The sequence below is a fragment of the Pseudoalteromonas sp. MEBiC 03607 genome (genome assembly GCF_004792295.1).
Classification (GTDB): Bacteria; Pseudomonadota; Gammaproteobacteria; order Enterobacterales; family Alteromonadaceae; genus Pseudoalteromonas; species Pseudoalteromonas lipolytica_C.
The window spans coordinates 341,460-456,802 of sequence record NZ_SRRY01000001.1 but is presented as its reverse complement, the minus strand read 5'-3'; the positions used below and the strand labels follow the sequence as shown (position 1 = coordinate 456,802).

Annotated in this window: 96 protein-coding genes, 4 tRNA genes and 1 riboswitch (1 of these 101 only partly in view); of the genes, 50 read left to right on the top strand and 50 right to left on the bottom strand. The window is 41.8% G+C overall.

Translation table 11 applies throughout. The features are described 5' to 3' along the window. Nucleotides 1–233: 233 nt before the first annotated feature. Together E5N72_RS02030 and E5N72_RS02025 are read right to left on the bottom strand one after the other, a co-directional pair. Entirely contained in the window at nt 234–1,553 is a 1,320-nt protein-coding gene (locus E5N72_RS02030) for a porin (protein WP_135923021.1), read from the bottom strand. 108 nt (nt 1,554–1,661) lie between these two features. After that, the gene (locus E5N72_RS02025; protein WP_135923020.1) at nt 1,662–2,144 is read right to left on the bottom strand and encodes a MarR family transcriptional regulator; all 483 of its coding nucleotides are present in this window, start codon (nt 2,142–2,144) and stop codon (nt 1,662–1,664) included. A 327-nt stretch (nt 2,145–2,471) separates the two neighbouring features. On the opposite strand from E5N72_RS02025, the gene E5N72_RS02020 reads away from it, so the two are divergent. From E5N72_RS02020 to E5N72_RS02000, 5 genes are all read left to right on the top strand, one after another. Continuing rightward, nucleotides 2,472–3,323: a D-hexose-6-phosphate mutarotase gene (locus tag E5N72_RS02020; RefSeq protein WP_135923019.1), complete on the top strand. Its 852-nt coding sequence runs from the start codon at nt 2,472–2,474 to the stop codon at nt 3,321–3,323. 52 nt (nt 3,324–3,375) lie between these two features. Then, a complete protein-coding gene (locus E5N72_RS02015; RefSeq protein WP_135923018.1) occupies nt 3,376–3,909 on the top strand; it encodes a PH domain-containing protein in 534 nt (177 codons plus the stop codon). Then, on the top strand, nt 3,902–5,434 hold the full coding sequence (locus E5N72_RS02010; protein ID WP_240704482.1) for a PH domain-containing protein: 1,533 nt from the start codon (nt 3,902–3,904) through the stop codon (nt 5,432–5,434). Before E5N72_RS02015 ends, E5N72_RS02010 begins: the two co-directional genes overlap by 8 nt. Nucleotides 5,435–5,512: 78 nt before the next feature. Continuing rightward, entirely contained in the window at nt 5,513–5,755 is a 243-nt protein-coding gene (locus E5N72_RS02005; RefSeq protein WP_135923016.1) for a hypothetical protein, read from the top strand. A gap of 85 nt (nt 5,756–5,840) precedes the next feature. Further along, on the top strand, nt 5,841–8,663 hold the full coding sequence (locus E5N72_RS02000; RefSeq protein WP_135923015.1) for a hypothetical protein: 2,823 nt from the start codon (nt 5,841–5,843) through the stop codon (nt 8,661–8,663). A gap of 1 nt (nt 8,664) precedes the next feature. On the opposite strand, the gene E5N72_RS01995 is transcribed toward E5N72_RS02000, so the two are convergent. Then, on the bottom strand, nt 8,665–9,804 hold the full coding sequence (locus tag E5N72_RS01995) for a tetratricopeptide repeat protein (protein ID WP_135923014.1): 1,140 nt from the start codon (nt 9,802–9,804) through the stop codon (nt 8,665–8,667). A 272-nt stretch (nt 9,805–10,076) separates the two neighbouring features. On the opposite strand from E5N72_RS01995, the gene E5N72_RS01990 reads away from it, so the two are divergent. After that, a complete protein-coding gene (locus tag E5N72_RS01990) occupies nt 10,077–10,691 on the top strand; it encodes a PQ-loop domain-containing transporter (protein WP_135923013.1) in 615 nt (204 codons plus the stop codon). Between the two features lie 53 nt (nt 10,692–10,744). Here the strand turns inward: E5N72_RS01990 and E5N72_RS01985 are convergent, their stop codons facing one another. Further along, the gene (locus E5N72_RS01985) at nt 10,745–13,255 is read right to left on the bottom strand and encodes a zinc-dependent metalloprotease (protein ID WP_135923012.1); all 2,511 of its coding nucleotides are present in this window, start codon (nt 13,253–13,255) and stop codon (nt 10,745–10,747) included. A gap of 263 nt (nt 13,256–13,518) precedes the next feature. Here E5N72_RS01985 and E5N72_RS01980 point away from each other — a divergent pair, with 263 nt between their 5' ends. The 5 genes from E5N72_RS01980 to E5N72_RS01960 all read left to right on the top strand — a co-directional run bounded on the left by E5N72_RS01980 (nt 13,519) and on the right by E5N72_RS01960 (nt 21,555). Continuing rightward, nucleotides 13,519–14,691, top strand: a complete 1,173-nt coding sequence (locus tag E5N72_RS01980) for an efflux RND transporter periplasmic adaptor subunit (protein WP_135923011.1) — start codon at nt 13,519–13,521, stop codon at nt 14,689–14,691. A gap of 9 nt (nt 14,692–14,700) precedes the next feature. Continuing rightward, complete coding sequence (locus tag E5N72_RS01975) at nt 14,701–17,838, top strand: efflux RND transporter permease subunit (RefSeq protein WP_135923010.1); 3,138 nt, start codon at nt 14,701–14,703, stop codon at nt 17,836–17,838. A 131-nt stretch (nt 17,839–17,969) separates the two neighbouring features. Continuing rightward, a riboswitch (cyclic di-GMP riboswitch) is annotated at nt 17,970–18,054 on the top strand. 109 nt (nt 18,055–18,163) lie between these two features. Then, on the top strand, nt 18,164–18,733 hold the full coding sequence (locus E5N72_RS01970) for a chitin-binding protein (RefSeq protein WP_135923009.1): 570 nt from the start codon (nt 18,164–18,166) through the stop codon (nt 18,731–18,733). 275 nt (nt 18,734–19,008) lie between these two features. Further along, the gene (locus E5N72_RS01965; RefSeq protein ID WP_135923008.1) at nt 19,009–21,087 is read left to right on the top strand and encodes a S9 family peptidase; all 2,079 of its coding nucleotides are present in this window, start codon (nt 19,009–19,011) and stop codon (nt 21,085–21,087) included. Nucleotides 21,088–21,153: 66 nt separating this feature from the next. Further along, nucleotides 21,154–21,555 carry a hypothetical protein gene (locus E5N72_RS01960; RefSeq protein WP_135923007.1) on the top strand — a complete coding sequence of 134 codons (402 nt, stop codon included), beginning with the start codon at nt 21,154–21,156 and terminating at the stop codon, nt 21,553–21,555. Nucleotides 21,556–21,597: 42 nt separating this feature from the next. Here E5N72_RS01960 and E5N72_RS01955 read toward each other — a convergent pair whose 3' ends face one another. Next, complete coding sequence (locus E5N72_RS01955; RefSeq protein ID WP_054552310.1) at nt 21,598–22,071, bottom strand: Dps family protein; 474 nt, start codon at nt 22,069–22,071, stop codon at nt 21,598–21,600. A gap of 366 nt (nt 22,072–22,437) precedes the next feature. Between E5N72_RS01955 and E5N72_RS01950 the strand changes: the two genes are divergently transcribed. Then, on the top strand, nt 22,438–22,647 hold the full coding sequence (locus tag E5N72_RS01950; protein WP_054562952.1) for a hypothetical protein: 210 nt from the start codon (nt 22,438–22,440) through the stop codon (nt 22,645–22,647). 4 nt (nt 22,648–22,651) lie between these two features. On the opposite strand, the gene E5N72_RS01945 is transcribed toward E5N72_RS01950, so the two are convergent. Beyond that, nucleotides 22,652–23,257 (bottom strand): alpha/beta hydrolase, encoded by a 606-nt coding sequence (locus E5N72_RS01945; RefSeq protein ID WP_135923006.1) that lies wholly within the window; start codon nt 23,255–23,257, stop codon nt 22,652–22,654. Between the two features lie 8 nt (nt 23,258–23,265). Continuing rightward, a complete protein-coding gene (locus tag E5N72_RS01940) occupies nt 23,266–23,802 on the bottom strand; it encodes a YaeQ family protein (RefSeq protein WP_135923005.1) in 537 nt (178 codons plus the stop codon). A 272-nt stretch (nt 23,803–24,074) separates the two neighbouring features. Between E5N72_RS01940 and E5N72_RS01935 the strand changes: the two genes are divergently transcribed. The 5 genes from E5N72_RS01935 (at nt 24,075) to E5N72_RS01915 (ending at nt 33,332) form a co-directional block, all read left to right on the top strand. Next, entirely contained in the window at nt 24,075–26,459 is a 2,385-nt protein-coding gene (locus tag E5N72_RS01935) for a TonB-dependent receptor (protein ID WP_135923004.1), read from the top strand. A 36-nt stretch (nt 26,460–26,495) separates the two neighbouring features. Then, entirely contained in the window at nt 26,496–27,173 is a 678-nt protein-coding gene (locus E5N72_RS01930) for a response regulator transcription factor (protein WP_199527233.1), read from the top strand. Further along, nucleotides 27,173–28,399 (top strand): HAMP domain-containing histidine kinase, encoded by a 1,227-nt coding sequence (locus E5N72_RS01925; protein ID WP_240704481.1) that lies wholly within the window; start codon nt 27,173–27,175, stop codon nt 28,397–28,399. The genes E5N72_RS01930 and E5N72_RS01925 overlap by 1 nt, the downstream gene beginning before the upstream one ends. A gap of 108 nt (nt 28,400–28,507) precedes the next feature. After that, on the top strand, nt 28,508–29,461 hold the full coding sequence (ylqF, locus tag E5N72_RS01920) for a ribosome biogenesis GTPase YlqF (protein WP_135923001.1): 954 nt from the start codon (nt 28,508–28,510) through the stop codon (nt 29,459–29,461). Between the two features lie 421 nt (nt 29,462–29,882). Beyond that, entirely contained in the window at nt 29,883–33,332 is a 3,450-nt protein-coding gene (locus tag E5N72_RS01915) for a PAS-domain containing protein (protein WP_135923000.1), read from the top strand. On the opposite strand, the gene E5N72_RS01910 is transcribed toward E5N72_RS01915, so the two are convergent. The 3 genes from E5N72_RS01910 to E5N72_RS01900 form a co-directional block, all read right to left on the bottom strand. After that, nucleotides 33,329–36,292, bottom strand: coding sequence for a DUF3857 domain-containing transglutaminase family protein (locus tag E5N72_RS01910; protein WP_168246701.1), 2,964 nt, complete (start codon nt 36,290–36,292; stop codon nt 33,329–33,331). The genes E5N72_RS01915 and E5N72_RS01910 overlap by 4 nt on opposite strands. Before the next feature lie 121 nt (nt 36,293–36,413). Further along, nucleotides 36,414–37,583 (bottom strand): DUF547 domain-containing protein, encoded by a 1,170-nt coding sequence (locus E5N72_RS01905; protein ID WP_135922998.1) that lies wholly within the window; start codon nt 37,581–37,583, stop codon nt 36,414–36,416. 180 nt (nt 37,584–37,763) lie between these two features. Beyond that, nucleotides 37,764–38,933 (bottom strand): DUF547 domain-containing protein, encoded by a 1,170-nt coding sequence (locus tag E5N72_RS01900; RefSeq protein ID WP_135922997.1) that lies wholly within the window; start codon nt 38,931–38,933, stop codon nt 37,764–37,766. Nucleotides 38,934–39,065: 132 nt separating this feature from the next. Here E5N72_RS01900 and E5N72_RS01895 point away from each other — a divergent pair, with 132 nt between their 5' ends. Further along, the gene (locus E5N72_RS01895) at nt 39,066–39,590 is read left to right on the top strand and encodes a DUF2569 domain-containing protein (protein WP_135922996.1); all 525 of its coding nucleotides are present in this window, start codon (nt 39,066–39,068) and stop codon (nt 39,588–39,590) included. A 1-nt stretch (nt 39,591) separates the two neighbouring features. Here E5N72_RS01895 and E5N72_RS01890 read toward each other — a convergent pair whose 3' ends face one another. The 8 genes from E5N72_RS01890 to E5N72_RS01855 all read right to left on the bottom strand — a co-directional run bounded on the left by E5N72_RS01890 (nt 39,592) and on the right by E5N72_RS01855 (nt 51,684). Next, entirely contained in the window at nt 39,592–40,872 is a 1,281-nt protein-coding gene (locus tag E5N72_RS01890) for a HAMP domain-containing sensor histidine kinase (protein WP_135922995.1), read from the bottom strand. Continuing rightward, the gene (locus E5N72_RS01885; protein WP_135922994.1) at nt 40,873–42,249 is read right to left on the bottom strand and encodes a sigma-54 dependent transcriptional regulator; all 1,377 of its coding nucleotides are present in this window, start codon (nt 42,247–42,249) and stop codon (nt 40,873–40,875) included. A 63-nt stretch (nt 42,250–42,312) separates the two neighbouring features. Further along, nucleotides 42,313–44,763 (bottom strand): ABC transporter permease, encoded by a 2,451-nt coding sequence (locus tag E5N72_RS01880; RefSeq protein WP_135922993.1) that lies wholly within the window; start codon nt 44,761–44,763, stop codon nt 42,313–42,315. Next, a complete protein-coding gene (locus E5N72_RS01875) occupies nt 44,763–45,515 on the bottom strand; it encodes an ABC transporter ATP-binding protein (RefSeq protein ID WP_135922992.1) in 753 nt (250 codons plus the stop codon). Before E5N72_RS01875 ends, E5N72_RS01880 begins: the two co-directional genes overlap by 1 nt. Continuing rightward, a complete protein-coding gene (locus E5N72_RS01870) occupies nt 45,512–46,789 on the bottom strand; it encodes an HlyD family efflux transporter periplasmic adaptor subunit (RefSeq protein WP_135922991.1) in 1,278 nt (425 codons plus the stop codon). Before E5N72_RS01870 ends, E5N72_RS01875 begins: the two co-directional genes overlap by 4 nt. A gap of 160 nt (nt 46,790–46,949) precedes the next feature. Then, nucleotides 46,950–48,455, bottom strand: a complete 1,506-nt coding sequence (locus tag E5N72_RS01865; protein WP_135922990.1) for a serine hydrolase — start codon at nt 48,453–48,455, stop codon at nt 46,950–46,952. A gap of 162 nt (nt 48,456–48,617) precedes the next feature. Beyond that, nucleotides 48,618–49,280, bottom strand: a complete 663-nt coding sequence (locus E5N72_RS01860) for a response regulator transcription factor (protein ID WP_054552322.1) — start codon at nt 49,278–49,280, stop codon at nt 48,618–48,620. 112 nt (nt 49,281–49,392) lie between these two features. Beyond that, on the bottom strand, nt 49,393–51,684 hold the full coding sequence (locus tag E5N72_RS01855) for a TonB-dependent receptor (RefSeq protein WP_135922989.1): 2,292 nt from the start codon (nt 51,682–51,684) through the stop codon (nt 49,393–49,395). Between the two features lie 295 nt (nt 51,685–51,979). Between E5N72_RS01855 and E5N72_RS01850 the strand changes: the two genes are divergently transcribed. The 13 genes from E5N72_RS01850 to E5N72_RS01790 all read left to right on the top strand — a co-directional run bounded on the left by E5N72_RS01850 (nt 51,980) and on the right by E5N72_RS01790 (nt 66,594). Next, nucleotides 51,980–53,281 (top strand): GntP family permease, encoded by a 1,302-nt coding sequence (locus E5N72_RS01850; protein ID WP_054552324.1) that lies wholly within the window; start codon nt 51,980–51,982, stop codon nt 53,279–53,281. Nucleotides 53,282–53,290: 9 nt separating this feature from the next. Then, nucleotides 53,291–54,478: a homoserine O-acetyltransferase gene (locus E5N72_RS01845; protein ID WP_135922988.1), complete on the top strand. Its 1,188-nt coding sequence runs from the start codon at nt 53,291–53,293 to the stop codon at nt 54,476–54,478. A gap of 4 nt (nt 54,479–54,482) precedes the next feature. Beyond that, complete coding sequence (locus E5N72_RS01840) at nt 54,483–55,244, top strand: 3-hydroxybutyrate dehydrogenase (RefSeq protein WP_135922987.1); 762 nt, start codon at nt 54,483–54,485, stop codon at nt 55,242–55,244. 9 nt (nt 55,245–55,253) lie between these two features. Beyond that, nucleotides 55,254–55,961, top strand: coding sequence for a CoA transferase subunit A (locus E5N72_RS01835; protein WP_063527828.1), 708 nt, complete (start codon nt 55,254–55,256; stop codon nt 55,959–55,961). An 11-nt stretch (nt 55,962–55,972) separates the two neighbouring features. Further along, entirely contained in the window at nt 55,973–56,632 is a 660-nt protein-coding gene (locus tag E5N72_RS01830) for a 3-oxoacid CoA-transferase subunit B (protein WP_135922986.1), read from the top strand. 227 nt (nt 56,633–56,859) lie between these two features. After that, a complete protein-coding gene (locus tag E5N72_RS01825) occupies nt 56,860–58,104 on the top strand; it encodes a porin (RefSeq protein WP_135922985.1) in 1,245 nt (414 codons plus the stop codon). A gap of 18 nt (nt 58,105–58,122) precedes the next feature. Further along, nucleotides 58,123–59,082, top strand: a complete 960-nt coding sequence (locus tag E5N72_RS01820; protein WP_135926203.1) for a tripartite tricarboxylate transporter substrate-binding protein — start codon at nt 58,123–58,125, stop codon at nt 59,080–59,082. Between the two features lie 9 nt (nt 59,083–59,091). After that, nucleotides 59,092–59,556: a tripartite tricarboxylate transporter TctB family protein gene (locus tag E5N72_RS01815; RefSeq protein WP_054562934.1), complete on the top strand. Its 465-nt coding sequence runs from the start codon at nt 59,092–59,094 to the stop codon at nt 59,554–59,556. A gap of 3 nt (nt 59,557–59,559) precedes the next feature. Continuing rightward, on the top strand, nt 59,560–61,098 hold the full coding sequence (locus tag E5N72_RS01810; protein WP_135922984.1) for a tripartite tricarboxylate transporter permease: 1,539 nt from the start codon (nt 59,560–59,562) through the stop codon (nt 61,096–61,098). A 14-nt stretch (nt 61,099–61,112) separates the two neighbouring features. Further along, nucleotides 61,113–62,735: a sensor histidine kinase gene (locus E5N72_RS01805; protein ID WP_135922983.1), complete on the top strand. Its 1,623-nt coding sequence runs from the start codon at nt 61,113–61,115 to the stop codon at nt 62,733–62,735. A gap of 36 nt (nt 62,736–62,771) precedes the next feature. Beyond that, the gene (locus tag E5N72_RS01800) at nt 62,772–63,500 is read left to right on the top strand and encodes a response regulator (RefSeq protein WP_135922982.1); all 729 of its coding nucleotides are present in this window, start codon (nt 62,772–62,774) and stop codon (nt 63,498–63,500) included. Between the two features lie 209 nt (nt 63,501–63,709). Further along, a complete protein-coding gene (gene fusA / locus E5N72_RS01795) occupies nt 63,710–65,797 on the top strand; it encodes an elongation factor G (RefSeq protein WP_135922981.1) in 2,088 nt (695 codons plus the stop codon). A 398-nt stretch (nt 65,798–66,195) separates the two neighbouring features. Further along, nucleotides 66,196–66,594: a hypothetical protein gene (locus E5N72_RS01790; protein ID WP_135922980.1), complete on the top strand. Its 399-nt coding sequence runs from the start codon at nt 66,196–66,198 to the stop codon at nt 66,592–66,594. A gap of 70 nt (nt 66,595–66,664) precedes the next feature. On the opposite strand, the gene E5N72_RS01785 is transcribed toward E5N72_RS01790, so the two are convergent. The 12 genes from E5N72_RS01785 to E5N72_RS01730 all read right to left on the bottom strand — a co-directional run bounded on the left by E5N72_RS01785 (nt 66,665) and on the right by E5N72_RS01730 (nt 79,331). After that, nucleotides 66,665–69,427: an ExeM/NucH family extracellular endonuclease gene (locus E5N72_RS01785; RefSeq protein ID WP_135922979.1), complete on the bottom strand. Its 2,763-nt coding sequence runs from the start codon at nt 69,425–69,427 to the stop codon at nt 66,665–66,667. A gap of 125 nt (nt 69,428–69,552) precedes the next feature. Then, nucleotides 69,553–70,569 carry a porphobilinogen synthase gene (gene hemB, locus E5N72_RS01780; RefSeq protein WP_135922978.1) on the bottom strand — a complete coding sequence of 339 codons (1,017 nt, stop codon included), beginning with the start codon at nt 70,567–70,569 and terminating at the stop codon, nt 69,553–69,555. Nucleotides 70,570–70,582: 13 nt separating this feature from the next. Next, nucleotides 70,583–72,439 (bottom strand): diguanylate cyclase, encoded by a 1,857-nt coding sequence (locus E5N72_RS01775; RefSeq protein ID WP_135922977.1) that lies wholly within the window; start codon nt 72,437–72,439, stop codon nt 70,583–70,585. A gap of 1 nt (nt 72,440) precedes the next feature. Further along, a complete protein-coding gene (locus E5N72_RS01770; RefSeq protein ID WP_135922976.1) occupies nt 72,441–73,223 on the bottom strand; it encodes a TatD family hydrolase in 783 nt (260 codons plus the stop codon). Beyond that, nucleotides 73,223–73,777, bottom strand: coding sequence for a hypothetical protein (locus tag E5N72_RS01765; RefSeq protein ID WP_135922975.1), 555 nt, complete (start codon nt 73,775–73,777; stop codon nt 73,223–73,225). Before E5N72_RS01765 ends, E5N72_RS01770 begins: the two co-directional genes overlap by 1 nt. Before the next feature lies 1 nt (nt 73,778). Beyond that, complete coding sequence (gene tatC, locus E5N72_RS01760; RefSeq protein ID WP_135922974.1) at nt 73,779–74,519, bottom strand: twin-arginine translocase subunit TatC; 741 nt, start codon at nt 74,517–74,519, stop codon at nt 73,779–73,781. Between the two features lie 50 nt (nt 74,520–74,569). Further along, entirely contained in the window at nt 74,570–74,902 is a 333-nt protein-coding gene (tatB, locus tag E5N72_RS01755) for a Sec-independent protein translocase protein TatB (RefSeq protein WP_135922973.1), read from the bottom strand. A gap of 5 nt (nt 74,903–74,907) precedes the next feature. Next, nucleotides 74,908–75,147: a twin-arginine translocase TatA/TatE family subunit gene (tatA, locus tag E5N72_RS01750; RefSeq protein WP_135922972.1), complete on the bottom strand. Its 240-nt coding sequence runs from the start codon at nt 75,145–75,147 to the stop codon at nt 74,908–74,910. Nucleotides 75,148–75,224: 77 nt separating this feature from the next. Further along, nucleotides 75,225–76,826: a ubiquinone biosynthesis regulatory protein kinase UbiB gene (ubiB, locus tag E5N72_RS01745; RefSeq protein ID WP_135922971.1), complete on the bottom strand. Its 1,602-nt coding sequence runs from the start codon at nt 76,824–76,826 to the stop codon at nt 75,225–75,227. Between the two features lie 17 nt (nt 76,827–76,843). Beyond that, a complete protein-coding gene (locus tag E5N72_RS01740; protein ID WP_135922970.1) occupies nt 76,844–77,449 on the bottom strand; it encodes an SCP2 sterol-binding domain-containing protein in 606 nt (201 codons plus the stop codon). An 18-nt stretch (nt 77,450–77,467) separates the two neighbouring features. Further along, complete coding sequence (gene ubiE, locus E5N72_RS01735; protein WP_135922969.1) at nt 77,468–78,223, bottom strand: bifunctional demethylmenaquinone methyltransferase/2-methoxy-6-polyprenyl-1,4-benzoquinol methylase UbiE; 756 nt, start codon at nt 78,221–78,223, stop codon at nt 77,468–77,470. 121 nt (nt 78,224–78,344) lie between these two features. Beyond that, nucleotides 78,345–79,331: a GGDEF domain-containing protein gene (locus E5N72_RS01730; RefSeq protein WP_135926202.1), complete on the bottom strand. Its 987-nt coding sequence runs from the start codon at nt 79,329–79,331 to the stop codon at nt 78,345–78,347. Nucleotides 79,332–79,690: 359 nt separating this feature from the next. Between E5N72_RS01730 and E5N72_RS01725 the strand changes: the two genes are divergently transcribed. Both E5N72_RS01725 and E5N72_RS01720 read left to right on the top strand, forming a co-directional pair. Then, a complete protein-coding gene (locus E5N72_RS01725; protein WP_135922968.1) occupies nt 79,691–81,469 on the top strand; it encodes a DUF885 domain-containing protein in 1,779 nt (592 codons plus the stop codon). 129 nt (nt 81,470–81,598) lie between these two features. Continuing rightward, nucleotides 81,599–82,015 carry a nuclear transport factor 2 family protein gene (locus E5N72_RS01720; protein ID WP_135922967.1) on the top strand — a complete coding sequence of 139 codons (417 nt, stop codon included), beginning with the start codon at nt 81,599–81,601 and terminating at the stop codon, nt 82,013–82,015. Here the strand turns inward: E5N72_RS01720 and E5N72_RS01715 are convergent. After that, nucleotides 82,012–82,926 (bottom strand): LysR family transcriptional regulator, encoded by a 915-nt coding sequence (locus E5N72_RS01715; protein ID WP_135922966.1) that lies wholly within the window; start codon nt 82,924–82,926, stop codon nt 82,012–82,014. The two genes, E5N72_RS01720 and E5N72_RS01715, sit on opposite strands and share 4 nt — an antisense overlap. Before the next feature lie 154 nt (nt 82,927–83,080). On the opposite strand from E5N72_RS01715, the gene E5N72_RS01710 reads away from it, so the two are divergent. Together E5N72_RS01710 and E5N72_RS01705 are read left to right on the top strand one after the other, a co-directional pair. Continuing rightward, on the top strand, nt 83,081–83,836 hold the full coding sequence (locus E5N72_RS01710; RefSeq protein WP_135922965.1) for an SDR family oxidoreductase: 756 nt from the start codon (nt 83,081–83,083) through the stop codon (nt 83,834–83,836). 180 nt (nt 83,837–84,016) lie between these two features. After that, nucleotides 84,017–85,498, top strand: coding sequence for an FMN-binding glutamate synthase family protein (locus tag E5N72_RS01705; protein WP_135922964.1), 1,482 nt, complete (start codon nt 84,017–84,019; stop codon nt 85,496–85,498). 34 nt (nt 85,499–85,532) lie between these two features. Here E5N72_RS01705 and mtnK read toward each other — a convergent pair whose 3' ends face one another. Then, a complete protein-coding gene (gene mtnK, locus E5N72_RS01700; protein ID WP_135922963.1) occupies nt 85,533–86,750 on the bottom strand; it encodes an S-methyl-5-thioribose kinase in 1,218 nt (405 codons plus the stop codon). Between the two features lie 145 nt (nt 86,751–86,895). On the opposite strand from mtnK, the gene mtnA reads away from it, so the two are divergent. Continuing rightward, a complete protein-coding gene (gene mtnA, locus E5N72_RS01695; RefSeq protein ID WP_135922962.1) occupies nt 86,896–87,921 on the top strand; it encodes an S-methyl-5-thioribose-1-phosphate isomerase in 1,026 nt (341 codons plus the stop codon). A 5-nt stretch (nt 87,922–87,926) separates the two neighbouring features. On the opposite strand, the gene E5N72_RS01690 is transcribed toward mtnA, so the two are convergent. The 5 genes from E5N72_RS01690 to E5N72_RS01670 all read right to left on the bottom strand — a co-directional run bounded on the left by E5N72_RS01690 (nt 87,927) and on the right by E5N72_RS01670 (nt 92,364). Continuing rightward, nucleotides 87,927–90,074: a winged helix-turn-helix domain-containing protein gene (locus E5N72_RS01690; protein WP_135922961.1), complete on the bottom strand. Its 2,148-nt coding sequence runs from the start codon at nt 90,072–90,074 to the stop codon at nt 87,927–87,929. A gap of 95 nt (nt 90,075–90,169) precedes the next feature. Then, the gene (locus tag E5N72_RS01685) at nt 90,170–90,511 is read right to left on the bottom strand and encodes a gamma-glutamylcyclotransferase family protein (RefSeq protein WP_135922960.1); all 342 of its coding nucleotides are present in this window, start codon (nt 90,509–90,511) and stop codon (nt 90,170–90,172) included. 1 nt (nt 90,512) lies between these two features. After that, nucleotides 90,513–91,055: an acireductone dioxygenase gene (locus E5N72_RS01680; RefSeq protein ID WP_135922959.1), complete on the bottom strand. Its 543-nt coding sequence runs from the start codon at nt 91,053–91,055 to the stop codon at nt 90,513–90,515. Then, nucleotides 91,052–91,738: an acireductone synthase gene (gene mtnC / locus E5N72_RS01675; RefSeq protein ID WP_135922958.1), complete on the bottom strand. Its 687-nt coding sequence runs from the start codon at nt 91,736–91,738 to the stop codon at nt 91,052–91,054. Before mtnC ends, E5N72_RS01680 begins: the two co-directional genes overlap by 4 nt. Continuing rightward, nucleotides 91,735–92,364: a methylthioribulose 1-phosphate dehydratase gene (locus E5N72_RS01670; RefSeq protein WP_135922957.1), complete on the bottom strand. Its 630-nt coding sequence runs from the start codon at nt 92,362–92,364 to the stop codon at nt 91,735–91,737. The genes mtnC and E5N72_RS01670 overlap by 4 nt, the downstream gene beginning before the upstream one ends. Nucleotides 92,365–92,463: 99 nt before the next feature. Here E5N72_RS01670 and E5N72_RS01665 point away from each other — a divergent pair, with 99 nt between their 5' ends. The 3 genes from E5N72_RS01665 to E5N72_RS01655 all read left to right on the top strand — a co-directional run bounded on the left by E5N72_RS01665 (nt 92,464) and on the right by E5N72_RS01655 (nt 95,848). Beyond that, nucleotides 92,464–93,606: a methionine aminotransferase gene (locus E5N72_RS01665; protein WP_135922956.1), complete on the top strand. Its 1,143-nt coding sequence runs from the start codon at nt 92,464–92,466 to the stop codon at nt 93,604–93,606. Next, entirely contained in the window at nt 93,594–94,367 is a 774-nt protein-coding gene (locus E5N72_RS01660; RefSeq protein ID WP_135922955.1) for an amidohydrolase, read from the top strand. Before E5N72_RS01665 ends, E5N72_RS01660 begins: the two co-directional genes overlap by 13 nt. Nucleotides 94,368–94,432: 65 nt before the next feature. After that, nucleotides 94,433–95,848 carry a mannose-1-phosphate guanylyltransferase/mannose-6-phosphate isomerase gene (locus E5N72_RS01655; protein WP_205994282.1) on the top strand — a complete coding sequence of 472 codons (1,416 nt, stop codon included), beginning with the start codon at nt 94,433–94,435 and terminating at the stop codon, nt 95,846–95,848. Nucleotides 95,849–95,941: 93 nt separating this feature from the next. On the opposite strand, the gene E5N72_RS01650 is transcribed toward E5N72_RS01655, so the two are convergent. The 3 genes from E5N72_RS01650 to E5N72_RS01640 form a co-directional block, all read right to left on the bottom strand. After that, complete coding sequence (locus E5N72_RS01650; RefSeq protein WP_135922953.1) at nt 95,942–98,098, bottom strand: ATP-binding protein; 2,157 nt, start codon at nt 98,096–98,098, stop codon at nt 95,942–95,944. Between the two features lie 153 nt (nt 98,099–98,251). Further along, nucleotides 98,252–98,908, bottom strand: coding sequence for a response regulator transcription factor (locus E5N72_RS01645; RefSeq protein WP_135922952.1), 657 nt, complete (start codon nt 98,906–98,908; stop codon nt 98,252–98,254). Nucleotides 98,909–99,138: 230 nt separating this feature from the next. Then, nucleotides 99,139–99,510 carry a histidine triad nucleotide-binding protein gene (locus tag E5N72_RS01640; RefSeq protein WP_135922951.1) on the bottom strand — a complete coding sequence of 124 codons (372 nt, stop codon included), beginning with the start codon at nt 99,508–99,510 and terminating at the stop codon, nt 99,139–99,141. A gap of 105 nt (nt 99,511–99,615) precedes the next feature. On the opposite strand from E5N72_RS01640, the gene E5N72_RS01635 reads away from it, so the two are divergent. Next, complete coding sequence (locus E5N72_RS01635; protein WP_135922950.1) at nt 99,616–100,239, top strand: DUF2057 domain-containing protein; 624 nt, start codon at nt 99,616–99,618, stop codon at nt 100,237–100,239. Between the two features lie 53 nt (nt 100,240–100,292). Here E5N72_RS01635 and E5N72_RS01630 read toward each other — a convergent pair whose 3' ends face one another. Continuing rightward, nucleotides 100,293–102,137, bottom strand: a complete 1,845-nt coding sequence (locus tag E5N72_RS01630) for a M1 family metallopeptidase (RefSeq protein WP_135922949.1) — start codon at nt 102,135–102,137, stop codon at nt 100,293–100,295. Nucleotides 102,138–102,282: 145 nt separating this feature from the next. On the opposite strand from E5N72_RS01630, the gene murB reads away from it, so the two are divergent. The 8 genes from murB to tuf all read left to right on the top strand — a co-directional run bounded on the left by murB (nt 102,283) and on the right by tuf (nt 106,824). Beyond that, complete coding sequence (murB, locus tag E5N72_RS01625; RefSeq protein WP_135922948.1) at nt 102,283–103,293, top strand: UDP-N-acetylmuramate dehydrogenase; 1,011 nt, start codon at nt 102,283–102,285, stop codon at nt 103,291–103,293. Continuing rightward, a complete protein-coding gene (birA, locus tag E5N72_RS01620; RefSeq protein ID WP_135922947.1) occupies nt 103,290–104,282 on the top strand; it encodes a bifunctional biotin--[acetyl-CoA-carboxylase] ligase/biotin operon repressor BirA in 993 nt (330 codons plus the stop codon). Before murB ends, birA begins: the two co-directional genes overlap by 4 nt. Next, nucleotides 104,279–104,977 (top strand): type III pantothenate kinase, encoded by a 699-nt coding sequence (locus E5N72_RS01615; protein ID WP_135922946.1) that lies wholly within the window; start codon nt 104,279–104,281, stop codon nt 104,975–104,977. The genes birA and E5N72_RS01615 overlap by 4 nt, the downstream gene beginning before the upstream one ends. A 117-nt stretch (nt 104,978–105,094) precedes the next feature. After that, nucleotides 105,095–105,170 (top strand) — tRNA-Thr (locus tag E5N72_RS01610). A 40-nt stretch (nt 105,171–105,210) separates the two neighbouring features. Then, nucleotides 105,211–105,295, top strand: a tRNA-Tyr gene (locus E5N72_RS01605). A 44-nt stretch (nt 105,296–105,339) separates the two neighbouring features. Next, nucleotides 105,340–105,414, top strand: a tRNA-Gly gene (locus tag E5N72_RS01600). A 13-nt stretch (nt 105,415–105,427) separates the two neighbouring features. Next, nucleotides 105,428–105,503 (top strand) — tRNA-Thr (locus tag E5N72_RS01595). A gap of 136 nt (nt 105,504–105,639) precedes the next feature. Then, complete coding sequence (gene tuf, locus E5N72_RS01590) at nt 105,640–106,824, top strand: elongation factor Tu (RefSeq protein ID WP_135922804.1); 1,185 nt, start codon at nt 105,640–105,642, stop codon at nt 106,822–106,824. A 117-nt stretch (nt 106,825–106,941) separates the two neighbouring features. Here the strand turns inward: tuf and E5N72_RS01585 are convergent, their stop codons facing one another. The 7 genes from E5N72_RS01585 to E5N72_RS01555 form a co-directional block, all read right to left on the bottom strand. After that, on the bottom strand, nt 106,942–107,850 hold the full coding sequence (locus E5N72_RS01585; protein ID WP_135922945.1) for a hypothetical protein: 909 nt from the start codon (nt 107,848–107,850) through the stop codon (nt 106,942–106,944). A gap of 121 nt (nt 107,851–107,971) precedes the next feature. Next, nucleotides 107,972–109,165, bottom strand: coding sequence for a dipeptidase (locus E5N72_RS01580; protein ID WP_135922944.1), 1,194 nt, complete (start codon nt 109,163–109,165; stop codon nt 107,972–107,974). 58 nt (nt 109,166–109,223) lie between these two features. Beyond that, complete coding sequence (locus tag E5N72_RS01575; protein ID WP_135922943.1) at nt 109,224–109,481, bottom strand: YheU family protein; 258 nt, start codon at nt 109,479–109,481, stop codon at nt 109,224–109,226. Then, a complete protein-coding gene (locus E5N72_RS01570) occupies nt 109,478–110,458 on the bottom strand; it encodes a hydrolase (RefSeq protein WP_135926201.1) in 981 nt (326 codons plus the stop codon). Before E5N72_RS01570 ends, E5N72_RS01575 begins: the two co-directional genes overlap by 4 nt. Nucleotides 110,459–110,604: 146 nt before the next feature. Further along, nucleotides 110,605–110,745 (bottom strand): DUF3149 domain-containing protein, encoded by a 141-nt coding sequence (locus E5N72_RS01565; protein ID WP_074989877.1) that lies wholly within the window; start codon nt 110,743–110,745, stop codon nt 110,605–110,607. Nucleotides 110,746–110,989: 244 nt separating this feature from the next. Next, a complete protein-coding gene (locus E5N72_RS01560; protein ID WP_135922942.1) occupies nt 110,990–111,421 on the bottom strand; it encodes a TIGR02444 family protein in 432 nt (143 codons plus the stop codon). Then, complete coding sequence (locus E5N72_RS01555) at nt 111,408–113,327, bottom strand: ATP-binding cassette domain-containing protein (protein WP_135922941.1); 1,920 nt, start codon at nt 113,325–113,327, stop codon at nt 111,408–111,410. The genes E5N72_RS01560 and E5N72_RS01555 overlap by 14 nt, the downstream gene beginning before the upstream one ends. A 129-nt stretch (nt 113,328–113,456) precedes the next feature. Between E5N72_RS01555 and E5N72_RS01550 the strand changes: the two genes are divergently transcribed. Further along, entirely contained in the window at nt 113,457–113,660 is a 204-nt protein-coding gene (locus tag E5N72_RS01550) for a YheV family putative zinc ribbon protein (protein ID WP_135922940.1), read from the top strand. Nucleotides 113,661–113,682: 22 nt separating this feature from the next. Here the strand turns inward: E5N72_RS01550 and E5N72_RS01545 are convergent, their stop codons facing one another. Together E5N72_RS01545 and E5N72_RS01540 are read right to left on the bottom strand one after the other, a co-directional pair. After that, nucleotides 113,683–113,895 (bottom strand): SlyX family protein, encoded by a 213-nt coding sequence (locus tag E5N72_RS01545; protein WP_135922939.1) that lies wholly within the window; start codon nt 113,893–113,895, stop codon nt 113,683–113,685. Beyond that, nucleotides 113,882–114,880: a hypothetical protein gene (locus E5N72_RS01540; protein WP_135922938.1), complete on the bottom strand. Its 999-nt coding sequence runs from the start codon at nt 114,878–114,880 to the stop codon at nt 113,882–113,884. Before E5N72_RS01540 ends, E5N72_RS01545 begins: the two co-directional genes overlap by 14 nt. 202 nt (nt 114,881–115,082) lie before the next feature. On the opposite strand from E5N72_RS01540, the gene fkpA reads away from it, so the two are divergent. Continuing rightward, nucleotides 115,083–115,343, top strand: the 5' end (the start) of a protein-coding gene (gene fkpA, locus E5N72_RS01535) for an FKBP-type peptidyl-prolyl cis-trans isomerase (RefSeq protein WP_135922937.1). It continues 495 nt past the right edge of the window; 261 of the gene's 756 nt are visible here — the first part of the coding sequence; the start codon lies at nt 115,083–115,085; the stop codon falls past the right edge of the window.

Below are 115,343 nucleotides of genomic sequence, written 5' to 3'. Positions count from 1 at the left end.
AATAAATCTAGCTCAGAATGGCGCTATATAATAATGATTTTCATTTGTATAGCCAGAAAATGTTTTTGCTAGAGGTACAGATCGGACCTGCATCAATAGAACTGTCAGCACTTGGGTCGTGAGGTAAGAAGTTTGCTAGTAACTACAGAGCGCTAAAAGTAGCGTAGAATTGTTGTGTGTTTTCGAGTAAAGATAAAGCAAGGAGACTAGCTCCTTGCTTATGCGTATTGGTGTTAGAAATAATAACCAATATTGATATTGAAGCGGGTTTCAGTCTCGTCGCTGTCGCCAGCAATTGAACCACCAACAAATGGTTGGTTTTTCGCTTGTACAAAATCAAAGTAAGTGAATAAACCACCTGCAGCGACAGATACACCGGTTACGTTCATCCATGTATCTTCGCTGTTGTCTGACTTGTCGTAAATAATGCCGTAGTCATTATAAAACTGCAGGTTCGTTACCGGACCCCATTCTACTGGAAGGCTATAAGCGATATTGGCATTGGTCATGGTCGCTTCTGCGGCGATACTATCGTAAAAGGCATAAGCACCCACGGCCATGCGGTTTACGTTATCAATATCGTAGTTATACTCACCATGCTGTAGTTGGAAATTCCATGGACCAATTGTGCTGTTTAAGTGCACAGCCCAGGCATAGTAATCGCCGGCTTTATCTTCACCATCATGTAGTCCGCCAGAAAGAGCTGAGACACCAAGCTCTGTTGTGCCACCGTCATGTTCAAAGTGATAGCCATATCGGCCAGAGAAAGTGTTGTATTCACCAATAGCATTGCCTGGTTCAGCGTATACACCTTCTTCGGCTGAGCGAAAACCAACTACATCGTAAGAGTAGCGGTCACTTCTGTCGCTTACATAACCGTCAACGCCACCTAACTCATCATTTTTGAAAAAGCCAAGATCAATTTGCCAGTTATCGGCCAGTTTACGTTTAAATAGTACACCTAAGTCGTGGTCATCTTCTAAACCAACATAGTAAGTGGTACCAAAAAAGTAGTTATGTGAATTATACGGCCAGTTACCAAAAGGGACTTTGGTAATACCTGCCTGCACCTGCCAATCTTCGGCAAAGTCATAGGCTGCGTAGGCATACTTAACAGCGGTCATGTAATCGAAAAAACGGATCTCAGCGTTTAGCTGCACATCACCAACATCACCTGCAAAATTAAGCCTGAAAATATCAAAGTCGAAGTCGCCACCACGATTTTTATTACCGTCATTGTAAGATGTATGACTAAAGTTGGTACGTACAGCGCCACCCACTTTAATACCTGATTTTTTCTCAGGTGTTGCTACAGCAGCTGTTTGCTGCTCAAGTTGCTTTTGTTGCTTTGCTACTTGTGCATCAATTTGCTCTTGCTTTTCAGCTTGCTGTTTTGACTTTTCTTCTGCTGCATCTAGCTTTTGCTGAAGTTGTTGCATTTGTTGCTGAAGAAGCTGTAACTGTTTTTGAAGGTCATCGATTTCAGATGCCTGACTAAGACTAGAAGTAGTGCCCAAAGCAATAGCAAGGGCTAACTTTGAAAGTTTAAGCATGAATAATCGCTAGTATTGGAATCGGTACTATAAAGCATAGATGATATTTGTGATGAACCCAAGACTAGCCACATAAAATTAATATTAATCAACTAGTTTAAATTTTCTTTATGGTTCAAACGTCTTTGTGATTGCGCCAACTTCTAGAAGTGGTGAAGCATCGAGCTGATCAGCATCCATCATAGCAGCGACTCGTTGCATAGATGAAAGTAGTAAGCTTTGCTCCCACTCTTCAAGGGCGGTGAATTTCTCTATGAAGTGTTCTTGTAAGGGCTGCGGAGCCTGATTAAGCAGCTGTTTTCCGCGCTCGGTTAAATACAAACTGACACGACGTTTATCAAGTTGACTGCGCACGCGCGTAATGAGCTCTCGGCTCTCAATGCGGTCTAAAATATTTGTCACGGTTGCAGGGCTTAAGTTCACATTCTGGGCAATGCGACTTGCCGTAATGCCATCGGTTTGTGCAACTTCGTTCATAATGAGTAGTTGTGGGCCGGTCAACCCTGATGTTTTATTGAGTTGTTTAGAGTGTAGGTCGATAGCTCTAATCACCTTACGTAACGACACTAATAGCTCGTCATACTTTTGCATGTTTCTGTCTCTTAAATTGGCGACGCTCACAGCCGCAATCGCGAAATATTACATGTCTAATAAATTGAGTTCAAATAAATAATGGCTATCTAAGCTATAAATACTGTTTAATATCGCTGGTTTTGAGGTGGATTATTTGTTTAGAGTAAGAATAAAAATTTAAATTTAGTCAATTAACTTTAGTAAATGTTCTTAGCACTTAACATGCACTTATAAAGTGACTTACCTTTTTGTAGTAAAACAATTTATGTAAATAACTAAATATTATTTACTAATGACGGTTGCATTGGGTAAGGTTGGTTTTTCTTTCATCAAATGGGACGAGTTATGAAGTTATCGCCATCAGTTACGATTGAGCAAAGTGAAAGCGGACTTGAGTTTATTAAGGTTGCAAGCGAGTTTTGTACAGCGACGATTTTTTTACAAGGTGCACAAATTACTGAGTTCACGCCAACCGATAAAAAGCCACTATTATGGGTCTCTGAATTAGAAGATTACCAAGAAGGTAAAGGTGTGCGAGGTGGTATTCCGATTTGTTGGCCATGGTTTGGTGTTAGCCAACATGAAGGCTGGCCTGCGCATGGTGTTGCTCGCACAAGTTTATGGCGTGCTGAAGAAGTAAAAGAACAAGACGATTCTATTTATATCAGCTTGTCATTGCCTATGACGCAAATTGATGAAAAGTATTGGCCTTATAAAACTAAGCTATTAGCCGAGTTTATTTTAACCTCTAGTTTAGAGCTGCGTTTAACAACCACTAACTTAGATAACCAAACCGTACAGTTTACTCAAGCACTGCACACATATTTCCCAACGCCTGCAATCGAAGAAACAAAAGTAGATGGTCTGCAAGGTGCGAAATACATCGAATTTGCAGAAGGACCATTTGAGCAAAATGAACTCGTATCGTTTGCACGTGAAACAGACATGGTTTACACCGAAGCGAAAGATACGCAGCGTATCATCACGCCAGATGGCATTATTGAAGTAGGCCGCGAAAATTCAACATCGTGTGTACTTTGGAACCCATGGATCGAGAAATCAAAACGGTTATCAAATTTTGCTGATGACGAATATCACGTGATGTTGTGCCTAGAAGCCGCTAATGTACTTGACGATGCAGTAGAGCTTGCACCCGGTGCAAGCCATACACTTGCAACAAAACTACGCTGGGTATAATTTACCTGTTAGCACGTTAGGCCGGCACAGCTGGCCTTTACAAGGAATTACCGTGTTTAGTAATCAACAAATAGAAACCCTTCCAAAGCATCAAACGATTCAATTTCAGCCACTTGCAGAAAATGCTATCTGGCAAGTACAAATAAATTGGCTATTATTTTACATCCCATTGATGCTCACAATTATTGTGGTTAGGCACTTAAATCAAGGTTTGACCGAGGCAGTTGCAGCACCTTGGTTAGCTATTTTACCTGTCCTTGTCGTAATCTCCCTGAGCTATAACTATTTTAGTGTGCGCGCCAAAGGCGTGGCTGTACGCGAACATGATATTGCATTTAAACGAGGCTTAATTTGGCAACAAGTTACCCTATTGCCTATTTCTCGCGTGCAGCACACCGAAATTCATCGCGGCCCAATTGAGCGAAAATTAGGCTTAGCAACACTCAGGCTTTACAGTGCGGGTGGCATGAGTGCTGATCTGCATATTAGCGGTTTAACTGACGAGCAGTGCAATGATGTCCGTCAGTTTGTGCAGGGTTATGGTGATATCACATCAGCTCAAGATAATGAGTTTGCCGATGAATGATCAGCAATGGCAACGTGTCTCGCCATGGGCAATATTGTACTTTATTGTTCATTTTGCACTGCGCTTTATAAAAGATGGCCTTTTGAACTTATTGCCAATTTTGGTGCTATTTGTCACTCAAGTAGAGCAAAAAATGTTTTGGGGGCAGGTAGCCGCTTCAGTCGCTTCAATATTTTTAATGTTATATGCCTTTGCTTATTATCGTAATTTTAAATATCGCATAACGGATGGTAACGAAATACTGCTCAATAAAGGGGTATTTAAAAAAGAGCGGCTAACCCTAAAATTTGCTCGAGTACAAAACGTAAATATTGCCGAACCTTTTTATTTTCAGCCGGTTAATTTAGTTAATTGTATATTTGATGCTGCCGGAAGTAGCGCTCAAGAAGCTGTGATCCCGGGAGTAAAGCTTAGCTATGCCGAGCATGTACGCGAACAAGTGATGGCGTTTAAGGCTCAGTTAGAACAACAAGAACAGCCGCCTATTGAGCAAAGCGAAGCCGTTGACAAGTCGCACACCTTAACGATTAGCAATGCTGAAATTGCTAAATTTGGTTTGATGTCGAACATGGCGATTTTGGCCTTAGCCGCACTGGCTCCATTTATGAATGTGATTCTTGAGTACCTCGAAAAAAATATCATAAACCGCCTTGAGGCCATGCTTAATGAGCAAGCTGCTTTTGTTGGCAGCGCCGCTGCAATAGCAGTGTTAATCATGGTTATTGCGATTGTTTTATGTGCCATTTTACTGTCTGTAGTGATGGCTTTAGTGCGATTTTTTAATTTTAAGCTTTATTTTCAGGACGATAAGTTTAAGCGTGTGGCAGGTTTATTTGAGCGTCAGCAACTATCGATTAGTGTTTTGAAAATTCAAAGTGTGCAAATCAAACAGAATATTATTGCGCGTTTGCTGAATCGCTTTACCTTGATTTGCCCACAAGTAAGTAGTGGCGGTATAGCCGCTGGGGTCGCGGCACATAAAAATAAACAAACTTTTGTGATGCCAGTCTTAACTAAAGAGCAAGTGCAAACTGTGTGTCGTTGGTTATTTCCTTGGTTTGTTGATTTAACAGAGCTTCACTTTATAAAGCCAGAGCGGGCGTTACTTTATAAAAACACACTTTTATACGTGCTACTGCCAACTATAGTTTCTGCTTTAATTTTCAATGCTTTATTTAATGCTACTATGATGCTTTGGAGCATTTTAGTGGCTCTGTTGTTGATGGTTGGTGTGTTTTTAAGTTATCAAAAAACAGGTATGGCGATGTATGAACATGATGGCCGTTTCTTTGCTGTATTTAAAACAGGCATGTTAGGTATTCAATATCGTGTTTTTGAAATTTACAAAGCGCAAAGCGTCACCACAATAAGCACTTATTTAATGCGCCGATCACAGCTTAAAAGCTTGTATATACAACTAGCTTCTGGTTCTGTATCAATGCCTTACTTAAAAGCAGAGCTGGCTGAGCAGTTTGCTGATTTCGCCCTATATGAAATAGAAGGCGTTGAGCGGAATTGGTTTTAAATGAAAATAATTCTCAATAACTTTATTTTTGTGTTGATTTTAGGTATGATAGCGCAGTGTTAAGTAACTGGGCTCATAATGATTTATTTTTTACCTACTCTAGCTATCTTCGGTGTTGTCGCTTTATTGTACTTTGTTCATTCTAAAAAAGAGTGCACCGGGTTGTGTGTTAGTTTTGCTGTGACAGGCATCGCTTTGTTGTTAACAATGACCATGATGCTGGCTGGCTTAGGTGCGCTAAGAAGTAGTTTAATGTTTGCTGCGACTATTTTTATAATCTATCAACTGCTCGGTTTAGTTAGGCCAATTAAAATAGATTAATTTCTTACATTTTTTTACTACAATCACTGAAAAAATGTACGCATACTAATCCTTGAACTAAGCAACTTGCTAATCAAGGATTGTGATGAAAAAAGCCCTATTAACGGTGGCGCTACTTGCCGCTGGCCATGCTTCAAGTCAAGAGACTTGGCAAACTATTCATACCGAACACTTTAACGTGCATTTTAGTACGCAGAACCAGCAATGGGCCCGCTCCGCGGCAACCGAACTTGAAATTGTCCGCGATAAGGTATTAAAACAGCAAAACCGTGCCCTTGATGAAGTCGTCGATGTGTTGGTTTTCGACCCATTCAACGCCTCGAATGGCTTTGCTCTACCGGTGACAAACAAGCCTTTAATGGCCTTGTTTACTACACCACCGCAATCTGACACCGTGATTTCTAATACTGATGGTTGGCAGCAACTATTGATTTTGCACGAATATATTCATTTAGTGCACCTTGCTCAGCCTACACGAAGCGATTTACGCCAAGCTATTCGCAATAGTTGGGATATTTACGATTTAGTTGATGGTGAAATGCCGCGCTGGACCGCCGAAGGGTATGCAACCTTACTTGAGTCGAAAATGACTGGTCGCGGGCGTCTATACGATAATCTTTCAGAGGCGATACTGGTTGAATTTGCACAACAAGGTGCGCTGCCTCGGTATAGTCAGCTAAGCAGCACCGAAGGGGGCTTTTTAGCTGGTTCTATGGCGTATTTAATGGGGTCTCGCTTTCTTGCATGGCTTGAAGAGAACTATTCCGCGCAAACTCTTGATGCAGTTTGGACGCGCATGCAAGCGGTTAAATCGCGTGATTTTGATGAGGCTTTTAGCGGCGTATTTGGCGACTCACCAGAACGACTCTATCGTCGTTTTATTGCCGAATATACCTACAAAGCTATGGCTAAAGAAGTAAGTGAGCAAGCACTTACAAGTAAGCTTTGGTTAGAACTTGATTTATACGCCTCGAACCCTGTTTTAAGTTTAGATAACAGTAAACTTGCTATTGTTGAGCGAAACAAAGATGACGAAACGCGTTTAGTTATTTATAGCACTGATGATAATCAACAGGCAGCAGATGACTTTGCGAAAGAACAGCAAGCGCTACTCGATGATGACCCTGCTGATATTGCTGATAAAGCACCGCGTGTTTTTAAACGTAAACAAAAACATGTGCTTCATCAAATTAATAGACAGGGCATAAAAAACCCACAGTGGTTAGACGAAAATACCCTATTCTTCACCGCCACAACAACCGTTGCTAAAGGCGCAATTCAGGGTATTTCTGACTTATACCGTTATGATATCGAGACCGGAGAGGTCAGTGCATTGACGCATCATGCAGGGCTGCGCCGTTTTACAATTAGTGATAACGGACAAACGGTTTACGCTGAGCAAGCTAAGCATGGCTTTTCGGAGCTGGTGCGTTTTGATCTCAATACGGGTGTCGCAACACCTTTATTTGAGAAAAGCCTAGAAACGGTTTATGACTATCCATTATTAAGCCCTAATAAAACTCAGCTTGCTTATTTAAAAGCGACATTGAATGCTAATTGGCAGTTGTATATACAAGACTTGGATGGTCAGCAGTCACATGCCGTGCCTATGCCTGAAGGCTATCAGTATGTGTCACAGCCCAACTGGCAAGCTGATGGCAAAGGACTTTATTTTGTAGCGGGTAAAAATAAAGCTCTCGATTTGTATCATTATGATCTTCAAAGTAATTCACTAAGCCAATTAACACAAGGACAAGAAGCTGTCGCACACCCAATGGCAATGAACAATGGTGAACTTTTGTATTTATCGATCACTGCTGAAGGCCCGAACATTAAGCATTTTGCTGAGCAACCACACGGATTAGAGGTTGTTGAGTTTGCTAAAAGCGCAGCTCCGCCGCGAGGAGATGTAACGAGCGAAGTATTACCTGAGGCAAAAATCTACCCGCAAAGCCCAACTGAGCCAGCCAATTATGATGTATGGCAGCAAAAGCCGACTTTTTCGCTGGCATCTCAATATTATTCAGCTTCATCTTCACTTCTTACCCTTGGGGTTAAAAGTAGTGACTTTTTAAAGCAGCTTGATTTACAAGCAGGCTATAGTGCTGATTTACATGATAAAGCATTGGAAGGGGTATTCGCGGCGGTTAAGTACTCGAAATTTGATTTAAAATTTAAAGCGTTGTTATTTGATTACGACCTTGAAACAGTAAGGCAATACCATTCTCAAACGTCGCTGGACTTAAGTAACACTGGGGCACATTTTGCCATGAGTTACCCAATGCAGTTTCAACAACTTAGTATCACACCGAGCCTAAGCTATAACTACAGTGATTTTAGTGAAGGGGATGATCAATGGTTAACAGTTGGACTTGAACAAAAATGGCAACATGATAGGCAGCGTTATGGTTTTGCTCAGTCTGTGAGTGCCCAGTGGTTGTCCGGTGATACTGACTCAAACAATTGGCAGGGCTATAACTTTGCCACCGTATTAAGCGGTTATGCCTTTGATATTCCTGTTTATGTTAATTTCGCTCAGCAATATCGCGATGACAGCGCACTTGCTTTAGGTGGTTATAAGTCAAATTTAATTAATCAACAAACGCAAAGTGGCTTTATTGTTGCTCCAGAACTGCCGTTTATTAGCCAGCTAGGTGAGCGCTATAAAGGTTATGGCGGGGGCATAAGTTACAAAGATTCACTGCCTTGGCTTTACTACCAACAGCATCAGGTTGATAACCGAGTCTATGCGCAAAGTTACGGGCTCAAATGGCAGGGAGATTTTAGTTTTGGTATGGGGCCTGCGGGCTTGAATGATGTAAATATTGACTTTGGCGTCGCCCGAGTAGAAGGCGACGACTTTGAAAATGATTTACGAGCATGGCTAAGTTTTTATTACTCGTTATAACTTAGTGTTTTTCAGATAAAGCGAAAAGCTTGGCGTGATAAAGCGCCAGTTTTTCGTCTTTATTTTCTATCTCTATGGCTTTTTCTAGCCACTCTTTACTGCGTTGTTTATTGCCTTGCTGATAACTAATAATTGCTAATTCAATATAGGGTTCAGATAAGTACGGGGCTAACGCAATAGCATTTTCAATCTGTTGCTTTGCTTTGTAATATTTACCATTGTTGCGAGCGTTAATCGCGGTTGCTATCAATTCAAACGGATCTTGCTCAAGCAAAGCCAGTTGTGAGTTGATTTGCTCAACTAGTTCAGGATCATTAAGTTGCTTGGCGAGTACTGCGTAGTTGTGCAGTAAATTAGTATCATCAAGGTCATAGTGTATAGCTGTTTGGTAAATTCGCTTTGCGCCCGCTAAATCACCCGATTGGCGATGTAAAACTGCGGCTAAATTATAAAGTGAGGGTGCATGTGGTGTGTATTCGTTAGCTTTTAAAATGTAGCTGTAACTTAAATTGAATTGCTTTTTAGCCAAGGCCTCGCTTGCTAAGTTACTATAATAACGGCTAATTAAGTCTTTTAAATCGGCACGGCCTGAGTAAAAGCTACCACGCGCTGGAAAGTAATCGATGACAGTGCCTGGTTTTACTAAGTAATGCTCGTCCTCATTTAGTGGTGCGTAAACTTTTGTTCGAAAATGGCCCGATACATACACTATGTTGCTTTGTTTACTGTAAACCGGTTCACTCGACACCGCCTGAAAGCCTGTTTTAAGCCCAGCAAGCTGAGCATAAGCTTGGGTTAAAATGGCGAGACTAATACAATTACCTTGCTGCCTACGTAATGCCTCTTGCGCACTAAGGGTGGCACTATAATAGTTAAAGTTAGTGAGTTTATTTTCTAGGTAGTGATAAAGAATTTCATCGTCTCTTAAGTAGTCACCTTGGCGCTGCGTGAAATAATCAAGGAAACGTTTTTGTTCATCAGCAGGTAAAGTAAATAACGCGGGATCAGGTAATTCTACTTGTTGAAATTTCTCGGCGGCCATCAAGCTTGCGACACTAGGCGGCGCAGCAAGTTGTTGTTTAGTGCTTTTACAGCCAACCAAAAAAGCACTTAACACTAATGCATATATAACTGATTTCATTGCTTTCTCCTGCTGAGCACTCTTTGTTCAATGTACCCATATTGCCATAACTATTCAAGCTGCTTAAAAAGTGTCATTGATTGTAAACACCCTGTATGGATATCTTGCCAGCAAGCGGTTGTTTGTTTTTTATTCTTTATTGCATTCTAGCGTTCTCTCATTACAATGCCGCGCTCTTTTAAAATGCATAAAAAACAATGGTTTACTTTGTTTTTATGGCTAATTTATAAATTGCTAACTTATTAACTAAATTGTAACGAGAGAGGTCTATTTTGGCGCATTTTTTGCCGGTTATTTCATGCTTTATTTTGGCGTTTAGCTTTTATCCGCTTTTAAATAAAATCCGTAAAAATCGCAGTGTGTCGGGCGTTTCGTTATTAATGATGAGCTTTGGTGTTGCGCAAAGCGTGTATTTCATTACTTATAATCTGTTCTTTCAGCGCTTTTATATGGCACTACCATTTATTGTTACTGGTACGCTAAGCGCACTGATCCTTTACTACTTTGCTCGCTATAACGCAGCTCGTGCGCAGCGGTTACAATTGGTTGGATTGCTATTGCTGTCGATGATCCCTTTTTCTTTATTACTTAGCCCATCTCTTGAAACTGCAACAGTACTCAATTGGCTAACCTATGTGGGGTTAGTCATGAGCTCTATTCGTGTTATGCCGCAGACTTATAAAACCATCAAAAGTGGTGATATTAGTAATTTAAGCGCCCGCTACTTTAGCCTGCAATTTGTTGCTGGAAGCTGCGGCCTCGCTGCCGAGCTCGCTATGGCGACACCGAGCGTGTCTCACATACTGACCTTTGTAATGATATTACTGACTAATGCCGCACAACTAGGATGTATTCAGTATTATAAATCACGCCCGGCAATGGCTTAAATTATGTAAAAACAAAAGGCTGCCAATTGGCAGCCTTTTTTGTGTTGCTTTGCTTATGCTTCGAGGGCTTTACTAATTAAGCGATCGATATATTGCTTATGTGCTTTAGCTGCGGTGTCTGCACCCCATGGCACGCTCATATCAGCAATTTGATTTAACTGATAAAGCGCAGCCGCTTTGGCTAGATTGTCGTGCTTACTCGCTTTACCTAAACCAGCAATCGCGATTAGCTGATTCACATATTCAACTTGTAGATTGTGACTTAAGGTATTTGCTTTTTTGCTGTCTACAAAAATGCTTGCTGTTAAGTCATTCATAAATTGGTTAAGTGAATACTCGTTGCCATACATAGCGCTATCTGAAATACGCAGCATGACAGCCGGGTGTAATAACTGAGCAAGTACCAGCTTTTGCATGCCTAAAATCATGCCATGTGGTTTAGGGTCTTCGTTTTTACCATAATGGTTAAAACCACGACGTTGTTGTAGCAGGTAGTTATAAAGCGGCTGCATGCTAGCAAGCACATTTGGTGAGAACACTTTGTCAGCTAAAATTTGCATTGCATGTTGCTGACGCTCAAGTGGCACTGGCGTAAATGGTGCGCCATTTTTGTCATCGCCCACCACATTTCGCTCTACATAAACACCACCAATTTGACGAGATACTACGCCAGCTTGTGTGCGGTAGCTTCTAAATAAAATGTTGGCTGAGGTAACAAGTTGTTGGTATGACTCACCATCAACAGTGGCTTTGTCTTTAAGCTCAGTAAACAGCTTATTGATAAGCTCCATACGATCATCAGCATAAGCGGCAGGGTTAGATGACATATCGCCAATCATCACACGAGGGTCGATATGACGCCCAGGAGCACGCATGTCATCAGCATCATTACCAAAAGCTAAAGCGTGCTCAGATGAACGAGCGAGAATTTTTTCAAGGCGCTGTTGTTCGGCATCTTTATCAGCTAAAGCTGGGCTATAGCCGTATTCAATCGCCCAGTCGTCATAAGGGCCAGGTTTTGTTTGGAATATATCACCTTGCTGCATGCCAATAGGGGCAATGTTTGCTGGTGCATAATCCATCACCGAGCCAGTTACGATACCTTGGGTTTTACTTTTATCGTGAACTTCTTTTTCATCCCACAAAATTGACGATTTCATATTGTGGTTAAGGCCAAGGGTATGACCTACTTCGTGTAACACCAGTTGAGTTAAGCCTTGGCGTAAAATTTCTTTGTCTTCAATGCTTGCACCTGTGCCTAAGCCTTTAGCAAGTATCATGTTTTCTTGAATACTGTGACCCAGTGAACAATGCAGTTCTGAGGTGCTTGGGCTGCTTTGAAGTGTTGCTGCACCTTGCGTGTATAAGGTGTCGTACATCCAGCGGTTTTTCATGAAAACATACTCTAACATGATGTCAGAGCCTAAGATCTCACCGGTTAATGGGTTCGCAAGAGCAGGGCCATAACCGCCAAATGGAGGGCGTGGTGATGCAGTCCAGCGCAATACATTGTAGTTAATATCGCCAGCATCCCAATCAGCGTCATCAGGTTGTATTTTTACTTCGATAGCATTTTTAAAGCCTGCTTTTTCAAATGAGCTGTTCCAAGCTAATACTGCATCACGAATAGTATCTCGCCACTCAACTGGCGTAGTATTTTCAATCCACCAAGTAATTGGTTTAACTGGTTCAGAAAGTGCGGCTGATGGGTCTTTCTTCTGTAGGTCCCAGCGCTTGATTACATCTTCATACGGTGCCCAGTCTGCAGATGTCATATTATCGAATTGATTGGTGAAATAACCAATTCGTGCATCATCTAAACGTGGTTGATAGTTGTTGCTTGGCAGTGCGACAAATGAGTGTTGTACTTTAATTGATACATTACGTGGATCGCTTACTGCACTTGAGCCACGTACTTTTGGCTCGGCATTAGTAAACACGTAATCAACAACAACATCGAGATTATTTGGGTAAGGGCGTTGCGTGGTGATGCGTGATTTTTTGTCGTCTAATTTTCCAAGTTTAAAGCGTTTGCTAGCATCTTTATCTTTTGGATTTACCCAAGGTGATACCTTATGCAGTGCTTCACTTAAAAAAAGCTTATCAACGTTAAATGCTATTTTGCCGTTTTCTTCTTTTTCAATTTTAATACTAGCAAGTACAGCTTCGCTTATGTTGGCATCGGCAGCGCGAGCAAGCGCTGAGTTTTCGTCAAATTTGTAGCGAGGAGTTTTACTTACAATATCAATACGGTCAAAATATTTACGAAATTCAATTAATTTTGTTTCACGGTATGCCCCTCTGAAATGACCCGCATCTGTAACACCTTCAACTGTGTGGGCAAAGTATACAAAGGGTGTATCAAGCTGAGATTGGTCTATAACCATTAGGTTATTACCGGTCTTGTCATCTTGGTAGAGAGTAAAGATACCAGCATATTCACTTTTATCTTTGATCATTTCGGCAAGTGTTTCTGGCTTTTTTTCTTCTTTTTTAGCTGCAATAGCATGGCCATTCATGGCAAGCGCTAGGCTTAATGCCAAAGCAATATTTGTTATTTTCATTCTAATTGTTCCTTTAATTATTTCTCAAATCAGTTTAATGAAATAAACCCATGATAAAAGGTTATTTGTTAACAAGTGTAAGGGGTGCTTTGTAATTCTTTGATATTATTTTACTTTTGTTTGTAACAAATTGTTCTTAATTGGCGTTTTTTAAATTTGTTGCCAATTTTGCCTGTTTTGTAACAGTTACTTACAAATGTCACATTAATGTTTCTGTCAGCTTTGGTATGATATGGGCAGTTAAAATATTAAAGGTGTAAGTTATGAGCACGAGATTACTAAAATGGATATTGCCAATCGTTGCTTTAGCGGTCGGTATTATTGGCTTTATGGGAATCAATGCTATTGCCCAAGAACCAAAAGACAAGGAAGTGGTAGATGTTCGACCTCTTGTCCAAGTTGAACCTGTTGCCAGCGATGATCATCAAGTGGTTATTAATAGCTACGGTGAAGTGAAGCCACTTGAAAGTACATTATTGGCATCGCAAGTCGCAGGCGAAGTGACCAGTTGGCATCCAAACTTTGTACCCGGTGGAATTGTCGCTCGTGGTGAAGTGTTATTCACTATCGAGAAAGACAACTACGAAGCCGCTGTACTTCAAGCTGAAGCATCATTAGCAAGTGCTCAAGCAGCTCTGATTGAAGAGCAAGCACAAGCTAAAGTTGCATTGGATGAGGCAAGACGCTATCCAGAGCGCGAGCGCACGGACTTATTCTTACGTAAACCTCAAGTTTTAAGCGCGCAAGCAGCTGTTAAATCAGCGCAAGCAGCACTTAAACGTGCTGAGCGTGACCTTGCGCGTTGTGAAGTGAGAGCACCTTACGATGCGTTAGTGATCAGCCGTGAAATTGGTGTCGGTCAATACATAAATGTAGGTAGCCAGGTTGCTGAGCTAAATAACATTGAAAGTGCAGAAATCATCGTACCAATTGCTGGCTTTGACAGCGTGTTTTTACCTAAGCGCTTAAAAGGCGTTAAAGCGACCATTATCAATAAAGGCTTAAACAGCTTTACTCGTGAAGCAGAGATTGACCGCGATCTAGGCGTTGTAGATAACGCGACACGTATGAGCAACTTAGTGGTTCGTGTTGAAGACCCATACGGTTTAAAGCATGACGTACAACCAATTAAATTTGGTGCTTATGTACAAGTTAACTTTGCGGGTGCCATGTTACAAAATATCTATCGTTTACCGCAGTCTTTGGTAAATAACCAAACAGTGTGGATTGTAAATGATGAGAATAAACTTGAACCACGAAAAGTAACTGTAGTGCGTGAAGAAGGTGAGTACTTCTACATTAGTGATGGCCTTGAAGTGAATGACCAGCTTGTTCTTACTTTACCTGAGTACCCTCAAGCGGGTATGGAAGTAAAGATTGCTGGTATGAAAGAAATGACAAGCGATGCAGAAACTGCAGCGGTTGAAAAGCTTTAAGGTAACACTATGACTGATACAAACACAGAAAAGCAGTCAGGCCTGATAGCCTATTTTGCTAATAACTCGGTCGCTGCTAACTTAATGATGGTGTTTATCATCATCATGGGGATCATTAGTTATTTCACCATTCAGCGCCAGATGTTCCCGAATGTTGAAATTAACTATATTGAGGTGCAGGCGAATTATCCGGGTGCATCACCACAAGAAATAGAAGAAAGTATTCTGATCAAAATTGAAGAGTCACTAAAAGATGTTACCGAAATTAAGCGCGGTGTTTACCGCTCGTTTCGAAATAGTGGCCGTGCCAGTCTTGAGATAAACACAGATGCTGAGCTCACTGATGTGCTCGACAAAGTGAAGTTACGCGTCGACAGTATTGCCACGTTCCCTGCGGGAATGGAGCCTGTCACCATTAGTCAGGTTGAATTTCGTCAAGACGTGATTGGTATGACGCTCGTTGGTGATATTCCGCTGACAGAGTTAAAGCCTGTAGCAAATCAAATTGAAGATGAGTTGCTGCAATTATCAAACGTATCGCTGGTGCAAAACGATGTGCCGTTAGATGAAATAGCGATTGAAATTGACCCAGACTCACTGCGCCAATACAACTTAACGTTAAGTGATGTAGCTGGTGCTGTTCGTCGTTATTCAGCCAACATCTCTGCCGGCCAATTACGCACTGATGCAGGTATTATCTCTGTTCGTGTTGAAAACCAATATTACAGTGGTGAAGAGTTCCGCCAAATTCCAGTCAAGGTGGGGGCTAATGGTGCGAAGGTATTGTTGCAAGATATCGCTGTAATTAAAGATCAATTTATTGAAGGTGAACGCTACTTTAAATTTAACGGCGAAAATGCGGTTTATTTGTCTGTAAAAGCAACCAAAGAACAAAACATGATCCCGGTTGCAGATTCAGTGAAAGCGTATATTGATAAGAAAAACAAAGAGCTGCCTGCGGGCTTGCGTCTTGAACCTCTTATGGATATGACCTATTACCTTAACGCACGTTTAGACATGATGAAAACCAACCTAATTCAAGGGGCTATCTTGGTTGCCATTATGTTGTCTATCTTCTTACGCTTTAAGTTAGCGCTTTGGGTAATGATTGGTTTACCTGTGTGTTTCTTGGGCGCAATGATGATGATGCCATTATTTGGTATCAGTATTAATATCGTGTCGTTATTTGCATTCATTATGGTGCTGGGGATCGTGGTCGACGATGCCATAGTCATAGGGGAAAGCGCCTACACCGAAATTGAGAAAAAAGGCGGTGGTGTTGTCAATGTAGTGAATGGTGCAAAACGTGTTGCTACCCCAGCTACATTTGGTGTACTGACTACGATTGCTGTGTTTGCACCGTTTACATTATCAAGCGGGCCAGAAAGTGCATTTTTCTTTGGTATCGCGGTGGTGGTTATTCTGTGTCTAATATTCAGCTTGATTGAGTCGAAGCTTATATTACCTGCTCATATCGCCCACACTAAATTTCCGCCTATTAATCCAAACAGCTGGCGTGCTCGTTTTAATAAGCGCTTTTTTAAGTTTGTAAATGGTCCTTATAAAGCATTTATCGTACGTTGTGTTGAATGGCGCTGGCTTGTTTTATTTTCTTTTGTGGGCTTATTAATTATGACGTTTGGTTTGATTTCATCAAATCAAGTGCGTGTTGTTCCAACCCCAAAAGTACCGCATGATTTCCCGCAAATTCGTTTAGAAATGAATGAAAATGCGTCGGATATTCAAACCATTAACGCAATTCGAGAAATTGAAGCGATGGTGGTTAATGTTGATAAAGAAACCGAGCGTGAATTTGGTCAAAAACTTATTCGTGACATTTTAGTCTTTAACCAAGGGCGTACTGAAGCGCAGCTTTTAGCGCCACTTGTTGATGAAGATCTTCGTCCATACAACGCATTTGAATTATCTCGTCGCTGGCGTGAGCAAATGCCAAGTATTGCCGGTGTCAAATCATTACAAATTTACGATGATGTGAATGGTGGCGGCATGGATGGTGAGTTTGGCTACTTACTGTATGGGCCTGACATCGATACATTGAACGAGGCAGGTCGTCGCTTTATTCAATTACTGCAACAGCAAAAAGGCTTATTTGATATTAGCTCGACCATCGACCCGGCGAGCAAAGAAGTGCAATTAAGCTTAAAACCTGTGGCATATGATTTAGGGTTAGATCTTGCCAATATCGCAAACCAAGTTGGCGCAAGCTTCTACGGTGGTGAAGCGCAACGTGTTATTCGCCGTGGCGAAGAAGTGCGCGTAATGGTGCGTTACCCTAAACTGACACGTGAAGCATTTGCATCTCTTAAACATGCAGTAATTACAACACCTGAAGGTAAAGAAGTACTATTAGGTGATGTTGTAGAGCTGACTGAAAAGCCAGGTATTAGCTATATTCGCCGCGAAGGAGGTTATCGAACTGTGTATATTTATGGCAGTATCGATGAAGAAGCGATTGAGCCAGGCGAAGTCGTTAAGCAAGTTAAAGAGACTCTGTTACCGCAACTCAAAGAAGAGTATCCATCAGTTAAAACTGAGCTAGGTGGCTCAATTGAAGAGCAGCAAGCACAAGCTAATGAGCAAATTATGTTCTTCATTGGTGGTATGATTTTAGTGTATATCTTGCTTGCAGTACCGCTTAAGAGCTATTCGCAACCACTCATTGTAATGTCGGTTATTCCATTTAGCTTAACCGGTGCAATTTGGGGTCACTTATGGTTTGGTCTAGACATTAGTTTAATGTCGGGCTTTGGCTTAATCGCTGCTGCAGGGGTGGTGATCAACGACTCACTGGTCATGACTGACTTTGTAAACCAAGCGCGTCGCGAAGGGCTTTCTACACGTGAAGCAGTTATAGAAGCAGGGTGTGCACGTTTTAGAGCAATCACACTGACTTCAATTACGACCTTTGCCGGTGTATTACCAATTATGTTTGAAACCAGCTTACAAGCTAAGTTCGTAATTCCAATGGCAGTAGCACTTGGTTTTGCGGTAATGTTCGCAACCTTAATTACATTAGTACTTGTTCCATGTTTGTACATTGTGATGAGTGATGTGGGCAATGGTGTTCTTAATATCTTCCGTGCAGGTTATAGAGTGGTTACCAGAACTAAGCCAGCTCATAATTAGTACAGACTAGCTATTTAAAAGCCAACCAAACGGTTGGCTTTTTTGTTACTAAAATATAGTAACTATTTGCTATATATAATGTTTGATTACATTCTTTTGTTTGATTTGTTTTCTGGTCGCGATTATACTCATTTTGTTTTTGGCAAACTAACTGAAAGGTTAGGACGCAAAGTTTCCGGTCTAAGGTTTTAAGACTATGATAGCGGGACCGCTGATAAGCACATAATCTACGTGCTTTGGTTCTTTTGCCTCAAACTTTACATAAATATTTTGTTCGATTGTTACTATAGTACCTATTCGTTGCTCTTAGGGTGATATTTTGTTTATGCATACGTCAATGGCCTCTGGAAGATGGTTGCCAATTGGTTGCTTAAATCATCATACCCAACTTTTTGTTGGTGATAAGGTGATAGTGACCTTTTATGACATGCAAGGAGAGCTAGTCGATTTATCATTCGAATATGCAATTGTGAGCTCAGATGATGGAGAGCCTCATAATTGGCCTCGCTCTGTGGCTGAACATATTAATGTGCATATTCCGTTGGTTAAAGCGGGCAAAATGACAGAGCAAGGTTTGGTGGTTGCATACCGTTCAAACCAAATTTATGCCCTAGAAGGTTCGGGTATAACACATGTAAAAGTGGCGTTTAATTGCATCGCTAAATGTGAAGAGCGAGTACAAGATAGATTAAACGAGTATGACTATGTCTACCCACAAGCATGCAATGATTACAATGCAGGTGTAAAAGTACTTCAACCTAAAACGGGTCATATTTACATGTGCAAGCCATGGCCGTTTAGTGAATTTTGCCGTGTTAAAGATTCACATAACCCACTCTTTGAACCGGGAGTTGGGAAAAGTTGGGCTATGGCGTGGCAGCAAGTGTCACATTAACAGTTTCCCCCTAAATGCTATTTTAGCATTGCTTAGCCCACTCAATTTGAGTGGGCTTTTTTAATACCAACCCGCAATAATACTTAATCATTTTGAGGGATTAAACCTGTCGCTAACTGCGTTAAAAATTTCTCATTTAGAACAACTAAATAACGAAATTTTTGCCTTGTTATCAACGAGGTTTTATTGCCTCAAAATAGACTGCTTAATTAAGCTGATTGGTATAATTCTGTGATAAACTGCCAGCAATTCGTTTTTTATTTTGGTTTTTTCTTGTGTCGTCAAATTCGTATTCTTTGTCTTTATTAGCGCATCCTCCTGTTGCAAAAAAACAGCCTCAGCAATTAACTACACATCAACTGACGCGCACCGATAATTATTATTGGATGCGTGATGATGAGCGTGAAAATGAGGATGTATTAGCGCACCTAAATGCCGAAAACGATTATTGCGACAAGCAACTAGCAGACATAAAACCTCTGCGCGAACAATTGTTTAATGAGTTAAAAGACCGTATTGTAAAAGACGACAACACGGTACCTGTGAAAGATGGTCAGTATTGGTATCACTCAGAAGTACGTGGCGATGATGAATATGCGCGCCATTATCGCAGCAGCTCAATAGAAGCGCGCGATAAGCACTTGTTGTTAGATGTAAATCAATTAGCCGGCGATTACGAATTTTATGAGTTGGGCGAAGTGGCTATTAGCCCTGACGAACAGCTACTTGCTTACTCAGAAGACACCGAAGGTCGCCGTATATATACCGTGCGTTTTAAAAATATTGCCAATGGTGAGATGTTTAGTGATGTTATCGAAAACACCGAAGGTCAAGTGGTATGGGCTAATGACAGTAAAACCGTTTTTTATGTGAAAAAAGACTTACAAACTTTGTTGGGTTTTCAGGTTTACCGCCATGTTTTAGGCACCTCGCAAGCTGATGACGTATTGGTTTATGAAGAACAAGATAAAAGCTTCTTCATGGGGCTTGGCAAAAGCCGCGATGAAAGCCTTATCATTATTGACCTTGCGACCACAGAAACAAACGATACTTGGGTGCTAGATGCTAATAACCCAGAGGGGGAGTTTAGCGCTTTAATGCCACGCGAAGAAGGCCATGAGTTCGATGTCGATAAGCTAGGTGATACCTTTTACATTGTGACTAACTGGCAAGCGAAAAACTTTCGCTTAATGACTGCGACACAAAGTACCGTTGGCGATAAAAGTCTTTGGCAAGAACATACCCCGCATCGCGAAAACGTGTTGTTAGAAGGGGTTGAGATATTCGATGACTACCTTATCCTCACTGAGCGAGAGCTTGGCCAAACACGTTTTGTGGTAGTTAATCAGCACGATCAGCGCCTTACTTTAGAGTTTGATGATCCTTGTTATTATGCTGCAATTGCAATGAACCCAGAGCCGAATGTGAGCACTGCACGCATTTACTATTCGAGCTTAACAACGCCGGGTTCTTTGTATGATGTCGATTTAAAAACCGGGAACAAAACCTTATTAAAGCAACAGCAAGTACTCGGCGAGTTTGACCCGCAAAACTACCGTTCAGAGCGTTTAATGATCACCGCGAGAGATGGCGAAAAAGTACCGGTGTCTTTGGTTTATCGTATTGATAAATTTAATAAAGATGGCACTAACCCACTACTGCAATATGGCTATGGTGCGTACGGAATTACCATCGATCCTAGCTTTTCAAGCAGCTCATTAAGTTTGCTAGACCGTGGCTTTGTTTATGCGATTGCGCATATTCGTGGTGGCGAAATGCTAGGCCGTCACTGGTATGAACAAGGTAAAAAGCAATATAAACAAAACAGCTTTAGTGACTTTATTGATGTTACGCGTGCTCTTACTACGCTAGGCTATGCACACCCAGAAAAAGTATTTGCCTCTGGTGGTAGTGCTGGAGGGTTACTGATGGGGGCTGTAGTAAATCAAGCTCCTGAGCTTTATTTAGGTATCGGTTGTCATGTGCCATTTTTAGATGTGCTAACCACTATGCTTGATGAGAGTATTCCTCTTACTACGAATGAATATGACGAGTGGGGCAATCCAAATGACCCTGCGTTTTATGATGTGATTCAGGCATATTCGCCGTACGATAATATTAAGCCGCAGGACTACCCTAATATTCTCGTAACTACCGGCTTTCATGACTCTCAAGTGCAATACTGGGAGCCAATGAAGTGGGTGGCAAAACTGCGTGAATTTAAAACTGATGACAACATTTTGGTGTTTAAAACCGATATGGATGCAGGCCATGGCGGCGCATCTGGTCGTTTTAAAAGCCTTGAGGAAAAGGCATTAGAAATGGCGTTTTTTATTGCTTTATTACCGAATTAAGGCTTAGATAAATAAGTAAATAACGCTTATAAGCGTAAACTTAAGTTGTATTTCAAAGGGGTAAGCATGTTTAAAGCCCATGGTGATTGGCGCTATTTTGTTGAGCCGCCAGTGATTTATGTGGAAATGAGCGGCAGCTTTAACAAAGAGGCGGTTGCTTCATTTAGCATTGAAGTCGGTCAAGAAATCATGAAATACCCTGAACAATCAATTCAGTATGCGGTAGTGAATTTGGAGCAATTTGAATTAGCGACGGCTGATAGTATTGAGATTGCAAAGGCTTACTTTCAGGCCGTAAAAGCGCGGGGCTACAAACGTGTTGATTATATTAAAGCAAATATCATTGCCCGCAATTTGTTAGAGGTCGTTTGGTCGGGGGTAGAAATGGATATTTATTTTCATCCAGATGCCGAGAGTCTTTTTCAAGCAAGGCCCGAGTACGAAAATTTAAGAAAGTGGTTAAAGTAAAAAAGCCCTCAATTGAGGGCTTTTTAGTCTCTGTTCTAAACATTAACCAAGGTAAGCTTTTAACATCCAAACAAGTTTCTCTTGTTCTTTAATGTAGTCACCCATCAATGATGCTGTACCTTCGTCGTCCGCATCACCTGCTTGCGCTAAGATTTCACGCTGCATCTGAATAAGCGTGCTGTAACCCGCTAAAAGATTTTCAACAGCAGCAGTACCTTCAGTGATATTTTTAGCTTCACTGATCTTGCTTGCTTCAATGTACTCAGAGAATGCATGCACAGGTGTACCACCTAAGGTTAAAATACGCTCTGCAATCTCATCTACTTTCTCAAGTAGTAAGTTATAAATTTCTTCAAATTTAAGGTGTAATTCAAAAAAGTTTCGACCTTTGATATTCCAATGAAAACCACGTGCGTTCATGTATTGAATTTGGTAGCAGCTTAGTAAAGAGTTTAGTGAATTTACGATGTCTTCACTTTTTGCGCTGTTTAAACCAATTGCATTTACCTGTGACATAGATTGCTCCTTAAAAAAACCGTTAATTGTTTACTTGCTAGTGCTTGGTGTTAAGTATTAGCCATCTTGGTTAATCTGTAAAATGGTTTAATTCGAACACCGTGATAGGTTTTAGCTATCAAAGGCGGTTTTTACCCGCTAGTGCACTATCAACATAACATTGAATTACCTGTTATATAGACTTGGGGCAACTGAGCAAAAAATCTACCTTATTTTGCAGATATGCAAAAATTAAGCAGAAAGTATGATCTAAAACAAAGTTTGTATTAGCTGATAAACACGCCGATTTAGAACTTGATTTAGGTCAAAAAAGCAACGAAATAGAAGCGCATAATGACCTTACCGCATTTAATCAGGAGAATAAAAATGGACGGTAAAACAGTTAAAGAAAGTAAAGCTGAAATAGTTGTTGTAGTGATTGCATTACTTGCATTTGTTATCGGTTTAGTAGGTCATTTAGCCGGCGCTAGCTTCGCAAACTTTGATACCTTTGGTTACATTGCTGCACCAGTACCACTGATTTTAGGGATCATTGTATTAATCTCCTACAAAGTGGCTGCAAGTGCTGAAGATTAAAGTATCACTCACTTTGATTTATAAGCTTAATAATGTAATCCATCACTTGGCGTGAGTAGATCATACTGGTGTGACTCAAATGAAACACCTTATGTTCTGCCATGCCATTGAGTTTGGTTTCATCTATCAAAACTGTACCATCAGAGACACTGCCTTTAGCAATCAGTGGCATTAGCCCTATTGGTAAGTCACCAGCAATACTATAAAGCTTGGCATTAAACGGCCAATCGCCATTCTCAGATAATAAAAACTCCACGCTATTTTTTAACAGCATTTCAAAGCCCTTTTGCTGCATTTGCTTAGCAATATGACTGCCTTTATGCGGGGTGCCTAAGGTGATCACCTTTTCGACATGGCGACTTTGAAGAGAATTGGCCTCTAAGTAAGCGCGAGCAACCAAGCCGCCCATAGAATGGCAAACCAAGGCGGTTGGCTTACCATTAATAAAGCGATCAATCTTATCGAAAATTGCCGCTCTATCGGGGGAGAGTGTATTGTAGGTCAAATTGAGTATTTTAAGCCCTGACTTTTCGAGACGCGCACACAGAGGGCGCATCACAAAGCCTGACATATAAAGTCCGTGTAATACTACAACCTGCCTAATTGCCATCGCGTTCCTTACATTAACTGTTGCGGTTTAATTTCGATATTTGCTGTATCTGAGCTAACCCATACTTCACCATCTTGAATGGTAATAGTGAGCTTAATATTGCGATCAGCTAAGTCGGCTAATGCCTGAGTCGCGGCATAATCGAGACTAAAAATACTCAAGTTTTTAAAATCATACAACTTAGGCTGATGTTTTTGCCACCAAATTGCTTGGTTATTTTCACCGTAAGTATATAAAACAACTTGCTTGGCTTTATTGCAGGCTTTTTTCAGACGTTTTTCATCAGGTAAACCTAGCTCAATCCATAATTCAATTTCTTCGCTGTAGTTAATGTGCCAAAGCTCTGGCTCGTCATCTGCGCATAAGCCTTTTGTAAACTCTAAGCCTTCACGAGCATTAAGTGCAAAAGCTAACAAGCGGATCATCAAGCGTTGTTCGGTTTCTGATGGATGTTGTGCCAGTGTTAAATTGAAATCTTGATAAATGTGGCGGTCCATATCGCTTAGCGATAATTGCGCTTTAATAATGGTTGATTTAAGAGCCATAACTGCTTACTTGAAAAAATTTGCGCCATTATAGCGCAATTAATCTTACCGACGCTTAAATATCTCCAGCGAAACTTTTGGTTAATCCTTATTTATTATCACAGGCAGCATTCATAAACCTAAATTACGCCGGTGACATTTTAGTCACATTTACTTTGCTAACGTCTAAAGTTGATTAATTCGAATTCAATAATTAGGGCTATTTGGGAGGATGAAAGTATGTGCAAGTTATTGAAATCAAGATCATGGTTGATGCCAAGAGGGACGCAATTATGAAAGAACAATTTAGACAGATACTCTGGTCATTTACATGGCTATTGTTGAGTAGTTTGGCATTTTACTCTTACGCAGTAGAAGAGCCTGGGGCAATAACGGTTATTGTTAAAAATCAGACTACAGATCGACCACTTCCAAACGCACAAGTCATACTTAAGGAACGAGAAACCTCTGCAATACAAACCTTACAAACTGATCTACAAGGGCGTATTGTTGTTGAGCGACTCGACCCGGGCCTTTACTCAATAAAGATTACAAAAAGTGGCTTTGCGGCTTTATACGAACCAAGTATTCGCGTTGTAACTCGTAAAAATACGAAGGTTGAATTTGACCTTAGAGAACAAGCCATAGAAGTAGTTGAAGTAAGAGCCCAACAAGCTGATACATTTACTTCAGGCTCTAGCACCTATCTCGACAGAGAATCTCTGCGAAGTGCCGTGGGAGGAGGTGCAGATCCACTACTTTCTCTAGATGGATTGCCAGGTGTCGCATCTGACAGTGAATTTGCAAGTTTTAGTGTGCGTGGTCGAGGCCCAAGAGATAATTTACTCTTTGTTGATGATTTTCCTTTTGATAAAGCTATTCACTTTGATGCGACGTTAGGTGAAGAGGAAGATGTAGGCGGCGGTGGTCGCTTTTCTATATTTGCCCCCAATGTGATAAATGGAGCAGAATTTTCACCTGGCGGGTGGCAAGCAGCTTATGGTGGTCGTGCAGGGTCTTTACTGAAGCTAGAAGTGGCCGATGGTAACCCTAGCCCATCTGCCAGTTTTCGCTACGACCTTGCTGGTTATGAAGTTGGTTATGACGGCCCTATAAATATCACTGATGAAGCAACTATGCTTTTTTCTGCAAGGCGGTTAGATTTTGGTGCCTTGTTTGAAACTATCGAAGAGCTAGATATTGGTGAACCTGTTTTAAGGGATATTATTTTTAAATCAGTGATACCCATTAATCAAAATAACACTTTTGAAGTGTTACTCATGGATACGCATGAGAAATATACTCGTGGCGTTGAGCATGTTTCTGAATCACCTAATTTTGAAGATACTGCATTGCAAAATGCCGAGCAAGATAGTGACTTGTATGGTTTAACATTGACCACGTTACTTGGTGAAACTGCTGTTTTGACTAATAAAGTTTACTACCGAAAAAGTGATAAATTGAGCTCTGAAGGTGAGGCTTATCCAGATCTTGTGCCCGAGGGAGCGCCAGCTTCTGAATACCCTATTCGAGAAGACATTATCACTATATCTGAAGGTGAAACAGAAATTGGTTGGAGAAGTGATTTTGAGGTAGAAAATCAATTAGGGATGTTGAGCGTCGGTGCCCGAATTACGCAAATTGAACTAGATTACAGCACCTTTTTAGATGGTGAATGGAATCGGTATGTTTATGATAGTGACGATTATAGACCAGACCCACAGCAAAAGTTTATTGTACTAACCCCTGAAAGCCTTAATTCAGTCACGTCTTTGAAAGAAGTAAACTATACAGGCTACATAGAACAAATTTTTGAAATGGGTGATTGGGATTTTGGTACAGGTTTACGATTTGAACGAGATGGGTTTGCTGATGAAAGTTTTATATCACCTCGATTCAGCATCAACTGGATGCCAAGTCAAAAGGTAAGGTATTTTGCAACGGCGGGGTTATTTCATCAGTCACCGCGATATTTAGAACTTGCAGCTAACGAGACTAATAATCTTAAAACTGAAAAAATTACCCATACGAGTGTTGGTTTTAAATATTTCCCTAATGCCAACTGGTCATTACTAACGGAAGTTTATTATCAGCAACTTAGCGACTTAGTGGTTGACCTAGACCGTACCAGTGGAACTTATGCAAATGATGGTGATGGTACTTCATATGGTGCTGATTTTGTGCTTAATGCTACTATTTTCGAAGGTCTTTACGCCAGTGCAACCTATTCTTACAATGATGCGGTCGTAGACCGAAAGGATGGTTTTGGCGACGTAGCTGCTGAATTTAGTCGTGAACATGTTGCCACGTTAGGGCTGACATGGGAGATAAGTGACCGTTGGAAGCTTGCTGGACGATATAAATACCTTTCTGGCAGACCAGATGACATATTTATTGTACATGAAGATGTTTTGGGGCCAGGGCAGCCTTTGCGTTACTCTAAGGAAATTACAGAGCGTAATGTTGGCCGTAAAGAAGGATCAGGCTCATTGAATGTTCGTGTAGATTACCGACGTGCCTTTGGTCCTATTGATGTTACCGCCTTCCTTGATGTTATAAATGTCACGGCAGCTTCATCAGCTGATGACACTGAGTTTGATTACCGCCGAGGAATTGAAGTCGTTGACGATAGCGAAGCTGAACCGCTGATCGGATTGCGATTAGATTACGCTTGGTAAGGAAGAAAAATGCTAGATGCTTTGAATACTGAGCCGATCAGAGCTTTGATTGTTGAAGATAATCGTGACATTAGTGCGAATATTGCTGCGTATCTAGAAAGGCACTGTTATCTCTTGGACTTTGCTTATGACGGTATAAGTGCAATGCAACTAGCGATGAACAACAAGTTTGATGTCATTGTTTTAGACCTAATGCTTCCAGGGATGGATGGCTTACACTTTTGTCAAAAGTTGCGAGCTGAAGCTGACGTTGAAACACCTGTACTTATGCTCACTGCGAGAGACACGCTTGATGATAAACTGAGAGGGTTTGCAGTCGGAGCCGACGATTATTTGGTAAAGCCATTCGCATTGCAAGAGTTACATGTGCGCCTTCAAGCTCTTTATAAGCGGAGTCATGGCAATACCAACAAGGTATTGACTGTGTCTGATCTAACGATGAATAAGTCCACCTTGCAAGTACATCGTGCAGGCCAGCTTATTGAGCTTAATCCTGCAAGTATGAAGTTATTGCAGCGGTTAATGGAGGTATCTCCTTCTGTTGTTACACGCGATAGTCTCGAAACTTTATTATGGGCAGATGAGCCTCCCGATGGTGACGCGCTTCGTTCGCACATGTACAAGTTAAGACAGGCAATTGATAAACCATTTGATACACCATTGATTCATACTGTGCACCGTATCGGCTATCGAATTGCAAAGGACGTGCAATAATGTATCGGCATAGTTTGCACAAACGTGTCGCTATCGCATTTGCAATGTGTGTGGCTGTGCTCAGTATTGCATGGGGGTTTGCTTTCTTTGCTGCAATAAGATTGAGTGAAGATCGTGTGCTAACCCAGCAATTGCAAGTTGCATCAGATAACTACCCTGCTATTACTACAAATCTTAAGGCGTACGATAAAGTAGATAACTTACCTCAATCACTTCAAGCGTGGGCGCAAACAAATCCAGCAGTAGGCTTGTATGAATTTGATAGCGAAGAATTACATGTTGCCGTAATTGATACAGGCAATGAGCAGTCACCTGGGTTTGTAGTGTTTGATGTCGCGCAGATTGAGGCTTCTTCGTCAGAGGATTGGTGGTTATTACTTATTATTAGCAGCCTTGTAGGAACATTGGGGTTATTAGGCTTTGGGCTTGGAATTGTTGTGATGCGTCGAGCTTTGGCTCCCGTAACTCAACTTGCTAAAGCTGTGGCCGACATTGATCCTGAGCAATTATCAAACGAAGATTACAAGCGTATACATGCTAACCGATATACAAATGATGAAGTTGGCATGCTCGCAAGTACAATAGAGCAGGCTTTTGAGCGAGTGAGTGCATTCATCGCAAGAGAACGCTATTTTACAGACTCAGCAAGCCATGAATTGCGTACGCCAGTGACAGTCATTACCGGCGCCCTAGAGCTTTTAGAACAAAGCCAATTGACTCCTGCCGATATGAAGGTGCTAGATCGTGTAAGGCGGGCAACACACGACATGAATACAATGATCGAAATGTTTTTGTGTCTTGCTCGTGAAACTGATGATGGCTTGTATGATGAGCAGTTTTTAGTAATGCCACTGGTAAGAAAAGCAGTAGAGCAGCAACGCTATTTGTTAAACGGTAAGCTCGTTGGTGTTGAACTTGATGAGCTCGCCAACCCCATAATTTATGGGCATGCACAGGCATTTTCTATTGCCGTTAATAACCTGGTGCGAAACGCGTTTGAGCATACCCTTGCAGGACAGGAACCGATTGCAATTTTGATTAAAGAGCATGAATTATTAATCACTAATCAGTTCAGTGACGGTGATGCCCAACATACGGCGACTGAAACAGCTTCTCACGGCTACGGCTTAGGTTTAGGAATTGTGCAACGCTTATGTGAGCGCAATGGTTGGTCATTCTCACTGCATGCAGATACAGCGCATGTAGTCGCTCGTCTTTCGTGGTGATGGAAGGCATGATTTTATTTTTAAACAATCCTGCTTGATGTAGTAAACTATACCTATCAGCAAAATCCCCATGGCGTTAGCCTTTAAAATAAAGAGCTTAATAATCTAATGAGTAGAGCAGGAATACAGTGGTTCCCGGGTCACATGAACAAAGCCCGCAACGAAATTAAAGAAATCATGCCACAGATGGATGTGATCATTGAGGTACTTGATGCCCGTATTCCTTACAGTAGTGAAAACCCAATGGTTACTGCGCTTCGTGGCGACAAGCCGGTGATCAAAATCATGAACAAGGCGGACTTAGCTGATCCTAAGTTGACGCAAGCTTGGAAAGACTACTTTGAGCAGCAAAGTGGCGTGAAAGCGATTGATTTTGGTAATGATAAAGCGAGTGAAGTACACCGTATTAATGAACTTTGTAAAAAATTAGTGCCGCATAAAGTGGGCGCTGATAAACAAATTAAAGCCATGATCATGGGTATTCCCAATGTTGGTAAATCAACACTTATTAATACCTTAGCTGGCCGTATTGTGGCAAAAACAGGTAATGAGCCTGCGGTAACAAAAGCGCAGCAACGTATTAAGCTTGACGATGGCATTATGCTTTACGACACGCCGGGCATGTTGTGGCCTAAAGTAGAAAACGAAAACTCAGGTTATCGTTTAGGAGCAACCGGTGCAATTCGTGATACCGCTATCGATTACGAAGAAGTGGCTAGTTACACCGCTGAATATTTACTGCATGCATACCCAGAGCTTTTAAAAAGCCGTTATAAAATTGACGAGCTACCAGAGTCTGACTGGGAGTTTGTTGAAATGGCAGGTAAAAAGCGTGGCTGTATCCGCGGCGGTAATCAAATCGATACTTACAAGATGTCTGAAATTCTTATTAACGAATTACGCGATGGCATTATTGGTCGTATTACCATGGAAACACCGGCCATGCGTGAAGAAGAAGAGCAAATGGTTGCACAGCTTCGCGCTGCTGCAGAGGCAAAAAAAGCCGCAAAAGAAGAAGAGAAAAAACAACGCCGAGCGCGTGCGCGTAAGAATCGCCGTTAACCAGCCATCATTTGTTTTTCAGACATAAAAAAAGCCCTGTAAGGGCTTTTTTAGTTTCATATCTACCGTCACCGATATGAGCAATGTAGCAAGTAAAATAGTAGGGCGATCACCTGTTGCCAATATCAAGGGGCGTTGCGATTAGCAACAGGCGATCTTAGCTTTATCGTGGGCCACACGTGTTTCAGGGTCGAGAAACAAATCAGTTTATTCCGAACAAGTCATAACACTTCACTGTCTTGTTGATAGTGATTATCAATTAGATTTGCGTGTCTGTCAACACTCAATTGAAAATAATTCTCATTTCTTTGTGTTTGTTTTTTAAACTTCAGCAATACAATGCATAGCACTAAAGTTAGGCTGTAAATTACGCGCAATAAAAACTATGCTGGTGCTATAACAATTAAAATAAAAACACACGATGTTCTCAATTTGGTCAATAAGCCTTCTTGCAATTGTATATCTGGCAATTTTATTTGCGGTTGCAGGCTGGGCTGATAAAAGAAAAGTATTGCCTTTTAAAGGCTTAACCTATGGTTTATCGCTTGGAGTGTACTGCACCTCTTGGGCGTTTTTTGGTACCACAGCACAAGCTGCATATAATGGCTGGTGGCTAGCACCGACTTATGCCGGCACTATTTTGCTATTTATTTTTGGTTGGCAAGTGTATTGCCGTATAGCGCATATTTGTAGGCAGCAAAAAATAACCTCGATGGCAGATTTTATTGCTACGCGATATGGTCAGTCGTCGAGCTTATCTGGGCTCATTTCATTGATTTCAGTGATTGCCATTGTGCCTTATATCTCTTTGCAGCTAAGTGCTACCGCACAAAGTATTAATTTATTAACTAACCGTTCAATGATGCAAAGCCATGAAGTATGGGCCGATAGTACTTTTTATATCACGCTTGTATTAGCACTGTTTGCTATTTTATTTGGTGCAAGGCGCTTAAAGCCTAGCGAACATAACCCCGGTCTTATTGCCAGTATTGCCTTTGAATCTGTGGTTAAGTTATTGGCGTTTTTAGCGGTGGGTTTGTATGTGTGTTTTGCGCTATTTGATAGCCCTGTGGCACTGTACGATAAAGCCTATGAACTAAATATTGATCAGCAAGTGGCTGCTACACAAAGCCCGACCTATGTGTATGTTGCCCATACTTTACTTGGTATTTTGGCGACTTTATGTTTGCCAAGGCAGTTCCACATGAGCTTTATCGAGAAAAATAACGATAAAGAATTGGCCTCGGCACGTTGGCTATTCCCGATTTACTTATTACTTATCAACCTGTTTATTCTACCAATTGCATACGCCGGATTAATTTACTTTCAAGGTCAAGAAGTCGGTTACGACACCTTTGTATTGGCGCTACCTATGGCGGCTGATGATGCCTTTGTGGCGCTATTAGCCTTTTTAGGCGGCTTTTCAGCGGCAACCAGTATGGTGATTGTGTCATCCATTGTGCTTTCAGTGATGATCACCAATGACTTTATTAATCAATTTATTTTACGCCGCTCACAGCTCACATCGAGTAGCCGCGGACTTGATAAAAACAACCTATTACATGCGCGTAAAATCGTTATCGTACTGATTTTATTGCTTAGTTATTTTACTCACCGGGTTCTTGGCGAAAGTACAACCCTTGCCAATGTGGGTTTAATGTCGTTTACCTTAGTCGCACAATTTTCACCGGCCATGATCATTGGCTTATGGTGGCGACAAGCATCCTGTCGCGGCGCACAATTGGGCATTTTAAGTGGCTTTATCATTTGGGGTTACACACTCTTACTGCCAAATATTGCTGGAGGTTTAGGTCGCGATAGCTTATGGCTTGTGGATGGACCTTGGGGAATTAGCTGGCTCGCGCCTACCGATTTATTTTCTTTAGGCATGGAAAGTATCAGCCAAGCCTTGTTGCTGTCGTTAGGTGCGAACTGTTTAGTGTATTTTTTAGTACCGCTATTTAGTCGTGCAACCTTGGCAGAGCGCTTACAGAGCAATAAGTTTGTATCGCAGCTGAGTGATTCACGGGTGAGTAATCATCTGCAGCCCTTGAGCTATCACGACCTAGGTGCACTTTTGCAGCGATTTGCCGAAAAAGAAGCGGCGCAGTCTTTGGTTAATCATTACTTTCCAGATGATAAAAGTAAGTGGAAGCGTCCCGCCAATGTTGAGTTAGAGCTATTAGTTGAGCGCGAGATGTCTGCGGTGATCGGCGGCGCATCGGCACGGCTTATTTTAGATGTAGCGAAAAATGAGCAGCGCCAGCCTCTAGAGCAGGTTGCCGAGTTTGTTGATGAAGCAAGCCAAGTACTTAAATTTAATCGTGATTTATTACAATCAACAATCGAAAACATTCAACAAGGGATCAGTGTAGTTGATAGTGAGCTGCGCTTAGTAGCCTGGAATCAAGGCTACAAAAACATGTTCGCCTACCCAGATGATGCGCTCTACATAGGCCGCCCAGTTGCTGACATTATTCGTTTTAATGCCGAGCGAGGCTTATTTAGCGGCGAGAGCATGACCAGCGAAGTTGAAAAACGCTTAGCCTATTTACGCCAAGGCAGTGCTTATAAATACCAGCGCTCGCACAATGATGGTCGCGTGTTTGAAATGCAAGGTAATCCACTGCCAGGTGGCGGCTTTGTAACAACCTATACCGACATCACCGAGTTCGTAAAACAACAAAAAGCGTTAACCGAAGCAAATGTTAGCCTTGAAGAAAAGGTAGCAGCACGCACCTTGGCGCTAACACAGGCAAACCAAGAGTTGTCGATGGCAAAGCAAGTGGCAGAGCAAGCAACGGTCAGTAAAACCCGGTTTTTTGCGGCTGCCAGCCACGATTTATTACAGCCTTTTAATGCCGCGAGTTTATTTTGTTCTTTAATGAATGAAAAGGCCCAAGACACCGAGCTTAAAGAGCTGGCGATGAATATAAAAAATTCACTGGGCAGTGCAGAAGAGTTGTTATCGAGTATTTTAGAGTTAACCAAACTTGACTCTGGCTCGTTTAAAGTACAAATGAGCGAATTTGCAACCAGTTCTCTTGTTGAACCACTTCGCAATGATTACGAAGCTTTAGCGCGTGAAAAAGGTTTGAAATTTATTGTTGAAACCTGCGATGTGCGCCTGCATACCGACAAAGCGCTATTACGCCGAGTACTGCGTAACCTTTTGAGTAATGCGATTCGTTACACTGAGCAAGGTGAAGTGCGCTTAAAAATGCAGTACGAAGATAATCATGTGTCGTTTATTGTTGAAGATACCGGTATTGGTATTGCTGCCAATGATCAGCAAACGATTTTCCAAGAGTTTAAACAGCTTGGTGCAAAACCAAGTGCTGAAGGCTTAGGTTTAGGGCTGGCTATTACCAAACGTATTTGTGATTTGCTTAAAATCCCCCTAGTGATGGGATCTGAACTTGGTAAAGGTACGCAATTTACCCTGACTTTACCTTGTAAAGTCAGCGCTGCACCAGCGCAAGCCAAAGGTGCAGAGGCATCACAAGAAACAGAGCTGGGGCAATTGCGTATTTGGTTGCTTGATAACGACCGCAACGTGTTAGAGGCATTAAAACAGTTACTTGAGAACTGGGGCTGCGAAATCTCAACGGCCACTAACTTAGCGGAGCTTGAGCAGCTAAAGGCAAGCCAAGCCCTGCCGCAATTGTTGATTATTGATTATCAGCTGGATGATGGAGTAACAGGCCTTGAAGTAATTGAGCAAGCCGCACTAACACGCTTACCAGCTATCGTTAATACCGCAAATCATGATGAAGGCATACGCGAGTTAGTGCTCGATGCGGGCTATCCATTGCTTTATAAGCCTCTGAAAGCGCCCGCCTTAAAACGCATGATTAAGCGACTGACTTAATCTGCGTTTTGCTCAGTTGCTGGGCTATTAGCTTTAATTAAGCGCTCTACCTCAGCGACAAACTTCTTATCTAAGTCATCCTCATGGCTCAAAAATAACAGCATTTCATCACCATCGTGGTCAATGACCGTTAGCGTGGTGGTTGATAGGGCGCTTTTAGCATAATCAACGTTGAGTTCTTTAATGTCACTAAAGAGGCGCTGATCTTTTTCGAGCACACCTTGCTCATTTTCCCAGTAACTAAAAATAGTGTTTTCTGTGATGCCGTTTCCATCAGTTTTAAAATCGAAAAATGCGTCACTATAAAAATAGTGCACATTCTCGTTGGCAGGAATTATTTCTTTTCTTTTTAGAAAGTTAACTTGATAAGACCAAAGTTTGTCACCTGTTACTATGGTTGAATTTGGCAATAAGTATAATTCAGCAATTAGCCCATAAAGTAGTAAAGGCGTCGCGAATACAGAAATTAGCAGCTGTCTTGCACGCCATTTTGAGTTGTAATCTAACGCATCTTTAGATTGGTTAAGGTTTTGAATGTAGTTAACAATTGGTAGCCACAATAAAGGGATGATTAAGAATAGCCACATACCATAGTCACCTAGTGAACTTGCTATTTCACATACAATAATCATTAGCCAAATTACAAAAGCAACCGCAGTTGGCAATATTTTATTTTTGTTAAAGGTTTGTTCGCTATGTTTTATAAGTTGAAGAAACAGCGCAAAAAAGAATAAAGGCGCAAAAATACCTCGGGCAATGGGCATAATATGGCTGTTTTGTTGCTGCTTAATAAACTTCCAATTGCGATAACTCCAGTAATTAATAAATATGCCCAAGCTGAATAAGCTATAAAGGTAAAATTTACTGTTGCTTACAGGGTAAAACTGCGCACCTTCAAATTCTGGACGTTTTCGAACTTCAAAACGCCAAGCTGCGATGAAAAAGATGATTGCCGCCAAGTAACTTAAAATAAAAACGCTATACCAGTTGGTTTCGTCATCCGCTGGAGTGGTTGTTGAGCTATTTGTGCCGTATTTAATGATGCCGAAATGGGTCGCGTTATTGAGTTTTTTACGCTCGCTTAGGTAAAGGTCTATTTGATCGGCTGGAATATGATCCTGCTTAGCACTGTAATCAAAGTATAAGGTCAACACAGAATCTTTAAATGTCACGCGTTTCTCGAGATGAAAAAATGGGTTGTCGACTGTGACCTGCTCATCATCAAACTGCCAATTAGTATCCGTGAACGTAATCTTTATGGTTGTTTCGATATTATTTGGGTAACGAAACCACATTGGTGCATTGTTACGCTCTCGCTGTTCCGGCTTGTAAACTGAATTTTGAATTTCACTGGCGTAAAAGTCGTTTTGAAAATCATTACCCTCAGGTCGCCAAAAGTCATCAATAGTATAATACTCATTGGTAATTAGCTGACCGGTGTCCTTTGGAGATTCAACCAGCATAGGTTTGGCTGTTTGTAAGCCTTTGTAGGTATCTTGATAATATTCGCGGTAATCATCTTCTACGCTTTTTAAGCTGTTTTTAGCGATTGAACTGCGGCGGCTAATTGCTTCAAAGTCGCCGTATTTATATTGAGTTGAGAAATTAACTGGCTCATCAATACCTTCTGGGATCTGATAATTATCAAAAACCTGTATGCGTTTTAGGGCAGGCTCTGTGAACATATCAGTAAAGCCTGTCTCACCTTGCTTAATTATTAACGCTACATCGTAGTTCGGTTGAGCTAAATGTGCTAAATCGCCGCGCTGGTACGAAATGGTCGGATCAAGCCAATAGCGTTTACCATGGTGCTCTAAGGTGACAATGACATGGTCAAATAAACTAGGGGAGACAGGTAAGCTAGCAGTACGCTTTCTGTCTTCGGTGTTAACTAAAGCTGGATGAGCCTCTACGCCGAGCGCTTTAAGTAAAGAAATGAGCAAGACGGTTTTGTCTTTACAGTCGCCATAGCGCAGTGCCAAGGTTTCTGATGCAGGAGTAGGCTGGTGCGAGTTGGTGCCCATTTCTAGGCCCAAATAACGTACTTCGTCTTGGCTAAAGCGCAGGGCTGCGACAATTTGAGACTCTAAATCGGCATGTTGAAACTTAATTTGACGAGCAATTGTTTCAATAGCAGGGCTCACTTCGATGGCAGATTGGTACAAAGGTAACGACCAATTGACTACCTCTTGCCAATTATTTACTTCAGAAAAATACACCTCTTTGTAAGGCGAATACCAATGCGGTACTTCGCTTGCAGAGCTAAGGGTCGGCTCATTGTATTGGCTAATTTGGTAGTCAAAACCCGTATCTAGCTTGGTTTTAGTAACTGGCGACTCACCATTTATAAAGTTGATATATAAGGGCGAAGGCTTTTGCCACTGTACCCGCATAAATTGCTGCACTATCGGCACCGACCAGTTCAGTGTACGCATGGTGCTGAAGTGTTGATAAACCGGGTTACTGCCCGAAACCGTATAGCTGTAATCTAAAATATCCATTACCCGCATATCATCAATAATGACATTTAGGCTTAAGGTGCCATTGTATATACGACTTGCTAAGTCGGTCTCGCGCTGTAATACCTGTAGCTCGGCACTATTTAGTTTATCTATATATTGACCGTCACGAATAATGCCTAAACTATTTAGCGTAAGAGATTGATAGTTTGGGTCAAAATCAATATTCAGCTGGCTTATATAATCAACCCCAGACTGATTGACCGCTTGCATTACAGTACGATTAAAGCGTTGCTGTGGGGCTTGCTCAGATACCTGAAGCTGAGTGTCGAGCATAAGGTAGAAAGTCCCGTCTCGTACTTGGTCTCGAGGAATCTCTGGGGTAAGTAACTCATGGTGTTTTACCCAGTTAGCTGCAGGCGCAACCTGATAATCTTCAGCGGCTGCAAAACAGCTCACAAAGAATAAAAAAACAGTCAGTAGCTGAAGTTGTAAGTGCATCCATTTCATTGTTATTTTCTAATTACGTTTAGTTTTATATGACAAATTACTGAATTTCACAGCATGAGCCAAATAAAATTCAATATAAATACTTCTTTTTAGGTCCAATGCTCAATAAGCGCTAGTTTTCAGTGCCTTCTTTATTAGGTAAATCTGTGATTTCAACGCGGCTATTTACTTCATAGTATTTTTGCGTGATTTTTTTCAAAATCTCGCGGCGCAGTGGGCTTACCTGACCTATTACTTTACTTGAATTATCACTATAGGTCGTAAAGGCCGTATCCCAACCAACTGCCACAATACTTGGATCGATAACGACTGCATTACCGCCACCGTATGGAATATCACTACCTAAAATATCGGTAATATCGTAATTATCGATACTGAAAGAGAGGTTTTGCACAACTTGGTCTTTATCTGGTTCTTGAATCACTAATGATTGAAGATGGTCAGTTAAGTCTTCTTCAAAGTTAGGAAAATAGTTTTTCTTTTCAAGGTACAAAGAAGAAACACGTGTGCTATGAGTATCAATAACACTGCCTCGATTTGAATTTACAAATTGCACAGCATTGTTAGTCAGAGCGGTAAATACATTTTTTGCTGTATATGGGTGGTCAAGTAAATTTGGGCTGCCAATGTAGCCGCGATAGTAGCCGTACATTAATAGCGGGTCATTGTTAAATAGCGGTGCAACAATGTTGTACTCTATATCGTTCAATGAATACTGGTTACCATTAAAGTTAAAACGCGGCTTATCAAAAAAACTTGGTTCTTCGTTTAATAGCCTCATTAGGTTTTTAATAGGGTATTGCTGAACTAGCTCATTGAGTACTGTCAAGTTATAGAGGTTAAGCCAGTAAGCGAGTAACTCTGATTTTGGTAAGTTACTTAAATTAATTTTGTTTGGCAGGTCGGCCATATTTTTTTGTATAACCTGCAAAGCTTGCTTCATTTTAGGGTTTTCTTTATAAGAATCATAATAAAAGCGGTTTGCTTCTGTTGCTGTTGAAGGTTTAGGGTTAGATGACAACCGTGTACCTATAGCAGTGGTGTGTGAGGTGATGCGGTAGCGGTCAGACATGCCTAAATCAATTACCGAAGCACTTAATATTTGACCATAGCCGGTATACTCAAGTGTGATATTTGAGTTTTCATTATATTGATGAAATTGGCTAAATTTTTCTTGGTTAATTGCTGTGGTGGCTGTTTTATTAATAGGAGCCGTTGAATTACAGGCCGTTACCAAAATGAGTGACATTGCTAATGCGATGGGTTTTATGGCGTTTTTCATTTTCACCACCTTCCTTAGTACAAAAAACAAACATATTACTTTTGCTTTAAATTGGCAATATCCAGAAAATTAATACAGAAAAACCAAACTTAAAGCTGGCTATTGCGGCTTTGCTAAGTGTTTTAGTTGGGAATTTCAGGGGGATTAAAGCGGCCCATGTCGAGCCGCTTTAGGGTTATATTATTTATCTTCAGGCTCTTTAGCGGGTAAGTCTTTTATTTCAACGCGGCTATTTACTTCATAGTATTTTTGCGTGATTTTTTGCAAAATCTCGCGGCGTAACGGGCTTACATGGCCGACTTCTTTGGTTAAGTTATCACCATAGGTCATAAAGGTTGTATCCCAACCCATTGCCACAATACTTGGATCGGCGACTATCGCATTACCTCCACCGTATTCAATATCGCTACCTAGAATGTCGGTAATATCGTAGTTATCGATACTAAAAGAGAGGTTTTGCACAACTTGGTCTTTATCTGGTTCTTGGATAACTAACGATTGAAGGTGGTCAGCTAAGTCTTCTTCAAAGTTAGGAAAATAGTTTTTCTTTTCAAGGTATAAAGAAGAAACACGAGTGCTATGGTTACCTATCACACTACCACGGTTTGAATTAACAAATTGCACTGCATTGGTGGTCAGGGCTGCAAACACATTTTTCGCTGTATATGGGTGGTCAAGTAAATTTGGGCCGCCAATGTAGCCACGGTAGTAGCCGTACATTAATAGCGGGTCATTGTTAAATAGCGGTGCAACAATGTTGTATTCAATATCGTTTAATGAATACTGGTTACCATTAAAGTTAAAGCGCGGCTTATCAAAAAAGCTTGGCTCTTCGTTTAATAGCCTCGTTAGGTTTTTAACAGGGTATTGCTGAACTAGTTCATTGAGTACTGTCACGTTATAGAGGTTGAGCCAGTAAGCGAGTAGTTCAGATTTTGGTAAGTTACTTAAATTCACCTTGTTTGGCAGGTCGGCCATATTTTCTTGCACTATTTGCAAATCTTGCTTCATCTGAGGATTCTTTCTGTACGAATCATAATAAAAGCGGTTTGCTTCTGTCGCGGTAGACGGTTTTGGGTTTGATGATAACCGCGTGCCTATTTGGCTCGTATTACTTGAAATACGGTAGCGGTCTGACATCCCCAAATCAATCACTGATGCATTTAATATTTGCCCGTAGTCGGTATACTCAAGGGTGATGTTTGATTTTTCATCATACTGATGAAATTGGCTAAACTTCTCTTGGTTTATGGCTGTGGTTGCTGTTTTATTAATCGGTGCCGTTGAATTACAGGCTGTAACTAGAATTAGTGATGTTGCTAATACGATGGGTTTTATGGCGTTTTTCATTTTTATGACCTTCCATAGTTTAAAAAATAAACATAGCGTGGTTTTTCTAGAAGCGCAACAATCAGTTGTTATTGTGAATTTTATTAAAAAATAAGCGCATAGTAGATGAAATAAAAATAAAAAGGACAACTCATGGAAGAAGCAAAACAACAAAAACAAATCGAAACACCAGTAGCTAAAAGCTCCGTAAATGATGACTTAGTTGGCATAAAAGGTTGGCTCATTCTTGTGGCTATAGGTGTGGTGAACAGCTCTTTTAGAGTATTTATCGAATCAATAAATACCTTTAAACCCATTTTTACGACTGAGATGTGGCAACGTTTAACGTCGCAATTTGGTGATATGTATCATCCGCTTTGGGAGCCTTTACTAATCATTGAAATGGCTTTTAATGCAGCATTATTTTTAGCTTCGCTTTATTTAATCGTGTTGTTTTTTAAGCATAAGAAAGCATTTGTAAGTTGGTACTTAGCGATATTATTTGGTGGATTAGCGTTTATTGCTCTCGATGCTTATGCGGTTAGTTTAATTGTGCCTGATGTCGACGTGTTCGACGATGAAATGAAAACGATGATTTTCAGAGGGCTTATTCAAGCTGTGATCTGGGGACCTTATATGCTTTTATCTAAGCGTGTGAAAGCCACATTTGTAAAATAAGTTAGCTGGGCACAGTAATTGTAGCTTGTGTGCCTTGCTGGGGTTTTGAGTTTATCGATAACTCAAAACCTTGGTTGCGCACAAGTTCTCGGGTGATCACCAGCCCTATACCTGTGCCATTTGCCTTGGTTGAGTAAAATGGCACGAACAAGTTATCGGAGTTTTGAATGCCACAACCTTGGTCGCTAATTGCAATACTTAAGTTATTACCTTGTCTTGACCAAGTGAGGGTAGGGGCTGAATTGCTACCTGCTTCAAAGGCATTTTTTATCAAGTTGATTAACGCTTGTTCTAGCTGACCTAGGTCGGCATTAAAATGTAACTCTTCGCTGCTATTTATCACTAGTTCAGGAAAGATAGCGCTTAAGCGAGTGTTTAATTGCTCGCTACTGATTACCTGTTTTTGTGCGGGTGGTAGCTTGGCAAACGCACTGTAACTGGCCACAAAATCAAGCAAGTGCTGAGCGCGTTTTTCTATTACTTGCAGCATATCTTGGGCGAGATCATCGTGACTGCTAATTTGCCCTTGGCGTTTAAGGGTTTGCAATGACTGACTCATTGAATAAATCGGCGTGAGTGAGTTACGCACTTCATGATTTAACACTCGAATTAACCGTTGCCAAACAAGTTGTTCATTATCGCGAAGCTGTTGCTCAATTGAAAAGAAGGTTAGTAATTCAAAGTTTCTGCCAGTCCGCCAAAAAGTCTGCGATGAGATTTGAAAGCGTTGTTTAAACAGTGAGTCACTGTTTTGTTGCCACTCGCCATCATGCAGGGCAATGCCTAAGTCGCTGGCCGATTTACCTTCAATCTGGTGATGGTTAATACTGTTTTTAAACGCCTTATTACTAAAGTAAATCAAGCCATGGGGGTCTAGGATAACGATGGGTAAGTCCAGCATGCTGGCAAACTCAAAAACAAACTCTTCTGTTTGCATGTAATGGCGTTTGTTCTTGGCTATTTTATTGCTGAGCTTGGCAAAATCTTGTTTAAGTGCTGCGACTCGCCCACTTTGATAAGACGCTAAATGCCAACTATTACTTTCGTCATTTGCCAGTGCATCTAGTTGCAGACCAAAGCGTTCAACCACATCGGTGATCACACGGTAGCTTTTAATTAAAGCAAAAGCGCTTATCCCGATAAACGGCAATAATAGACTGATACTGGCAAACCAATCTAGTTTTAAGCTGAGCGAAAGGGCAATACCAAGCGTTAATAGCACCGCTATAACCATATAAAAATAGCGTCGAACACGCTGCTCTAACGACAACTTGTTACTCATTTAGCGTTCTACTTCTTTTAAATCGAGCTGATGTTTATCAATGCGACGATAAATAGCCGATTTACTTAATCCTAAAAACTCTCCTGCGGCGATAACATTGCCATTAAATTGCAGCAGCGCTTTTTGAATCATTTGTTTTTCAAGCTCTTCAAGGGGCAATAGTGGCAAAGCCTGTTCGGCATTGCTATTTGTTTGCTCGCAACTTGGTTGATCTAAAATGAGGTCATTGGCTTGAATATTATTGTTATCGCTCATGATCACCGCGCGTTCAATGCAGTGACTTAGCTCACGAATATTACCAGGCCAGCTGTAATTTTTTAGCGCCTTTAGGGCATCATTACTGAGCGCCATATTTGCGCGTTGGTATTTTTTACCATGCACTAACAACAAGTGTTCAGCTAAGGGAGCGATGTCGTCTTTTCTGTCACGAAGCGGTGGAATGTGCAGTTCAATGGTATTGAGTCTAAATAATAAATCACGGCGGAACTCACCCTGCTCAATAGCCGTAGCTAATTCGCTATTGGTGGCAGAAATAATGCGAACATCGGCGGTTTTGGTTTGGCTTGAGCCGAGCACTTCAAATTCTTTGCTTTCTAGCACGCGCAGCATTTTACTTTGTAGCTCAAGGCTTAACGTTGCAATTTCATCTAAAAATAAGGTGCCGCCTTCGGCAATTTCAAACCGTCCTAAGCGGTCTTCTTTGGCATCAGTGAAAGCGCCTTTCTTATGGCCAAATAATTCACTTTCGAATAGCGTCGGGGCAATGGCGCCAACATTCACGCTTACATAGCGTTTATCAGCTCTGAGTGAGTGCTGGTGGATATAATGTGCCAATAAGCTTTTGCCAGTGCCATTTTCGCCGGTAATTAAAATGCTGGCATCGGTTTTAGCTGCGCGCTCAGCTTTGGCAAGCAACAGCTGCATGATTTCTGATTGAGCTATGTAATGTGCTTGTGTGTCACTGGTAAGCGCCTTTAAACAGGCATTGTCGTGATTACTTTGCTTGAGCTTGAGTTGTTGTTGCACAACGGCAGTTAAGCGTAAGTTATTCCATGGCTTTTCAACAAAGTCGACAGCCCCTAATTGCATGGCTTTAACGGCAACATCAATGCTGGCCCATGCGGTCATTACAATGACTGGTATGGTTGAACCTAATTGATTTAGTTGCTTTAAAAAGCGTAATCCCTCTTCACCTGAGGTAGTGTCGAGCTTGTAGTTCATATCGAGCAAAATCAGGCTAATGTGCTCGGTTTTTAATAACTCAAGCGCATGTTCAGGGCCTTCGGCCTCAAGGCATGGTAAGCCTAGTTGTTGTAATGCAACAATAGCAGCCAGACGTACATCAGCTTGATCGTCTATGACTAAGATTTTGTCCATGATGTTTTCTTATTATCCTGTTGAGGTGGCTTAAGCTAAAACTAAAGCTGCCATTTTGTGCTGTTAATCGTTACGCAGTGCAGCCATAGGTTTTGCTTTAAGTAGTAAAACCAAAGGTCTAAAGCAAGCAAATAGCGCAATACATAAGGTAATACTCCACGCGAGTAATTGCAGTCTTACATCAAGTATCAGCCAAGACATTAGCTGGCCTTGTAACATGTAAAAACCCATCATTACCACAGCAAGTGCAACCGCAAAGCCAATGAGCACAGGGATAATAGCTTCAACACTCATCAGCTTGAATAAGCGCGCTTTTTTCGCACCTAATGCCATACGAATACCAAACTCATAACGGCGCAGACCCAGGTTGTAGCTCAGTACCCCAAAAATACCGATTGCTGCTAATAATAGAGTAAATAACGCTAAGGTACTACACAGAACCACGGTCAGACGGCTCATATACAGTAAATTGTCGTACTCTTGCTGTAAGTCGTTAAACTGCCACATGGTTAAGTCGCTGTTCTTTTCTTTTAGCGTATTAAGTATTTGTTTATTAGTCAGCTTAACGCCATCAGTAGCTTTAATAGTAAACATGTAGCTATATGGTGTCGCTGGCCACCAAATGTGACGACCAAACGACTCATCGTAGTATTTAGGGTGATTAAAATCTTCGGTTACACCCACCACTTCATACATCTTTTCTTCTAAGCCTTGGTAGCTCTTGCCGATAATATTTCGATAGTCTTGGCCTGGTAATAAGTTTTCTGCCACGCTGACTGATACCAGTATCTCGTTAGTTTCACCGCGTATAGCTTGCTCGCTAAAGGTGCGGCCAGCGAGAATTTTGGTATTAACTAACGCAAAGTAATCAGGCCCTACCCACTGACTAGGGAAGAAAATTGAGCTTTTACCGTTTACATCAGTCAGGGTGTTGGCATTTTGTCTTTGCGAAACAGGGCTGTGACCCAGGGCAACATCATCAATGCCTTGGCTATCAAGCAAAACCTGCTTGTATTGCAGCATATGTTCGTAGCGTTCCGCCAATGACATTTGATTATTTGGCTGGAACAGGTTGGCAAAATACAGGTTTTCGGTATCACTGCCGAGTGGGCGGTTAATCGTGCCCATGGCTTTACTCACTACCATCACAGAAAAACTCACAAGCAGCGCGGCAACAAACATTTGTGAGCCAATTAAAATACGCACTGTACGGCCAGATACCTGCGAAACTCCGCCTTTACCACTGTTCTGCATTTGCGTATTTAGGGTTTTGTAATTTACCAAACGCGCTGTAATTACAGAGAAAATATAAGCAAGAGCAATACACAGTATGATGGCAACAATGACCAACGTGCTATCAACCGCCAAGCTGTTAACCAGTGGTAATCGTCCTTCTGCCAATACTTTAAATAAACGTATGCCCCATACCGATAAAAACAGCGCAATGCTTACCGATAAGGTCATTAAAATCAGTGACTGTAAAAAGATACTTTTAAATAACGTGCTGCGCTTAGCGCCTAACACCGCCTGCAAGGCGAGGGTTTTATGTTGAGCAAGAGCGCGCGAGAAGAATAATGTGCTTACATTCAGTACTGCAATAATCAGTAGCCCTACTGCACCGGCTAACATCATTAAGCTTAAGTCATCGTTATTACCCAGCTCAACGTCACGATACGGGGTTATTTCAGGTTTTACATCGGTGATACCACCATTGTTTAGCCACTCTGATTTAACCGTATCAATTTGCTGTTTTAAATCGACTTTAACTTGATCTATGGTGACCCCAGGCTTTAAAACTGCAATCAGTTTTAGGTTTTTAAAAGTGTTTGTCCACGGGCTTTGCCAATCGTCATTGTGAAAGAAACGGCGGTCCGCACTTGATGGAAACCACACTTCAACATCACTTGCTTTAAACATGTAAGGTGGGCTGAATGAGTCATCAACAACACCGACGATACGGTGCACGTAATCGGTTTCACCCGCCATGACTGAAAGTGTTTTACCAATAATGTTCGGGTCGCTGTTGTAATGTTTACGCCAGAAGTTAGCAGAGATAACAACCCGATCATCAGGAGTTTCTAGCGTTTCTCCAAGATCAAAACCCTGTCCCATTAAAAATGGCGTGTTTAATAAGTCAAAATAGTTGCCGCCAACATACAGCACAGGCTCTTTTGGCTCGCCATCGAGGTTTGCAAAAATTTGCTCACCCGCATTGATCATCATACTTTGTTCAAAGCTTTGATTATGCTTAAGCCAATGCACCATCGACTGATAGCTTTGAAAGCCGGTGGCATCGTAGTCATCATAAGTAAGTGATTGCTCAACCACCACCATGCGGCTTTCATCGTACACATCAAGGGGCTTTAAAAAGTAGCTGTTAACAAGGCTAAGCACTACAAACAAGGTGGCAAGTGTTAAAGCAAGCGTTGCGATAACCGCAGTGACAAAGCCCGGTGCATTCATTAATGATGCCCACGCTAAGCTCAGTTGGGCGCGTGTTTTGGTTAATTTCATTACATCACCTCGGCGCTTTCGAATACTTGCTCTGTGGTGTCGCTGCTAGGTGCTTGGCGAGCTTCTGAGTAGGAAACAATTTCACCATCTAGCAATTTAAGTTGCGTTTTAGCACGTCCGGCATAACGTAAGTCATGGGTTACCATACAAATGGTGGTGCCTTTTTTATTCAGCTCATCAAGCAAGTCCATGACAGCATCACCATTTTTTGAATCTAAGTTACCGGTTGGCTCATCCACTAATAAAATACTTGGCTTGCCAGCCAGTGCGCGGGCAATAGCAATACGCTGTTGCTGACCACCGGATAATTGATTGGGTTTATGCTGGGCACGGTGGCCCATTTCCACTTCATCAAGGGCTTGTTTTACCGCAATCTCTATTTCGCTAGGGCTCATGGCTGGCTCTCGGTAAGTGAGTGGCAGTGCCACGTTGTCAAAAACCGATAATTCATCAATTAGGTTAAACGACTGAAATATAAAACCAATGTGAAGGTTTCTAAGTTCAGCTTGCTGATCCATATCGAGGGTTTTTGTGTCGACTTCTTTAATGAAATAGTCGCCAGCAGTTGGGCTATCAAGTAGGCCTAATAATGACAGCAGTGTCGATTTACCACAGCCAGATGGGCCGCTAATGCAGATATAGTCACCTTGGTTAATATTCAGGCTGATGTCTTTTAATGCATAGGTTTCAACATTTTGGCCGCGATAAACTTTGGCGATTTTGTTTAATGAGATAAGCGTATTGGTTTTCATAAACTGTCCTGTTCGATTTTTATTGTTGCCAAATGCTGCCATTTAGAAAGGTCTGAAATGATCAGCTGTTCGCCCACGGTGGCACCGCTTAAAAGTTGAATTTGATTGTCACTGAGTGTACCAAATTCGATATTGGTTGGCGTTGCTAACTGGGTATTTGGATTAAGTTTAAACAGCGTGGCTTCGCTGTGTGCTTGTGCTTTTTGTGGCACGTTAATGGTTAATGCATCGGGAATAATGTTGCTAACCACATAGCCTTCAATGCTTAAATCGGGGCGGGCATTGGCAGGCAGAGTGCCTTGTAAATCAAGTTCGATAATAACTCGACCATCGGTAACGATAGGGTCAATTCGGGTGACTTTGGCATCAACTTCACCGTGGCTAGCTTGGCTAAAGGTATTTACTTTTGCTGCCATATTAAGTGCCACTTTTTCGGCATCAGCTTGCTTCACGCTTAGCTCTGCTTTGAGTGCTTTATTTGAGCCAACCACCGCAAGGCGGGTGCCCGGCACGAGGTTTTGGCCGAGTTCAACATTCAACTCTTGCAGCATGCCATCGATGCCTGCTGTTATTTGCAGCTGATCAAAAGCGTGCTGCTCAACTTGATAATTAAGCTCAAATTGGCTTAATAGTTCTTGCTGTATTTTGCTGCGTTGTAAGTGCATTTCTTTAAGCTGTGCAAGGCGTTGCTGCTCGATACTTACGCGCTCTGTAAGCTGTGCAACGTTTAGCATGCTTCGTTTGTAATCGAGGCTTGAAACAATTCCTTGCTCGATCAGTTTGCTTTCGGCATCGACTCTAAGCTCTGCGCTTTGCAGCTCACTTTTTAATATGGCGAGATTTGCTTGGCGCTCAAGTAGCTCACTTTGCTGATTAATTGTTTGCTCATTCACACTGGCTTTTTGGCGAGCAAGCTCTAGCCGAGCGACCGATAAACGCTGCGCTTGCTGTGGGTTGACGAGGCTTAAAATCACAGTGTCTTTTTTAACGATAGTGCCGGGATAAACGTGGATAGCTTCGACCATTGCAGTGTCGGTATTGGTTAAATAACGTTGATACTTTGGCTTTAAACGGCCAAAGCCACGTATTTTTACCACAAAATCGGCTTGTTCTACGGTTGCTATTTGCAGTTGGCTTGCAGCAACCACGGTGGGGGTCGCCCATTGATACGCCATTAAAGCGCCAAGAGCTGACACGCCAATAGCTGCACCAAAAAGCCATTTTTTAGCTTTTGATTGCTGAGGTTTGCGTTTTAGTGTGCTGTCTAAATCCATTGGCTATATTTCATTGTATTGTAGGTTTAGCAACACAAAAGCGAGGAACGTGCCAAGGTTTAATTTATTGATTTTAAAGGTTTTGTTGTTTTTAGGTGAGATGGGTTTTCCCACTTTTGGGATTAATAAAATCAAAAGTGGGACAGATATAAAGTGCAGTCTACTGTAGTAACTTTGCAAGCTTAGCCAGCTGCTTTTTAGCATGTGTGTTATCAGGTTTAAGCTTTAACACATGGTTATAATTGGCGGTTGCTTGCTTGAGATCACCGAGGTACCAGTATGCCTCTGCTAAGCTATCAAAGGTATTGTAACTATGTGGGTAAAGGTGCGTATTTAGTTTAAAAATCGCTAACGCTTCATTGAGTTTGTCTTGGTTAATAAGCGAATAACCCCATAAGTTAATATCGCTTTCAGTAAATTGGATCTGCTCGTCTTTAGCTAATTGATCCGCAGCTGTAATTGCATTTTCATAGCCTTGCACTTCAAGAACTTGCCATAAGCGTTTAATATTTTTCGCTAAACCAAAGCCATTTTCTTGTTTCATTTCAGGGATATAAAAGCCCGCAATTTCATCTACAAATTGCGATGGCATTGCGCCAATCAAGTTGGTTAAGATTACTATCGACATATTATCTTCAGGGTAAACAAAGATACCTGCTCTGTTACCACCTATGGCAGCTAATGCCGGATGTTCTTCTCGTCCCATTACAGGCCAACCAAGACTGTAGCCATTTAAGCGCTGATTAAAGCCTTGAGTATGACCATTTTTTAGTCGAGTCGGGGTCCACATTTGTTGAATACTTTGTGCATTAATAAATTGATTTGTTTGTAATGCCACTAGCCAATTTGCTAGCTCAGTTGCTGTTGAGGCCATACCTGCGGCGGTTTGTAGCATTGGTGAGAAAATGGCTTCTCTTGAATTTATTAGTTCATTACCTTGCTTTTCGTATCGTCTAGCCGAGTGTTTTACAACATTGTTGAGATTGCCAAAGCCCGCTTCAAGTGTTCTGTTCATCTCAGTTTTTTGTAACTGGTTTTTTGCTATAAATTGCTGAAATGGCATCCCAGATAACTTATTAATTAACTTACCAATAATGACGTAGTTTGTTTGGTTATATTTAAAACGGGTGCCGGTTTCGAACTCTAATGGTTTAGTTTGTACTTGTTGCCATGCGTCATCGGGTCCTTGATCTGAGATTAGATTGGCAATTTCATCTTTTATTATGTCAGGTAAGCCTGATGTATGGCTCATTAATTCTCTTGTTGTTATAGCGTGCCACTGAGTTGGCAGCTCGGGTAGGTAAGTGCCAATAGGCGCATTAAGGTCTAATTTCTTTTGCTCAACAAGCTGCATCAGTGCCACACCAACAAAGGCTTTAGTTGCGGAATTAATCACAAATAAAGTGTCGGCATCAACTGCAATATTATCTTCTATATTTGCAACTCCGTAGCTGGCAACTTTAATTACTTTATTATCTCGAACGACAGCAAGTTGTAGCCCGGGAATATTTCTTTTTTGCATTAACTCAACCAGCCATTGGTCAAGCTCATCTGCATGTGCAGAAAAGGCACTTAAAATAAGCGATAGAAGAGTAATTGTTGGAAGGATTAATTTTTTGCCAAGTTTTTTGCAAGCTGTGTACACGATGTTGTCCTTAGTGTTCATTTGTATCTATTATTTTTACTTAGATAGTTTTTGATGTGAGCACTAAAGCGAGGAGTATGCCAATCTTTAAAGTATTGAAGTAAATGGCTTTTATTGTTTTTCTTGGTTTTAAAATTCCCATTTATGGGAATTTTAAATTAAAACTGGGAGTGAATGCTTAAATTAGCTTTCTTCGATTTTGCCAACTTGCGAAAGCTGATTAAACAAAATGCCCGCTTGGGTGCGGTTATAAACATTTAGTTTGCGTAAAATCGCTGACACATGTTGTTTGATTGTGGTTTCTTGAATCGACATTTCAAAGGCGATTTGTTTATTTAATAAACCGTCGGCAATCATCGCTAGTACGCGGTATTGCTGTGGAGTTAGTTTTTCAAGGTTGCGAGCAAATTCACTTTGTTCGTCGTTGATCACTACATCGGTTAAATCTACTTCAGGTGGTAACCAAGTGTCGCCGTTGAGTACATGACTAATAGCTTCGCTGATGACATCCAAAGAAGATGACTTAGGAATGTAGCCTGCAGCGCCAAGACTCATTGCTTGTTTTATTATGGCTGGTGTCTCATTGGCAGAGACCATAATCACTAAGATATCTGGGTAGTGGTTACGTAATTGCGAAAGGGCTTGTAGGCCATTTGCACCAGGGATGGTGAGGTCTAAAAATATCAGTTCAATCTCAGGGTGAGCGCTTAACAGTGCAAACAAACCATCAATGTCACTGGTTTCTTTAATATGTTCTTCTGGCACTGATGTCGCGGCAGCTTGACGCAATGCACTTCTAAATAACGGGTGATCATCGGCGATTATGGTGTTCACAGCTAAAGACATTCCCTCGATTCTCCAATGCGTTATGTTATAAGTGATTTTGCGTTTTGAAACAAGGTTTGCCTGAAGGGAAGTTTCAGACAAACCTTTCTCACACAAGGATTTAGGTTCTATTTTAGAAACGGTAACCAACAGTGAAGGCTACAGTGCGAGGGTCGCCGTAGTAACCGATCAGCGTATTATCACCACCTAAACCTGGGGTGTATTTGCTGGTATCTGTTGGGTCTGTTGGATCAGGCGCTACGAACTGGTAACCACCAATCATGTACTCTTCATCCGTTAAGTTTTTACCGTAAAGACCAGCAGTCCAGTGGCCATCAGTGCTGTACCAAGTGATACCCATATTAAAGATACCGTAAGCATCTTGCGTTAATAGGCTATCTTCTTCGAATAGCGCGTAGTCGCCTCTGTGGTAGTAGTTACCATTGATAACAAAGTCACCCATTTCTGTGTACATACGGTACGTTGCACCCAGGTTAAAGGTTAAATCAGGTGTGTTTGATACCGTAAAGCGATCTGATTTATCGAATGCTTCACCGGTTTCTGGGTCGTAATCAATTACGTTATCGAAGTTACTATCGATGTAACCTACTGATGCATCAAAGCTGAGTGATTCTGTTGCAACATAGTTAAGCTCAAGCTCAATACCATCTGATGTTGACTCACCAATGTTACCCAAGCGTTGATTTAGATCTGCTGCGCTATCGCCCGGTAATACCGAAATATATTGACGGTCTTTATGGTCAAGGGTGAATAAAGTGACGTTTGCACGTAAGTTGTTGTTCCACTCACTCTTCATACCGATTTCGAATGAATCAACGATTTCTGGTTTTGCTGCTGGCTCTGCAGTAGTTGCACGTGGGTTGAAAGTACCTGACTTAAAGCCTTGCGCATAACTTGCAAAGAACATGATGTCGTTTGAATATTGGTATTCAACACCTGCACGCGGTGTGAAACGTGACCACTCTTCTTCATCATCGAGTACCGTTGGTACAAGTTGGCCTTCTGGTCGAGTGTAACCTGGCACCCAACCTGACTCAGGGTAAACAATGTCAAAGATGAGGCCGTTGTTAACCTGTGCTTCTTTTTTATCTTTGGTGTAACGCGCGCCGAGTGTCATTGACCATTTATCGGTTAAATCAATCGAGCCTTGAATATAAGCTGCTTTACTGTTTGAGTTACTACAACCGCTTACTTCACGAGTTAGACCCGGTGCACCTAGGCTTTGACCTAAGATACCTAAAATAGCTTCAAATTGACCACATGATTCACCATCATAATAGTAAAGGCCTGATACAAGCTTGTAGTTATCCCCTTGATGATTTAGCTGTAACTCGTGAGTGGTTTGCTCATCATCGTAAATAGCCGGTACATCGAAAATTGGCAACGAGGTATTGTCAAAGTCGATATTTGTTGGAGAGTAACTTTCGCGGCTTGAACCTATGTATTTAATACTTGTGCTATCACTCATATCCCAACGTGCAGTCAGGCTGTAGCCTTCAAGTTCAACTTTGTTCCATGTAGGCAAGCTGGTGTATGAGTCATACACGCTGTTTGGCACTGGCGCATCAGTTAGTAGACTAGGCAGTAAACGATAGCCGCCTTTCGCGTTAGATTTATCTTCTGTTTTATCCCACGCTAAGCGGAAGAAAAGGTCATCGGTCGGTGTGTACTCTAAGGTAACACGAGCTGCGGTTACGTCTTTGTTGTAGTTTTCGCGGTCTTGGTTATCAAGAGCCGATGTTAAAAACTCACCAAAGCCATCACGATTTAGCGTTGCAAAACCAAACCCTACGTAAAGCTTTTCGTCAACAATCGGTAATTGGCCGGTAATTTTTAAATCTTTTTGGTTATAGCTACCTACAGTGCCTTGAATGTTTAACGTTGCATCACCGCTCATTTCTTTGGTGACGTATTTAATTGCACCACCAATGGTATTTTTACCGTAAAGCGTCCCTTGTGGACCACGTAATACTTCGATTTGTTGCACATCAAGAAGGTCAAGTACGGCACCTTGAGGGCGAGCAAGGTAGACATCATCAATATAGATACCTACACCCGGCTCATAACCCCAAAGTGGATCTTGCTGACCTACACCACGAATAAACGCGGTAATAGTAGAGTTTGTACCACGGCTTGCTTGCAAGGTGGTATTTGGCGAGAACTGCTGAACTTCGGTCATAACGACGATGCCGTTTTCTGCCAGTTCTTCAGCACCCACTGAAGTGACTGCGACAGGAACTTCTTGCAAGTTTTCAACAGTTTTACGTGCTGTTACCTGAATGCGTTCAAGTTCCCCTTTTTTTGCTGCAGGTTCGGCTTGTTCTGCCGCTTGAGCACTGACACCTGCCAAAGCAAGTGATACAGCCAGAGTAAGTGGCGCGACTTTTGGGTTAAGCTTTATCATGTTGTATTCCTTGTTATTGTTGTCATTAGTCTTATGGCCACTCACATTGATGTTGCCGAAGACTTAATAAGATTTGCCCGTGTCACCTGTCAGTTAATGTAGAAGATAGTTGCAAAAATTGAATTAGTACCATAGTGCTATACCCGCCACAGCCCTTTATTTATCAAGCAATTAAGCTATTTTTAAAGCAGATAGTACCTTAGTGTTATGTATTTTTTGAACGCTTAGGGTAAGACTGAAGGCATTATTCCGATGTCACCTCATCTGTGTAATAACAATAATTATAGGAATGTCTATGCTGAGCATGATAGGACTGTTAGGCGGTTTGATACTGCTGATCATTTTAACGCTGCGTGGGGTAAATTTATTTATCGCTGCGCCAATCTGTGCACTATTAGTTGCACTTAGTAGTGGCATGGCCATTTTCCCTGTATCGGCAGATACAAACTTTATTAACGCCTATATGGATGGCTTTGCAGGCTTCTTAAGTGCGTGGTTCTTTATGTTCTTACTGGGTTCGTTATTCGGTAAGTTTATGGAAGACACCGGTGCTGCTGACAGTGTTGCAAGCTACATTGTGGGTAAACTAGGTATGAAGCACGCGGTTCTAGCGGTTGTGATTGCCTGTGCAGTTTTAACCTACGGTGGCGTGAGCGTCTTTATCGTTGCGTTTTCTGTTTACCCAATGGCATTAAGTCTGTTTAAAGATGCAAATTTACCGCGCCGCTTTATTCCAGCAACGCTGGCATTTGGTTCGGTGACCTTTACCATGACCTCGGCAGGCTCGCCAGAAATTCAAAACTGGATCCCGGTTAAACACCTTGGTACGTCACCTTATGCAGCATGGGAAGTGAGCTTAGTGGTGGCTATTTTCATGGCGACAGCAGGTTACTTTTGGTTAAACAAGATGATCAAAAAAGCCGTTGCTAACGGCGAGACCTTTGAAGCGCGTGATGATGATCCTGTCATTATTGAGCGTCGTCGTCCGCACCCAATTACAGGTGTGATCCCGCTGATCGTGGTGCTACTTTTATCATTTACACTACATGATGTACTACAGCAAACAGCGCTTATTGTTGCCTTGCTTGGTGGTGTGTTGAGTATTGTGATTATCAATTTTAAGCATTTTCACGATATGGGTAACGCTATTAATGTTGGTACAACTGGCGCTTTAGTAGCAATCGGTAACACCGCTGCTGTGGTTGGTTTTGGCGCTGTGGCGAAAGTATCACCGGCATTTACCGCCGCTGTCGATGTGATGACCCATATGCCGGGTAATGAGTTGGTTGGTGCTGCGGTTGCGGTCAGTGTAATTGCTGGCTTAACAGGCTCTGCTTCAGGCGGGCAAGCCATTGCATTACCACTTGTCGCACCGGGTTATTTAGACATGGGTGTAAACCCTGAACAGCTGCATCGTGTAGTGGCAATTAGTTCTGGAGCCCTCGATACCTTGCCGCATAATGGTTATGTGGTCACAACAATACGCGCTATCTGTAAAGAAACACATCAACGAGCGTATTGGTCAATGGCAGCGCTGACTGCGGTTATTCCGCTTATCGGTGTCGCATTGGCACTCGGACTCTTTATTTTCTTTTAAGGAACAGCAATGAAAACCAAATTAATAATTTTGCTATGGCTAGTTGTATTTAGTAGCACTGCGTTTGGCGCTGCCAACAAAGCCGACACCATGCTGGTGGAAAAACAGCATTTTACGACAAAAGATTTTACCACAGTGTCTGGTGTGACGTTAGAGCAAGTGGACATTGGCTGGGAAAGTTACGGAAAACTAAACGCCAATAAAGATAACGTGATTTTAATTACCCATTACTTCTCTGGTACTTCTCATGCCGCAGGTAAATATAAAGCGGATGATGCCCTACCGGGTTATTGGGATGCGATTATCGGCCCAGGTAAAGCTATCGATACTAATAAATATTATGTTATTAGTTCAGATACTTTAGTGAATGCCAACTGGCATGATCCGAATGTCATCACCACAGGCCCTGCCTCAATCAATCCAAAAACAGGTAAACCATATGGTTTAGATTTCCCAGTGGTTACGATTACTGACTTTGTGAATGTGCAAAAGCGCTTACTCGACAGCCTAGGTATCACTAAATTACATGCTGTGATGGGCGCATCAATGGGATCGTTTCAAGCACTTGAGTGGGCAACACGTTATCCAGATAAAGTAGAGCGTTTAATTCATGTGATTGGCGCTGCAACTATGGATGCATGGACAGTCGCGGCCCTTGAAAAATGGGCGTTACCAATTCGTTTAGATAAAAATTGGCAGCAAGGTAATTACTACGGCAAAGAGCGTCCGCTAGATGGCTTAGCAGCAACCATGCTTAATATTACACAAGATGCGATGCATCCAATTATTTATAACGCGAGCTTCCCTGACTTTAATGTATTGGATGAAGGTGCGTTAAAAGATATTCGTACCTTGCCTAAGTTAAACCAAGTACTCGCTCAGCGCGCAATGGCACGAGCGAAAACGCAAGATGCCAACCATGTACTTTATTTGGTCCGGGCATCACAACTATTTACCGCTGGCATGCAAAGTGATTTAACAACGGCGCTTAAAAATGTCTCTGCCAAAACATTATTACTACCCGCAACGAACGACTTACTTCTTCGCCCTGAAAACATGCGTACAGTGTTTGACACCATGAAAGCGGCAGGTAAAGACGTTGAGATTTCAGAAATTGAAGGGGGTTGGGGACACCTTGATGGCATTTTCTCAATCGCCCCGAAAGCGCAGCTTATCAGTGAGTTTTTAGAGGAGTAGCCCGATGAGCAAAACAGTTTTAATTACCGGTGCAGCCAGTGGTATTGGTCTCTATGTTGCCCAGCAACTGGCGATGCAAGGTCACACTATTATTGTGACTGATTTAAATCAGCAAGCAGCACAACAAGCGGCAGCAGGCATTGTTGAGCAAGGTGGTAGCGCCGAAGGGTATGCACTTAATGTGGCAGATAGTAATGCAATAGAGCAGTTTTTCACTGAGCTTAATCAGCCAATTGATGTACTTATTAATAATGCGGGTATTCAGCACGTTGCGAAGCTTGAAGATTTTCCGGCTGATAAATGGCAGTTCTTACAGCAAGTTATGCTGGTTGGCCCGGCGATGATGACCAAGGCAGTACTCCCTCGCATGCGTGAGCAAGATTTTGGTCGCATCATTAATATTGGTTCAATCCATGCGATGGTGGCGTCTAAATATAAGTCGGCTTATATCTCTGCAAAACATGGCTTAATCGGCTTTGCTAAAACCATGGCACTCGAAACTGGCGATGCCAATATCACGATTAATACCGTGTGCCCAGCCTATGTAAAAACGCCGCTTGTGGAGCAACAAATTGCCTCGCAAGCCAAAGAACATGGCATTTCTGAGCAACAAGTGATCGAAACAATTATGCTAGCACCGATGCCGAAAAAAGCATTTATCGGCTTAGATGAGATCCTGCATACCGTTAGCTTTTTAATGGCCGATGCAGCTCGCAATATTACCGCCCAAGCAATCGCCATTGATGGCGGTTGGACTGCACAATAGGAGGAGCCAATGGCAGGTTTTGATAAAGTAGTTACAAGTTATAGCGAAGCGATGGCTGGCCTTGAAGATGGCATGACAGTGATAGCCGGTGGTTTTGGTTTATGCGGCATTCCTGAAGGGCTGATTGCGCAAATCAAACGGCAAGGCACCCGAGATTTAACCGTGGTATCGAATAACTGTGGTGTTGATGGTTTTGGTTTAGGTGTGCTGCTTGAAGACAAGCAAATCAGCAAGATGGTTGCTTCTTACGTTGGTGAAAACGCGCTATTTGAGCAGCAACTATTAAATGGTGAACTTGAAGTTGAGCTCACTCCACAAGGCACCTTAGCTGAAAAAATGCGAGCTGGCGGTGCGGGCATTCCTGCATTTTATACCGCAACTGGCGTGGGTACCCCGGTGGCTGACGGTAAAGAAACCCGCAATATTAATGGTCGTGACTATTTATTAGAGCCAAGCATTACTGGCGACTTTGCGATAGTTAAAGCGTGGAAAGCAGACCGCTACGGTAACTGTATTTATCGTCATACGGCGATGAACTTTAACCCGATGGCCGCAACCGCAGGTAAAATAACGGTTCTTGAAGTTGAAGAAATTGTTGAGCCAGGGGAGCTGGAGCCAAGCCAAATTCACACGCCGGGTATCTATATTGACAGGGTGATTAAAGGTGAATTTGAAAAACGCATCGAGAAAGTTACCACTAAGCAAGAGAATCAATAAGGAGCACGCTGATGGCATTATCACGAGAACAAATCGCTAAACGCGTGGCGATGGAACTACAGGATGGTTACTACGTTAACTTGGGCATAGGTATTCCAACCTTGGTCGCTAATTATGTCCCTGATGGCATCGAAGTGATGCTGCAATCAGAAAATGGTTTACTCGGTATGGGACCATACCCAAGTGCAGACCAAGTTGATGCTGATATGATCAACGCAGGTAAAGAAACGGTCACCGCAGCAAAAGGGGCGGCTATATTTAGTTCCGCAGAAAGCTTTGCCATGATCCGCGGTGGGCACGTTGACTTAACCGTGCTGGGTGCGTTTGAAGTGGACCAAAACGGCAACATTGCCAGTTGGATGATCCCGAAAAAGTTGGTTAAAGGGATGGGTGGTGCGATGGATTTAGTAGCCGGTGCTAAAAACATTATTTGTACCATGACCCATGCAAATAAGCATGGCGAATCAAAACTGCTGACCGAATGTAGTTTGCCGTTAACGGGTGTTGGTTGTATCAATAAAGTGATCACCGATTTGGCACTTTTACAAATTAAAGACGGTGCATTTCATTTATTAGAGCGTGCCCCGGGTGTTTCGGTTGATGAGATTATTGCTAAGACACAGGGCAAGCTGATTGTCTCTGGTGACATTCCTGAGATGACGTTTAGCTAGTTTTGCGACTTTTAAGCAGCTAATTTGCCTAGATTTTATACTAAACCCCAATAATGTGCTTTTTGTTCATGAGTTTTATGAACAAAAAGCCATTTATCACCATCAATGCAACTTACCCCCTAAACATTTCGTTAATCTATCGTTAACACTATGCTCCAAACCAGATCGCCGATTGCAGTAGGCCGATCAACGACAACAAATAATTATAATCTGGTGTGGAGTAATTCATGAAAGCAAGTAACACACAGCTCGCTTTAGCCGTTGCAGCGGCGCTAGCAAGTACCTCAGCATTCGCACAAAAAAGCGACACTGAACAACTACAGCAACAGCTCGATGCTCTTCAAAAAGAAGTGGACTCATTAAAAACATCAAGCGGCTTTAACCTAGAATTTGGTGGTCGCGTGCAACTTGATTACAACTATTTCGACGGTGCTTACAATGCCGACAATGATGGCGCAGGAGGCAGCGACTTCTTCCCACGTCGTATCCGTACTTATGTTGAAAGTGAACATGGCAACTGGGATCACAAACTACTACTCGAATTTGCTGAAGGCACGGCTGAAATCGTGTTAGCGCGGGTACGTTATGCATTCGACAACGGCTTAAAAGTAAAAGCCGGTAAAATCCGTGAAGATATGTCGCTCAATGCGCTAACCAGCTCTAAACACATAAATACTATTGAGCGCAGCACCCTTGCTAATACCTTCTCGCCTTTCTTCCGCTGGGGTATCTCGGCTTATCAATACTTTAAAGATTCAGGCTTACGTTACGCCGTGGGTGTTTACAAAAGCGACGCGTTTGGTGCATCGGGCCATGACGAAGATGACAAACTAACATTGGCTGTAACAGGTCGCTTAACTTGGTCAAGTGCAGCACCGGGTGATGTGATCCATTTAGGTGCTTGGCATTCTTATCGTGATATGGGCGGCAATGATTTAAGTGCTCGTTTTGCCCGTGGTGAAGTGCGTGAAACTAATGTTCGCTTAGTCGATTACGCAGTCGGTGGTGAAACGGCAGCGCTTGATAGCATGTCGCAAAGCGGTCTTGAATTTGCCTACCAAGCGAATGCATTCACTCTAGAGGCTGAATATGCTAGCCGTTACCTAGATACTGTTGATAGTAGCAATGACCTTGATGGTGAGCGATTTGATGGCTTTCATGTTTCGGCAAGTTACTTCTTAGGTGGTGAGCAGCGCCGTTACAAAGCAGGTTCAGCGTTATTTGTGCAACCAAAAGGGATTAAAGATGCATGGGAGCTTGTTGCCCGTGTGTCACAAATGAATGCCAGCAGCAAACAGCAAGGTACCGACGTAACCACTTATATATTAGGCACATCTTACTACCTAAGCAGCGATATCAAATTTATGGGCAACCTGATTTACAGCGATGTTGATGGTGCCGGTGCTTCTACGCTGGTTGGTGATGAAGATTCAGGTATGGGCATCAGTGCTCGTATGCAGTACTTATTTTAGGAGTCGTGCATTATGACTATGTTTAAATCATTAAAAAGATCTGTTTTAGCAGCTTCATTATTAGTAGCCAGCCCACTGGCATTGGCAAACTTACACTTTTTGGTGCCGGGTGGCCCAGGTGGCGGTTGGGATACCACAGCACGTGGTGTCGGTGAGGCAATGGTGAAAGCGGGCATTGAAGACAATGCATCGTTTCAGAATATGTCGGGCGGCGGCGGTGGCCGTGCAATTGCTTACTTGATTGAGTCGGGCACTAAAAAAGGCGATATGTTGATGGTTAACTCAACGCCTATCGTTCTGCGTGCATTATCAGGCAAAATTCCTTACAGCTATCGCGATTTAACGCCAGTTGCCAGCATGATTGCTGATTATGGTGCATTTGTTGTGCGCAATGACTCGCCATTTAAAACATGGCAAGACGTTATTGATGCTATGAAAAAAGACCCAGGCTCTGTAAAAGTGGCGGGTGGCTCTGCGCGCGGCAGCATGGATCACTTAGTGGCAGCACAAGCGGTGAAAGCGGCGGGTATTGATGGCCGTCGATTACGTTACATTCCTTATGATGCTGGTGGTAAAGCGAAGGCAGGTTTATTGTCGGGCGAGGTCAACTTACTTTCAACAGGCTTAAGTGAAGCACTCGAAGTCGCAAATGGTGGTCAGGCACGTATTTTAGCGGTTACTTCTGCCGATAAATTGCCTGATTACCCAGCAATTCCAACCTTAAAGTCGCTAGGTTACGACATGGAATTCGTAAACTGGCGCGGCTTTTTTGCAACCCCAGACTTACCAGCAGACAAACTTGCCGAGTACACAGAAAAGCTACGTAAGTTGCAACAAACCCCTGAATGGGAAGCGGTGCGTGCCCGCAATGGTTGGCTAAATCTATTTCAAGAAAAAGAAGCGTTTATTAAATCGCTTGAGCAGCAAGAAGCGCAATTACGCGTTGTAATGAAAGAACTTGGTTTTATCCGAGGCTAAGGTTAGACGATGTTAAACCGTGAACTAATTGGACCAAGTTTATTCTTGGTCCTCTTTACCCTCTACGCCCTTGTGGCTTGGCAAATTCCACTTATGCCATTTGAAGAGTACGAAAGCGTTACTTCAGCAACTTTACCAAAAGTGTATGCGGTATTCGGTATTGTGGTGTGTGTACTTTCGATTGGTGCCAACTTATTAAAGCAAGCACCAGCAGAAAAAGCAGAGCTACTCAGTAAGGGCAACTTACTACGTACCTTTGCACTGTTGGTGTTGATGGTTGCTTATAGCGCCATGCTTGAACCGTTCGGCTTTTTAATTGCCACCAGTGCATTTTTAATTACGGGCTTTTTTATCATGGGCGAACGCCGTAAGGCAGTGTTGTTGTTTGCGTCTGTGCCTGTGGCCGTGGTTTTTTGGTTTTTAATGACACAAGTACTGGGCATTTACTTAGTACCTGGCAATCTGTGGAGTTAAGTTATGCTTGATGGAATTATGTTAGGTTTGTCGACCGTACTCGACTGGAACAACTTGTTATATGTGATTGTTGGCTGCTTTGTTGGCACGTTCATCGGTATGCTACCAGGGCTTGGGCCAATTACTGCGATTGCGTTGATGATCCCGATCACTTACAGCATCGGTGCTGATTCGGGCATGATTTTAATGGCGGGTGTTTACTACGGGGCTATATTCGGTGGCTCTACTTCTTCTATTTTGATTAATGCGCCGGGTGTGGCGGGGACAGTAGCGTCATCGTTTGATGGTTACCCGCTAGCAAAGCAGGGTAAAGCAGGTAAAGCCCTTGCGATTGCAGCTTATTCATCCTTTATAGGCGGGACGATTGGCGCCATTTTATTGATGGTGGCAGCACCATTATTAGCAAAAGTGTCATTAAGTTTCCAATCGCCTGATTATGTTGTACTGATGTTTTTAGGCTTAACGGCCATTGCTGCATTCTCTAATAAAGGGCAATTTTTAAAAGCTATGATGATGACGGTATTTGGTTTAATGCTGGCTACAATTGGTATTGATCCCTCTTCAGGTACCGAGCGCTTTACCTTTGGCCAAGCTGATTTATTAGATGGAATTAGCTTTTTATTAGTGGCAATGGCAACGTTCGCGCTGGCAGAGGCACTGATTAATGTGGCGCGCCCTGAAGCTGAACCTGATAAAAAAATTGATGATCCTGATACGCCAAAAATCGGTTCAACAAAACTAACCAAAGAAGAAGTAAAAGATATGGCTCCTGTGGTTGGCCGTTCATCTTTACTTGGTTTTATTGTCGGTGTTTTACCGGGCGCAGGGGCAACGATTGCCAGCTTTATGGCCTATGCCACTGAACGCAACCTTGCTCCAAAGGCACTAAAAGATAAGTTTGGTAAGGGCTCGATGCGTGGCTTAGCCGCACCTGAGTCGGCTAATAATGCAGCTTGTACGGGTTCATTTGTACCATTACTGACTTTAGGTATTCCGGGCTCTGGTACCACAGCAATTATGCTAGGTGCATTAATTGCCTACGGTATTCAGCCGGGCCCTATGTTAATGCAAGAAAACCCAAGCGTGTTTTGGGCAGTCATTGTCAGTATGTATTTTGGCAATATTGTACTGCTGATTTTGAATCTGCCGTTGATCCCGTATTTCGCTAAAGTGCTGGCGATGCCTAAATCTGTGCTGACAGTGATGATTCTATTCTTCAGCTTAATTGGTGTGTATTTAGTGTCATTTAACACCTTTGATTTATTTATGATGGTGGGCTTTGCGCTGGTGGCCTTGGTGCTTAGATTGTTAGCTTTCCCGATGGCGCCATTATTACTTGGCTTTATCCTCGGTGATATGATTGAGCGAAACTTCCGCCGTGCCATGATGATTTCAGATGGCTCGCTGAGCTTTTTATGGGACCGCCCATTAACACTGAGTATTTTTGTGATTTCGATCTTAGTGTTGTTGTTCCCACTGAAAGACTATATTGTCCAACGTCGTAAAGACAAAGCAGCTACGCAAGCAGAGCAACATGCGTAGAACAAGGCACTGATATGAGATACACCAATAAGCTAAACCCATTTCAGCATGTGGTTAAAAAACCAAAGCGCTTAGAAACGCGACTCATCATTTGGGTTACCGGTCTATGTGTTTTGCAAGCTGTGTTGTTTGGCGCTTTGGTGTATCAGATCACTGCAGAAAGCTTGCATAGCCACATGGGTGATAAAGCACTTTCGCTAGCAACCAGTATTGCCTCACGAGATGACGTGCAATATGCATTACAAACCAAGCAAGGGCTTGATGAGTTAAATACGCAAATAGAGCATATTCGTGAACTAACCGCAGCGAGCTTTATTGTTATCGGTGATAGGAATACCCGCCGTATTGTTCATCCCGACTCTGATAAGCTGGGTAAACCTATGGTGGGCGGTGATAGTAAAGCTGCACTGCGTGGTGAGCGGTATGTCTCGATTGCAAAAGGGAGTTTGGGTGAGTCTATCCGTGGCAAAGTACCCGTGCTTTCAGAGCAAGGTGAAGTGATAGGACTGGTTTCGGTTGGTTTTTTAGTGCAATCAATTGAACCGCTTATTCGTGCTCGTAGTGCTGAAATCATGCTCTGGGGTTTGTTGTTAGTGGGTTTGAGCATTTTGGCTGCGGTGTATATTGGTCAACGAGTTCGTAACGCTATTTTTGGTTTACAACCTGACGAAATAGCAAGGCTGTTCTCTGAGCAAGATGCTATTTTGAATACCGTTCGTAGTGGCATTATCGCCCTCGATCCTGAAGGTAACGTACGTAACTTAAACCAGCGTGCTTGCGAAATCCTCGGTAAACCGACCAGCTGTATCCATCAGCCACTTAAGCTTGAAGATTTGCTTCCTGAACATGCTGAATTTTTAATGCATAACCAACAGCGTCCGATTGTTGGTTTTGAATTATTTGCTGCTGATAAACGCATTGTGTTGTCGCGATATGCATTGCAAGTGCAAGGTGAGGCTGATGGTATTTTGCTGAGTATGCGCCCTGCGGATGAGCTTGAATATTTATCGCAGCAATTAACCAAAGTACAAGCTTTTGCTGAGTTATTACGAGTGCAAACTCATGATTACTCAAACAAGCTAAACTTAATTGGTGCGTTAATTCAAATGGGGCAAACGGAGCAGGCGATTGAGTTAATTGGTCAAGAAAGCAAAGGCTCGCAAGCGCAGATCCATCATTTACTCGAAAGGATCCAAGATCCAGTGCTAGCTGGTTTACTGGTCGGTAAATACCACAAAGCCCGTGAACTTAATGTAATCCTTGAGCTTAATCCAGACAGCTTACTAGGATCGATCACCCGTAAAGATATGCTAGAGCGGGTTGTCTCGATACTTGGCAATTTGATTGATAACGCAATTGAAGCTGCTATTAAAGCCAGTGATACACGTACCCCTAAGGTTCGTGTTACGGTTGACGAAACCAGTAAAACATTATTGTTTGATGTTGAAGACAGTGGCTTTGGTTTAGGCGATGACAAGGATGTGGTATTTACACCACAATACAGCTCTAAGTCAGGGGCTGAACATGGTATTGGCCTTTATTTGGTTAAAACCAACTTAGATTCGTGTCGTGGTAGTTTAGAAATAGGTGAGTCTGATCTCATGGGTGCACGTTTAAGTGTCTACATTCCAAAATAATAAAAACGATCAGCCTATAAATAAAAGGTAAAGAACATGACTTACTCGGTTGTCATTGTTGAAGACGAAGTAGAAGTTGCCCAGTTATTGGCGCAATACTTATTACTTCCTCATGGCGTTGCTGGCCAGCAAGGGGCACGGCAAACACTGCGTCAGGGGCAATATCAGGTTGTGGGTATTGCAGGCAATCTTGCCACAGCGAAAGCACTGTTATCGGCAATTAATGCTGATTTAATTTTGCTAGATATTCATTTACCTGATGGCAATGGTCTTGATTTACTCAATGAACTACGCCGCGAAGAAATGAAAAGCGAAGTAATGCTGCTAACTGCAGCAAAAGAAGTAGAAACTCTTGAAAAGGCTATGCAGCTTGGTGCCTGTGATTTCTTGGTTAAACCATTAATGCTAAATCGCTTAGATCAAGCGCTGGCAAGATTTGAAGCGAGACAACAATGTTTGTTGGGTGCTGATGAAGTTACCCAGTCAATGGTTGATACTTTATTTGGATCGCAAGAACAATTAAAAGCGCCAGTTAGGTTACCAAAAGGGGTGGATCAGCTCACTTTGCAAAAGATCTTAAAGGCTTTTAAAGCGAATATTGGCACGGCTTTTACTGCTCAGCAAATGGGTGATTTAGTTGGGGTTAGTCGCTCAACAGCCCGCCGTTATCTGGAATATCTGCTTGAGGCTGAGCAAGTCAGTGCTGATCAGAGCTACGGAAGTATTGGTCGCCCCGAGCGCTGTTACAAAATGACAAACAGCTAATTGCATCATTTATCGGGTAAATTACCGTTCAATTAACGATTTTAGTCATATAAATTCATTAATCGGCACGATAAAAAGTGCCGCTTATCCTGAGCATAGAAAAATTTTATAAAATTGATTGCATTTTAAGCGACTTCGATGGTGATGTTCGCTTTAAGTAATGCTATACTCCCGCCGAATAATTTTTCGACTTTATTAAGAGTAAAATAATGGCAGATTTATCGAAGTACAGAAATATTGGTATTTTCGCCCACGTTGACGCGGGTAAAACTACCACCACTGAGCGTATCCTTAAGCTTACGGGTAAAATTCATAAGACTGGTGAGGTACACGACGGTGAGTCTACGACTGACTTCATGGAACAAGAAGCTGAGCGCGGTATTACAATCCAATCAGCAGCTGTAACTTGTGAGTGGAAAGGCCACCGCTTAAACGTTATCGATACTCCGGGACACGTTGACTTCACAGTAGAAGTATACCGTTCACTTAAAGTATTAGACGGTGGTATCGGTGTATTCTGTGGTTCTGGTGGTGTTGAGCCACAGTCAGAAACTAACTGGCGTTATGCGAACGAATCAGAAGTTGCACGTGTAATCTTCGTAAACAAACTAGACCGTATGGGTGCTGACTTCTACCGTGTAGTTGGTCAAGTTGAAAAAGTACTTGGTGCTAACCCACTAGTTATGACTTTACCAATTGGTATCGAAGACCAATTCTGTGGTGTTGTAGACGTACTTGAGAAAAAAGCATACGTTTGGGACGAGACAGGTCTTCCTGAAAACTACGAAGTACAAGACGTTCCAGCTGACATGGTAGACAAAGTTGAAGAGTACCATGAGATGTTAGTTGAGTCTGCTGTTGAGCAAGACGACGACCTAATGGAAGCGTACATGGAAGGTGAAATGCCTTCACTAGAGCAAATCAAAGCGTGTATCCGTAAAGGTACTCGTGACCTTGCTTTCTTCCCAACTTTCTGTGGTTCTGCATTCAAAAACAAAGGTATGCAATTAGTACTAGACGCGGTTGTAGATTACCTACCTGCGCCTACAGAAGTTGATCCACAGCCTCTAACTGATCCTGAAACAGGTGAGCCTACTGGTGAAGTTGCAACTGTTGATGCAGATGCGCCACTTAAAGCGTTAGCGTTCAAGATCATGGACGACCGTTTCGGTGCACTTACGTTCATCCGTATCTACGCTGGTCGTATGAAAAAAGGTGATACAGTACTTAACTCTGCAACTGGTAAAACAGAGCGTATCGGCCGTATGGTTGAGATGCAAGCTGACGAGCGTACTGAGCTTACTGAAGCACAAGCGGGTGACATCATCGCTGTTGTTGGTATGAAGAACGTTCAAACTGGTCACACTCTATGTGATCCTAAGCACGAATGTACTCTTGAAGCGATGATCTTCCCTGATCCAGTTATCTCAATCGCTGTTGCTCCTAAAGACAAAGGCGGTAACGAGAAGATGGGTATCGCGATCGGTAAGATGGTTGCAGAAGATCCTTCATTCCAAGTTGAAACTGACGAAGATTCAGGCGAAACCATCCTTAAAGGTATGGGTGAGCTTCACTTAGATATCAAAGTAGATATCCTTAAGCGTACTTACGGCGTAGACCTAATCGTTGGTCAACCTCAGGTTGCTTACCGTGAAACTATCACGAAAGAAATCGAAGATAGCTACACGCACAAGAAACAATCTGGTGGTTCTGGTCAATTCGGTAAGATCGATTACCGCATCAAGCCAGGTGAGCCTAACTCAGGTTTCACATTCACGTCTTCAGTTGTTGGTGGTAACGTTCCTAAGGAATTCTGGCCTGCAGTTGAGAAAGGCTTCGCATCAATGATGCAAGAAGGTGTTCTAGCTGGCTTCCCAGTGTTAGACGTTGAAGTTGAACTTTTCGACGGTGCTTTCCACGCAGTTGACTCATCAGCAATCGCGTTCGAAATCGCTGCTAAAGGCGCTTTCCGTCAGTCTATCCCTAAAGCGGGCGCACAACTTCTTGAGCCAATCATGAAAGTTGACGTGTTCACTCCAGAAGACAACGTGGGTGACGTAATCGGTGACCTTAACCGTCGTCGTGGTATGATCAAAGACCAAGAAGCAGGCGCAATGGGCGTTCGCATCAAGGGTGAAGTACCACTTTCAGAAATGTTCGGTTACATCGGTCACTTACGTACTATCACGTCTGGTCGTGGTCAGTTCTCTATGGAGTTCTCACACTACGCACCATGTCCACAGAACGTAGCTGAAACTGTAATCGCTGCAGAAAAAGAGAAAAAAGCTGCTAAGTAATTAGCCTTTTAACTTCTTTAAAAAAACCCGCACTTGTTGCGGGTTTTTTATTTCCTCAAAATCGATCACTTAATTAAGTGTATTGGTATTAACCTTTTATTCAGTCCTTCTTGATTATTGTATCCACCACAATTCATCCTTTAGTTATTATTTTTGTTTTTCGTTGATTCTAAAGTGTGGGTTGGTGTTTTTTAATATTATTTTCATACAAAATTAATGTTGAGATAAAAGACAGTACTTTTAGTGAGTTGCACTCTAAAAGTAGAAAGACGCAGGCTAAGTCGTTTTTATTCGCTTGTGTACCTATTTTGACCTGTGTAGAATTGCAAAACCAACCTGTTTTTTAGTTATTTTGTATTAATTTTCACCTTTTAACTATCAATTAAAGATTTATACTCATGAAAACGATTAAGTTAGGTCCGAATTGGATTTTACAAGGAAGCACGATCGCACTGGCTATACTTATTGCATTGATAAGCAGTTTTTTTGATGCTTCGTTATTAATTTTTATATTACCTGTGTTGCTTTTTTTTCCGGTATTGAGCTTGTTAGGGATGCGTTTTTTGTATTGTTACAATGCGGGAATATGCTATTCACTGGGCATAGGCAAGCGTTATATCAATGCTGAAGACATCAAGGGTGTAGAGTTTAAATCAACGACCTTTATGACAATATTTAAGGTTTTTCTTGAGAATGGTAAAACATATAGCTTTTTTAATTGGCAAATCGATGAGCAGCAACAGAGCGCAATAACGGCTCTCTACCAACCAGATGAGCAACGTAAAGAAGCAATTTAAGCACTTTTTTACTCCATTAAAAAATTAAAAAGGCCGCAAAAGCGGCCTTTTTAGTTATTGATTTTGCTGTCTATTTTTTCATGCGACGGCGTAATACAAATGGTAAAGAAAGTAAGCTTAACCAAGCAAATGAACCTGAATCATTATCTTTCGGCTGTTCTTCAACTTCGTCAGGAGTATCATCTGCTTCATCGTTAGTGATATTGATGTTAAGTTGCTGCTCTTGTGACAAGTTACCCGCGCTATCTTCAGCACGAACCATGAGTGTTAATGTATCTTGTTGTTCGTAATCAAGTACTTTAGCTACGGTGATTTCACCTGTTGCGCTGATTGCGATTGCATCAGCATGCTCACCAGTAATATTAAAGCTTACAACAGGTGTGTAATCAGCATCACCATCAGAGAATACAAGTTGTCCAATAACAGTACCTACCTCGCTATTTTCAACAATATTAAACGTTTGGTTTGCCTCGATTACAGGCGCCTGCTCTGCAGGAATAGGCTCTGCAGATTTAATATCAACAATCACAGGATCATGGTCTGATGCACGGTATGCGTTATCAGCATAAAGACCAGCTTGCTGTGTTGAAGACTTAAATTCAAGGTTATAGTCTAGGCTGATTGGTTCGTCCGCATTAATGTGCCAATCTGTCGCCGCAACGACTTTGCCAAGTAATGACTCAGATACTAGTGCGTGGTCAAGGCTACCAATTCTGCCAGAGAAGCTATAAGAGTAACCTAAGGTGTCGCCGTCTAATTCAGCAACTGCACTCTTAAGGCCTTTATCTGCAAATGCACGGATTGGATCTTCCATTGCATAAGCGTTCATATCACCTACTAAGATGATGTCTTCATCTTCAATCTCAGTTGGGTAAGTCGCTAACCAATCGGCATACGCATTAGCACCTGCAACACGGATTTCATTCCAACATGCTTGGCCATCACCTAAGTCAGCATTGTTGCCCTCAGCGCTGCCACAGCCACCTTTAGATTTTAAGTGTGCAACTGCAACCGTGAAGATTTCTTCGCTTTCAAGCGATTGGAAGCTTTGTGCAATTGGCGGGCGATTGCTGTAATCGAAAGGTGCTACTGTGGTATGAGCAGCCTTACCAACTTCAGTTACTTTATTTGAGCGATAAATCAGTGCTGTAGTGATTGCATCAGTACCAATTTGATCAACTTCAAAGTCCACAAAAGCGTAACTATTTTCTGTATCTTCATCATTGAGTGCTTTTACTAGGCTGGCAATTGCACTGTTTTCACCGAAACCATCGTTTTCGATTTCCATTAAACCGATTACATCCGCCTGAATAGCAGTGATTGCGCTAACGATTTTCGCTTGCTGACGAATAAACTCTTCTTCGCTGTCTGCTCCGCGGCTTGTTGGGAAGCCACCGCCTTGACCGTCGCCATTAAAGTAGTTTAATACGTTAAAACTAGCTACTCGTAAATCAGCACCTTCTGCAAGCTCTGGTGCATCTGTGCGCGGGTTTGATGCAATAAACTCAGGTTGTACTGTCGGGTGAATACGGTAACGGTCGAAGCTGTAGCCCATCACACCGGTAATAGTATTAACAGTGTCACCTAAACGTAATGTGTTATAGGCATCAAGACCAGTGCCAGGATAGGCAATTGGGTCAAGATTTTGTTTTGTTGAACCATCATCAAGTAAGATTTGTTTTTTCAGGTTTTCAGTTTCAACAGCATTGGCTGCATCGCCTGGCAGCGCAACTTGAGTACCTTGGTATAAACGTTCAGTACCTAAGTCAACTTCACCATAGCGACCAAGACCGTAGTTGTTATTAACCACGAGAGGTTGCGCTATGGTAACTAACATACCTTCGTAAGCTTCAAGGTCTGCAACGTCGGCAACTGGCAGAGTGATAGCGGTTGCATCGGTAGATAAACCTGTCGCACAGATCTCTACTTGGCTAACATCGCCTAGCTGTGTTGCGCTGAAGTATTCAGCCACGCTACCTTTAACACGTACGTGGTCACCAACAGCAACGTCGGTATCTGCGAAATAAACGAATACACCTTCAGAGGTAAGTGGGTTTGTATCAACATCAGCAGCCAGTGAGCTAATGAAGAAACCTTTTAGTTGCTCATCACCTTGGAAGTCAGCTGTAACAACACCTTCAACTTCGACCTCAGTGTTAATTAGTGGGCTATCACCCCCTTCACCTTGAATTGCGCTAATTAGCGTTTTTGTTGCGCCACACTCAAGTGGTGTTACTGGATCGGGTTCAGGTGTTGGCTCTGTGCTATCACCGTATAAACCAATATTGCTGAAATCGTCTTGGTCGAATTGTTGCCACTCATCGCTTGGATTGAATGCTGATGTTGCATCAGTACGACCCGTGGTCACGCTTGCTTTACGGCGTAGAGTTTTATTTTGTGTAGAAACGCCGCCTTCATTCCATGCTGAACCTGGATCAACACCTAGTTGGCCAAAGCTATCAACAATTGCGCCGTCTTTAGTAAGAACTAATGCATCATCACCGTTGAAATAAGTGATTGTTGATTCGGTATTGCCTTTTGCTTTTAATTCATCTGCAGAGCTTGGGTTTATAATAACGTAAGTCGCATTTGCAGCAAGTGTACCAGTTAAATCTAAGGTGTTATTAGGAGCACTAAGATCGCCGTTACCATTTGAGTATAAAGAAATGGTGTAACCATCAAGCGATAGTTCTGCACCTGAGGTGTTGTATAGTTCTACCGCTTTATTGTTAGAACTTCCTTCAACGTATTCAGAGATGATTAGGTTAGCTGAAGCCGGCGCGCTCAGGCTTGCAATTACAAGCGCGAGCGGCGTCAATTTAGTCTTTATCATTATTTTTCCCGTGTATGTAAGTTAATAGTCCCAAAATGGGACACATACTTTAAGGAAAATCTATGACAAATTAAATACAAATTGTTAATAAAACGGTAATAGTTGTACCGTTTTATATATCTAACTTAGCGTTGGTTGTTTTTCAACCATTGGGCTGCTTGTTTAGCAAAGTAAGTAAGAATGCCATCGGCGCCAGCACGTTTAAATGCTAATAACGACTCCATGATTATTGCTTCTTCTGCAAGCCAGCCGTTATCAATAGCCGCTTTATGCATGGCATATTCACCGCTCACTTGATAAGCAAATGTTGGTACGCCAAACTCGTCTTTCACACGACGTACAACATCTAAATATGGCATGCCAGGTTTAACCATAACCATATCTGCACCTTCTTGTAGATCTAACGCTACTTCACGAATAGCTTCATCTGAATTTGCTGGATCCATTTGATAGGTTTTTTTGTCGGCACCTTTTAAATTACCTGCTGAGCCTACCGCATCACGGAATGGTCCATAATAGCTTGAAGCGTATTTAGCAGAGTAAGCCATAATGCGAGTATGGATATGGCCTTCGGCTTCTAATGCTTCACGAATTGCACCGATGCGACCATCCATCATGTCTGAAGGTGCAACTACATCAGCGCCTGCTTCAGCATGTGACAATGCTTGCTTAACTAAAATTTCAGTTGTTACATCGTTAATCACATAACCATTTTCATCAATGATGCCATCCTGACCATGCACGGTGAAAGGGTCAAGCGCAACATCAGTGATCACACCAAGTTCAGGAAATGCTTCTTTTAATGCACGTACTGTTCGCTGTGCTAATGCATCAGGGTTATAGGCTTCTTCTGCAAGTAAAGACTTTTTATCGCTTGGTGTAACAGGGAAAATAGCAATAGCAGGAACACCTAATTCAACGAGTTCTTTTGCTTCTTCAAGTAGTAAATCGATAGAAAGACGTTCAATGCCAGGCATAGACTCAATAGCTTCACGGCGGTTTTTACCTTCTAACACAAATACAGGAAAAATAAGATCATTAACGGTTAGTTGGTGTTCAGCCATTAAGCGACGAGAGAAACTATCACGACGCATGCGACGCATACGTGTATAAGGGAAAAGGTCGAGTCCTGATTGGGCCATTCGTTGTGTACTCCTAGTCTGGTAGAGGATAACTCACTACCCGATTACGCCCTGTTTGCTTGGCATGATATAAGGCTTTATCGGCATAGTCAGTAAATAAACTTGGATGATTGATGTCATCAGCTATTGCACTGTAAACACCTGCGCTTAAAGTAAATTTAAGCGTTGTTCCGGCCACTATTATATCAGCATTCTCAGCCGAATTGCGTATTTGTTCAGCAATTTCTATGGCTCCATCGAGTGGAGTATTGGGTAAAAGTACTACAAATTCTTCACCGCCATAACGAGCAACTTCATCAAGCGGCCGTTTTAAATGTACTTTGATGATATTGGCAGCTGCTTGAATTGTTTGATCACCGGTTAAATGGCCATAAGTATCATTAATTGCTTTAAAATGATCGATATCGAACATAATAATGGCCAATGGCGTTTGTTCTCGGCGAGAGCGACGAACATCCATTAGTAGTTTCTTATCAAAGTAACGGCGGTTTTTGGTTTTGGTCAGCGCATCTTCCATATTGAGCTGTTCAAGTTCGCGGTTTTTCTCCTCAAGCTCGCGCAGAGTGACTTGTAGCTCGAAAGTACGTTCTTCAATATTAGCTTCTAGGTTTTGTCGCGCTTGTTCTTGAAGCTCTAAGCGCTCTTGCATCAGAATATCTTGTGCTTTACTTTGCGCCAAAGCTGTCTGTTGTGCGGCTACTTCTGCATCTCGTTGCATTATAAAAAGCTTTATAACAGCATAGCTCAAACTCAAGCTGCAAATTAAAAAGAAAATGAAGATCAGAGATTGCTCATTGATATATAAATTGAATGGATTAAATACAGCAAATGCACTGTAAATAATGGCAGAACAAAATGCTAATAGGCCAATAATAAAGGCAATACATGGCTGTTTATAGTCGCGATTAAACTGCTTAATTGCTATCGCTGTGAAGGCAAATAGCAGAATAGGTAAGCTTAATAAGCATAGCGAAATTGCAACATAAACAGGTAAAAGCCATAACACGAAAGTGGTGGCAACAACACTCCATGCAAACCAATTTTGCACGCGGCTTAAGCGAGTCTTTTCTGCTCTAAAAATGTAACGTTGTAAGGGAACAAACAGTGCACAGCAAATAAAAAACAAGCTTGGAATTGTTAATTGCTGAAATGATGCCCCACTAGGTTGCAGGTAACGATAGCCAAAGCCATAAAGGTAGGCGAGTGATAGCCATAACAACATCAGCAAAAAGCCAGTATAGGCAAAATAGCTGCGCCTTGAAAAACCATAAAGCACTAAATTAGTGATTGCTAAAGAGAGAATAAAACCCACCAGTAAACCATAAAGTAAATTGAATTTACTCTTATGTTTTAGGTACTCAGAGGGTTCCCACAGACTTAAAGGCACTCTTAGGCCGCCGTTATTTTTAACTCTTAAATAAACAACTGAATGACTTGCTTTAGGAAGCGTCAAAGACACGAGGAGTGATTCATTCTTAATTTGTCGATTTTCTAAAGGAAGTGCATCACCAATTCGCGTGCTGAATTTGACATGATCACCTTGCAGGTGAAATACACTCACTTCGTCTAGTAACGGGTTATCAATAGATAAAATCAGCGGCAAGTCATGTAACGATGTATTTTCAATTGGCAGCTTTAGCCACAAAGGACTTAAGTTCATACCTAGGTTGAGCGTTTTGCCATGGTTAGTTTGCCAAGACACGTTATGATTCGTTAATGCTTGTTGCTTTGTAATGGGATCAAGCGTGTACTCAACATTTAGCGAATGAAGAGACTTAAAGTGTGGGCCAACGGTAATCGAGTTAGCCAGCGAGTAGGGAGTAAAAAAAACAACGAAGAGTAAGCCACATAGTGACCATAGGCGCTTCATCTTAACCCTTAGTGGTAAATAATTGCTGAAAGTTTAGTGTAGTGTGTTTTGCGACATCAGTAAATTCACAGCCTTTTAAATCAGCAATTTGCTGACATATATAAGGAAGGTTCTGAGGCTCATTGCGGCGCGACTTAGGCTTTGGTCTGATATTTCGAGGTATTAAGAAAGGGGAGTCTGTTTCTATCAGTAATCGTTCGAGAGGAATAGCAGGAATGAGTGCCTGTAATTGCTCGCCTCTTCGTTCATCACAGACCCAACCCGTAACACCAATATAAAGCCCCAACGCTAGGTAATTCTGTAATGCAGTTTCATCACCTGTAAAGCAGTGTAGTACGCCTCGGACCTTATGTTCATTCAAGATTGCAAGCATATCTTCACTGGCATCTCGCTCATGCAGGTATACGGGCATATCTAGCTGCTCAGCCAGTTGAAGTTGTCGCCTAAATACATTGCGTTGAATATCTCGAGGAGAGAAATCACGATTATAATCAAGGCCGCACTCACCTATAGCCACAACTTCATTATGTTGACTAAGGGAAATTAACTGCTCTTCCAGCCGATCATCTGCGGTTTTTGCATCGTGGGGGTGAACTCCTGCTGTGCTAAGCTGCGAAAATTGCTTAGCAAGGCTCAGAGAAGCTTGGCTGCTTTGTAAATCGCAGCCAATCAATAGCATTTGTGTTACACCGGCATCGCTTGCACGTTGTAACACTTCTTGGTGACGGTCATCAAACTGATGATTGCTAAGGTTGACACCTGCATCAACCAGTTGAATGTTCATTAATCTGTTCGTTTAACGCGAATCGAGCGGTTTTGACCTTCAATCCTTAATAAGAATGAATTGAAGACACCACGCTCAATAATTACAGTTTCATTAACTTTCAGTTTTATTTTATCAGAGCCAATTTGACGCCATTGTTGACCATTTTCAAGTTCGATGATTAGCTCGCCATAAGGCGCTGTTTTTACGCTTTTAACGATGGCGTTAATTTGATCATCGTTTACTTTTGCAACTTCTTTATGCTCTAAACCAAAGTCTTCATTTTTTGTTTTTACAATTTGCTCGCTTTGTTTAGTTGCAACTGTTGCTGCGGCCTCAGTAGTCGCAGTGGTAGCTGCACTAGCTGCAGAGCTCATTTTAGGCTGCTCAATTTGTTGCTTTTTTACCGGCTTAGATAGCGACTTACCTGCCATTACATTGTCGTAACAAAGTAAACGGTTAAAGTCGTTTTCAACAAAAGTACAGGCTTGTAATGCCTGTAAGTTAACCTCGTTTGCTTGGGCAGTGCCAGCAATTGTTAGAAGAGCGACGAAAGGGATGAGTTGTTTTTTCATTTTATTCCTCTGATTCCTGTTGAGGTTTGGCGGTATAAAATGCAGCCAAAATTATGCCTAATTCAAATAGTAACAGCATAGGTAATGCTAGTAATGTTTGTGACAATACATCGGGTGGTGTTAAGAACATAGCAATCACAAATACACCTACCACGATATAAGGCCGTTTTTCTTTTAAACTTTTCGTTGTTGTTGCGCCACTCCAGCATAACAGCATGATGGCAACAGGTATTTCAAACGCAATACCAAAAGCAAAAAACAGTTTTAAAGCAAAACTTAAATAGCTACTAATATCAGGCGCTAATGTAATCATATCAGGGCCAGTACTAGTGAAAAACCCTAAAATAATCGGTAACACCACAAAGTAGCAAAATGCGATACCACTATAAAATAGCAAGATGCTAGAGGCCAAAATAGGCATGAGCATACGCTTTTCATGTTGATACAAGCCTGGTGCTATAAAACTCCAAACTTGATGCAGTATCATAGGAATAGCAGCAAATAACGCCACAAATAAAGTAAGTTTAAACGGTGCAATAAAGGGAGATGTAACATCCGTTGCGATCATGGTGGCAGTGCTAGGCAAATTTGCAATAAGTGGTGCTGCAATAAAATCATAAATATCGTTGGCAAAGTACACCAAGCTAATAAATATAATCAAAATGCTTAACAAAGCTTTCATGAGTCGATTTCGTAACTCAATTAAGTGGCCAACAAAGCCTGTGTGAGCTTGCTCGGTCATAGTTTACTATTCATCATCGTTGTTATTGACCACAAAAACAGAGTTTAAATTCACTTTTTTTCGTCATTATTATTAGTTTCTGCTTTTTCAGGCGTGTCTTTTTTGTAACTGTGGGTGACTGACTGAGCAGCCTTTTGAAGTTCGTTTACAGAGTCTTGCAGCTCTGGCGACAGTTCTTGCAAGTTTTGTTGCTCTGCTTTTTTTAAATTTTCGTGAAGCTCATGGATACGGAGTTCTTCGTTCACTTCAGCTTTCACTGAGTTGGCGACTGACTTTAACGTTTTTATCCAGCGGCTTACTGTACGAATTGCCACAGGCAAACGCTCAGGGCCTAATACAATTAGACCCACGATCAGTACGACAACAAGTTCCCACATCCCCATGTTGATTAAGCCTTATGGTCGTCTTTGCTTTTCTCTACGGTTTCTTTGCTTTGCGTGTTAGAAGCTTGTTCTATTTTCTCGCTTTTAGCGTTAGCTTGGTCATCATCAGACACCGCTTTTTTAAAGCCCTTTACTGCGCTACCTAAATCACCGCCGATGCCACGAAGTTTTTTTGTGCCAAATAACAACACGATGATTGCCAAAATAATGATTAATTGCCAAATACTGATACCACCAAAACCCATGGGTTACTCCGTTTTTATCAAATTTATTGAATAGACTTGTTTCGATTATACTCACCAAAACATAAATAGCACTTAGTTTATGCGCTACGCCATGCTGCAATAAAGCCTGCTACAGCAAGGCCTGCCGTAATTGCACTGGCGACTAAGTCATGCTGTAAATAACATAAGCCTGAAACAATCAAACAGCTACCAGCAAAGATACTTAGTAACAAAGGCTTAGCTGATTGCGGTGCTGGCAATTGTACAGGTTGTTGTTGACGTTTTAAGTTTTGATAAATTAAATCTGGTAATTCGGGCATTTTTTCTGCCCAAAATGGCAAATTCGCATACATTTTTTTCATTACAGCAAGCGGACCAACTTGTTCTTTGACCCAATCTTCTAGAAAAGGTTTAGCGGTTTTCCATAAATCAAGCTGCGGATACAGTTGTCTGCCAAGGCCTTCAACATACAACAGCGTCTTTTGTAGTAACACTAATTGTGGTTGAACCTGCATATTAAAGCGACGAGCCGTATTAAACAGGTTGACTAACACATGGCCAAAAGAAATTTCTGCTAGTGGTTTATTGAAAATTGGCTCACATACAGTACGAATCGCAAATTCAAACTCTTCAATGCTGGTATCGGCGGGTACCCAGCCAGAATCAACGTGCAGTTGCGCTACTTGGCGGTAATCACGATTGAAAAAGGCAATAAAGTTTTCTGCTAAATAACGCTTATCTTCGCGATTAAGGGTGCCTACAATACCGCAATCAATGCCGATGTATTTTGGGTTGTGTGGGTTTTCACGAGACACGAAGATATTACCCGGGTGCATATCTGCATGGAAAAAACTGTCACGGAAAACTTGCGTAAAAAACACTTCGACACCGCGTTCAGCCAGCAGCTGCATATTGGTATTTTGTGCAAGCAGTGCGTCGGTATCTGACACCGGAATACCGTAAATACGCTCCATAACTAAAACGTTATTACGGCTAAAATCGCTGTAAACAAAAGGAATGTAGAGTGATTCTGAGTCTTCAAAGTTACGGCGTAGCTGAATCGCATTCGCCCCCTCGCGCATTAAGTCGAGCTCATCCAGCAAGGTTTTTTTGTATTCGTTTACGACCTCGATAGGGCGCAAACGTTTTGCTTCTTTTAATAATTTAGCAACTAAGCGTGCGACTTTTTGCATTAGCATTAAGTCGGCATCAATTTGCTCTTTAATATTTGGGCGAATGACCTTAATGACAACATCTTGAGGTGCGCCATGCTCATCAATTAAGGTTGCTGTGTGAACTTGTGCAATCGAAGCTGATGCCAGAGGTGTTTGCGAAAAGTCACTAAACAACTCACTGATATCATTGATACCCAGTGCTTTTTCGATAAGTTGCTGAGCAAGCTCACCTTCAAAAGGTTCAACCTGATCTTGAAGTAATGCAAGCTCTAACGCGACATCATGAGGGAGTAAATCACGGCGTGTCGATAGCATTTGCCCAAACTTGATCCACACCGGGCCAAGTTCTTGCAAAGCAAGTCGAAGACGCATACCAGCAGGTTTATCTTTATGCTGGTTACGTAACCAAAATAAGCTGCCACGGGCGAGCTTTGCATACCAAGGCACTCTTTTTCGCGGAATTAATTCGTCTAAGCCATAGCTCAGTAGCGTTTTTGTGATGTAATAAAGACGAGCAGACGACACACAAGTTCCTTAGCGCATTAGCGTGACTGTAACAGCGCGTTAATTCGCATCTCTAATTGAGATACTTGGCTTTTTAATTGGCGATTTTGCTGTTTGAATTCAGCAAGTTCTAGTGGGTGAATCGTCACCGCTAGCTCATCTTGGCAAAGCGCTGTTAAGGTATTTTCTAGCTTACTTTTTGTTTGTAGCCCACGGCGTTTTAAGGCTTGTAAAGAGAGCCATAGTTGCTGGGCTGGGGCATCGCCAATATAACGAGAAAAGTGTTCAGGCCAGTCAATATTAAGCTCTGCAAACGCATTGCTAAAGCCTTGCGCAAGATTTAAATCGCCTTGTAAATCGAGTTTATCTTGGCGAATTAGCTGGGTAAGCATTGATGGATCTTTAAGGGCCAACAAGGTGTTGATATCGGCGCTGATCATGCAGTCAAAACTGCGCTCTTGCGTACTATATAAGTGAATTTGCTCGTCGCTGTATACGCACAAAATGGACTGTTGCCAATCGCGTATTTCAATTAAAAGTTGCTTGTCAGCAATGCTGGCAAGCTTGTTTTTAACAGCGGGATCTAATTGCAACACATGATTAATAATGCGTTCTACAAGTGACAACAGAGCGTTAGCTAACATCACATTACCTGCTTAGGTTTAATATTTAAAACCACGGTGTAAAGCAACAATACCACCCGTTAGATTTTGATAAGTGGTTTGTTCAAAGCCGGCATCTTCCATCATAGCTTTTAACGTTTCTTGATCTGGGTGCATACGGATTGATTCAGCAAGATACTGATAAGACTCGCTGTCATTCGCTACCAGTTCACCCATTTTAGGTAAGATATTGAATGAGTAAAAGTCATACGCTTTGCTCAGCACTTCATGCTCAGGCTTAGAAAACTCAAGCACTAGCAAGCGACCGCCAGGCTTAAGGATGCGGTACATTGAACGTAATGCTTTATCTTTATCGGTGACATTACGTAGCCCAAATGCAATCGTGATTAAGTCAAAGCTATTATCAGGAAATGGCAATGCTTCGGCATTCATTTGCACGTATTCAATATTGCCTACGCGGCCTAAGTTGCGAAGTTTTTCGCGACCAACTTTGAGCATTGAAGAGTTAATATCGCCTAAGATAACTTGACCGGTTTCGCCAACTAACTGACTAAATTTAGCGGTTAAATCGCCAGTACCGCCAGCAAGGTCTAATACGTAGTGGCCTTTACGAACACCTGAACTTGCAATAGTTTGGCGTTTCCATAAACGATGAATACCGAATGACATTAAGTCATTCATAACGTCATATTTTGCTGCGACTGAGTGAAATACATCAGCAACCATCGATGCTTTGTCGTTTTCAGCAACGGTTTTATAGCCAAAATGCGTGGTCTTTTCTTGATTCTCGTTCATGATTAATCTCTATCGTGGCAATAAAGACTAGTGTACTTGATTGTAGCTATGGGGTGCAATTTGATTATAACTAAATCATCAGATTAGCGTTGTATTTAATGACTTAGAACAGGATTAGATGTTATTGACCTGCAATATAGCTACTCTGACCCAATGATTTTGCTTTTGCTGCTGCTAATGAGGCTTTTCGTGCTAGGTAATTAAAATCATTACCTTCTTCGTGCTTTGCTATACCCAAAGCGAGCGTGATAGCAGGTAATTTGGTGCCATTTTTTGAACTAACAAAACGCAGCTTTTCAACACCATTACGTACTTTTTCAGCGATTAAATTTGCTGTTTCAGGCTCAATGTCTGCAAGAAGGATAGTAAATTCGTCTTTGCCAGTACGACCCGGTAAACCGCTCTCTAATACATACTTTTGAACTTGTTTGGCAACTTTACTCAAAATCACTTCACCAATCACATCACCATAGTTGCTTATAAAGTGATCAAGGTTTTCAATTTGAATTGATATGGCACACACCGCCTTGTTTTGCCCAATCCATAATTGCGTTTGCTGATTTAAGTAATGGCGTTTATATAACCCGGTTTGTGGATCAGTGATGTGTTGTTTACGAAGTTGAGTGAGCTGTTTTTGGGTTTTTTCTTGGAGTGATTTAGCTTTTGCAATTTCTTGTTTAAATTGTCGGTGCTGATTTAGTAATACTTCAGACTGCTTGCTAAGCATTTTCAGTGCGTGGCGAGTTTGCTCTAGGTTATTTTCATCTATGGCATGCACGCAATCAGTAACTTGATCAGCAAAGCGGATCATGTTTTGCTCATTCGTATTCGCATTACGAGATAATGAGTTTATAACGGAGTCGACATTACGAACAATTGCTGTATTCATTTTATAGCCTTGTTCCATAAAATCGAAATACAGTTGTTCTACGTAAACGCTGTCGATCGTTTTCTTTTGAGCAATAGCACGGTCTATTGCGGTATTTAGTTTTTGGTTAGCTTGGCTGACATAGGTATAAACGACGTGGTAGTTAAGTGGTGACGGCGGTAATGAATGATGTTCTAAAAAGATACATACCTTCGTCATTTTTTCTTGAGCAATAGCCATGGAATCATGGAACATCATTTTTCAATACCACTAAATACGCATATCAACTAATTAATCATCTTGTCCCTAAAGTGCATTTGCTTCCAAGCATAAATACTGAGTCTACAGTAATCTGTAATCAGTCTATTTAAAAGCAAAATTGCCAAATTTGGAACTTAAATTTGTTTTGTTTGGGTCTATTAGCTGATTTTCTCTACAACTTTGCCATGTATAAGCATAAATTGTTTAAAGCTTGTTCATTCGTTGCGTTTGTTGGGCGTTTATTTGAGCGTAATTAATCTGAGCTTGGTCGCATTTGCTTGGGTTTTAATCTGAGCTGAGCTAATTTAGCTGCACAGATCAAAACGAATAAGAAAGTTATGAAACACTCATTATCGCAAACTGTAAATCGATCGCTAATTGCTGTTGCGTTAGCTTGCACTTTAAGTGCCTGTCAGGTTACCAAAATTGACGCTGATCAGCAGTTTAATCAAGTCGCAGAAGAAATTGTTAACTATCGTCAAAGTATTAGCCCTTATGGAAAGGAAAATGGCGTTGACGGTTATTTACTGGAAAACTTGTCGGCTGAATTTTTAGAGAAAAAGTACAAAAAGAATACTCAATTACTTGCCGAGCTAGACGCTATCGACCGTGATAAGTTATCGGAAGAAAATCGCATTAACCTGACTATTTTGCGTGGCCAAGTGCAAAATAGTGTCGATGAATATGTGTTTAATGCGCACTATATGCCGCTGACTTCTGAGTACGGTTTTCACTCTAGCTTATCATTTATGATTTCCAGCTCAGATTACACAAAAGCAAAAGATTACCAGCTATATCTTGCAAAATTGCAGCAAATTCCCCGCTATTTCTCACAAAATATCGGTTGGATGCGCAAAGGGCTTGAGGTGGGGCTAACCCAACCTAAGGCTGTGTTAGAAGGCTATCAAGACTCAATCACGGCTTATATTGTTGATGATGCTACTAAGTCTGAATTCTACAAACCATTTTTAAATAACACTGCGGGCCTGAGCGATAGCGAATTTGCAGCCCTACAAAAGCAAGCGCAAACCATTATCAAAGAGCAGGTTATTCCAGCTTATCAAGGTTACTTAACCTTCTCTAATAATGAATATCAACCGGGTGCACGTACAGAAATTGGTATTTCAAGTACGCCAAACGGTAAAGCGTTTTACGAAAATCGCGCAAGGTACTACACCACCACAGATATGACGCCAAAAGAAATTCATGAGTTGGGTTTACAAGAAGTCGCGCGTATTCGTGCAGAAATGGAAAAAATTATTGAGCAAGTAGGCTTTGAAGGCTCGTTTGCTGATTTTGTCCACTTTTTACGTACTGATCCGCAATTTTACGCAAAAACACCTGAAGAGCTACTAAAAGAAGCGTCTTACATTGCCAAGAAAATGGATGCGCAGTTACCTAAGTTGTTCCACACCTTGCCGAGAATGCCGTATGGTGTTGCACCGGTGCCAGCGAGCATAGCTCCAAAATATACAACGGGGCGTTACTCAGGGTCTCGTCGTGATGACCAAGCAGGTTACTACTGGGTTAATACCTATGCGTTAGATAAGCGCCCGTTGTATGTACTTGAAGCATTAACTTTGCACGAAGCTGTACCAGGGCATCATTTACAAATTTCACTTAATGCTGAGCTTGAGTCATTGCCAAGTTATCGCCGTAATGCATATTTGTCGGCATTTGGTGAAGGTTGGGGCCTATATTCGGAGTTTTTAGGTATCGAAGCGGGCTTTTATCAAGACCCATACAGTGATTTTGGTCGTTTGACTTATGAAATGTGGCGTGCAGCACGTTTAGTGGTTGATACAGGTATGCATATGTATGGCTGGAGCCGCGAACGCGCAATGCAGTTTATGAGCGAAAACACCGCGCTTTCATTGCATAACGTGAAGACCGAAACTGACCGTTATATTTCATGGCCTGCACAAGCGTTGTCATACAAAATTGGTGAGCTAACCATTAAACGTTTACGCCACGAAGCTGAGCAAGCACTTGGTCAAGATTTCGATATTCGTGAATTTCACCATCAAATATTACGACATGGCTCAGTGCCAATGTCAGTGCTCGAAGAGCAAATTCAACTTTACATTAAAGCTGAATTAGCCAAACGAGCAGCATAAAAGACGAAAAGGCGTGATTTACATCACGCCTTTTTAATGTAACTCATTTTATAAAATACGAATTATCTTAACGCCTTTGCTGTTTCTCTTTGGGTATTATTTTTTAATCAACCCATAAGAGAAAGCTAAATGGACATTATTCTAAAGACTCGCCGGTTATTTATATGTTTAATAGCGGTATTCATTTTTCAAAATTCAGCTATCTCACATGAAGTGCTTACACCAAAAGACGCCGTAGCTGAATTACTCAAAGCAATGCAAGATAATAATGCTGAACAAATTCGTGAAGCGTTTGCTGACAATGCAAGCCAAGAGTATGAACGTTGGTATAAGCGTAAAAATAGTGGTGATAGATTCAAAAGCTGGCTTGAATCAGACATTATTAATGTTCATGGCCAAGTAATTGAAACTGCATTAAAAGTGTCAGGTAATCAAGTCGTTGTCACTGGTACTTATAAAAACAATGATGGTTACTCCAGCCCTGCAAATTTTTTATTGGTGGTAGAGCAGGGTAAGATTGTTAGCTGGACAATGCGGTACGATTAACTAGTAATCTTAGTGTTGAAACTTGAGTTGTGTAATGTGCTAACGGCCTCTTTCATTTTATCAATAAACACCTTAATTTTTTGTGGTGTGTAAGGTTGCTTTTTATACACTGCATGTGATGAGTAACTTTTTAACTGATAATCTGTTAGCAGAGGAGTGAGCTGTCTTTTGTGGATAGCCTCTGAGAAAAACCAAAGTGGTCCAAGGTGAATACCTGCGCCATTTATGACTAGGTCTCTCACCGCAGACGCACTATTAACTGTAAAATTACTGTGCATTTTAATATGTGGAAAACGAGTAAAATTAAGGTATTCAATATCGCTTTTTGCTTGTTTCTGCGAATAAAAAATAAAATTGTGTTGTTCAAGATCCATTGGATTCAATGGTATACCAAATTTCTCTAAATACTGCTGGCTCGCAACCAGAACTCTGGGGATTTCTCCAAGTTTTCTGGCAATAAGCTGCGAGTTGGCTAACTCACCAATTCTAACCGCAACGTCAATTTTATTGCTAAATAAGTTCTCGAAATCACTACCAAGGAATAATTCAAAATTCAAGTCAGGGTATTGCTTTTGCATTGCCCTACAAACTGGGACGACAAATTGCGATCCAAAGTCGACGGGCGCTCCGATTCTTAAAGTCCCATTTACTTTATTTATACTATTCGAGATTTCTTCGTCTAATGCTTGTTGAGCATCAAGGATATCTTTTAGTCGTTCATAATAAGTTTGTCCTTGCTCTGTGGGAGTAGTACGAATAGTTGAACGATTAAGTAATTTTACCCCTAATTGCTTCTCTAATGCGGCAATTTTACGGCTGATAGAGGAAGATTCTACCCCCAATTGTATTGCGGCGCTCTTAATGCTACCGGCTTCTACAACTCGAATAAACAGTGACTTAGCATCGTGCATTTAGTTAATTGCATTTTTGACAATCAGTAATTGCATATTCACCCAATTCCCGCACTTTATTCAATTGGATAAAGTAATGAATTGAGAATAGGTACGCCTAATCCAATTTAGGTTACTTTCTGACTTTTATATGAATTACTTAAAGGAGATAGGAATGTCAAAGCATGATGTTCAAGGTAAAGTGGTGGTTGTTGCTGGCGGTGGCAAAAACCTAGGTGGCTTGATCAGTCAAGAGTTCGCCAAAGAGGGGGCAAAAATTGTTGCACACTATCATAGTGACTCTTCGAAAGCGGAAGCTGAGGCTACTGTTGGTGCGATTTTAGCGGCAGGAGGTGATGCGGTGACGTTTCAAGGTGATCTGTCTAAGCCAGATAATGTAACGGCGCTTTTTGACTTCGCTAAGTCTACTTATGGTGGTATTGATATTGCGGTAAATACCGTTGGCAAGGTACTTAGAAAGCCGATTACAGAAACGACAGAAGCTGAATATGATGCAATGTTTGATATCAACTCTAAAACAGCTTATTTTTTCATTAAGGAAGCAGGTAAGCAGTTAAATAACAACGGTAAAATCATCACAATAGTCACCTCATTACTCGCCGCTTTTACAGATGGGTATTCAACGTATGCCGGTGGCAAGGCGCCTGTTGAGCACTTTACTCGAGCTGCAGCAAAAGAGTTCTCTGGTCGTGGGATTTCGGTAACAGGTATTGGCCCTGGCCCAATGGATACGCCTTTCTTTTATGGTGAAGAAACGCCAGAACGTGTTGCATTCCACAAGTCCCAAGCAATGGGAAATCAATTAACACAAATTGAAGATATCGTACCGATCGTTACATTTTTGGCAACCGATGGTTGGTGGATCACTGGACAAACTATTTTTGCTAACGGTGGGTATACAACACGCTAATTGGTTAGGTATGCCTTAAACTTCGGCATACCTACTTTTTGAATTCAATACTCTTATCACTTCTATTTAGTAAATACTTATCCTGCGAGTAGCGAAACCTTAAATATATGAAGTGCTTATTGCACGTAATATAAACACCTTATATGCTTTGAAAGATGTCATTTCACAAAGGGGCCTTGGATGAGTGATTTTATAATTTTTAGTATCGATGTATTTGCCAGTTTATTTATTTTTGCACTAGGGATCGGATTACTGGTGATTGTGTGCTTTTACATTAGTGATGTGACGCAATCTAAGCAGGCGATTCGCCGTAATTACCCGGTGATCGGCCGCTTTCGTTATTTCTTTGAGCGCCAAGGTGAATTCTTTCGTCAGTACTTCTTTGCTATGGATAGGGAAGAGTTACCATTTAACCGCGCAGAGCGAAGCTGGGTTTATCGCGCAGCAAAAAATGTTGACCGCACTACTGCGTTTGGTTCAACACAAAGCCTAGAAGCCACAGGGACTGTGATGTTTATGAACTGCGCCTTCCCAAAACTGGATGAAGAGGCGTTAGAGCCAAGTTATGTCACCTTAGGTCCATACTGTGAGAAGCCTTATTCTACCAATGCATTATTCAATATTTCGGGCATGAGTTTTGGCGCTTTATCAAAACCCGCTGTGCGTGCTTTATCACGAGGTGCAAAATTAGCTGGTTGTTGGATGAATACGGGGGAAGGTGGACTGAGTCCTTATCATCTCGAAGGGGGGGCTGATATTGTATTTCAGATAGGTACGGCAAAATATGGTGTGCGTGATGAGCAAGGTAAGCTAAGTTTAGAAAAACTAAAAGCAATTGCCGAGCATGAACAAGTTAAGATGTTCGAAATTAAAATGAGCCAAGGCGCAAAACCGGGTAAAGGCGGTATGTTGCCTGGGCGTAAAGTGACCGCTGAAATCGCCAAAATTCGGGGGATCCCTGAAGGGCATGACTCGATTAGCCCTAATGGACATCCAGAAATAAAAGAACCTGCCCACTTACTCGATATGATTTCGACAGTTCGAGAAACAACAGGCAAACCAACAGGTTTTAAAGCAGTGATTGGTGAATACACTTGGCTTGAAACCTTGTTCAGTGAAATTAATAATCGAGGCATTGAATCAGCGCCTGATTTTATCACGATTGATAGTGCCGACGGTGGAACGGGCGCAGCGCCTCAGCCGTTAATGGACTCTGTCGGTTTACCGCTGCGTGAAAGCTTACCTCTTGTTGTAGACCTTTTGAAAAAACATGGTCTAAGAGAGCGTGTAAAGGTTATCGCATCGGGTAAGTTAATTGTGCCATCAAAAGTTGCTTGGGCATTAGCGCTGGGTGCTGACTTTATTGTTTCGGCTCGTGGTCATATGTTCTCGCTTGGCTGTATTCAAGCTCTACAATGTAATAAAGATACTTGCCCTACAGGTATTACGACCCACAATGAGCGCTTACAACGAGGTTTAGATGTAACAGACAAGGCTCAGCGTGTTGCTAACTATAATAAATATATTCATTATGGGGCAGGTTTGATTGCCCATTCATGTGGTGTATCCAGTGCCAGAGAATTGGCTCGTCATCATGTGCGCGTAGTGCAAGAAAATGGCTTGTCTGAGCCGCTCGATAAAATGTACGAGCATTATCAGTAAAGTATTTAGAAAGGCGCGTTTAGCGCCTTTATTTTTAGTTTAGCAAGCTAACCAGTAAAGAGAAAAACTCATCTTTATTATTGCAGCTTGTCGCGTTAAGCATTAATTGCTCACCGAGTACCAGCGTTTGTTGTTGCACAGCAAGGCGAGCATTTACATCGTCAATGCCATCGATATCGGCAACATGGGCTAAACCTATGGTGCGGCGAATAAGTTCAGCGCCACAGTAACCAATCGCATCGTGTAATACTTGTTGTAAATAATCTTCCGTAAAAGCGCGGTTTGCAAAGCTAATATCTGTTGCTTCGTTACTTGCTAGGGTTAGCCAATGTTGTTCAAATTGGCTGTAACAATCCTGCAAGCAAGTTAGAAGGTGGGTTTGATATTGACGGCGTGCTGCCTGATTTGTAATACGGCCATTTTGCGCGCAGTAATTAAGCAATAAATTGCCCATAAAAGAGCCGATATCGAAACCAACAGGGCCAAAAAATCCGAACTCAGGGTCGATCATTTTGGTGGTGTTTGTATCGACAAAAATACTGCCGCTATGCATATCACCGTGTAATAAAGTTTGCGGACAAGATAAGAATTTAGCTTTTAATTTGGCTGCGGCTAGTTTTAAAGCGTCATTATTGCGAATGCTTTCGACGTGCTCATTAAGCTCAGCAGGGAAATTATTGCGCTCATGCTCAATGTAAGGGTCAGTAAAGAATAAATCTTCAGTGATCTTACATAAATCAGGGTTGATAAACTGACTCACTTTGGCTTTTTTATCTTCAGCAGATAAATAGAAGTCTGAGTTATAAAAACCAGTACGACTCAAATACAGTGCGACATGACTTGCCAGTAGCGGAAATTGCTCTGCGTTGATTTGCGCGCCTCGTAAAATCTGCAAATGCCCTAAATCTTCCAGCACTGTTAAGGCAAGTTCTGCATTATGGTGCAAAATAGCGACAGTATGTTCTGGGCATAAGGCACCGTGATTAATGAGCACATCAGCTTCTATGCGTGCGCGATCAAGTGATAATGGCCATGATTCGCCTACGCAACGAGCATAGGGAAGGGCTTGTTTTAAAATAACACTATTATTGTGTTGATCCGTTACACGAAAAACCAGATTTAAGTTTCCGTCTCCAAACTCGTATGCAGTCAGTATTGCATCAGCAGGGAAAACTGAAATCAGTTCACTTTTAACAAGTTCTTTAATGTAATCAACAGCATGCTCTGAAGTGAAGGCGGTGTAATCAGCCATGGCTCTATCTCATAAAACAATAAACTTTAAGCATTCTATACTTGTAACCATTTAGATGTCCATACATCTAGCTTGTTAGTTGTCAAAACTGATGTAAAATAACCATTCAATAAAATTAGTTTTTCATTATTTATTCGGATTCAGTATGCAAGATCTCATCGCGAGTAGTATTAAATATCAGCAAGGTACGCTAACTGTACTTGACCAGTATTTGTTGCCACATCAACAGCATTGGCATGTGTGCAATGATGTTGAAACGATGAAAGATTTAATTTTGACACTGAAAATCCGTGGTGCACCGTTAATAGGTTTAGGCGCTAGTTTACTCGTTGCACATTTAGCAGAGCAGGGCATGAGCCAAGCCTCACTCGCTATCGCCATAGATGAGCTAGAAGCAACCCGTCCAACAGCTGTTAATCTAATGCACTGTATGGCCAAGTTACGCGAAGCGTTGACTGAGAGCGACTTTGTTGCTGCTGTTGTCTCTACCGCTGAGCAGTTGTTTAAAGAAGATATTGCACTTTGCGATAGTATGGCTGAACGTGGTGCGGCTTTGGTTGCCAAAGGCGACAATATTTTAACTCATTGCAATACTGGTGCATTAGCAACAGCAGGTGTGGGTACTGCATTAGGAGTGATTTATAAAGCGCAGCAACGCTATGGTGATATTCATGTTTGGGTTGATGAGACTAGACCATTACTGCAAGGTGGCCGTTTAACTGCCTTTGAACTTGAGCGTTGGCAAATTCCTTATACTTTGATTTGCGATAACATGGCAGCTAGCTTAATGGCGGCAGGTAAGGTTGATAAGATTTTTGTAGGCGCTGATCGCATTGCTGCAAACGGTGATTTTGCTAACAAAGTGGGCACTTATAATCTTGCTGTATTAGCGCATTTTCATAACATTCCATTTTATGTTGTTGCGCCATTGACTACGCTTGATACGCAAACGACATGTGGTAATGACATTGAAATTGAGCAGCGTAGTGTAAATGAAGTGCGCGGTGTTAGTGGTAGTTTTGGTGAAGCAATCTGGGCACCGACTAATGCACAGGTTTATAACCCAGCGTTTGATGTAACACCTGCTAATTTAGTAACAGGTTGGGTGCTCGATACCGGGGTTTATAACCAAGCAGATATCGAGCAAGGTATTTTAAAGCAGTTAAAATAGCGGATTTATTCAGCGCTTTTTTCTGTGTAAAGCTCAATGCTGTTTTGACTGTTTGCTGTTAAGAATGAAATTGCGAGCTTGTCATTACTTGCATTGAGCTGGCTAATAAAGTGCAAAGGCTGCATTTGCAGAGCTAATTCGACATCCTGCAGGTTTGCTAATTTAATGCTATACACTTCAGTTTCCGTGGCAATATACAAGCTGTGTTGGTTGCTTGTCATTGAGATAATTGAAGGCTTCAGCTCGGTTAACTTATCTGGCGTTGTTAGTTCACTGTAAGTATTGCTGTCACTATCTAAAAGCAGGTATTTTTCATATTTAGAATGCACTATTAGCTGAGTTTCGTCATACCAAGCAATTGCCAAAGGGGTGTCGATGGTACTTTTGACAACTTCATCGCTGTTAGTATGCAAAATCATTATTTGGTTTTGCAGGCTACTAAGCTCGGTATAAATAACGGCAATCTTATTACCTCTGACAGCTGCCAGTTTAGTGTTCCCTGGTAGTGTCCAATGCTTAATTTCTGAAAAATCATTCGCATTTAGTAGCGTTAATTGCTGATTGGTTTTATTAAAGCTAACAAGCTTACTACTGCTACTATTTGCAGCAATAATCGCAGTATCTTCACCAAGCTTATCGGTTATATCGATATATTGGTTATCTTTTCGAAGCCAGTGTTGGCGTTTGTAGTATTCAAAGTCAGCGAAATACACATCATTATTAGTTAATGCAACTAAGTCATCCTCATGCTTATTTGCAGTCGCAATATAGCTCATTTGTTTTGATTTTAAGTCAAATAAAGCTGCATCACTGTCGTGTATATCTGTGCTAATTAGCACGCTATGTTTATTAAGAGGGTAAGCGTAATTGGCTCGTTTTACAGGGGCTTTAATAGGTTGCCCACGGCTCATGGTATCAAACGAAAATGATTCAATCGTCAATTTACCGCGGTTATACCAAACAAGCGAGTTGCTTTGCTCATCGTAAGTCGCAGCCCAAGAGCGGTAATTGTTAGTTGTTAATAGCTTTAGTGAGCTGCCGTCTAAATTAGCCATGTAAATTTCTGCTTGGGCAACATTATGGCGTTCAAAAATAATGCGGCTAGGGTTTTGAATCGTCGTTAATATAAAGTCACCCGTGCCTGTAATATTAGGTGAGGTAATGCGAATCTCTTCACCTGTTTTTAAATCTTGTGCATACAAAGCATATAGGTGAGTTAAACCACGGTAATTATTACGCCTTGTAATTGCCACATTGCCGACTTCCATGTATTGGCTTGGGGTGCGGTTTAGTACAGATTGATTTGTTCGAGGCTTTATTAGTGCTTCGTTAGATAGCAGGTTACTCGCTTGCCAAGTAATACAATCGTTGTAATCATCCCCTTCACATGAACCATAAAATAAGCGTTCACCGTCTTCAGACCAACCTTGTAAAAATAGCTCCCCTGATGCAATCTGGTACTCTCGTTTAGTTGTTAAGTCGACAACATAAAGGTGTTTCTTATCATTTTGCAGTATGTAAGCCAGTTTCGTTTTGTCTTGGCTTAGCAATAACCGATAGTGCGTGCCTTTATGCCAAGTAATGGTTTCGGCTTGAAGATCTAAAAATGGTACTTGCTCTTGGGTTTCGACATTGGCTTGGGGTTGTTGTATATACAACCAAGTAGCAGCAATCAATAAACTTAATACTAAGGCAACAAAAGGCCATGGCCAGCGCGATGAGTGAGTGTTTTTCTCGCTGATGGTGTTAGTGTTTAGGTGAGGTTTTGTTTCTTCATTTGCCGCTACTACTGGTTCAGCAATAGGTGCCTGCTCAAGAGGTCGCACTGCAATGAATAAGCTGTAGCCTTTACGATAATGGGTTTTAATGGTTTGACCTGGCTGTTTCTCTGATTTGAGTGCTTTTCTTAGTTCAGAGATAGCTCGGTTTATAGCATTGTCATCAACAAAACTTTGTTGCCAAATATTTTCAACCAGTTCTTGGCGAGTAATTATTCGCTCGTTATTTTCAATAAAAAAGCAGAGCAATTTAAAAAGCAAAGGTTCTAATTCGCGGGTGTGAACACCGTCACTGATAGTTTGCTGTTTTATATTAAGTTGCCATTCGCCAACAAAAATAACATTATCGCGTAAGGGTGAAAGTGCCGACCCCATTTTTAGTCCTTTAGCAAATAATTAGTACTTATTAATGGGGTCGATAATAACAGAAGTTGTACTGTAATTGGGTTTTTTTGTTTTATTTTTGTAAATTAAAGACTATTTTTTGCAACATATACCCACGCATTAGTATGGCAGAGGAATTTTTCTGCAATGCGTTGATAGTCGTCCACTTCGTATTTATCTGCTTGTGCAAGCTCTTGCTCTGTAATTAAGTAGATTGTGCCGCTCACAGAATCGCTTTCATTACCTGTTTTTAATAATGCAGGATGAAAACGTTGCCCACTGCTTTTAAGTACGGCCTCGTCGGTGATCTCTACTTCGCCAACTACATACCCTGTCAGCGTGGCTGGTTGACCTTCGAGCAAACGCCCAAAGGTATCTAACTGAACTTGTGGGTACTGCAAGGTACCGTACGAAAATAGCTTTTCCATATTAATCCAAAAGGGGAAAGTTGTTAGCAATATCAGACTCAGTACTTTGCGCGACCCAGCCTTCAGTATTATTGAATAAGCGAATTGCTGTGAATTCAGGATCACTGCCCATATCAAACCAATGTGGTGTAAGCTCAGGTACTGAAATCAGGTCGCCTTGTTGGCAAAGAACTTGATACACTTTATCGCCCAAGTGTAGGCAAAATAAACCTTGGCCTTTCACAAAAAAGCGCACTTCATCTTCACTATGAGTATGTTCAAATAAGAACTTGCTGCGTAATTCGCTGGCATTTGGGTTACCTTTTGCAAGCGAAATAACATCCACTGTTTGATAGCCACCTTCAGCCTTAAGGCGTTCTATATCGTTAGCATAGGCAGTTAAAATAGCGTCATGACTGGTGTCTTGATCAATCTGTGCCGTTGCTTGCCATTGCTCAAAGCGAACGCCAACCGCATTAAGCTCTCTAGCAATAGCGCTTAAATCTTCACTATGAAACAGTATGTTATCTGCGTTTGTATCATTAAAAATAGTTAATTGACTCATACTAAAAGCTCCGCGCTGAATGCTGTGAAATCGTTAATATATGGGTGGATATCACTTGCTTCTTGGCCATCTCGAATAAGGTGAAGCGTTCGCAGACCTGCCGCTTTTGCAGCATCAAGCTCTGCTTCAACATCGCTTAAAAATAGCACCTCTTCAGCGTCAAAAGGCAGTTCAGCAATAATATTCTCATAAGAGCTTTGCTGTTGTTTTGCGCCTACTTTAGTATCGAAGTAACCACTGAATAAAGGTCTAACATCACCATAATCAGAAAACTCAAAAATCAGGTGTTGGGCTTTTACTGAGCCAGATGAGTACACATAGAGACTTTTGCCCGCTTGTTTTTGGGCTTGTAAAAAGTCATAAGCATCAGGGTAAAGGTGGCCAGTAAAATCACCATTTTCGTAGCCAGTTTGCCAAATTAATCCTTGCAATTGCTTAAGTGGAGTAATTTTTTGGTCCGTTTCTATCCAATGAATTAAATGCTTAATAACCGCGTCAATATCGGCTTCTGGTTGTTCAATATGTGCTTTAACAGCATCAATTTGGGCTGCAACCTCTGGGTCTGTTTGATGTGATTTTACAAACTCGGGTAATTGCCCTGCAGCGTAAGGGAATAAGACGTCTTTGACAAAAGAAATGCGGGTAATTGTGCCTTCAATATCGGTTAAAATCGCTTTGATCATGGCTGAACTCCAGCTTGAATGCCTTCTAGTTTTAAGCGCTCAAGTTCACAGCTAAACAAAAACTCTAAGCCTTCTAAATGACGCAGTACTTCTTTGATATCGCGACCAACCACGTATAAACCGTGGCCGCGGATTAATACGGCATGCTCAATAGGGGTATGAAGGTGATGATCACTGACAAGTAAACTTAAACGGTCGATGTCTTGGTCGTTATCAAAAATAGGAATACTTAGCGTATCTAAATGCGATTTAACACCACTTAAAGACTTTTGCATTTCGTAGCCGTGTAAGTTGATAGTATGGCCTTTAATAACACGCGATAACACGGTTGCCGCTACCGAATGAGTGTGTAAGACATAGTTTGCTGATGGGATCAGCTTATACATATTTAGATGCAGCTCAGTTTCGGCTGAAGGATTACCTGAGCCCTTAGTGCGATTACCTTCATGATCAAATTCAATAAACGCATGAGTGCCGAGTTGGCCTTTATCGAAGCCACTTGCTGTGACAACATAGCCACTTGCTGTGCGGGCTGAAAAGTTACCACCAGTAGCAGGGACCCAACCGCGTTGACTTACCCATTTACCGGCTTCAATTAGTTCTGAAATAGCGGTATTGTTATGCATATATTCCTCGACATTCTAAAAAATATTTAGACGGCTATACATCTGTTTTAAGCAATGATAGCATCGCTTCGGGCGCAAAACCATCTTTAAGGAACCTCTGTGTTTGAAAGTAAATTGCCGAATTTAGGCACCAGCATTTTTAGTCAAATGACCGCTCTGGCAAATAAGTACCAAGCGCTTAACTTATCTCAGGGTTTTCCTGAGTTTGATGCACCTGAATTACTAAAAAAACAGCTTAATCATTATGTACTTGAGGGGGTAAATCAATATGCACCTTCAAGTGGTGTTGCAAGGCTGCAGCAGCAAATAGCCGCACTGATTGCTAGAAAATACCATAACAACATAAATTATGAGCAACAAGTTACTGTCACTTCAGGAGCTACAGAGGCATTGTTCGTGGCGATTCAAGCACTTGTCAAAGAGGGTGATGAAGTTGTGGTATTTGACCCCGCGTATGACTCGTACCAGCCAGCAATCGAACTTGCCGGTGGTCGCTCAGTTCACGTTGCCTTGCATGCGCCTGATTACAAAATTGATTGGCAAGCCGTAGCCGATGTCATTACAGACAAAACGCGTGTCATCATTATCAACACGCCACATAACCCAAGCGGTAAAATCTTTAAAACAGAAGATACTAATGCCCTTAAAGCACTTGTTGCTAAGCATGATTTATATGTAATTAGTGATGAAGTGTATGAGCACATCACCTTTGATGGCGCTTTTCATTTAAGTGCGCTGACCGACCCTGAGTTATTTGCACGCAGTTTTGTGATCTCAAGCTTTGGCAAAACCTTTCACAGCACCGGCTGGAAGATGGGTTATTGTGTTGCGCCTGCTCAGCTAATGGTGGAGTTTCGTAAAATTCACCAATACGTGACTTTTTCAAGCTTTACGCCTGCCCAGCATGCACTAGCCGATATGCTTGAGTTAGAGCCTGAGCATGTTGATGAACTGAACCTTTTTTATCAACAAAAACGCGATTTACTTAGCGAAGCACTAGCACACAGTCGCTTTAAAATATTACCAAGTGAAGGCACCTACTTCTTATTGCTCGATTATAGTGATGTATCTGATCTTGATGATGTTGAGTTTTGCCATTGGCTGGTAGAGCAAGCTGGTGTTGCAGCTGTGCCGCTTAGTGTGTTTTACAACAGCGTAAGCAGCGACAAAGTGATTCGTTTATGTTTTGCAAAAAATGATGACACATTAAAACGCGCCGCGGAGATTTTATGTCAACTTTAACCTTAGCTTTAGTGCAGTCCTCACTGCACTGGCTTGATAAAAACGCTAATCTTGCGCATTTTACTGATCAGCTTAATGGCTTAAAAGAGCAAGTTGATTTAATTGTCTTGCCAGAAACATTTGCTACTGGTTTTGCGATTAATCTAGATTGCAGTGAGCCTGAGCAAGGTGAGGTACTTAGCTGGTTAAAAGCCACAGCTAAGCAAAAAAATGCTGTGGTTGCAGGCTCTGTTTTAGTCGCAAAAGGTGATAAAAAGGCCAATCGCTTTTATTGGGCTTGGCCAAACGGCGAAGTAAAGTATTACGACAAACGCCATTTATTCTGTTTAGGTAACGAAGGCAATTTTGTTGCAGCAGGTACACAGCGCGAGATATTCACTATTAATGATTTTCGCATTTTACCGCAAGTGTGTTACGACCTTCGCTTTCCTGTATTTCAGCGTAATTGCAACGACTATGATGTGATGATAAACGTAGCTAATTGGCCCGCTGCTCGTCGCAATGTGTGGGATACCCTGTTAAAAGCACGCGCAATGGAAAACCTCTGTTATGTCGCAGGCGTAAACCGCATTGGCGCTGATGGTAATGATGTTGCCCACAGCGGAGGCACTGCTGTATATGATTTTAAAGGTGATACCTTGGCAGCGCTTGAAGATAACCAATCGGGTATCATTATTAAGCGCTTAGAAAAATCACCTTTAGATGACTTTAGAAAGGCTTTTCCTGCTCATTTAGACGCTGATCAATTTCAGTTACTGTAATTGCTCGAAGAAGCCTACTCAAAAATTTGTTAAACTCATGGTTGGATAATTTACTTTAAGCAATCATGAGTCGCAAAATCACCCCCGTTATTCTTGCTGGTGGCATAGGTTCTCGTTTATGGCCTTTGTCACGTAAAGCGATGCCTAAGCAATTTTTGTCTTTGCTTAGCGAAAAATCACTGTTACAGAGCACGTTGTTACGAGTGGCTGACTCACGATTTAATGCGCCGATTTTAGTATGCAATGAAGAGCACCGTTTTATTGCTAAAGCGCAAATTGCAGAAATCACAGATAGCTATACTCTACTGCTGGAGCCTGAAGGTAAAAATACCGCGCCAGCGATTGCCTTAGCAGCTGAATTTGCGTTGCAAAATGGCCTAACGGATCCCTTACTAGTCATGCCTGCTGATCACCACATAAGTGATTTTGATAAGCTTATTGCATGCTTAGATAATGCTATAGCGCTTTGCCAGCAACAACAGTTAGTGACCTTTGCCATTACACCCACTGAGCCACATACTGGTTATGGTTATATTCGCCAAGGTGAGCCGTTAGCCCATGAAGGCTGCTTTAAGGTGGCTGAATTCAAAGAAAAACCAGCCCGGCAATTAGCCGAGAAATACCTTGCCAGTGGTGAATATGGCTGGAATAGCGGCATGTTCTTATTTTTGCCGGATGTGTATTTAAGCGAACTTAATCGTTTTGCGCCAAAGATTGCTGACAGTGTCGCAAAGGCGGCTAGCTTTACTGCAGATTTAGGTTTTCAACGGCCTGTAGCGAATGCGCTTACAGCGTGCCCAAGTGATTCCATTGATTATGCTATTTTGGAGCGTAGCGCTAACGTTGCTGTTATTCCTGTTGATTTAAGTTGGAGTGATGTTGGCAGCTTTTCAGCACTCTCTAAAATCGCTGAAAAAGACTGTCATGGTAACTATTTAGCCTCGCAAGGCGTGAGTTTAGATAGCGAAAATAATCTACTCATCAGCGAAGCCGACCACACTATTGCGGCGCTCGGCGTGAGTAATCAAGCAATTATTCATACTCATGATGCCACTTTAGTGGCAGATAAAAGTGCGCTCGATAAGCTTCCTGACTTACTTAAGCAGCTTGCTGTTATTGATAATGACAAATTGACTCACCATCAAGCGGTATTCAGACCTTGGGGCAACTATCGAACTTTAATTGAAAGTACTGGCTTTAAGGTAAAGAAAATAATCGTCAACAGCGGTGCAAAACTCTCAACTCAACGCCATCAGCACCGTGCAGAGCATTGGGTTGTCGTATCTGGAGTGGCAAGTGTGCGAGTAGGTGATGACGAGTTTGAGCTAACAGCCGATCAATCTTGTTATATTGCGGCTAAACAATTACATAGCCTCGCTAATCAACAAGCCACACCTCTGATCGTTATTGAAGTACAAACCGGTGCAATACTTGATGAAAGCGACATCGAGCGATTTGATGATAGGTATGGTAGGGACTAGCTATAAGTTTTAACTAAATTGAGCCGGTTGTTTCTTTATTGAAAACACCCGACTTAAACTTCTATTGGTTAGGTTTTAACGCTTCCGCTTTCCCTAAGTTAATTCACTTCTTACATGTTTTAAGTAGGCTTGAAGGCTGTCTTGCCACAGCACAAGTGTATCTGTAAGCGAGTCTTTAAGAGGTTTGTTGTCGAGTAACTTACGCTCTATTTTTTTAAGCTCTAAGCCGTAACGGTTAAAGCCTAATTGCAAAGCGGTACTGGCTTGGCGGTGGAGAAGCTTGATGCACTGTTCTTTATCATCTTCTACAAGTTGTTGACAGCGAATCAACTTGTTACGAGCTGATAAAACAAATTCGTTGTAGATTGATGATACTTCATCTTCATTAAATGAGCTTACAAGTGTCGCTGCAGCCGTTTCATCGTACAAAGTGTCGCGCAGCTCGACAGCTATGCTTGCAGCCTGGTTCGTTTGCGAATCGCTAAGTGCTTGGCGTAGCTTTTGTTGCTTTATTGGTTTTCCGACAATATCTTTAATTCCCAGCGCCAAGTATTCTTTTATTTCATCGGGGCTAAGGCTTGCTGTAAAGGCAAGCACCGGTGTTCGTTGATTTAAGTGGTCAACAGTTTTGAGTTTTTTTAATACATCCTGCCCACTGAGATCGGGTAAATTCATATCAAGTAACACTACGTCAAAGTGATGCTTTTGCATTAACTCTATAGCGCTTTTACCATCTTTTGCGAGCTTAATTTTGTGCTCGTCATCGGCCATAAATTCGATAGCAATTTTTTGGTTTAGGTCGAGATCTTCGACCAATAAAACGTCAAGCCCAGTGACATAGTCTTTTGATTGGTGGCGCTGTTCAACAAGACTTAGCTCACCAATCGCAAGTGAAATATCGAAACTAAAAGTACTGCCTTTATTTAGCTCACTGGTTATATTAAGTTTACTTCCAAGCTTTTCGAGTAATCGGCTTGTTATTGCCAAACCAAGTCCCGTTCCGCCTTTTTCTTTACCTGCACTGCTTTGTACATAGGGTTCTGTGAGAAAGATAATTTCTTCGTCTTCGATACCCGGACCTGAGTCGATAACACTGATGCGAACAAGATGATCTAATTGTCTTTCTTTAAGTAACGTTACATGTATTTTTACTGCGCCGTGGTCTGTAAATTTAATCGCATTACCCACTAAGTTAATAATAACTTGTCTTAGTTTTTGCTGGTCGCAGTAGTAACATGCTTGAGCAGGTAAATCGTAAATAAGCTCAAACTTTAAATGTTTTTGTTCTGCAAGGGGGCTTAGCAGTAAGCATAAATTGTTTAACCAAGTTTTAAACTCAACATCTTCTTCATAAAGCGCTTCATCACGCTGATCTAGACTTGCATAATCAAGGACTTTATCAACCAGTAAATTGAGAGATTCTGCAGAGTTGATAATCGCTTCACAGTAAGGTTTATCGCGAGGATCACTTGATTGGTTCATGATAAGCTGTGCGCTCCCTAAAATACCATTTAGGGGGGTGCGAATTTCATGGCTAATTGTTGACAAAAATAAGCCGCGAATTTCAAGGTCTTTTTGTGCTTTTTCAGTGAGTTGATTTAAATTCTGTTCTCGGCGTTCATTACATAATAATGCCATACCCGTGGCATAAAACATGGGTGCGATAACGCCGTTAATGAATAGGGTAATACTAAACCAGTTTGCTGATAATAAGTCTGCTTTAGCAATATCGCCCATTAATAAAGTGCGGCCAGTAAAAATAGCAAGAATAATGCTGAGTATTAAAATATAGACAATGCTGCCATTAGGGTAGTTTTTGCGGCCATTGCGAATGAACAGTGCCAATAAGAACAGCGCTTCGATAACATGCTGTAAATCAGAAACTAAAATGCGACTTCTTAACTCTGAATTGTCAGTAGAGAGGTAGATCATAAGTAGCGCAAATGCTGCAGTTATACCGACAAAAGCTTTGAAACCGACACACTTAGCATTGAAAAATTGGCAAACGGCAAGAACATGAATGATCGAGGCACAAAAAAGTAGTGAGTTGGCAATCGATATACTGGCTACATTATTAATATGACCATGTAATGCAAAACTCATTACTGATGCAAACATGACAAGAGGGTAGAAAATATAAAGAAGTGTACCCGGGGTATTATTATTTGTTCGCCAGGTTAAATAGTTCAGTAACGTCATTACCGCCATCATAGCGGCGCTTACATAATATAAAGTAGCTGAATCTAGCATTATTTTTCCGGCAGTCTGCAGTCAGCTTGAGAATAAGGTCTATTGCCATGTATATCAACTACAAGATACAAAAACAGACGCTAGTAGCGTCTGTTTAACTTAGTAGGGTGTATTGTAGCAATTGGCAATAATACTTGACGAAGCGTATTGGTTTTAACGGATCTCGTCAGGAATATTTTGCTGTGCCCATGACAATAACTCGATACGGTTACGGCATTTGGTTTTTCTGAATGCACTGTACAAGTGAGTTTTTACTGTGTGTGGGCTGATGCTTAAGTCTTCAGCAATCTCTTTATTTTTCGAACCTTTACTCATTAGTGAAATAATTGCTTTTTCACGTTTAGTAAGTTTAACCGGCTCGATGTCGCCATCTGTCAGTTTATGTAAGGCATCTTTATTAAACTGCAGCATGCGATTTAATGCATTACACATGATTTCGCGGCGATACCATAATTGATCTTCCAGCAACAAACGAATGCCTTTCATTAACACATCAGCATTGTCTGTTGTGTAAAAAACACCACGGATACCACTTAACAGAGCACGGTTAGCTAATTCAGGGTTTTCATCTAAATTGAATAATACGATATCGCATTTCATGCGCAGATGAACGAGTTGCTCTTTAAGCTTACCCCATGGATCAGTGCTTGATGTTTCAATGAATAACAAGCGTGTGCCTTCAGGTACTTCAGAAATATCAGTACCAGATGTGACGTCTAGCCCCTGTGTTTTTAAAAGTGGTTCTAATACATTAACACCAATTGTGTTAACCGGTTCTGGATCTAATAATAAAAAGGCTGAACTACTCATATATATACACTCTTGAATAAAGTTGACAGTTTCATCCTACCACGCAATCCACCCCTTTCGTATTAGAAATTTCTGAGAGTTGTGCAGGAAAAGTGCAGTTTGTGTCTATTTTGTGTCAAATAATACAGTTAGTTAACTTAATGCAACGTGTTAACTAACTGATATATATATAGTATAGTTCAAATTAATATGTTTGTACTACTTTTTACAGTTATTTACATATTAAAGTGCTAGATGCTTTCTTTCATCTTATCTTGGTAAGGAGGCCAACCCATTGGTTTGCCCGCTAACATGTGTAGGTGTATATGGTACACCGTTTGCCCGCCATGTTCGTTACAATTCATCACAACACGAAAGCCATCCTCACTAAAACCAAATTGCTTAGCTAGTTTTGCAGCAACGACATACAAGTGACCAACCAAGTGGGCATTTTCTTCTGTAACGTCATTAACAGTCGCAATTGGTGTTTTGGGAATGATCAATACATGAAAGGGTGCTTGTGGATTAATGTCTTTAAAAGCCAGTGATAACTCGTCTTCATAGACAATATCGGCAGGGATCTCGCGATTAATAATCTTTGTAAAAATAGTCTCTTGGCTCATACTTAGCTCTCTTATAAATGTGGTTAAATGACCGCCCACTAATGACAAACTTTATTTGCAGTGTCAAACTGAAACTGCCACAAGTTGAACAACCAAGGAGTGAACATGCGTAAGTTAGTATTACTGAGTAGTGTGTTAATGCTATTGAATAGTGTTAGCAGTGTAGCCGAGACTATTCACTTTCCAGAAGAGCTTGTACCGTTACAAGTGGGAGATCGCCTTATTGAGCAATCATTTTTTAGCCGTGTTGATGATGTTGAGCTTGCCCCAGGTACCTATCAGCTGAAAATGAAATACACAGATCTATATGAGCAAGGTTATGACGACCATCAGGTTGTAGAGTCAGAGCCTTTTTGGGTTGAAGTGACGGTTGAAAATGGCAAAGACTATGATGTTGTATTTAATCGCGCCAGTAATGCTGTAGCAGCGCAGGTGTTTGCTGAGTCACCTCAAGTGAGTCTAAAAGCGAAAGGCAGTGAGCTTGCGATGCCGTTATCAATTGTTAGTTATCGTGCACAGTCAACGTCAGCGCAAGCTGTTGCGACAGCGCCTGTTGCAAGTTCAAGTAGTAAGCCTGCGACAGCGGTGCCAGTTACCTTACCTGCAAAAGTACCAGGTGGGCAGGCTGGATTAAAAAATATGCCAAATGCAGTGGCAATGTTAGAGTTTTGGTGGCAACAAGCGAGCCCTGAAGAGCGTCGTGCATTCTTACAAAAGGTAAGCAACTAATTCTAATTATTAAAAAAGGCGCTGAAATCAGCGCCTTTTTTGGGTTTAGTGACTTATTTTGCGAATAAGTCGTCTACTGTACCTTGTGCAAGAGGGTGGTAACCCGGACGTGCTTTTAAGTACACATCATGCGCCCAGTCTTTTTTACCGTTTTTAATAAGTGCTTTATATAGTGGCACAATTAATTTACGGCGACCGATGCCAGAGAGGTGCTTATCAAGAGCAGGGTAAATTGGTTGATAACCATTACCTACCGCTAGCATAAACCATGCGAAAGCGCGCTCAGCATTAGTTGACTGTGTTAAGTTGAATTGCTTATCAAGCTCAGTCATTTTTTCAATGCTTAAATCGCGAGGTAGATTATTTAAAAAGTGTAGCCACTCATGAACAGACCAATCTGCTGTTGGTAATTGAGCTGCGCTAATCTCACCGTTTAACCATGTTTTGGTCACTGCATCAACTTTATCGAAAGCATCAGAGGTTGGATTTGGTGCGTCGCTTGGTAAGCCTGGCTCAAAAATCCACTCATTAACTTTATCCATGCTGACCACGCCTGGGTATTTGTCGATCAGGTTTGCTTTTAAGTAAGTAACAAATTGAGCGGTTGTAAGAGACTTAAACGCAAATTGATCAAAGTAACCTTTTACAAATGGGTCAAACTTGTCACGACCATATTTGTTTTCTAGATAGATTAAGAAAAGTTGACCTTTAGTGTAAGGCACTGAGCTAAATGCATCATCAGGATCGCGGCCATTTAGTTTTAAGTTAAGGCGCGTATCTGGTGCTGGTAGCGTTTTAAGTAATGCACGTAAGCCTGCTGCATCAAGTGCTTGTTCCATCACTGCACGGTCACGGCCAAACACTTCTTCCATGATGCGGTTTTCAACGTAAGACGTGAAGCCTTCGTTTAGCCATAAATCTTCCCACGTTGCATTAGTCACTAAGTTACCAGACCAAGAGTGAGCAAGCTCGTGAGCAATTAGGTTTACTAAGCTTTTATCACCAGCAACAACCGTTGGTGTGATGAATGACAAGCGTGGGTTTTCCATGCCACCGAATGGGAAGCTTGGTGGCAGCATTAATAAGTCGTAACGACCCCATGCGTATTCGCCATACATTGCGTTAGTTTTGTCGATCATCGCTTGTGTGTCGTTAAACTCCGCAACCGACGCATCTAAAATTGTTGGCTCAGCAAAAATACCGGTTTGCTTAGACATGGCTTTAAATTCTAAATTACCCGCACCAATTGCGATTAAGTATGGCGAAATGGGTTGTGGCATATCGAATAAGTAGTCGCCGTCTTTATAAAGCGCATCTTTATTGTCAGCACTCATAACTGCACGAATGTCTTTAGGAGTGTGAATACGTGCTGAGTAAGTTACGCGCATTGCAGGCGTATCTTGTACAGGGATCCAACTACGAGCATGAATTGCTTGTGATTGGCTGTACATAAATGGGTGTGACTTACTGGCTGTTTGCTCTGGTGTTAACCACTGTAAACCTGAAGCTTCTGGGCGGCTGTTGTAGTAGATACGTGCTTTAACCGCTTGGCTTTTAAATTTAATTGTTAATTTTGAGCCCTTCACGTCATCACGTGCAGCAAGGGTGAAGTCAGCTTTGTGCCAGCTGCCTTTTTTATCTTGATACATTACTTTGTCGATATCTAAATCGCGAGTATCAAGTACCAGTGTTTTGCTGTTCGCATTGTGCCAATCTAGCGTATGCTCAACAAAACCCTCTAGTTGTTTGTCATCAAAATCAACATCTAAATCTAGTAGTAGGTGAGTGGTTGTTACGTCATCTAAGTTTGCGTAAGTGTGCTGGCTGATTGCATCTGCAGTTGCTTGAGAGCAAGCACCGGCCATAGCAAGACTTAAAAGTAATGGTTTAAACTTCATAATAACCCTGGAACACAAATGAAAAAGAGCCCGTTTTATAACATGATTAGTGCAGTGGGTTGAGTGATTTTTACAATCTAATGCGTATTTTGCGACGATAGGTTACACTAATGCGATTAGTTACCGGTAACCTTTGAGGCGTTTTGTGGCTCAGTCCCTGCAATCTTTTCATACCTTTTCTTTGCCAAGCCAATGCCAGCATTTTTATCAAATTGATGAAGTGAATCAGCTTTTAAGCACAGACTTTTCGTCTCCCTTTTGTATTTTAGGTGAAGGCAGTAATACGGTGTTTTTATCTGACTACCAAGGTTCTGTCGTTCACATGAACACGAAGGGCATAAATATAGAGCAGCAAAGTGATGGCTTTTTATTGCATATAGCGGCCGGAGAAAACTGGCATCAATTAGTCGCTATGACCATTGCCAATGACATGCCAGGGCTTGAAAACCTTGCTTTAATCCCCGGTACCGTTGGTGCTGCGCCAGTGCAAAATATTGGTGCTTATGGTGTGGAGCTCGAAAAGTTTGTTAGTTATGTTGAGTACTTTGATATTGCTACCAAAACAATAAACCGTTTAACAAAAGACGAATGCCAATTTGGCTATCGTGACTCTATCTTTAAACATGCACTTAAAAATAAAGCAGTGATCACTCAAGTCGGGTTACTGCTCCCTAAAAAGTGGCAACCAGTGCTTAGTTATGGGCCATTGCAACAGCTTACAACTCCTTCGCCACAGCAGGTGTTTGAACAAATCATCACAACTAGAAACAGCAAACTACCAAACCCAAGTGAACTTGCTAATGCGGGAAGTTTTTTTAAAAACCCAGTGATCTCTAATGAACAACTTGCGGTACTTCTAAAACAGTACCCTGAGCTACCTCATTACTATGTTGATGCTGAACATCATAAGGTTGCCGCAGGGTGGTTGATTGAACATGCTGGGTTAAAAGGCTATCAAGTTGCAGGAATTGAAGTTCATCAGCAGCAAGCGTTAGTGCTCGTGAATCACGGCAATAGCACTGGAGATGATTTAATTGCCATGGTGAAACATGTTCAGCAACAAGTCTGGCAAAATTACAAAATTGCGCTACAACACGAGGTGCGACTGATTGATGCCGATCGTGAGTGTCACATTGAATTGGGAGCTTCATCATGAAAGCGCCAGATGGTAACAAATTAGCTATTTTGCAAGCGCTCAATCAAGGTGGTTTTGTTTCTGGCCAGCAATTAGGAGAGCAATTAGGTATTAGCCGTGCTGCTGTTGGTAAACATATTCATTCTTTGCAGGAAATGGGCCTAGATATCTTTAAAGTAACGGGTAAAGGGTATTGCCTGAACAATAATGCAGGGTTTCTAAATCAACAAGCGATTACTGAGCAGTATAACAAACTAGGTGGTAACACAGCCAACGTTGAGGTGCAGCCAATTATTGATTCAACCAACAGTGAATTAATGCGCCGTCTTCAAAGTGATGTTCCGTTAACATCTGGCACTGTACTGGTTGCGGAAATGCAACAAGCAGGAAAAGGCCGTCGCGGCCGAGTATGGCAATCACCATTTGGCGCTAATTTATACTTTAGTTACTTCTGGCGCTTGGATGATGGCTTACAGGCGGCGATGGGAGTGTCGATTGCAGTAGGGCTAGCTGTATATGATGCCTTAAAAGCTTTGTATCAAATTGATGTTGAGCTTAAGTGGCCAAACGATATTTATATAAACAGAGAAAAACTGGCGGGTGTTCTCGTTGAACTTGATGGGCAACCACAAGGGCCCTGTCAATTAGTGATCGGTATTGGCATAAACCTACATATGCCCGAAAGTGTCAGCCAACACATTGACCAAGCTTGGACCGACCTGAGTCAGCATGTTCAAAAGTTAGATAAGAATAAACTCGCTGCTTATTTGTGTATTTGTTTAGAACAGCGATTAGCGCAGTACCAGCAGTCAGGGCTAAACGAGATGTACATACAATGGAATAGCTTAAATGCATTTGCTAAAGAGTGTGTCGAGCTAAATACAGGGCATCGTAGCTGGCGAGGAATTTGTGAAGGGATTGATAGCCAAGGTGGTATCCGCATTCGCCAAGACGGAGAGGTAAAAAGTTATTATGGTGGTGAGATTTCATTGCGTAAGGCAGATAAATGAGACTGTTAGTTGATGTAGGTAATACTGCTATTAAAGCTGTTTTATATAATCAGGGCTGTTACAAACAATGTGAACTGAATGCGCTGCCTTGGCCGCAAATTAATGACATGGTGTTTGCTTGTGTAGGCAGCACCGAGTTGCTTGCTCCTCTCATTAAGTTAGCCGAGCAACATAAAGTTACCGTGTACGAGGCAAAAGTAAGCGCTAAACTTGAGAATTTAAAATGTGCCTACGAGCACTTTACCAATTTAGGTATTGATCGTTGGCTTGCACTAATTGCTGCATATGTGGAGCTGCCAAAGCAACACTGTATTGTGGTCGATGCTGGCACCGCAACAACGATTGATGTATTAAACAGCGAAGGAGAACACCTTGGCGGGTGGATTTTGCCTGGGCTTGATTTAATGACAACCTCATTAACGCAAAATACGCAAAAAGTGTTCGATGATGGGCAAACTCCATTTGCTGCAGAGTTAGGCCGAAACACCCCTAATGGTTTAAAAAACGGTGCGCTTGTTGCGACTGTAGGGGCAATTGAGCAAGCTAAGCGTCATCTTAATAATGAAAATAGCTGCTTATTATTCGCTGGTGGCTATGGAAAGTTGTTGGCCGAGCAGTTCGCTGTGAGTGAGTTTGACAGTCAGCTTGTTTTTAAAGGACTGAATTACTGGTTAGAATTAACACTAAAACAGTAAAAAAGCCTATATTTGCCTGAATAGTGAGCGTTTAACACATAAAATCACATTTTTTTTGATTTTATTGTTGCATCACAATAAACCTTACCTTAGAATCTCGCCCCGTACTAAAGCAGTGCCGACTTAGCTCAGTTGGTAGAGCAACTGACTTGTAATCAGTAGGTCATCCGTTCAACTCGGATAGTCGGCACCACTTTCCTTTTACCGGAAGTGACTTAGTAAAGAATTTTCGTGGAGGGGTTCCCGAGCGGCCAAAGGGATCAGACTGTAAATCTGACGGCTCAGCCTTCGCTGGTTCGAATCCAGCTCCCTCCACCACTTTATTCTTGACGGTTAGAGGTAGTTTAAGAACAGGTTCCTATGCGGGCATCGTATAATGGCTATTACCTCAGCCTTCCAAGCTGATGATGCGGGTTCGATTCCCGCTGCCCGCTCCAGACTTCTGGTGTTGCTGATATAGCTCAGTTGGTAGAGCGCACCCTTGGTAAGGGTGAGGTCGGCAGTTCAAATCTGCCTATCAGCACCAGTATCGAGAACTCATCTTAATTTCTTCCTTTATCTGTCAGAAAAAACTATTTGAAATTTGAAAAAATTAAATTAATCTACCCTCGGTGGATTATTTTCATATGTAATCTAGATACACAAAACTGATAGGTTCCGTCATGGCAAAAGAAAAGTTTGAACGCGTAAAACCGCACGTAAACGTTGGTACAATCGGCCACGTTGACCACGGTAAAACAACTCTAACAGCAGCAATCACTAACGTACTTGCAAAAGTATACGGTGGTGTAGCTAAAGACTTCGCATCAATCGATAACGCTCCAGAAGAGCGTGAGCGTGGTATCACAATCTCAACTTCACACGTTGAGTACGATACTCCAACTCGTCACTACGCACACGTAGACTGTCCAGGACACGCCGATTATGTTAAAAACATGATCACTGGTGCTGCTCAAATGGACGGCGCAATCCTAGTAGTTGCTGCGACTGACGGTCCTATGCCACAAACTCGTGAGCACATCCTACTTTCTCGTCAGGTTGGTGTACCTTACATCATCGTATTCATGAACAAATGTGACATGGTTGACGACGAAGAGCTACTTGAGCTAGTTGAGATGGAAGTTCGTGAACTTCTTTCTGAGTACGACTTCCCAGGTGATGACTTACCACTAATCCAAGGTTCTGCGCTTAAAGCGTTAGAAGGCGAGAAAGAGTGGGAAGACAAGATCGTTGAACTAGCAGACGCGCTAGATTCATACATCCCAGAGCCAGAGCGTGACATCGATAAGCCATTCATCATGCCTATCGAAGACGTATTCTCAATCCAAGGTCGTGGTACTGTTGTAACTGGCCGTGTTGAAGCTGGTATCATCAACGTGAATGACGAAGTTGAAATCGTAGGTATCAAAGAAACTACGAAGACAACTTGTACAGGTGTTGAGATGTTCCGTAAGCTTCTAGACGAAGGTCGTGCGGGTGAGAACATCGGTGCACTACTACGTGGTACTAAGCGTGAAGACGTTGAGCGTGGTCAAGTACTTTGTAAGCCTGGTTCAATCAAGCCACACACTAAATTCACTTCAGAAGTATACGTACTTTCTAAAGATGAAGGTGGTCGTCACACTCCTTTCTTCAAAGGTTACCGTCCACAGTTCTACTTCCGTACAACTGACGTAACAGGTGACGTACAGTTACCAGAAGGCGTAGAAATGGTAATGCCTGGTGACAACATCAAGATGACTGTAGAGTTAATCTGCCCAATCGCGATGGACGAAGGTTTACGCTTCGCTATCCGTGAAGGTGGCCGTACAGTTGGTGCTGGTGTTGTTGCATCTATCGTTGAGTAATCAACTATAGTGATGCATTAAGCATTGAGAAAAACCCGAGCTTAGTCTCGGGTTTTTTTATGGGTGAAAAAGCTGGAAGCTTTAAGCTGTATAGAGCGAAAGGTTAATCTGCCGCCTTTACTCGCCTGCTGATTTCTTTAACTCATCGAGCATATTCGGGTCACCAATCATTTCATCAATAATGCTTTTTACACTCTCGTTTATAGGGTGCCTATAAATAGTTAAAATTTGCTGCGCCAGTTGTTGGCTATTATCAGCTTGCTCATTTCGTGCTATGAAATATTGCGATAGTATCCCTTGTGCTGCTAAGCGGCGTATATATTCATTGTCATCGCGCTCGAGTATTTGTGTATATTGTTGAGTTAATCTTGAGTCTAAAATAGGAGATTGTGAAACTAACTCAATCGCTTGAACGCGCAGTTTATTATCTTGGCTATTGGCCGCGATATTTAGCATGCTATTAGCAATATCGTAGTCATATTCTGGCAGCGTTTGCTTGCCAAGCATAAACATATTCATTTGTAATTGAGCCATGGCTTTGAGACGGTCTTTGTCTGACTGGTATGGATCAATAATTTGCTCACGTAGTTGTTTGTTTAGACTGTCAGCATAATCGGGTTCCGATTTTAATCTCAATTCGTAGTCATCAGGTAGGCTATTATAAAAACCATAAATCGGGTTATTCTGCTCGGCTTTTTCAAGCGCTTGTTGCTCTTTCTCTGCGAGGATTGCGAGTACAGATTCTTTTAGATCTGGGGTGATAGTTTGGTGCGATGCGCTACCTTGCCTGAGCTCGGCAACTTGTTTTTTTAGTGAAATAATACTTTTATTCAACCTTGCTAAGGTTTGCCCATCATCATGCTCAACAGCATCAAAATCACTGCTGGCTAAGTTGTATTGTTGCTCTGAGTCGGTCGTTAACTGATTTATTTGTGGCTGCTTGGTTTGAAAAAAGGTGCCGTAGCAGGAGATTACAAGAGCTGCTCCAGCTAAGCAAAGTGATATGTTTCCTTTACTAAATAGCATAGTTAAATCCTTCCTAAAAAAGGTAATTTAACCTTTTCCAATAAAAAATACCAATAGCTATGAAGTAGAAGTTGTAGTCGCCAATAAGCACATAAAAATAAGCGCTTATTGGCGGTAAGAATTAGTGATTCGCTGCGTATTGCTCAGCTTGCTTCCAAACACGAAGCATATTGCCACTTAAAATCTTTTTAATATCTGCATCACTGTAACCGCGATCCATAAGCCCTTGTACTAGGTTCGGGTAGCTCGATACGTCTTTTAAGCCTACAGGTAATGAATCCCCGACGCCATCGTAGTCAGAACCAATACCAACATAATCAATGCCAATTAGTTCAACTACATGATCAATGTGATCAAGAACTTGTTCTAGGCTTGCAAATGGAAATGGATTTTTTGCGCGATATGCTGCATCAAAATCTTTGCTTAGCTTAGTGCCTTCTTTTTTCTTATCTGCTTTCGCTGCTTTGAGCTGGTTATACCAAGAGCCGGCTTGCGATGTAACAAAGCTTGAGCCAAAGTTTATTTGAATAACGCCGCCATTCTTTTTTAGGGCTAATAACATGTCGTCATTCATATTACGCTCAAAGCCCGGTGTATATTTACGCAGTGATGAGTGCGAAGCAATTACAGGTACTTTTGAGATTTCCATTACTTGATAAAACGCGTCATCAGAAATATGCGAAACGTCGACAAGCATGCCAATATTGTTCATTTCTTTAACTAGCTCTTTACCAAATGGACTAAGGCCTTTCCATTTACGGCGAAGGTCATATGAAGAGTCAGAAATATGGTTGCTTTGAGAATGAGCTAGCGTGATGTAACGAATGCCACGGTCATAAAAATGCTTAAGGTTTTTAATCTCGCCTTCAATCGGTGAGCCGTTTTCCATACCCATTGCAATAGACATTTTGCCTTGCTGAAATTGTGCTTTTACATCGTCTGTTGAGTCGGCAATTGCAAACTTTTCTGGTGCACGCTGTACAACGGCTTCCATACTGTCGATTAACTGATTTGCAAGCTGGTAGCTCTTACCTTTGCCTTCAAATTCAAGATTTGCAGGAATATAAATCGACATAAAAGGTGCATTTAAGCCACCTTTTACGGCTCGAGGGTAATCAAAATCGCCATCGCTAGTCGCTTTAGTAACATCTGCCCATTTTTCATGAATGCGGTACGGAACGTCGATATGGGTATCAATTAAAATAGTCTCTTTAGTAAGCTTGATAGCTTTTGCTGAGGCTGTTACTTCCTCGGCATGGGCTTGCCCAATTAAGGCAAGCGAAACAGCGGCAAATAAGGAGCTTAGTTTTTTCATTTTAATGGCTCTTTAAGTTAAAAAGCCATTGTGAAGGGTTGCGATAAAAGTTACAAGTTTAGTCGTTGAATGACGCTTGGTACTCGGGATCAGCTTGTAGGGCGATGAACTCTGCTTTTGAAATAATTGTCACAGACTCATGTAACTCAGAAAAGAACACCATGGCTTCTCCCGATTTTAATTGCTGCTGAACTTGGGCTACCTTACTTTCAATGCTGAACTCTTGTTCACCGTAATCAGTGCCTTCACGCAATACATAGCTTTCGATTAAATTGTAAAGGGTTTCTTTATCGAGGCGTTCGTGTGGAATGATCATAACTGCTCTTTTGTTACTAACTGTTGAAAATAGTCAGGTACAACACGCTCAAGCCAGTAAATAGGTTTAAACGGGTTATTGCCACTAATAAAACCAACATGGCCACCTTTTTCGGAGATACGCAGCGTAACATATTCGCTTACATCAGTGCTATTTGGTACAGCTTTAATTGACAGCATTGGGTCATCTTTGGCGTGTACAATAAGTGTAGGTGTTGCAATCGCTTTTAAAAACGGTTTGGCGCTTGCTTGCTGATAATAATCTTCAGCACCGGCAAAGCCATGCAGAGGTGCAGTCAGCATGTTGTCGAATTGCCATAAATCATCAATTGCCATCAGCTTTTCTGGTGTTAGGCTAATTTGCTGTTCGATTTGTGGTAGCTTTCTATGCATTGATTTTTTCATACGATCGAGCAAATACTTTTGATAAATTTTACTTAAGCTTTTGCGGATCACTTGGCAAGAGGATGACAAATCAAATGGTGCAGACACAACCGCAGCGCCATTTAAATTTGATTTACTACCTTGCTCACCTAAATACTTTGCCAGTACATTACCGCCCAGTGAAAAGCCGACAGCAAATAAAGGACGCTTAGGAAATTTACTTTTCAGATAGTTGATAAAAAAGCGTAAATCTTCGGTCTCACCACTATGATAAGCGCGAGCTAAACGGTTTGCTTCCCGTGAGCAGTTTCGAAAATGCATTAACACCACAGCAAAGCCTTGCTGCTTGAGCTTTTTCATCATGCCTTTGGCATAAAAACTATTAATATTGCCCTCAAGGCCATGCAATACAATGGCTAAAGGAGCGTGTTCGTTTTGAGGCGTTGCCCATGCCAGTTCTAAAAAGTCACCATCAGGCGTGTTAATTGTTGATAAGTCGTAGCGAGTATTATGAAAAGGGCGAAAGAAGCGCGGCATTATGGTTTGTAAATGGCGATTGCGCATCCACCACGCAGGCTTAAACTCAGGTAACATAGCTAACACTTTAAAGACAATACAGGCCGCTATTGTAGCAAGTTTTTGCATTTTTAGAACACTTTAGCAGATTTTGCTTATCTGCTGAAAATAAAAAGCCCCTAAACAATAAATTGGATAGGGGCTTTGTGCGTCGTGCTTAATTCTTACTTAGGAACTTCTGCGTCGTGAACTTTTTTAATAAAGTAACCAACATAGAAAAGGCATAAAACGATAACAACTGCCAATATGCCGAATGACATAAATAAAACTGGGTCGCTAAAAAAATCTCTAAAGAATACGTTCATGGTTGTGCCTCCTAATGTCTATGGGTTAATCATAGGCTGGCTTTGCATACCCTGACATGATCCAGATCAAGCATTTTTCCTGATGTGAAATAAGGCGATTTAATAGTTGATTTGGATCAAGTTTATTAGGTTAGGTTGGTTTGAGCGCAGCGAAACCCAACATAAACAGAAGTGCCGAATTAGAACCGTCCTTACAATTAGGCTTGATCTCGACTCTTTATCGACTCTTTAAACTTTACCCCAGCTAACTCGCTAGCTCGCGACCAAGATAAAGCCTTATATTTTTAGTATTTGTGTGCTGAGTGAATATCATGGTATTCGCTGTGTCTATTAGTAATTGTTGCTGTTGTTTTTCGAGTCTTAATTCTGCGCTAAGTAGCTCTTTTCGAATGGTGGGGTAGTCTGAAATCTCAGTTTGAATGGTTTTAAGGTAGGCGCGTGTGGCTCGTAGGGGCTTTAAAGCCTGTTGATCAAACTCGGCAATGCACGACTCAAGTTCACTCAGTTGAGAGAGTGTTACAGCCAGCTCTAAAGAATCAAGATAATAAAGCAGCAGGCAAAGGTTAACATTTTTACCTTGCTGGTTTTGATAGCCTAATAGCTTTGCTTGCATGCCATCTTCGCTATAAAGATGGCATGCAAACTGCCAAAATTCCTCGCTATTAAGCGGTTTCATCGGCAAAGGCCTGCTCTTTTTCTTCAAGCTCTTCAAGTGCCATGAGCAGCTCTTCTTCAACGTCATTAAGCTTTGGAGTTAAGCTTGCTTGCTTAGCGAGTAGCTCGGTTAGCTTGGCTTTATTCTCATCACTGTATAAGTCATTATCGGCAAGCGCGCTTTCGATTTCCCCAAGCTCTGTTGAGTACTTATCAAGTTGCTTTTCAAGCTTGTCGATTTGCTTTTTCAACGGCTGCACTGATTTTCTGAATTCGGCTTCTAAGCGTTTTTGCTCTTTGCGGTTAACGCTTGAATGGGCTTTAGGGGTATTGTCTTCGTTGCTTTTAGCTGCTTCTTTGTTGGCGTTGAGTAGCCACTGGTAATAGGCATCAAGGTCATAACCAAATTGCGTTACTTCGCCGTTATCAACGAGGTAATACTCATCAGCGGTATTTTTTAACATGTGACGGTCATGCGATACAGTAACCATTGCACCTTCAAAACCTTGTAGCGCCATTACTAGGGCATGGCGCATTTCTAAATCTAGGTGGTTAGTTGGCTCATCGAGTAACAGTAGATTTGGCTTTTGATACACTAACATGGCTAACACTAAGCGGGCCTTTTCACCGCCAGAAAACGGTGCAACAGGCTCAAGCGCTTTATCGCCAAAGAATGCAAAACCACCTAAAAAGTCTCGTAATGACTGCTCTGTTGCCTGCGGATTTAAGCGCTGTAAATGTGTTACTGCGCTAGCTTTTAGATCGAGTGACTCCAGCTGATGCTGCGCAAAGTAACCAATGTTTAAGCCCTGATGCTGAAATACTTCTCCAGCTTGTGGTTGTAATTCGCCAGCTAATAATTTGATTAATGTTGATTTACCTGCACCATTTCGGCCAAGCAGCGCAATACGGCTACCCGGAACTAGGTTTAGCTTAATGCTATGCAAAATAGTGGTATCGCCGTAGCCAGCTTTAGCTTGGTCGAGCGTCATTAATGGATTTGGCAGGGCTGTAGGCTCAGCAAACTCAAAATCAAAGGGTGAATCAGCATGGGCCGGGGCCAACTTTTCCATGCGTTCTAAGGCTTTTACTCGGCTTTGTGCCTGCTTAGCCTTACTGGCTTTTGCTTTAAAACGCGTAATAAACTTTTCTAGATGAGCAATTTGTTCTTGCTGCTTTTCGAACATGGCTTGCTGTTGTAATAAACGCTCTGCTTTTTGGCGTTCGAATTGCGAGTAATTGCCTTTATAAACATTTATTTTTTGTGCGTCTATGTGCCAAATTTGGTCAACGACGGCATCTAAGAATTCGCGGTCATGAGAAATCAGTACTAGGGTGCCTGTGTAGGCACGTAAGAATCGTTCTAGCCAATAAACAGCATCGAGATCTAAGTGGTTGGTTGGCTCATCCAGCAGTAATAAATCAGCATCACGAATAAGTGCTTGTGCTAAGTTTAAACGCATACGCCAACCACCTGAAAAGGCACTCACCGGGTTGTCTATTTGCTCATTACTAAAACCTAAACCGTGTAATAGTTCACCCGCTTTTGCTTCAATGCTGTAGCCTTGAATATGTTCTAGACCAATATGTGCTTTTGCTTGCGCATCACCATCGTTATTTTGCTCGGCTTCACGTAGTGCGATTCTTAATGTGTAGTACTCAGGGTGACCTTGTAATACGTAATCTATGGCGCTTATTTCAAGGGCTGGTGTTTCTTGTTTAACAGAGGCTATTGACCAATCTTTTGGTATTTGGCATTCACCAGCATCAAGCTGTAACTCAGACTTTAATAGCGCGAACAAGGTTGATTTACCACAACCATTAGCGCCCACAAGGCCAACCTTATGTTCTGGGAATAAGGTTGCAGAGGCACCTTTTAATAAGGCGTTGCCACCTCGTAGTAGCTCGATGTCTGAAATTTGGATCATGAAAGTTTACTTGCACTGCATAGATTAAATTTTGCTTATCATAACACGGATCACATTAGGCTTCGCAATCGTATCAAACAGAGAATTATTAGGCTAAAATAGCCGCCTACATGCCACGGGAGATCATTTATGAGACAAAAGAAACGCTTTATCGCCGGTGCATCATGCCCTGAGTGTAAAGCTATGGATACTATGATGCTATACAAAGAGCACGATGTTGAAAAAGTAGAATGCGTACAGTGTGGCCATAAAATGACGCAACCAGAGAAAGCGGTGCAAGCGTCAACCCGCCAGTTTGAGCAAGTAATTGGTGTATTTAAGCCGGGCGAATAACACCCGGCTTGTAACCCTCACATTAATAGTGTGGCGGAGGCGGCTCTTGCATCTGCGACATCAATGAAGGCTGTTGTGCTTCTTTGATTTTTTCTGCCAGCAACTCAGTCTGGCGTTTCATTTTTGCCAGCTGCTGTTGGTGTGCTTTAAGCTCATCATTCAATATTTCAATTGTTTCATCTTGAAAAGCGACTTTCGCTTCAAGTTCCATTAGACGATTTTCAATTGTGTTCATTCGATTCTCTTAAATTAAAACTTTCAGCAAATCCGCTGGAGCTTTCGGTTAATAACGCTTGGCTGTTATCAGTAAACGCAACATCTAACACCACGGCCGATTTTGGGCGACTTCCCTCACGAGGAATGACCTGCCACGTTTGTAACTTCTTACCTGAGTTTAGCTGCCATAATTCGACGAGTCTATTTGGTGACCCAGTTGCAATTAAACTGCCTTCATCATTAAAGCGAGCGGCGGTAAAAATTTTCTGACGCGCAATATACTGCAGTTTGCTAACAAGATCACCTGTAGTCAGTTGCCATACATTTGCTTGCTTCATACTGTCTGCTGTAAATGCATAACGACCTTGTGGATCAAGGGCAACTTGCGTGACGCGAGTCGGGTGATTAAAGCGGTGAATGACTTGCCCTGTACGGGTATCCCAAAAGTAGGCCACATAGTCATTAGAACCACTAATGGCGAAATGGCCGTTAGGGGATAAATCAACAACATTTACTTTTTCTTGGTGACCAAGGAACTCTATACGACGTCCGGTCTCTAAGTTCAGGTATACAACAACACCATCGGCGCGACCATATAAAACACTCTGGCCTTGATTACTAATTGCGATATCTCTGATTGTTGAGGCGTGTATTTTGTAATAACCTGAGTTTTCACCTGTGGCGATGTCCCATACAGCAAAGGTTGATTTTTCTGCGGTAACAGCATGGCTGTTGTCATAGGAAATTGCCACGGTATGAACAAGGCTATCTTGGTTTTGCTGTTGGAACCATTGGTATTTTAATACGTGCTGTTGATTATCCCACAGCGCGACCCCATGGTGTATTGATGAGATTAAGCTGTATTTACCATCGTGCGAAAGTGCAGAGGCAAATGCTCCTTGTGCAGCATGCTCGTAGCGTGCTGTAGATTGCTCATGTTGTTCTGAGCAAGCAACAACCAAGCCAAGGCTCAGTAGATACAAAAAAGTACGAAATATCGACATATTACGGGTATTTCCCCTTAACTCTTAGTGATTGAGAGGTTAGACTAGGTCTCATGGAAGGCCTAGGTTGTTAGTCTAATCACTAGCTTATGCATTTGCATGACGTTTAGTTATTAGACAAGCAGCCTACCACGTAGGTCGTAACTCTTTAACTAGTAATAATACAATAATTGACAACTGCAAAGTGTGTCGGAGATATAAAATGAGAAAGACGATTAAATTGTCATTGATTGCAGCGTCAGTTTTAGCGCTTACAGCTTGTAATCAGGAAGCAAAAAAAGAGCAGCAAGCTGAGGTTAAACTAGAGACTGAAGCACAACAACAAGCATACGGTATTGGTGCATCTGTTGGTAACTTCTTAAACCAAGACCTAGCAGAAAAGAAAGAATTAGGTGTTGAGCTTGATGAAGCGCTACTTAAGCGCGGCTTTGAAGACGCACTTGCTGGTAATGCTAAGCTTGAT

Excerpts from the sequence above, each read along its gene's own strand:
- E5N72_RS02030 (WP_135923021.1), bottom strand. The coding sequence starts at position 1,553 with ATGCTTAAACTTTCAAAGTTAGCCCTTGCTATTGCTTTGGGCACTACT.
- E5N72_RS02025 (WP_135923020.1), bottom strand. The coding sequence starts at position 2,144 with ATGCAAAAGTATGACGAGCTATTAGTGTCGTTACGTAAGGTGATTAGA.
- E5N72_RS02020 (WP_135923019.1), top strand. The coding sequence starts at position 2,472 with ATGAAGTTATCGCCATCAGTTACGATTGAGCAAAGTGAAAGCGGACTT.
- E5N72_RS02010 (WP_240704482.1), top strand. The coding sequence starts at position 3,902 with ATGAATGATCAGCAATGGCAACGTGTCTCGCCATGGGCAATATTGTAC.
- E5N72_RS02005 (WP_135923016.1), top strand. The coding sequence starts at position 5,513 with ATGATTTATTTTTTACCTACTCTAGCTATCTTCGGTGTTGTCGCTTTA.
- E5N72_RS02000 (WP_135923015.1), top strand. The coding sequence starts at position 5,841 with ATGAAAAAAGCCCTATTAACGGTGGCGCTACTTGCCGCTGGCCATGCT.
- E5N72_RS01995 (WP_135923014.1), bottom strand. The coding sequence starts at position 9,804 with ATGAAATCAGTTATATATGCATTAGTGTTAAGTGCTTTTTTGGTTGGC.
- E5N72_RS01985 (WP_135923012.1), bottom strand. The coding sequence starts at position 13,255 with ATGAAAATAACAAATATTGCTTTGGCATTAAGCCTAGCGCTTGCCATG.
- E5N72_RS01980 (WP_135923011.1), top strand. The coding sequence starts at position 13,519 with ATGAGCACGAGATTACTAAAATGGATATTGCCAATCGTTGCTTTAGCG.
- E5N72_RS01975 (WP_135923010.1), top strand. The coding sequence starts at position 14,701 with ATGACTGATACAAACACAGAAAAGCAGTCAGGCCTGATAGCCTATTTT.
- E5N72_RS01970 (WP_135923009.1), top strand. The coding sequence starts at position 18,164 with ATGCATACGTCAATGGCCTCTGGAAGATGGTTGCCAATTGGTTGCTTA.
- E5N72_RS01960 (WP_135923007.1), top strand. The coding sequence starts at position 21,154 with ATGTTTAAAGCCCATGGTGATTGGCGCTATTTTGTTGAGCCGCCAGTG.
- E5N72_RS01955 (WP_054552310.1), bottom strand. The coding sequence starts at position 22,071 with ATGTCACAGGTAAATGCAATTGGTTTAAACAGCGCAAAAAGTGAAGAC.
- E5N72_RS01950 (WP_054562952.1), top strand. The coding sequence starts at position 22,438 with ATGGACGGTAAAACAGTTAAAGAAAGTAAAGCTGAAATAGTTGTTGTA.
- E5N72_RS01945 (WP_135923006.1), bottom strand. The coding sequence starts at position 23,257 with ATGGCAATTAGGCAGGTTGTAGTATTACACGGACTTTATATGTCAGGC.
- E5N72_RS01940 (WP_135923005.1), bottom strand. The coding sequence starts at position 23,802 with ATGGCTCTTAAATCAACCATTATTAAAGCGCAATTATCGCTAAGCGAT.
- E5N72_RS01935 (WP_135923004.1), top strand. The coding sequence starts at position 24,075 with ATGAAAGAACAATTTAGACAGATACTCTGGTCATTTACATGGCTATTG.
- E5N72_RS01925 (WP_240704481.1), top strand. The coding sequence starts at position 27,173 with ATGTATCGGCATAGTTTGCACAAACGTGTCGCTATCGCATTTGCAATG.
- ylqF (WP_135923001.1), top strand. The coding sequence starts at position 28,508 with ATGAGTAGAGCAGGAATACAGTGGTTCCCGGGTCACATGAACAAAGCC.
- E5N72_RS01915 (WP_135923000.1), top strand. The coding sequence starts at position 29,883 with ATGTTCTCAATTTGGTCAATAAGCCTTCTTGCAATTGTATATCTGGCA.
- E5N72_RS01910 (WP_168246701.1), bottom strand. The coding sequence starts at position 36,292 with ATGCACTTACAACTTCAGCTACTGACTGTTTTTTTATTCTTTGTGAGC.
- E5N72_RS01905 (WP_135922998.1), bottom strand. The coding sequence starts at position 37,583 with ATGAAAAACGCCATAAAACCCATCGCATTAGCAATGTCACTCATTTTG.
- E5N72_RS01900 (WP_135922997.1), bottom strand. The coding sequence starts at position 38,933 with ATGAAAAACGCCATAAAACCCATCGTATTAGCAACATCACTAATTCTA.
- E5N72_RS01895 (WP_135922996.1), top strand. The coding sequence starts at position 39,066 with ATGGAAGAAGCAAAACAACAAAAACAAATCGAAACACCAGTAGCTAAA.
- E5N72_RS01890 (WP_135922995.1), bottom strand. The coding sequence starts at position 40,872 with ATGAGTAACAAGTTGTCGTTAGAGCAGCGTGTTCGACGCTATTTTTAT.
- E5N72_RS01885 (WP_135922994.1), bottom strand. The coding sequence starts at position 42,249 with ATGGACAAAATCTTAGTCATAGACGATCAAGCTGATGTACGTCTGGCT.
- E5N72_RS01880 (WP_135922993.1), bottom strand. The coding sequence starts at position 44,763 with ATGAAATTAACCAAAACACGCGCCCAACTGAGCTTAGCGTGGGCATCA.
- E5N72_RS01875 (WP_135922992.1), bottom strand. The coding sequence starts at position 45,515 with ATGAAAACCAATACGCTTATCTCATTAAACAAAATCGCCAAAGTTTAT.
- E5N72_RS01870 (WP_135922991.1), bottom strand. The coding sequence starts at position 46,789 with ATGGATTTAGACAGCACACTAAAACGCAAACCTCAGCAATCAAAAGCT.
- E5N72_RS01865 (WP_135922990.1), bottom strand. The coding sequence starts at position 48,455 with ATGAACACTAAGGACAACATCGTGTACACAGCTTGCAAAAAACTTGGC.
- E5N72_RS01860 (WP_054552322.1), bottom strand. The coding sequence starts at position 49,280 with ATGTCTTTAGCTGTGAACACCATAATCGCCGATGATCACCCGTTATTT.
- E5N72_RS01855 (WP_135922989.1), bottom strand. The coding sequence starts at position 51,684 with ATGATAAAGCTTAACCCAAAAGTCGCGCCACTTACTCTGGCTGTATCA.
- E5N72_RS01850 (WP_054552324.1), top strand. The coding sequence starts at position 51,980 with ATGCTGAGCATGATAGGACTGTTAGGCGGTTTGATACTGCTGATCATT.
- E5N72_RS01845 (WP_135922988.1), top strand. The coding sequence starts at position 53,291 with ATGAAAACCAAATTAATAATTTTGCTATGGCTAGTTGTATTTAGTAGC.
- E5N72_RS01840 (WP_135922987.1), top strand. The coding sequence starts at position 54,483 with ATGAGCAAAACAGTTTTAATTACCGGTGCAGCCAGTGGTATTGGTCTC.
- E5N72_RS01835 (WP_063527828.1), top strand. The coding sequence starts at position 55,254 with ATGGCAGGTTTTGATAAAGTAGTTACAAGTTATAGCGAAGCGATGGCT.
- E5N72_RS01830 (WP_135922986.1), top strand. The coding sequence starts at position 55,973 with ATGGCATTATCACGAGAACAAATCGCTAAACGCGTGGCGATGGAACTA.
- E5N72_RS01825 (WP_135922985.1), top strand. The coding sequence starts at position 56,860 with ATGAAAGCAAGTAACACACAGCTCGCTTTAGCCGTTGCAGCGGCGCTA.
- E5N72_RS01820 (WP_135926203.1), top strand. The coding sequence starts at position 58,123 with ATGTTTAAATCATTAAAAAGATCTGTTTTAGCAGCTTCATTATTAGTA.
- E5N72_RS01815 (WP_054562934.1), top strand. The coding sequence starts at position 59,092 with ATGTTAAACCGTGAACTAATTGGACCAAGTTTATTCTTGGTCCTCTTT.
- E5N72_RS01810 (WP_135922984.1), top strand. The coding sequence starts at position 59,560 with ATGCTTGATGGAATTATGTTAGGTTTGTCGACCGTACTCGACTGGAAC.
- E5N72_RS01805 (WP_135922983.1), top strand. The coding sequence starts at position 61,113 with ATGAGATACACCAATAAGCTAAACCCATTTCAGCATGTGGTTAAAAAA.
- E5N72_RS01800 (WP_135922982.1), top strand. The coding sequence starts at position 62,772 with ATGACTTACTCGGTTGTCATTGTTGAAGACGAAGTAGAAGTTGCCCAG.
- fusA (WP_135922981.1), top strand. The coding sequence starts at position 63,710 with ATGGCAGATTTATCGAAGTACAGAAATATTGGTATTTTCGCCCACGTT.
- E5N72_RS01790 (WP_135922980.1), top strand. The coding sequence starts at position 66,196 with ATGAAAACGATTAAGTTAGGTCCGAATTGGATTTTACAAGGAAGCACG.
- E5N72_RS01785 (WP_135922979.1), bottom strand. The coding sequence starts at position 69,427 with ATGATAAAGACTAAATTGACGCCGCTCGCGCTTGTAATTGCAAGCCTG.
- hemB (WP_135922978.1), bottom strand. The coding sequence starts at position 70,569 with ATGGCCCAATCAGGACTCGACCTTTTCCCTTATACACGTATGCGTCGC.
- E5N72_RS01775 (WP_135922977.1), bottom strand. The coding sequence starts at position 72,439 with ATGAAGCGCCTATGGTCACTATGTGGCTTACTCTTCGTTGTTTTTTTT.
- E5N72_RS01770 (WP_135922976.1), bottom strand. The coding sequence starts at position 73,223 with ATGAACATTCAACTGGTTGATGCAGGTGTCAACCTTAGCAATCATCAG.
- E5N72_RS01765 (WP_135922975.1), bottom strand. The coding sequence starts at position 73,777 with ATGAAAAAACAACTCATCCCTTTCGTCGCTCTTCTAACAATTGCTGGC.
- tatC (WP_135922974.1), bottom strand. The coding sequence starts at position 74,519 with ATGACCGAGCAAGCTCACACAGGCTTTGTTGGCCACTTAATTGAGTTA.
- tatB (WP_135922973.1), bottom strand. The coding sequence starts at position 74,902 with ATGGGGATGTGGGAACTTGTTGTCGTACTGATCGTGGGTCTAATTGTA.
- tatA (WP_135922972.1), bottom strand. The coding sequence starts at position 75,147 with ATGGGTTTTGGTGGTATCAGTATTTGGCAATTAATCATTATTTTGGCA.
- E5N72_RS01740 (WP_135922970.1), bottom strand. The coding sequence starts at position 77,449 with ATGTTAGCTAACGCTCTGTTGTCACTTGTAGAACGCATTATTAATCAT.
- ubiE (WP_135922969.1), bottom strand. The coding sequence starts at position 78,223 with ATGAACGAGAATCAAGAAAAGACCACGCATTTTGGCTATAAAACCGTT.
- E5N72_RS01730 (WP_135926202.1), bottom strand. The coding sequence starts at position 79,331 with ATGGCTATTGCTCAAGAAAAAATGACGAAGGTATGTATCTTTTTAGAA.
- E5N72_RS01725 (WP_135922968.1), top strand. The coding sequence starts at position 79,691 with ATGAAACACTCATTATCGCAAACTGTAAATCGATCGCTAATTGCTGTT.
- E5N72_RS01720 (WP_135922967.1), top strand. The coding sequence starts at position 81,599 with ATGGACATTATTCTAAAGACTCGCCGGTTATTTATATGTTTAATAGCG.
- E5N72_RS01715 (WP_135922966.1), bottom strand. The coding sequence starts at position 82,926 with ATGCACGATGCTAAGTCACTGTTTATTCGAGTTGTAGAAGCCGGTAGC.
- E5N72_RS01710 (WP_135922965.1), top strand. The coding sequence starts at position 83,081 with ATGTCAAAGCATGATGTTCAAGGTAAAGTGGTGGTTGTTGCTGGCGGT.
- E5N72_RS01705 (WP_135922964.1), top strand. The coding sequence starts at position 84,017 with ATGAGTGATTTTATAATTTTTAGTATCGATGTATTTGCCAGTTTATTT.
- mtnK (WP_135922963.1), bottom strand. The coding sequence starts at position 86,750 with ATGGCTGATTACACCGCCTTCACTTCAGAGCATGCTGTTGATTACATT.
- mtnA (WP_135922962.1), top strand. The coding sequence starts at position 86,896 with ATGCAAGATCTCATCGCGAGTAGTATTAAATATCAGCAAGGTACGCTA.
- E5N72_RS01690 (WP_135922961.1), bottom strand. The coding sequence starts at position 90,074 with ATGGGGTCGGCACTTTCACCCTTACGCGATAATGTTATTTTTGTTGGC.
- E5N72_RS01685 (WP_135922960.1), bottom strand. The coding sequence starts at position 90,511 with ATGGAAAAGCTATTTTCGTACGGTACCTTGCAGTACCCACAAGTTCAG.
- E5N72_RS01680 (WP_135922959.1), bottom strand. The coding sequence starts at position 91,055 with ATGAGTCAATTAACTATTTTTAATGATACAAACGCAGATAACATACTG.
- mtnC (WP_135922958.1), bottom strand. The coding sequence starts at position 91,738 with ATGATCAAAGCGATTTTAACCGATATTGAAGGCACAATTACCCGCATT.
- E5N72_RS01670 (WP_135922957.1), bottom strand. The coding sequence starts at position 92,364 with ATGCATAACAATACCGCTATTTCAGAACTAATTGAAGCCGGTAAATGG.
- E5N72_RS01660 (WP_135922955.1), top strand. The coding sequence starts at position 93,594 with ATGTCAACTTTAACCTTAGCTTTAGTGCAGTCCTCACTGCACTGGCTT.
- E5N72_RS01655 (WP_205994282.1), top strand. The coding sequence starts at position 94,433 with ATGAGTCGCAAAATCACCCCCGTTATTCTTGCTGGTGGCATAGGTTCT.
- E5N72_RS01650 (WP_135922953.1), bottom strand. The coding sequence starts at position 98,098 with ATGCTAGATTCAGCTACTTTATATTATGTAAGCGCCGCTATGATGGCG.
- E5N72_RS01645 (WP_135922952.1), bottom strand. The coding sequence starts at position 98,908 with ATGAGTAGTTCAGCCTTTTTATTATTAGATCCAGAACCGGTTAACACA.
- E5N72_RS01640 (WP_135922951.1), bottom strand. The coding sequence starts at position 99,510 with ATGAGCCAAGAGACTATTTTTACAAAGATTATTAATCGCGAGATCCCT.
- E5N72_RS01635 (WP_135922950.1), top strand. The coding sequence starts at position 99,616 with ATGCGTAAGTTAGTATTACTGAGTAGTGTGTTAATGCTATTGAATAGT.
- E5N72_RS01630 (WP_135922949.1), bottom strand. The coding sequence starts at position 102,137 with ATGAAGTTTAAACCATTACTTTTAAGTCTTGCTATGGCCGGTGCTTGC.
- birA (WP_135922947.1), top strand. The coding sequence starts at position 103,290 with ATGAAAGCGCCAGATGGTAACAAATTAGCTATTTTGCAAGCGCTCAAT.
- E5N72_RS01615 (WP_135922946.1), top strand. The coding sequence starts at position 104,279 with ATGAGACTGTTAGTTGATGTAGGTAATACTGCTATTAAAGCTGTTTTA.
- tuf (WP_135922804.1), top strand. The coding sequence starts at position 105,640 with ATGGCAAAAGAAAAGTTTGAACGCGTAAAACCGCACGTAAACGTTGGT.
- E5N72_RS01585 (WP_135922945.1), bottom strand. The coding sequence starts at position 107,850 with ATGCTATTTAGTAAAGGAAACATATCACTTTGCTTAGCTGGAGCAGCT.
- E5N72_RS01580 (WP_135922944.1), bottom strand. The coding sequence starts at position 109,165 with ATGAAAAAACTAAGCTCCTTATTTGCCGCTGTTTCGCTTGCCTTAATT.
- E5N72_RS01575 (WP_135922943.1), bottom strand. The coding sequence starts at position 109,481 with ATGATCATTCCACACGAACGCCTCGATAAAGAAACCCTTTACAATTTA.
- E5N72_RS01570 (WP_135926201.1), bottom strand. The coding sequence starts at position 110,458 with ATGTTACCTGAGTTTAAGCCTGCGTGGTGGATGCGCAATCGCCATTTA.
- E5N72_RS01565 (WP_074989877.1), bottom strand. The coding sequence starts at position 110,745 with ATGAACGTATTCTTTAGAGATTTTTTTAGCGACCCAGTTTTATTTATG.
- E5N72_RS01560 (WP_135922942.1), bottom strand. The coding sequence starts at position 111,421 with ATGAAACCGCTTAATAGCGAGGAATTTTGGCAGTTTGCATGCCATCTT.
- E5N72_RS01555 (WP_135922941.1), bottom strand. The coding sequence starts at position 113,327 with ATGATCCAAATTTCAGACATCGAGCTACTACGAGGTGGCAACGCCTTA.
- E5N72_RS01550 (WP_135922940.1), top strand. The coding sequence starts at position 113,457 with ATGAGACAAAAGAAACGCTTTATCGCCGGTGCATCATGCCCTGAGTGT.
- E5N72_RS01545 (WP_135922939.1), bottom strand. The coding sequence starts at position 113,895 with ATGAACACAATTGAAAATCGTCTAATGGAACTTGAAGCGAAAGTCGCT.
- E5N72_RS01540 (WP_135922938.1), bottom strand. The coding sequence starts at position 114,880 with ATGTCGATATTTCGTACTTTTTTGTATCTACTGAGCCTTGGCTTGGTT.